General features: G+C 64.6%; 101 protein-coding genes and 7 pseudogenes (2 of these 108 only partly in view). 73 read left to right on the top strand and 35 right to left on the bottom strand.

The genetic code is table 11. The features are described 5' to 3' along the window. From CK218_RS05040 to CK218_RS05025, 4 genes are all read left to right on the top strand, one after another. A protein-coding gene (locus CK218_RS05040; RefSeq protein WP_066988900.1) for a substrate-binding domain-containing protein crosses the window boundary here: on the top strand, window positions 1-527 show its 3' portion. 406 nt of this gene lie to the left of the window's left edge; 527 of the gene's 933 nt are visible here — the last part of the coding sequence; the start codon falls outside the window, past its left edge; it ends in the stop codon at window positions 525-527. Between the two features lie 104 nt (window positions 528-631). Next, on the top strand, window positions 632-1,618 hold the full coding sequence (locus tag CK218_RS05035) for an ABC transporter permease (protein WP_066988902.1): 987 nt from the start codon (window positions 632-634) through the stop codon (window positions 1,616-1,618). A 5-nt stretch (window positions 1,619-1,623) separates the two neighbouring features. Continuing rightward, the gene (locus CK218_RS05030; RefSeq protein WP_095827220.1) at window positions 1,624-2,439 is read left to right on the top strand and encodes an ATP-binding cassette domain-containing protein; all 816 of its coding nucleotides are present in this window, start codon (window positions 1,624-1,626) and stop codon (window positions 2,437-2,439) included. Window positions 2,440-2,447: 8 nt separating this feature from the next. Next, window positions 2,448-3,470, top strand: coding sequence for a LacI family DNA-binding transcriptional regulator (locus CK218_RS05025; protein WP_095827056.1), 1,023 nt, complete (start codon window positions 2,448-2,450; stop codon window positions 3,468-3,470). 389 nt (window positions 3,471-3,859) lie between these two features. Here CK218_RS05025 and CK218_RS05015 read toward each other — a convergent pair whose 3' ends face one another. Next, window positions 3,860-4,441, bottom strand: a complete 582-nt coding sequence (locus tag CK218_RS05015) for a TetR/AcrR family transcriptional regulator (protein ID WP_095827055.1) — start codon at window positions 4,439-4,441, stop codon at window positions 3,860-3,862. Between the two features lie 253 nt (window positions 4,442-4,694). Here CK218_RS05015 and CK218_RS05010 point away from each other — a divergent pair, with 253 nt between their 5' ends. The 11 genes from CK218_RS05010 to CK218_RS04960 all read left to right on the top strand — a co-directional run bounded on the left by CK218_RS05010 (window position 4,695) and on the right by CK218_RS04960 (window position 20,452). Next, window positions 4,695-4,931 carry a hypothetical protein gene (locus tag CK218_RS05010; protein ID WP_095827054.1) on the top strand — a complete coding sequence of 79 codons (237 nt, stop codon included), beginning with the start codon at window positions 4,695-4,697 and terminating at the stop codon, window positions 4,929-4,931. After that, complete coding sequence (locus CK218_RS05005; RefSeq protein ID WP_095827053.1) at window positions 4,925-8,119, top strand: multidrug efflux RND transporter permease subunit; 3,195 nt, start codon at window positions 4,925-4,927, stop codon at window positions 8,117-8,119. The genes CK218_RS05010 and CK218_RS05005 overlap by 7 nt, the downstream gene beginning before the upstream one ends. Before the next feature lie 14 nt (window positions 8,120-8,133). Further along, window positions 8,134-9,288 carry an efflux RND transporter periplasmic adaptor subunit gene (locus tag CK218_RS05000; protein WP_095827219.1) on the top strand — a complete coding sequence of 385 codons (1,155 nt, stop codon included), beginning with the start codon at window positions 8,134-8,136 and terminating at the stop codon, window positions 9,286-9,288. A 160-nt stretch (window positions 9,289-9,448) separates the two neighbouring features. Further along, on the top strand, window positions 9,449-10,141 hold the full coding sequence (locus tag CK218_RS04995) for a GntR family transcriptional regulator (RefSeq protein ID WP_095827052.1): 693 nt from the start codon (window positions 9,449-9,451) through the stop codon (window positions 10,139-10,141). 27 nt (window positions 10,142-10,168) lie between these two features. Continuing rightward, on the top strand, window positions 10,169-11,272 hold the full coding sequence (locus CK218_RS04990) for a mandelate racemase/muconate lactonizing enzyme family protein (RefSeq protein ID WP_095827051.1): 1,104 nt from the start codon (window positions 10,169-10,171) through the stop codon (window positions 11,270-11,272). Between the two features lie 326 nt (window positions 11,273-11,598). Next, window positions 11,599-13,263: an ABC transporter substrate-binding protein gene (locus tag CK218_RS04985; RefSeq protein ID WP_066988912.1), complete on the top strand. Its 1,665-nt coding sequence runs from the start codon at window positions 11,599-11,601 to the stop codon at window positions 13,261-13,263. A 70-nt stretch (window positions 13,264-13,333) separates the two neighbouring features. Then, entirely contained in the window at window positions 13,334-14,287 is a 954-nt protein-coding gene (locus CK218_RS04980; protein ID WP_082980280.1) for an ABC transporter permease, read from the top strand. Further along, window positions 14,284-15,168: an ABC transporter permease gene (locus CK218_RS04975; RefSeq protein ID WP_095781973.1), complete on the top strand. Its 885-nt coding sequence runs from the start codon at window positions 14,284-14,286 to the stop codon at window positions 15,166-15,168. The genes CK218_RS04980 and CK218_RS04975 overlap by 4 nt, the downstream gene beginning before the upstream one ends. Then, complete coding sequence (locus tag CK218_RS04970; protein WP_245434895.1) at window positions 15,161-17,182, top strand: ABC transporter ATP-binding protein; 2,022 nt, start codon at window positions 15,161-15,163, stop codon at window positions 17,180-17,182. The genes CK218_RS04975 and CK218_RS04970 overlap by 8 nt, the downstream gene beginning before the upstream one ends. A 327-nt stretch (window positions 17,183-17,509) precedes the next feature. After that, a complete protein-coding gene (locus tag CK218_RS04965; RefSeq protein ID WP_095827049.1) occupies window positions 17,510-18,832 on the top strand; it encodes a homoserine dehydrogenase in 1,323 nt (440 codons plus the stop codon). A 120-nt stretch (window positions 18,833-18,952) separates the two neighbouring features. Then, complete coding sequence (locus CK218_RS04960) at window positions 18,953-20,452, top strand: FGGY family carbohydrate kinase (RefSeq protein ID WP_095827048.1); 1,500 nt, start codon at window positions 18,953-18,955, stop codon at window positions 20,450-20,452. On the opposite strand, the gene CK218_RS04955 is transcribed toward CK218_RS04960, so the two are convergent. Next, window positions 20,442-21,404 carry a sugar-binding transcriptional regulator gene (locus tag CK218_RS04955; RefSeq protein ID WP_095776246.1) on the bottom strand — a complete coding sequence of 321 codons (963 nt, stop codon included), beginning with the start codon at window positions 21,402-21,404 and terminating at the stop codon, window positions 20,442-20,444. The genes CK218_RS04960 and CK218_RS04955 overlap by 11 nt on opposite strands. Window positions 21,405-21,616: 212 nt before the next feature. Here CK218_RS04955 and CK218_RS04950 point away from each other — a divergent pair, with 212 nt between their 5' ends. From CK218_RS04950 to CK218_RS04855, 20 genes are all read left to right on the top strand, one after another. After that, window positions 21,617-22,630 carry an ABC transporter permease gene (locus tag CK218_RS04950; protein ID WP_082953999.1) on the top strand — a complete coding sequence of 338 codons (1,014 nt, stop codon included), beginning with the start codon at window positions 21,617-21,619 and terminating at the stop codon, window positions 22,628-22,630. A 113-nt stretch (window positions 22,631-22,743) separates the two neighbouring features. After that, a complete protein-coding gene (locus CK218_RS04945) occupies window positions 22,744-23,682 on the top strand; it encodes a sugar ABC transporter substrate-binding protein (RefSeq protein ID WP_095827047.1) in 939 nt (312 codons plus the stop codon). A 27-nt stretch (window positions 23,683-23,709) separates the two neighbouring features. Next, window positions 23,710-25,218: a sugar ABC transporter ATP-binding protein gene (locus CK218_RS04940; protein ID WP_095827046.1), complete on the top strand. Its 1,509-nt coding sequence runs from the start codon at window positions 23,710-23,712 to the stop codon at window positions 25,216-25,218. A gap of 108 nt (window positions 25,219-25,326) precedes the next feature. Beyond that, complete coding sequence (locus CK218_RS04935; RefSeq protein ID WP_066988928.1) at window positions 25,327-26,091, top strand: SDR family oxidoreductase; 765 nt, start codon at window positions 25,327-25,329, stop codon at window positions 26,089-26,091. 12 nt (window positions 26,092-26,103) lie between these two features. Then, window positions 26,104-26,889, top strand: coding sequence for a glucose 1-dehydrogenase (locus CK218_RS04930; RefSeq protein ID WP_095827045.1), 786 nt, complete (start codon window positions 26,104-26,106; stop codon window positions 26,887-26,889). Between the two features lie 188 nt (window positions 26,890-27,077). Further along, a complete protein-coding gene (locus CK218_RS04925) occupies window positions 27,078-27,809 on the top strand; it encodes an XRE family transcriptional regulator (protein ID WP_095827044.1) in 732 nt (243 codons plus the stop codon). A gap of 300 nt (window positions 27,810-28,109) precedes the next feature. Next, on the top strand, window positions 28,110-28,397 hold the full coding sequence (locus CK218_RS04920; RefSeq protein ID WP_066988933.1) for a hypothetical protein: 288 nt from the start codon (window positions 28,110-28,112) through the stop codon (window positions 28,395-28,397). A gap of 11 nt (window positions 28,398-28,408) precedes the next feature. Next, complete coding sequence (locus CK218_RS04915) at window positions 28,409-28,786, top strand: hypothetical protein (protein WP_095827043.1); 378 nt, start codon at window positions 28,409-28,411, stop codon at window positions 28,784-28,786. A 15-nt stretch (window positions 28,787-28,801) separates the two neighbouring features. Further along, entirely contained in the window at window positions 28,802-28,963 is a 162-nt protein-coding gene (locus tag CK218_RS04910) for a hypothetical protein (RefSeq protein WP_082953998.1), read from the top strand. Window positions 28,964-28,977: 14 nt separating this feature from the next. Then, a complete protein-coding gene (locus tag CK218_RS04905; protein WP_095827042.1) occupies window positions 28,978-30,381 on the top strand; it encodes an APC family permease in 1,404 nt (467 codons plus the stop codon). A gap of 45 nt (window positions 30,382-30,426) precedes the next feature. Further along, window positions 30,427-31,116, top strand: coding sequence for a hypothetical protein (locus CK218_RS04900; RefSeq protein WP_095827041.1), 690 nt, complete (start codon window positions 30,427-30,429; stop codon window positions 31,114-31,116). Beyond that, window positions 31,113-31,442 carry a hypothetical protein gene (locus CK218_RS04895; RefSeq protein WP_095827040.1) on the top strand — a complete coding sequence of 110 codons (330 nt, stop codon included), beginning with the start codon at window positions 31,113-31,115 and terminating at the stop codon, window positions 31,440-31,442. The genes CK218_RS04900 and CK218_RS04895 overlap by 4 nt, the downstream gene beginning before the upstream one ends. Window positions 31,443-31,526: 84 nt before the next feature. Further along, the gene (locus CK218_RS04890) at window positions 31,527-32,423 is read left to right on the top strand and encodes a glutamine amidotransferase family protein (protein WP_095776254.1); all 897 of its coding nucleotides are present in this window, start codon (window positions 31,527-31,529) and stop codon (window positions 32,421-32,423) included. Window positions 32,424-32,427: 4 nt separating this feature from the next. Continuing rightward, a complete protein-coding gene (locus CK218_RS04885) occupies window positions 32,428-33,159 on the top strand; it encodes a GXGXG domain-containing protein (RefSeq protein WP_095827039.1) in 732 nt (243 codons plus the stop codon). Window positions 33,160-33,165: 6 nt separating this feature from the next. Next, window positions 33,166-34,494 carry an FMN-binding glutamate synthase family protein gene (locus CK218_RS04880; protein ID WP_095827038.1) on the top strand — a complete coding sequence of 443 codons (1,329 nt, stop codon included), beginning with the start codon at window positions 33,166-33,168 and terminating at the stop codon, window positions 34,492-34,494. 37 nt (window positions 34,495-34,531) lie between these two features. Further along, a complete protein-coding gene (gene glnT, locus CK218_RS04875) occupies window positions 34,532-35,839 on the top strand; it encodes a type III glutamate--ammonia ligase (RefSeq protein ID WP_066988949.1) in 1,308 nt (435 codons plus the stop codon). A 70-nt stretch (window positions 35,840-35,909) separates the two neighbouring features. Then, window positions 35,910-37,163 (top strand): sarcosine oxidase subunit beta family protein, encoded by a 1,254-nt coding sequence (locus CK218_RS04870; RefSeq protein WP_095827037.1) that lies wholly within the window; start codon window positions 35,910-35,912, stop codon window positions 37,161-37,163. A 10-nt stretch (window positions 37,164-37,173) separates the two neighbouring features. After that, window positions 37,174-37,449 carry a sarcosine oxidase subunit delta gene (locus CK218_RS04865; protein ID WP_095781790.1) on the top strand — a complete coding sequence of 92 codons (276 nt, stop codon included), beginning with the start codon at window positions 37,174-37,176 and terminating at the stop codon, window positions 37,447-37,449. Then, window positions 37,449-40,430, top strand: a complete 2,982-nt coding sequence (locus CK218_RS04860; protein WP_095827036.1) for a sarcosine oxidase subunit alpha — start codon at window positions 37,449-37,451, stop codon at window positions 40,428-40,430. Before CK218_RS04865 ends, CK218_RS04860 begins: the two co-directional genes overlap by 1 nt. Beyond that, window positions 40,423-41,049 carry a sarcosine oxidase subunit gamma family protein gene (locus tag CK218_RS04855; RefSeq protein ID WP_095827218.1) on the top strand — a complete coding sequence of 209 codons (627 nt, stop codon included), beginning with the start codon at window positions 40,423-40,425 and terminating at the stop codon, window positions 41,047-41,049. The genes CK218_RS04860 and CK218_RS04855 overlap by 8 nt, the downstream gene beginning before the upstream one ends. Window positions 41,050-41,151: 102 nt before the next feature. Here CK218_RS04855 and CK218_RS04850 read toward each other — a convergent pair whose 3' ends face one another. The 4 genes and pseudogenes from CK218_RS04850 to CK218_RS04835 form a co-directional block, all read right to left on the bottom strand. After that, window positions 41,152-44,301, bottom strand: coding sequence for an efflux RND transporter permease subunit (locus CK218_RS04850; protein WP_095827035.1), 3,150 nt, complete (start codon window positions 44,299-44,301; stop codon window positions 41,152-41,154). Window positions 44,302-44,543: 242 nt separating this feature from the next. Beyond that, a complete protein-coding gene (locus tag CK218_RS04845) occupies window positions 44,544-45,710 on the bottom strand; it encodes an efflux RND transporter periplasmic adaptor subunit (protein ID WP_095827034.1) in 1,167 nt (388 codons plus the stop codon). A gap of 54 nt (window positions 45,711-45,764) precedes the next feature. After that, the gene (locus CK218_RS04840; RefSeq protein WP_095781792.1) at window positions 45,765-46,370 is read right to left on the bottom strand and encodes a TetR family transcriptional regulator; all 606 of its coding nucleotides are present in this window, start codon (window positions 46,368-46,370) and stop codon (window positions 45,765-45,767) included. A gap of 397 nt (window positions 46,371-46,767) precedes the next feature. After that, window positions 46,768-48,406 (bottom strand): annotated as a pseudogene (locus CK218_RS04835) (acyl-CoA synthetase). Between the two features lie 203 nt (window positions 48,407-48,609). On the opposite strand from CK218_RS04835, the gene CK218_RS04830 reads away from it, so the two are divergent. The 4 genes from CK218_RS04830 to CK218_RS04815 all read left to right on the top strand — a co-directional run bounded on the left by CK218_RS04830 (window position 48,610) and on the right by CK218_RS04815 (window position 53,637). Beyond that, complete coding sequence (locus tag CK218_RS04830) at window positions 48,610-49,575, top strand: sugar-binding transcriptional regulator (protein ID WP_095827033.1); 966 nt, start codon at window positions 48,610-48,612, stop codon at window positions 49,573-49,575. An 83-nt stretch (window positions 49,576-49,658) separates the two neighbouring features. After that, a complete protein-coding gene (locus CK218_RS04825; protein ID WP_095827032.1) occupies window positions 49,659-51,713 on the top strand; it encodes a bifunctional aldolase/short-chain dehydrogenase in 2,055 nt (684 codons plus the stop codon). Between the two features lie 214 nt (window positions 51,714-51,927). Then, entirely contained in the window at window positions 51,928-52,542 is a 615-nt protein-coding gene (locus CK218_RS04820) for a hypothetical protein (protein ID WP_095827031.1), read from the top strand. A gap of 18 nt (window positions 52,543-52,560) precedes the next feature. Beyond that, window positions 52,561-53,637 carry a D-alanine--D-alanine ligase family protein gene (locus CK218_RS04815; RefSeq protein ID WP_095827030.1) on the top strand — a complete coding sequence of 359 codons (1,077 nt, stop codon included), beginning with the start codon at window positions 52,561-52,563 and terminating at the stop codon, window positions 53,635-53,637. Between the two features lie 60 nt (window positions 53,638-53,697). Here the strand turns inward: CK218_RS04815 and CK218_RS04810 are convergent, their stop codons facing one another. The 3 genes from CK218_RS04810 to CK218_RS04800 all read right to left on the bottom strand — a co-directional run bounded on the left by CK218_RS04810 (window position 53,698) and on the right by CK218_RS04800 (window position 57,376). Continuing rightward, window positions 53,698-54,750 carry a substrate-binding domain-containing protein gene (locus tag CK218_RS04810; protein WP_066988974.1) on the bottom strand — a complete coding sequence of 351 codons (1,053 nt, stop codon included), beginning with the start codon at window positions 54,748-54,750 and terminating at the stop codon, window positions 53,698-53,700. 40 nt (window positions 54,751-54,790) lie between these two features. Further along, window positions 54,791-55,786: an ABC transporter permease gene (locus CK218_RS04805; protein ID WP_095827217.1), complete on the bottom strand. Its 996-nt coding sequence runs from the start codon at window positions 55,784-55,786 to the stop codon at window positions 54,791-54,793. A 78-nt stretch (window positions 55,787-55,864) separates the two neighbouring features. Further along, window positions 55,865-57,376, bottom strand: a complete 1,512-nt coding sequence (locus CK218_RS04800; protein ID WP_095827029.1) for a sugar ABC transporter ATP-binding protein — start codon at window positions 57,374-57,376, stop codon at window positions 55,865-55,867. Window positions 57,377-57,513: 137 nt separating this feature from the next. On the opposite strand from CK218_RS04800, the gene mtnK reads away from it, so the two are divergent. The 5 genes and pseudogenes from mtnK to CK218_RS04775 all read left to right on the top strand — a co-directional run bounded on the left by mtnK (window position 57,514) and on the right by CK218_RS04775 (window position 62,159). Continuing rightward, window positions 57,514-58,782, top strand: a complete 1,269-nt coding sequence (gene mtnK, locus CK218_RS04795; RefSeq protein WP_095827028.1) for an S-methyl-5-thioribose kinase — start codon at window positions 57,514-57,516, stop codon at window positions 58,780-58,782. Further along, window positions 58,779-59,873 (top strand): S-methyl-5-thioribose-1-phosphate isomerase, encoded by a 1,095-nt coding sequence (mtnA, locus tag CK218_RS04790; protein ID WP_095827027.1) that lies wholly within the window; start codon window positions 58,779-58,781, stop codon window positions 59,871-59,873. The genes mtnK and mtnA overlap by 4 nt, the downstream gene beginning before the upstream one ends. Window positions 59,874-59,879: 6 nt before the next feature. Further along, window positions 59,880-60,031 (top strand): annotated as a pseudogene (locus CK218_RS31045) (6,7-dimethyl-8-ribityllumazine synthase); the annotation flags it as partial. A gap of 158 nt (window positions 60,032-60,189) precedes the next feature. Further along, entirely contained in the window at window positions 60,190-61,254 is a 1,065-nt protein-coding gene (gene fba / locus CK218_RS04780) for a class II fructose-bisphosphate aldolase (protein WP_066988983.1), read from the top strand. A 179-nt stretch (window positions 61,255-61,433) separates the two neighbouring features. Next, window positions 61,434-62,159 (top strand): MgtC/SapB family protein, encoded by a 726-nt coding sequence (locus CK218_RS04775; RefSeq protein ID WP_095827026.1) that lies wholly within the window; start codon window positions 61,434-61,436, stop codon window positions 62,157-62,159. Window positions 62,160-62,182: 23 nt separating this feature from the next. On the opposite strand, the gene CK218_RS04770 is transcribed toward CK218_RS04775, so the two are convergent. The 8 genes and pseudogenes from CK218_RS04770 to hpaR all read right to left on the bottom strand — a co-directional run bounded on the left by CK218_RS04770 (window position 62,183) and on the right by hpaR (window position 71,301). Continuing rightward, window positions 62,183-63,412, bottom strand: coding sequence for a VWA domain-containing protein (locus CK218_RS04770; RefSeq protein WP_095827025.1), 1,230 nt, complete (start codon window positions 63,410-63,412; stop codon window positions 62,183-62,185). After that, the gene (locus CK218_RS04765) at window positions 63,405-65,663 is read right to left on the bottom strand and encodes a DUF5682 family protein (protein WP_095827024.1); all 2,259 of its coding nucleotides are present in this window, start codon (window positions 65,661-65,663) and stop codon (window positions 63,405-63,407) included. Before CK218_RS04765 ends, CK218_RS04770 begins: the two co-directional genes overlap by 8 nt. Before the next feature lie 3 nt (window positions 65,664-65,666). Next, window positions 65,667-66,746, bottom strand: coding sequence for an AAA family ATPase (locus CK218_RS04760; protein ID WP_095776273.1), 1,080 nt, complete (start codon window positions 66,744-66,746; stop codon window positions 65,667-65,669). Window positions 66,747-66,765: 19 nt separating this feature from the next. Next, on the bottom strand, window positions 66,766-68,205 hold the full coding sequence (locus CK218_RS04755) for a DUF5691 domain-containing protein (RefSeq protein WP_095827023.1): 1,440 nt from the start codon (window positions 68,203-68,205) through the stop codon (window positions 66,766-66,768). Beyond that, window positions 68,202-69,590, bottom strand: a complete 1,389-nt coding sequence (locus tag CK218_RS04750) for an SWIM zinc finger family protein (protein ID WP_245434891.1) — start codon at window positions 69,588-69,590, stop codon at window positions 68,202-68,204. The genes CK218_RS04755 and CK218_RS04750 overlap by 4 nt, the downstream gene beginning before the upstream one ends. 496 nt (window positions 69,591-70,086) lie before the next feature. Continuing rightward, a complete protein-coding gene (locus CK218_RS04745) occupies window positions 70,087-70,473 on the bottom strand; it encodes a VOC family protein (protein WP_066989396.1) in 387 nt (128 codons plus the stop codon). Window positions 70,474-70,620: 147 nt separating this feature from the next. After that, window positions 70,621-70,836: pseudogene (locus CK218_RS04740) on the bottom strand (aldehyde dehydrogenase family protein); the annotation flags it as partial. Between the two features lie 60 nt (window positions 70,837-70,896). Continuing rightward, the gene (gene hpaR / locus CK218_RS04735) at window positions 70,897-71,301 is read right to left on the bottom strand and encodes a homoprotocatechuate degradation operon regulator HpaR (RefSeq protein WP_245299492.1); all 405 of its coding nucleotides are present in this window, start codon (window positions 71,299-71,301) and stop codon (window positions 70,897-70,899) included. Window positions 71,302-71,491: 190 nt separating this feature from the next. On the opposite strand from hpaR, the pseudogene CK218_RS04730 reads away from it, so the two are divergent. Together CK218_RS04730 and CK218_RS04725 are read left to right on the top strand one after the other, a co-directional pair. Continuing rightward, a pseudogene (locus tag CK218_RS04730) lies at window positions 71,492-71,746 on the top strand (5-carboxymethyl-2-hydroxymuconate isomerase); the annotation flags it as partial. A gap of 114 nt (window positions 71,747-71,860) precedes the next feature. Further along, a pseudogene (locus CK218_RS04725) lies at window positions 71,861-72,119 on the top strand (2-oxo-hepta-3-ene-1,7-dioic acid hydratase); the annotation flags it as partial. Between the two features lie 249 nt (window positions 72,120-72,368). Here the strand turns inward: CK218_RS04725 and CK218_RS04720 are convergent. Then, entirely contained in the window at window positions 72,369-73,388 is a 1,020-nt protein-coding gene (locus tag CK218_RS04720) for an isopenicillin N synthase family oxygenase (RefSeq protein WP_095827021.1), read from the bottom strand. Window positions 73,389-73,445: 57 nt separating this feature from the next. On the opposite strand from CK218_RS04720, the gene CK218_RS29945 reads away from it, so the two are divergent. Then, window positions 73,446-73,631, top strand: coding sequence for a hypothetical protein (locus tag CK218_RS29945; RefSeq protein WP_141245810.1), 186 nt, complete (start codon window positions 73,446-73,448; stop codon window positions 73,629-73,631). Here the strand turns inward: CK218_RS29945 and CK218_RS04715 are convergent. Together CK218_RS04715 and CK218_RS04710 are read right to left on the bottom strand one after the other, a co-directional pair. Then, window positions 73,619-73,726 (bottom strand): annotated as a pseudogene (locus tag CK218_RS04715) (ABC transporter permease); the annotation flags it as partial. The gene CK218_RS29945 and the pseudogene CK218_RS04715 sit on opposite strands and share 13 nt — an antisense overlap. A gap of 34 nt (window positions 73,727-73,760) precedes the next feature. Then, complete coding sequence (locus CK218_RS04710; protein ID WP_095781808.1) at window positions 73,761-74,450, bottom strand: SDR family NAD(P)-dependent oxidoreductase; 690 nt, start codon at window positions 74,448-74,450, stop codon at window positions 73,761-73,763. Between the two features lie 211 nt (window positions 74,451-74,661). On the opposite strand from CK218_RS04710, the gene CK218_RS04705 reads away from it, so the two are divergent. Further along, window positions 74,662-75,777, top strand: coding sequence for an anhydro-N-acetylmuramic acid kinase (locus CK218_RS04705; protein ID WP_095827020.1), 1,116 nt, complete (start codon window positions 74,662-74,664; stop codon window positions 75,775-75,777). On the opposite strand, the gene CK218_RS04700 is transcribed toward CK218_RS04705, so the two are convergent. After that, entirely contained in the window at window positions 75,774-76,196 is a 423-nt protein-coding gene (locus CK218_RS04700) for a GNAT family N-acetyltransferase (RefSeq protein ID WP_095827019.1), read from the bottom strand. The two genes, CK218_RS04705 and CK218_RS04700, sit on opposite strands and share 4 nt — an antisense overlap. Before the next feature lie 59 nt (window positions 76,197-76,255). Next, window positions 76,256-77,437 (bottom strand): MFS transporter, encoded by a 1,182-nt coding sequence (locus CK218_RS04695; RefSeq protein ID WP_095776280.1) that lies wholly within the window; start codon window positions 77,435-77,437, stop codon window positions 76,256-76,258. Window positions 77,438-77,485: 48 nt separating this feature from the next. Between CK218_RS04695 and CK218_RS04690 the strand changes: the two genes are divergently transcribed. Then, the gene (locus CK218_RS04690) at window positions 77,486-78,025 is read left to right on the top strand and encodes an Lrp/AsnC family transcriptional regulator (protein WP_095776664.1); all 540 of its coding nucleotides are present in this window, start codon (window positions 77,486-77,488) and stop codon (window positions 78,023-78,025) included. Between the two features lie 9 nt (window positions 78,026-78,034). Here the strand turns inward: CK218_RS04690 and CK218_RS04685 are convergent, their stop codons facing one another. Further along, window positions 78,035-79,321, bottom strand: a complete 1,287-nt coding sequence (locus tag CK218_RS04685; RefSeq protein ID WP_095827018.1) for a D-tagatose-bisphosphate aldolase, class II, non-catalytic subunit — start codon at window positions 79,319-79,321, stop codon at window positions 78,035-78,037. Then, complete coding sequence (locus CK218_RS04680; protein ID WP_095827215.1) at window positions 79,318-80,265, bottom strand: sugar kinase; 948 nt, start codon at window positions 80,263-80,265, stop codon at window positions 79,318-79,320. Before CK218_RS04680 ends, CK218_RS04685 begins: the two co-directional genes overlap by 4 nt. Window positions 80,266-80,483: 218 nt before the next feature. Between CK218_RS04680 and CK218_RS04675 the strand changes: the two genes are divergently transcribed. Further along, window positions 80,484-81,506 (top strand): LacI family DNA-binding transcriptional regulator, encoded by a 1,023-nt coding sequence (locus CK218_RS04675; RefSeq protein ID WP_095827017.1) that lies wholly within the window; start codon window positions 80,484-80,486, stop codon window positions 81,504-81,506. 34 nt (window positions 81,507-81,540) lie between these two features. Here the strand turns inward: CK218_RS04675 and CK218_RS04670 are convergent, their stop codons facing one another. Further along, window positions 81,541-82,689 (bottom strand): Gfo/Idh/MocA family oxidoreductase, encoded by a 1,149-nt coding sequence (locus CK218_RS04670; RefSeq protein WP_095827016.1) that lies wholly within the window; start codon window positions 82,687-82,689, stop codon window positions 81,541-81,543. Between the two features lie 184 nt (window positions 82,690-82,873). Here CK218_RS04670 and CK218_RS04665 point away from each other — a divergent pair, with 184 nt between their 5' ends. The 12 genes from CK218_RS04665 to CK218_RS04610 all read left to right on the top strand — a co-directional run bounded on the left by CK218_RS04665 (window position 82,874) and on the right by CK218_RS04610 (window position 94,483). Continuing rightward, entirely contained in the window at window positions 82,874-83,674 is an 801-nt protein-coding gene (locus tag CK218_RS04665; RefSeq protein WP_095800983.1) for a class I fructose-bisphosphate aldolase, read from the top strand. 3 nt (window positions 83,675-83,677) lie between these two features. Further along, window positions 83,678-84,628, top strand: coding sequence for a PfkB family carbohydrate kinase (locus tag CK218_RS04660; protein ID WP_095827015.1), 951 nt, complete (start codon window positions 83,678-83,680; stop codon window positions 84,626-84,628). A gap of 88 nt (window positions 84,629-84,716) precedes the next feature. Then, window positions 84,717-85,862, top strand: coding sequence for an ABC transporter ATP-binding protein (locus CK218_RS04655; protein WP_095827014.1), 1,146 nt, complete (start codon window positions 84,717-84,719; stop codon window positions 85,860-85,862). Window positions 85,863-85,982: 120 nt separating this feature from the next. After that, window positions 85,983-87,230: a sugar ABC transporter substrate-binding protein gene (locus CK218_RS04650; RefSeq protein ID WP_095827013.1), complete on the top strand. Its 1,248-nt coding sequence runs from the start codon at window positions 85,983-85,985 to the stop codon at window positions 87,228-87,230. Window positions 87,231-87,359: 129 nt separating this feature from the next. Further along, complete coding sequence (locus CK218_RS04645) at window positions 87,360-88,256, top strand: sugar ABC transporter permease (RefSeq protein ID WP_095776286.1); 897 nt, start codon at window positions 87,360-87,362, stop codon at window positions 88,254-88,256. Between the two features lie 5 nt (window positions 88,257-88,261). Then, window positions 88,262-89,104 (top strand): carbohydrate ABC transporter permease, encoded by an 843-nt coding sequence (locus CK218_RS04640; protein ID WP_095827012.1) that lies wholly within the window; start codon window positions 88,262-88,264, stop codon window positions 89,102-89,104. Between the two features lie 63 nt (window positions 89,105-89,167). After that, on the top strand, window positions 89,168-89,989 hold the full coding sequence (locus tag CK218_RS04635) for a sugar phosphate isomerase/epimerase (RefSeq protein WP_095827214.1): 822 nt from the start codon (window positions 89,168-89,170) through the stop codon (window positions 89,987-89,989). Between the two features lie 4 nt (window positions 89,990-89,993). Further along, on the top strand, window positions 89,994-91,070 hold the full coding sequence (locus CK218_RS04630; RefSeq protein WP_095827011.1) for a Gfo/Idh/MocA family oxidoreductase: 1,077 nt from the start codon (window positions 89,994-89,996) through the stop codon (window positions 91,068-91,070). Beyond that, window positions 91,070-91,888 (top strand): sugar phosphate isomerase/epimerase, encoded by an 819-nt coding sequence (locus CK218_RS04625; protein ID WP_095827010.1) that lies wholly within the window; start codon window positions 91,070-91,072, stop codon window positions 91,886-91,888. Before CK218_RS04630 ends, CK218_RS04625 begins: the two co-directional genes overlap by 1 nt. Then, entirely contained in the window at window positions 91,888-92,706 is an 819-nt protein-coding gene (locus tag CK218_RS04620) for an alpha/beta hydrolase (protein WP_066989033.1), read from the top strand. The genes CK218_RS04625 and CK218_RS04620 overlap by 1 nt, the downstream gene beginning before the upstream one ends. Then, the gene (locus CK218_RS04615) at window positions 92,703-93,425 is read left to right on the top strand and encodes a ribulose-phosphate 3-epimerase (RefSeq protein WP_095827009.1); all 723 of its coding nucleotides are present in this window, start codon (window positions 92,703-92,705) and stop codon (window positions 93,423-93,425) included. The genes CK218_RS04620 and CK218_RS04615 overlap by 4 nt, the downstream gene beginning before the upstream one ends. Continuing rightward, complete coding sequence (locus tag CK218_RS04610; protein ID WP_245430550.1) at window positions 93,425-94,483, top strand: ROK family protein; 1,059 nt, start codon at window positions 93,425-93,427, stop codon at window positions 94,481-94,483. The genes CK218_RS04615 and CK218_RS04610 overlap by 1 nt, the downstream gene beginning before the upstream one ends. Here CK218_RS04610 and CK218_RS04605 read toward each other — a convergent pair. Beyond that, window positions 94,449-95,006, bottom strand: coding sequence for a hypothetical protein (locus CK218_RS04605; RefSeq protein WP_245434889.1), 558 nt, complete (start codon window positions 95,004-95,006; stop codon window positions 94,449-94,451). The genes CK218_RS04610 and CK218_RS04605 overlap by 35 nt on opposite strands. A 221-nt stretch (window positions 95,007-95,227) precedes the next feature. Here CK218_RS04605 and CK218_RS04600 point away from each other — a divergent pair, with 221 nt between their 5' ends. Both CK218_RS04600 and CK218_RS31040 read left to right on the top strand, forming a co-directional pair. After that, the gene (locus CK218_RS04600) at window positions 95,228-96,184 is read left to right on the top strand and encodes a LysR family transcriptional regulator (RefSeq protein ID WP_095827008.1); all 957 of its coding nucleotides are present in this window, start codon (window positions 95,228-95,230) and stop codon (window positions 96,182-96,184) included. Between the two features lie 49 nt (window positions 96,185-96,233). Then, window positions 96,234-96,368: pseudogene (locus tag CK218_RS31040) on the top strand (NAD-dependent dehydratase); the annotation flags it as partial. 7 nt (window positions 96,369-96,375) lie between these two features. On the opposite strand, the gene CK218_RS04590 reads toward CK218_RS31040, so the two are convergent. The 9 genes from CK218_RS04590 to tssH all read right to left on the bottom strand — a co-directional run bounded on the left by CK218_RS04590 (window position 96,376) and on the right by tssH (window position 106,109). Next, on the bottom strand, window positions 96,376-97,083 hold the full coding sequence (locus CK218_RS04590; RefSeq protein ID WP_066989406.1) for a GntR family transcriptional regulator: 708 nt from the start codon (window positions 97,081-97,083) through the stop codon (window positions 96,376-96,378). 118 nt (window positions 97,084-97,201) lie between these two features. After that, window positions 97,202-97,948 carry an aspartate/glutamate racemase family protein gene (locus tag CK218_RS04585; protein WP_095827007.1) on the bottom strand — a complete coding sequence of 249 codons (747 nt, stop codon included), beginning with the start codon at window positions 97,946-97,948 and terminating at the stop codon, window positions 97,202-97,204. A gap of 11 nt (window positions 97,949-97,959) precedes the next feature. Next, a complete protein-coding gene (locus CK218_RS04580) occupies window positions 97,960-98,682 on the bottom strand; it encodes an ABC transporter ATP-binding protein (protein WP_095827006.1) in 723 nt (240 codons plus the stop codon). Continuing rightward, window positions 98,679-99,458 (bottom strand): ABC transporter ATP-binding protein, encoded by a 780-nt coding sequence (locus tag CK218_RS04575; protein WP_095776295.1) that lies wholly within the window; start codon window positions 99,456-99,458, stop codon window positions 98,679-98,681. Before CK218_RS04575 ends, CK218_RS04580 begins: the two co-directional genes overlap by 4 nt. 3 nt (window positions 99,459-99,461) lie before the next feature. Then, window positions 99,462-100,442, bottom strand: coding sequence for a branched-chain amino acid ABC transporter permease (locus CK218_RS04570; RefSeq protein WP_095781824.1), 981 nt, complete (start codon window positions 100,440-100,442; stop codon window positions 99,462-99,464). 7 nt (window positions 100,443-100,449) lie between these two features. After that, on the bottom strand, window positions 100,450-101,316 hold the full coding sequence (locus CK218_RS04565; RefSeq protein ID WP_066989049.1) for a branched-chain amino acid ABC transporter permease: 867 nt from the start codon (window positions 101,314-101,316) through the stop codon (window positions 100,450-100,452). Window positions 101,317-101,396: 80 nt separating this feature from the next. Next, window positions 101,397-102,599: an ABC transporter substrate-binding protein gene (locus CK218_RS04560; RefSeq protein WP_066989051.1), complete on the bottom strand. Its 1,203-nt coding sequence runs from the start codon at window positions 102,597-102,599 to the stop codon at window positions 101,397-101,399. 269 nt (window positions 102,600-102,868) lie between these two features. Continuing rightward, window positions 102,869-103,162 (bottom strand): hypothetical protein, encoded by a 294-nt coding sequence (locus CK218_RS04555; RefSeq protein WP_245425893.1) that lies wholly within the window; start codon window positions 103,160-103,162, stop codon window positions 102,869-102,871. Between the two features lie 112 nt (window positions 103,163-103,274). Beyond that, window positions 103,275-106,109, bottom strand: a complete 2,835-nt coding sequence (tssH, locus tag CK218_RS04550) for a type VI secretion system ATPase TssH (RefSeq protein ID WP_095827005.1) — start codon at window positions 106,107-106,109, stop codon at window positions 103,275-103,277. A gap of 332 nt (window positions 106,110-106,441) precedes the next feature. Here tssH and tssA point away from each other — a divergent pair, with 332 nt between their 5' ends. The 9 genes in view from tssA to tssJ are tightly spaced (at most 59 nt apart) and all read left to right on the top strand, a layout consistent with a single transcriptional unit that may run on beyond the window. Continuing rightward, on the top strand, window positions 106,442-107,641 hold the full coding sequence (gene tssA / locus CK218_RS04545; RefSeq protein ID WP_095776298.1) for a type VI secretion system protein TssA: 1,200 nt from the start codon (window positions 106,442-106,444) through the stop codon (window positions 107,639-107,641). A gap of 5 nt (window positions 107,642-107,646) precedes the next feature. After that, window positions 107,647-108,183 (top strand): type VI secretion system contractile sheath small subunit, encoded by a 537-nt coding sequence (gene tssB, locus CK218_RS04540; RefSeq protein WP_066989057.1) that lies wholly within the window; start codon window positions 107,647-107,649, stop codon window positions 108,181-108,183. Between the two features lie 3 nt (window positions 108,184-108,186). Then, window positions 108,187-109,692 carry a type VI secretion system contractile sheath large subunit gene (gene tssC, locus CK218_RS04535; protein ID WP_066989059.1) on the top strand — a complete coding sequence of 502 codons (1,506 nt, stop codon included), beginning with the start codon at window positions 108,187-108,189 and terminating at the stop codon, window positions 109,690-109,692. A gap of 59 nt (window positions 109,693-109,751) precedes the next feature. After that, a complete protein-coding gene (locus CK218_RS04530) occupies window positions 109,752-110,201 on the top strand; it encodes an Hcp family type VI secretion system effector (protein WP_170950255.1) in 450 nt (149 codons plus the stop codon). Next, window positions 110,188-110,940, top strand: coding sequence for a type VI secretion system baseplate subunit TssE (gene tssE / locus CK218_RS04525; RefSeq protein ID WP_095776299.1), 753 nt, complete (start codon window positions 110,188-110,190; stop codon window positions 110,938-110,940). Before CK218_RS04530 ends, tssE begins: the two co-directional genes overlap by 14 nt. 1 nt (window position 110,941) lies before the next feature. After that, window positions 110,942-112,816 (top strand): type VI secretion system baseplate subunit TssF, encoded by a 1,875-nt coding sequence (gene tssF, locus CK218_RS04520; protein WP_095827004.1) that lies wholly within the window; start codon window positions 110,942-110,944, stop codon window positions 112,814-112,816. Next, on the top strand, window positions 112,780-113,862 hold the full coding sequence (gene tssG, locus CK218_RS04515) for a type VI secretion system baseplate subunit TssG (protein WP_095827003.1): 1,083 nt from the start codon (window positions 112,780-112,782) through the stop codon (window positions 113,860-113,862). The genes tssF and tssG overlap by 37 nt, the downstream gene beginning before the upstream one ends. Continuing rightward, window positions 113,859-115,307, top strand: a complete 1,449-nt coding sequence (gene tagH / locus CK218_RS04510) for a type VI secretion system-associated FHA domain protein TagH (RefSeq protein ID WP_095827002.1) — start codon at window positions 113,859-113,861, stop codon at window positions 115,305-115,307. Before tssG ends, tagH begins: the two co-directional genes overlap by 4 nt. Before the next feature lie 3 nt (window positions 115,308-115,310). Continuing rightward, window positions 115,311-115,343 carry the 5' portion of a type VI secretion system lipoprotein TssJ gene (gene tssJ, locus CK218_RS04505; protein ID WP_066989071.1) on the top strand. Its footprint extends 420 nt past the window's final position, so the window shows 33 of its 453 coding nt (coding positions 1-33); its start codon is at window positions 115,311-115,313; its stop codon lies off the right edge, out of view.

Below are 115,343 nucleotides of genomic sequence, written 5' to 3'. Positions count from 1 at the left end.
GGGCGCAGTATCTGGTCGACAAGGGCCTGGTGAAGAAGGGCGACTTCGTATGGATGCCGGTCGAGGTGCCCGGCGCCACCTATGGCGTGCAGGAAGAGGAAGGCATCAAGAGCGTGTTCGAGCCGCTTGGCATCACCTATGAGGTGACCGAGGCGACGCTCGACCAGGCCGAAGTGATCAACCGCATGGTGGACTATCTCACCGCCCACAAGGGCAAGGTGAAGGCGATCATCGGCCTCGGCGACCTCGTCACAGGCTCGGTCAAACGCGTCTTCGACCAGGTCGGCGTCAAGCCGGGCGAGATCCCAGTTGTCGGCTGGGGCAACTCGCTCGACACCACCCAGGAAGTGCTGAACGGCTATGTCAACGCCGCGCAGTGGCAGGACCCGCAGGCGACCAGCTACATCGCGCTTTCGATGGCGGCGATGGCGTCTGCCGGCATTCCTCCGGGCTTCAACGTCATCACCGGCGCGCTCTATGAAAAGGATACCGCCGGCGTTTATGACAAGATCCTGTCCGGCAAGTAAGACCTGACATTAACGGTCGCGGCTTTCGGGCCGCGATCGCTTCTTGGACCATCGAGTCCTGACTGATCGCAGCGGGCTCGCCAATCATTCACATCGCGGGCCCAATGGAAAACCGTTCCTTCATCCAAAGTTTCATCGCGCGGCCGGAATTCGGGCCGCTGGTGCTGCTGATCGTCGAACTCGTCATCTTCTGGGGCATCAATCCGGATTTCCTGTCGCCGCAGAACATCTCGAACATCCTCGCCTTCACCGTCGAGCTTGGGCTGATCGCGTTGGCGATGACCTTGCTGATGACGTCGGGCGAATTCGACCTCTCGGTCGGCTCGCTGTTCGGCTTCTCGCCGGTGCTGATGTGGACGCTGTTCAATGGCGGAGTCACCTCGCTGGAGATGGGCTTAGCCATCGCGCTGGTGGTCGCGGCCTTGATCGGGCTTGTCAATGGCTGGTTCGTCACGCAGCTCAAGATCCCGTCCTTCCTGGTCACGCTCGGCATGCTGCTCGTCGTGCGCGGCACCGCGCTTTTCGTCACCGACGGCTTTCCGCAGCGCACCTGGAGCGCCGAAGGCAGCTGGCTTGCGGACATCCTGGTCGGCGACTTCTACGTCGGCCCGTTCCGCATCTATGCCTCGCTGTTCTGGTTCATCGGCGCCGCGATCGCGCTCGGTTATGTGCTGACGCAAAGCCGCACCGGCAACTGGATCCAGGCGGCCGGCGGCAATCCCAACGCGGCGCGCGCCCGCGGCGTCAATGTCAGCCGGGTCAAGATCGGCCTGTTCATCCTGTCGGCGGTGATGGCCTCGCTCGCCGGCGTGATCTCGTCGCTGCGCACCTCGGCCGCCAATCCGAACAGCGGCACCGGCTACGAGCTCGAGGTCATCGCCATGGTGGTCATCGGCGGCACGGCGCTGACCGGCGGCCGCGGCACCATTATCGGCACGGTGCTCGGCATCCTGATCCTGCGCGTCATGCGCAACGGCATCGTTCTGATCGGCGTTCCGGGACTTGCCTACAACATCTTCATTGGCGCGATCATCCTCGGGATGATGGCGCTGCACTCATGGCTCGAACGCCGGCACCAGGCAGGGACTTGAAGACGATGGCCGAGCCTCTGATCCGCATGACGAACATCCGCAAGTCCTACGGGCGCGTACAGGCGCTGGTGGACGCCAACTTCCACGTCAACGAAAAGGAGATCGTCGGCCTGCTCGGCGACAACGGCGCCGGCAAGTCGACACTGATCAAGGTGCTGTCGGGCGCGGTGCCGCTCACCAGCGGCGACATTTTCGTGCGCGGCAAGAAGGTGAATTTCCGCAGCACCAGCGACGCGATCGCTGAAGGTATCGAGACGATCTATCAGGACTCCGCGCTTGTCACGCAGCTGTCGATCGCCCGCAACCTGTTCCTGGGGCGCGAGCCGATCAAACCGCCGCGTTTCCTCAACCGCATGGACCAGGAGGCGATGAACACGGTGGCGCGCGACCTGCTCAAGCAGGTCGGCATCTCCAAAAACATCCCGCCGACGACGCCGATCGGCTCGCTATCAGGCGGCGAGCGGCAAGCAGTGGCGATCGCGCGCGCCATGCATTTCGACAGCGACCTCATCATCCTCGACGAGCCGACCAACAATCTCGGCGTTGCCGAGACGCAAGGGGTGTTGAGCTTCGTGCGCGGCGCCCGCGATTCCGGCCACTCCTGCATCTTCATAGCCCACAACATCCACCATGTGTTCCAGGTCGTCGACCGCATCGTGGTGATGCGCCGCGGCAAGGTGGTGGCCGATGATATCGATCCGAAGAAGACCACCGTGGCGGACGTCGAACGCGTCATCACCGGCATGTCGGACAAGGAGATCCGCGATGCGATTTCCGACGGCCCGCAGCCGGCTGACAGGGGCTCGCATCCCACCCTATGACCGGACCCATGAAAGCGACCGTAGCCGACATCGCCAGAAGCTGCGGCTTGTCGACCGCGACGGTAGACCGAGTGCTCAACAACAGGCCAGGCGCAAGCGCGGCCAACCGGCAGCGCGTCTTGGAGGCGGCAAAGCAGCTCGGCTATCTGCCGACGCTCGATCAAGTCGTGCTGCCGTCGAAGCCGGCGCATCTCGAATTCTTCCTGCCGATCGGCAGCAACGCCTTCATGGCCGACCTTGCCCATCATATCGAGGACTATGCAGGGCGCCTGCCGCTGGTCGCCTCCTGCCGCATCCACAATCTCGCCGGCATCTCGCCGGGCGCGCTGCAGGGCGCGATCGAGAACCTCTCGCTCAAGGCCAATGGCGTCGGCGTCATCGCCGTCGACCATCCGCGCACGCGCAACATTTTGCGCGAGTTGGTCGAGGCCGGCATCCGGCTGGTCACGCTGGTTTCCGATGTGCCCGCGGCCCCTCGCTCGGCGTATGTCGGCATCGACAACCGGGTTGCCGGACGCACGGCGGCGCTGCTGATGGGCCGCTTCCTTGGCGGCCGGATCGGGCACCTCGCGATGGTCGTTGGCTCGCGCTCCTATCGCGGCCACGAGGAGCGCGAGATGGGTTTCCGCTCGGTGCTCGCAGAAGAGTTCCCCAATCTCACCGTCTCCAGCGCCGTCGAGATCAACGACGAGCCCGACGCCAGCTACAGTGCGACCATGAAGGCCTTGCACAACGAACCGGAACTGCTCGGCATCTACTGCGTCGGCGCCGGACGCTCCGGGGTGGCCAAGGCGTTGCTCGAAGCCAGGCCGCGCAGAAAGCCCGTCTTCATCTGCCATGACCTGACCAGGGAAACACGCCGCTATCTGGTCGACGATCTCGCCGACGTGGTCATCGACCAGAACGCGCGGCTGATTGCCGAGCAAGCAGTGATCCGCCTGCTCGGCTCGATCGCCTCGTCGGCGCCGTACCTGACCAAAAAATTCATCGAGCCCCGGCTGATCATGAAGGAAAACGTGCCGGTGCAGTAATCGCGAATGGCATCATGCCGTCGCCTCACCGATTTGTCAGACGATTGATCCGGCAAATCTGCACACCAGCTATGCACGTTTCGCAGTTGCCGAATGGTTGGGCAAATCGTAATTATTGCGGCGTCGGATGTCTTCCTCCTCCCAGACACCGGCGCTGAATGCGGTGCTCCTCCTCCCGTGCCGTATTCGAAATCGAAGCCCGCTGCCTCCTCCTCCCGGCAGCGGGCTTTTTCTTTGCCTGCACTTAGGCGGAAGCGCCCCTCACCCGGATATTGCCGAGTCGAATTGCCTTGCAATTCGAGCAACCCGAACTCTCCTGGGGAGAGAGGAGACGGGTCAGCGCCGGCGCTGGCCTGGCCGCAAAGCGGCCGCATCAGGGGAAGCCGCCTTCAGCGTGCCCGGAACGAGACGATCAGGCTTTCGGCCATGCGCACGAACTGCGCGCTCGGGCCCTCGGCGCCAACGCTCTGCATCGAGACGCGCGCGCCTTCGAGCAACAGCGACAGCGTATCGGCGAGCAGCTCGGCCTGGCCGATGCCGGCATCGCGGCAGAGCGCAACCAGCTTCTCGCGCTGGGCTTCCTTTAGTTCCTTGATGACGCGCCGTGCCGGGTGATCGGTCTCGGTGAGCTCGACGGCGGCATTGGCCATGTCGCAGCCGCGACTGTCGGCGCTGAGCAGCTCCGAAGCCTTGCGGACCCAGGCATGCAACTGCGCGAGCTTGTCGCCGGGATGCTCGGCCTCGAACTCGTCCCATATCCTTGAAGCCTTCGCCGCCGTGGCGCGCAGGCATTCGATGATCAGATCGTCCTTGGATTCGAAATGACGATAGAGCGTCATCTTGTTGGTGCCGGCAGCCTCCGTGATGGCGTCGACGCCGACGCCCTTGATTCCGTGCTTGTGGAACATGTCCTGCGCCGTTTCCAGGATCCGATCCCGCGGGCGGGAACGCTCCGCAACGCCGTCAGTCATCGTGCTCTCCTTTCGTCGTTTCCAAAAAAACCGAGGTCACCTCTTGACTAGGGTGTTACCGGTCTGTAACTTTCAAATGTTACTTACTGGTAACACCTATATTACTCCCCGTCAAACGACAAGGCCCACCGATAGAGCCCTGCCAGAGTGAGATAGGACAGAAAACCTGCCTGTCATGCGGCTTCGGCCGGTGAAAACGAGAAAAAAGCGGTCCGTGATCATCCGATGCGGGCCGCAGCAAGGAGCCGCTCCTATGCAAAAGCGCAAAGACCTGACGATCGACGAAGCCATCCGGGATCCGATGATCCGGCTGGTGATGAAGGCTGATGGGGTCGATCCCAACGCCTTCGAACGGATGCTGCGCTCGCGCGCCGCGGAACAGGCGCCGGCCGATGTCCTGCCATCCTTCCTGGAGGATTCCGGTTCCGTCCGGGCCCGGCGCATGCGCCATTTCGCAAAACCGTTCGGCGAGGCATCCGCGTCATGGTGAACTTCTTCATTCACCGCCCGATCTTCGCGTCGGCGATCGCTATCATCATGGTGCTCGCCGGTGCGATCGCCTATTTCCTGCTGCCGGTCTCGCAGTTCCCCGACATCACGCCCCCGCAGGTCGTGGTCAGCGCCCATTATCCAGGCGCCAGCGCGCAGGTGGTGGCCGATACGGTCACCACGCCGCTGGAGCAGCAGATCAACGGCGTGCAAGGCATGACCTATATGTCATCGACGAGCTCGAATGACGGCTCCTCGACCATCACCATCACATTCGACGTCGGCTATCCGCTGAGCACGGCGGCCGTCGACGTCCAGAACCGCGTCTCGCAGGCCGCATCCTCCCTGCCGGCCATCGTCAACCAGGGCGGCGTCACGATCAAGAAGCAGAACCCGAACTTCGTTCTGATCGTCGACCTCACCTCGCCCGACGGCTCGGTCGATCCGGTGGCGCTGAGCAACCTCGCCTATCTCCAGGTCGTCGATCCGCTGAAGCGACTGCCCGGCGTCGGCGACGTGCAGATTTTCGGCGAACGGCGCTATTCGATGCGCGTCTGGCTCGATCCGGACAAACTGGCCAATCTCGGCATCACCGCCGTCGATGTGCAGAACGCCATTTCCGAGCAGAACGTGCAGGTGGCGGCGGGCAAGATCGGCCAATCGCCGGCGCCGGCCGGCACCGCCTTCGAGATGCAGGTCAATGCGGTCGGCCGTTTGAGCGACCCGAAGGAATTCGGCGACATCGTCGTGCGCGCCAACTCGCAGAACGGCTCGCTCGTGCGTCTGCGCGACGTCGCCCGCATCGAGCTCGGCGCGCTGCAATATTCGTCATCGGCCTTCTTCGGCAAGGACCCGACCGTGGTGCTCGCCGTCTACCAGATGCCCGGCTCCAACGCGCTCGACCTGCAGCAGCGGGTCAAGGACAAGATGCAGGAATTGTCGGCGCGCTTCCCGAAGGGCGTCCACTACGCCATGCACTACGATACGACGCGCTTCGTCTCGGCCTCGATGCATGACGTGCTGATCACGCTCGGCGAAGCGCTGGTGCTGGTGGTGGCTGTCGTCTTCATCTTCCTGCAGAGCTGGCGCACCACCATCATCCCGACCATCGCCATCCCGGTGTCGTTGATCGCGACGCTGGCGGTGATGTACATGCTGGGCTTCTCGCTCAATATGCTCTCGCTGCTCGGCATGGTGCTGGCGATCGGCCTCGTCGTCGACGACGCCATCGTCGTGGTCGAGAACGTCGAGCGGCAGCTGGAAGCCGGCCTCAAGCCGCTGGCCGCGACGCGCGCGGCGATGGCCGAAGTGACTGGCCCAATCATCGCCACCACCGCGGTGCTGATGGCGGTGTTCATCCCGGTCGCCTTCATTCCCGGCGTTTCGGGACGGCTCTACAACCAGTTCGCGCTTACCGTCGCGATCTCGGTCGGCATCTCCGCCTTCAACTCGCTGACGCTGAGCCCGGCGCTGAGCGCCGCGTTCCTGCGCCATCGCGGCGGAACGCAGTTCGTGCTGTTCCGCTGGTTCAATGCCGGCTTCGACTGGCTGTCGCACGCCTATGCGCATGGCGTGCGCATTCTGATCCGGCTGCGTTGGGCCATGCTCGGCCTGTTCGCGGCGGGCCTGGTCGCAACCTATTTCGTCTGGCAGAAGCTGCCCTCGACCTTCCTTCCGGTGGAGGACCAGGGTTATTTCTTCGTCGTCATCCAGCTGCCGGACGGCGCTTCGCTGGAGCGCACCGACGCGGTGGCGCAGAAGGCGCGCGACATCCTGCAGAACACGCCCGGCGTCGACATCGTCGGCTCGATCAGCGGCCTGAACTTCCTCACCAGCGCCGCGCAATCGAACTCGGCGGTGGAGTTCGCCATCCTGAAGCCGTGGGACGAACGCGGGCCCGACCAGAACGCATCGAAGCTGGTCGCCGAGGTGCGCAACAAGTTGCTGCAGATACCGGAGGCGTTTGCGCTCTCATTCGATCCACCCTCGATCCCGGGCCTCGGCACGACCGGCGGCTTCGAATTCCAGGTGGAAGACCTTTCGGGCCGCGGCAGCGCCGCGCTCAACGAGGTCACGCAGGCGTTGATCGCGGAAGCACGCAAGCAGCCGGAGCTCAATCCGCAGCAGCTGTTCTCGTCCTTCTCGACCTCGACGCCGCAGTTCAACTACGACCTCGACCGCAGCAAGGCGAAGCTGCTCGGCCTCAACCTGCCCGACGTGTTCAACACGCTGCAGATCTATCTCGGCTCGCTCTACGTCAACGACTTCAACCTTTTCGGCCGCACCTTCCGGGTGACGATCCAGGCCGACAAGGACGCGCGCGGAAACGCGAACGACATCTCGCGCCTCTACGTGCGCAATGCGTCCGGCGGGATGGTGCCGCTGAGCACACTGGGCAAGCTGGTGCCGATCGTCGGTCCCGAGACGGTGCCGCATTACAACAACAATGCATCCGCCCTCATCAACGGCGGCGCGGCGCCGGGCTTCTCGTCCGGACAAGCAGTCGCAGCCATGGAGCGGGCGGCCGCAAACGTGCTGCCGCGGGATTTCGGCTATGAATGGACCGGCATCACCTATCAGGAGCTCCAGGCCGGATCGATCGCCTCGATCGTGTTCGGCCTGGCTATCGTGTTCGTCTTCCTGATCCTGGCGGCGCAGTATGAAAGCTGGGCGATGCCCTTCATGGTGCTGCTTGCCGTGCCGCTCGCTTTGTTCGGCGCCTTCGTCGTTCTCTTGCTGCGCGGCATGCAGATCGACGTCTACTCGCAGATCGGGTTCGTCATGCTGATCGGCCTGGCGGCGAAGAACGCGATCCTGATCGTCGAGTTCGCCCGACGGCGCCGCCAGGAAGGCCTGACCATCGTCGAGGCGGCGATGGAAGCCGCGCGGCTGAGGCTGCGGCCGATCCTGATGACCGCCTTCGCCTTCATCCTCGGCGTGCTGCCGCTGATGTTCGCGACCGGCGCGGGCGCCGCCAGCCGGCAGTCGATCGGCACCACCGTCTTCGGCGGCATGATGGCGGCGACGATCTTGTCGCTGGTCTTCGTGCCGGTCTTCTATGCGGTGATCGAGAAGCTGCGCGAGCGCGGCGGTGAGAGCGAACCTGCCGCGGGGCCTCACCATGCCCCGCACCAACAAGAGATTGAACCGACCGCCGAGCCCGTCCGGCTCGCCCAGGCGGCCGAATAGGATTGGAGACCAACATGCGTAAATGGAAAATCGCTTTGGGAACGGCGGTCGCGTTGGGCGCAATCTCGGTGGCAAGCGTGCACCTGCTCGACATGGGCAATCTCAGCCTCAGCGCCAGCACTGCGGGCGCGGCGCCTGCGCCCAAGGCGTTCGTCATGCCGGTCCCGGTGGTCAACGTCGTCAAGAAGACGCTGCCGATCTATCTCGACTACGCCGCGCGCGTCGAGCCGATCCGCAACATCACCCTGCAGGCGCGCGTGCCGGGCTATCTGCAGGAGCAGACGGCGCAGGACGGCAGCGACGTCAGGCAGGGCGACCTGCTTTACCGGATCGCGCCCGAGGACTACCAGGCAGCGCTCGACCAGGCGAAGGCGCAGGTGCAGCGCGACGCGGCAGCGCTCGAATACGCGCGGTCCAATCTGGGCCGTGGCACCGACCTTGCCAAGGCCGGGTACCTCGCGAAGGACAGCTTCGACCAGCGCACCAGCAACTTGCGCACGGCCGAAGCCGCCCTCGCGGTCGACCAGGCGGCGGTGCGGACGGCCGAGCTCAATCTCGGCTATGCCGAGATCAAGGCACCGTTCTCCGGACGGATCGGCCGCAACCAAGCCTCGGTCGGCACCCTGGTGAGCGTCGCAGGCACGGTTCTCAACACGCTGGTGCACCTCGACCCGATCTACGTCACCTTCAATCCGAGCGAGACCGACCTCGTCCAGATCGAGCAGGCGAAGGCCAACGGTCCGATTGCGGTCGACGTGCTGTTGCCCGGTGAGACCGAGCCCAGCCAGAAGGGCCAGCTCACCTTCATCGACAACACGATCGATCATTCGACCGGCACGATCACCGCGCGGGCGACGATCGGCAACGCCAAGTTCGCGCTGCTGCCCGGGCAGTATGTGCGCGTGCGGCTGCATGTGAAGGAGCAGCCCAATACGCTGATGGTGCCGCAGGTGGCGCTGGGTTCCAGCCAGCTCGGCAAATATCTGTACGTCCTCGGCAAAGACAACACCGTAGACCAGAAGCTGGTGTCGCTCGGCCCGACCGACGGCGATCTGATTTCCGTCACCTCAGGCATCTCCGAGAGCGACCAGGTGATCACCGGCAATTTGCAGAAGATCGGACCCGGAATGCCGGTTTCTCCCTTGCCGGAAACGAAACCGGCCAGCTGATAATCCCCCATCAGTCCCGGTCCGACGGCGCCCTCGACACCCACATCGAGGGCGCCGTTTTGTTTGCGCGCCTGCCATCCGCGAAAAAACGATAGCCACCCTCTTGTTGGATTGTCGACAATCTGCTTGTCTTGCAGTCGGTTCATCCGGAGTGGCCCACATGTCAAAGCTGGATTTCAGTCCGATCGCGGATACGACGCGCAGGGCCGAGATCGTCGCGCTGCTCAGGCGCGCCATTCTGACCGGCCAGCTGGAGCCTGGGCAGAAGCTCAACGAACTCAGAATTTCCGAGCAGATGCGGGTAAGCCGCGCGCCGCTGCGCGAGGCAATGCGCGAGCTGGTGCAGGAAGGCATCCTGACCAGCATTCCCTATGCCGGAACCTTCGTCGTCGACGTCACCGCCAAGGACATCGTCGACGCCTATTCCCTCAACAAGGTGCTCGACGACTTCGCCATCGAGCTCGCCTGGCCGCAGCGCGACCAGCGCTTCTTCGACGAGCTCGACCGCCGCCACGAAGCGGTGAAGCAGGCGACCCGGGCGCTCGACACCACGCGCCAGATCGAGACGGCGCTGCAGCTGCACGGGCTGGTCTATGAGTGGGCCGACAATTCGGTGCTGCTCGAAACCTGGCAGCGGCTGACCAGCCGGCTGCAAATGTATTTCGCCCTGCACCAGCGTGCGCGGAACGAGCCGGTACCGGCCGAGGACCTGCACGAAACCTATGTGGCGCTGCTCAAGGGCACGGACATGCGCGCCGCCCAGCGCCATGCCCGCGAGCATATCGACAACGATTTCGAAGCGCTTCTTGCCTATGCGCGCAGCCTCGAAAAGCGCGCATCGAAGGGCGCCTGACAAACCCGCGGACAAACGGACACAAACGTGAAGATCAAGAGCATAAAAGCCTACCATGTCGTGCAGCCCTTCGTGGACGGGCCCTACCGCATGTCCAAGGGCCGGGTCGCCGACTGTTTCGATGCGGTGATCGTCGCCATCACTTCCGACACAGGCGTGACCGGCTGGGGCGAGATGGCGCCGCTCGGCAATTTCTATTCTGCCGCGTTTCCGGCGGGAACGCGCGCGGGCGTGCCGGAGATCGCGCCGCATCTCATCGGCCATGACCCGCGCGGGCTGGCCGGCATCGGCAGGTTGATGGACACGGTGTTTAAGGGCCATCCCTACGTCAAAGCCGCGCTTGACATGGCTTGCTGGGATCTCGCCGCCCGTGCGGCCGACGTGCCGTTGGTAGCGATGCTCGGCGGCCGCGAGAGCGAGACGGCGGAACTTTACCGGGTCGTGACCCACGGCACGGTCGACCAGATGGCGGCACTTGCCAAGCGCATCGTTGCCGAAGGCTACCATCGGCTGCAGGTCAAGGTCGGCGGCAATGTCCGTGACGACATCGAGCGCGTGAGCGCCGTCGCATCAGCCGTGCCGAAGGGCACGGTGATCTTCTGCGACGCCAATGCCGGCTGGACGCCCTACCAGGCGCGCCAGTTCGCCGATGCCACGCGCGGCATCGACTACACATTCGAACAGCCCTGCTCGACGATCGAGGAGAACATGTCGGTGCGCCGCATGCTCGACAAGCCGATGGTGCTCGACGAATCCGTCACCTCGCTGGGCGAGATGCTGGAAATCCATCGCCGTGGCGCGGCCGATGGGCTGACGCTGAAGATCTCGCGCCTCGGCGGCGTGACGCAGACGCGGCTGATCCGCGACGTCGCCGTCGATCTCGGTTTCATGATCACCGTCGAAGACACCGGCGGCGCGGAGATCGACACCGCCGCGATGGCGCATCTGTCGCTGTCGACGCCGGAAGAGCGTCGTCTGCATGCCATCGCCTTCCACGAATGGGTGACGGTGCGCACCGCCTCCAACAAGCCGCCGGTCGCGGGCAGCCGCATGGGCATTCCCGACGGCCCCGGGCTCGGCATCGACGTGGTGCCGGACCTGCTCGGCAAGCCCTTCTTCGAGATCGGCTGAGATGAAGATCGGGAGCAGCGCGGCAACGCCGATCGGGCTAGCAGGCTTTTCGCTGACCTGAACTGGGAGATCGCCAAAAGGAAAGGAGACCGGCAAACACCGAATCGAGGCGGCCACGATTTCGATCGGGGCTGCAAGCCCGAGCTAGGCATGCATCAAGAAAATCTGACCTTTCCGCTTCAAGGAGCGGATGGACCAGACCAAACTGCATGTTACAGTTCGTTCGACCGAATTCTTGACGATGGCCGGGACCGGAGAACTCCACGGAACGTCGTCAACCGGAATGCACTCGCCAACCACAAGAACTGGGGAAAGGGTTTAGACCCATGAGCAAGAACTACCGCGTTCTCGATCTCATCCGGCGCAACCGCACGCCGCTTGAAAATCACCTCATCGACGGGCTCATCGACGGCCGCGTCAGCCGCCGCGATTTCGTGCGCCACGGCAGCCTACTCGGCTTGTCGCTGCCGCTTCTCGGCCGCATCGGCATGGCCGCCGGCTTCGGCGCCGCGCCCTCGCTTGCCCGCGCCCAGGGCGCGCCTGGCGCCACCATCCGCGTCGGCAGCAGCGTGCCGGCCGCCGCGATCGACCCGGTCACCATCGCCGACGCCGGCGGCCTGCTCGTCATGCAGCAGGTAGCCGAATTCCTCTGCGTCGACGGCCCCGACCTGGTGCTCAAGCCGGCACTGGCCGAAAGCTGGAAGCCGAATGCCGATGGCTCGGTGTGGACCTTCACGCTGCGCAAGGGCGTCAAGTTCCACTCAGGCGGCGAGATGAAGGCCGAGGACGTTGTGGCCAGCATCGACCGGCTTGCCGATCCCGCCAACTCCTCCAACGCGCTGTCGGTGTTCAGCGGCATCCTCTCGAAGGGAGCCAGCAAGAAGGTCGACGACTACACGGTGGAATTCCACCTCGACGCGCCGAACGGCAACTTTCCCTATATGCTGTCGTCCGACAACTACAACGCCGTCATCATCCCGGCGAGCTACAAGGGCGATTACGAAAAGAGCTTCGACGGCACCGGGCCGTTCAAGCTGGAGAAGTACACGCCCAAAGTCGGCGCCTCCTTCGTTCGCAATGAGAACTACTGGGGCGAAAAGGCCCTGCCGGAGCGCACCGAATTCACCTTCTTCACCGACATCCAGCCGCAGATCCTGGCGCTACAGGGCGGCCAGATCGACATCATCAATCAGATGCCGGTGCTGGCGGGCGTCGCCGTCCTCAACGATCCGAACGTGAACGTCATCAGCCTGAAATCGTCGGCGCATCAGCAACTGCATCTGCGCTGCGACGACGGTCCGATGAAGGACCCGCGGGTACGCCGCGCCATCGCGCTCAGCATCGATCGCAAGAAGTTGGTCGCCGGCTTGATGAAAGGCCGCGCCCAGGAAGGCAATGACAGCCCGTTCGCCGGGGTTTATCCGTCGACGGACACCAGCGTGCCGCAGCGCGAGCAGGACATCGCGCAGGCCAAGCAGCTGATGGAAGCGGCCGGCGCCGGCAAGGGGTTCAAAATAACGCTGACCACCGAGCGCTATCTGGAAATCCCCGAATACGCGCAGCTGATCCAGAACTGGGTCAAGGAGATCGGTATCGAGCTCGAGCTCAACATCCTCGACCAGAGCGCCTATTACGGCGATGCGGTGTTCGGCAAATCGAACTGGCTGGATTCGGTGATGGGCATCACCGACTACGGCCACCGCGGCGTGCCGAACGTCTATCTCGCTGCGCCATTGAAGAGCGAAGGCACCTGGAATGCCGCGCATTTCAAGAACAAGGACTATGACCAGCTGGCGACCAGCTATATCGCGGCCCTCGACCTCGAGGCGCAGAAGGCTGCAGCCGGCAAGATCCAGAAGCTGCTGCTCGAGGAAACGCCGGTGATCTTCGGCTATTTCTACGACTACCTGACTGCGACGGCGAAAGGCGTGGCGGGCGTGCAGCCCACCGCCATGTCGCAGCTGTTCCTCGAAAAGGCTTCGAAAGCCTGACGCGAGGGAGCAAGCTTATCCCTAACAGCCGGCTCTCGACGGAGAGCCGGCTCCAATAGGAGTATTCGCCATCCTCGGCTTCCTCACCCGGCGCCTGGCTCTGTCGCTCGTGACGCTGTTCCTGCTCAGCGTCATGGTGTTCCTGGGCGGCCAGGTGCTGCCCGGCAATGTCGGGCGCGCGATATTGGGGCCGTTTGCCGACCAGCGCGCCGTCGACGCGCTCAATCACTCGCTCGGCGTCGACCGGCCGCTGCTCGTCCAGTACGGAAGCTGGATCTGGAACTTCCTTCATGGCGACATGGGCACGTCCTACATTTTCCGCGCGCCGGTGGCGCCCTTCGTCATCGACGCTTTGGGCAATTCGATGAAGCTGGCGCTCGTCGCCTTCGTGCTGGTGGTGCCGATCGGCATCCTCGGCGGTGTCATCGCCGCGCTCAACCTCAACCGGCCGCTCGACCGCATCATCAGCCTCGGCGGATTGTCGGTGACGGTGCTGCCCGAGTTCGTCACCGGCATCATACTGATCCTGATCTTCGGCGTCTGGCTGCGCTGGCTGCCGATCGCGGCAGCCTGGCCGAAGGGTGCCGGTGTCTTCACCCAGCTCTATTATCTCATCCTGCCGTCGCTGCCGCTGTTTCTGGTGCTGTTCGGCTATATCGCTCGCATGGCGCGGTCGGGGATGATCGAGGCGCTCGACTCAGACTATACGCGCACCGCGGTGCTTAAAGGTCTGCCGTGGCGCACGGTGATCTGGCGGCATGTGCTGCGCAACGCGCTATTGCCGACCATCACCGTCATCGCAACCCAGACCGGCTACCTCATCGGCGGCCTTGTCGTGATCGAGACGCTGTTCCGCTACCAGGGCATCGGCTCGCTGATCTTCACCGCCGCCCGCGGCAAGGATTTTCCGATGCTCGAGGCCGGCATCCTCACTATCGGCATCGTCTATGCGGTGGCCACATTGATCGCCGATTTCCTCTATTCGGTGCTCAATCCGCGCATCCGGCTGGGAGCGGAGCAATGAGCGCGACAGACACACCCGCGAACCTGCCAACGCCGGACGCCGCCACACAGCGCAGCCCCTGGGGCGAGGTGCTGCATTCGTTGTTGCGATCGGGGACCTTCCTGACCGGGCTCGGCATCGTCCTGTTCTGGATCGTCTGCGCGCTGTTCGGCGAGCATTTCGTCCCCTACGATCCGCTTGCCGACGACATCATCAACGCGCTGGCGCCACCGTCGGCCGAGCACTGGTTCGGCACCGACCAGATCGGCCGCGATGTCTTCTCGCGCGTCATCGTCGGCTCGCGCGATATCCTGACGGTGGCACCTTTGGCCACGATTCTCGCGACCATTGCCGGCACCGCACTCGGGCTCGTCATCGGCTATTTCCGCGGCATCGTCGACGATATCGTCAGCCGTATCCTCGAAGCCTTCATGGCAATCCCGGTGGTGATCATCGCACTGCTCGCCATCGTTGCGCTCGGCACTTCCAAGATCACCGTGATCGTCGTCATCGGCTTGAGCTTCGCACCGATCATCGCCCGCACGGTGCGCTCGGCGGTGCTGGCCGAACGCGAGCTCGATTATGTCGCGGCGGCAAAGCTTCGCCACGAAGGCGCGCTGCACACGATGTTCGTCGAGATCCTGCCCAACGTGATCCCGCCGATCCTGGTCGAGACGACAGTGCGTCTGGGCTATGCGATCTTCGCCGTCGCCACGCTCTCCTTCATGGGTTTCGGCATCCAGCCGCCCTCGCCCGACTGGGGACTCTCGATCTCCAGCAATTACGGCATGATCGGCGGCGGCTTCTGGTGGACGGTGCTGTTCGACGCGCTGGCGATCTCCTCGCTGGTGATCGGGGTCAACCTAGTGGCCGACGGCGTCCATGGAGCGTTCAATGACTGACAGGAACGCGCTCGACCTCAACGATCTCTCGGTCGCCTATCGCGTCGGGCGCCGCAACCGGGCGGTGCTGCGCAATGTCAGCTTCAAAATCGGCCGCGGCGAGGCCTATGGGCTGGTCGGCGAATCCGGCTGCGGAAAGTCCACCGCGGCGCTGGCCGTGGTGCGATACCTGCCGCGCAACGGCTCGATCACCGGCGGCTCGATCGCACTCGACGGCCAGGATGTGATGAAGCTCGATACCGAGGCGCTCAGACGCGCCCGTGCGGAAAGCGTCTCCATGGTCTATCAGGATCCCGGCAAGGCGCTGAATCCATCATTGCGCATCGGCCGCCAGCTCACCGAGATCTTCGAGCTTGCCGGCACGTCGGGACAGGCGGCGAGCGACAGGGCGATCGCGATGCTCAATCTTGTGCGCATCTCGGATCCGGCCAGCGTCATGCAGCGCTACCCGCACCAGCTTTCCGGCGGCATGCAGCAGCGCGTGGCGATCGCGATGGCCTTGGCCAACGACCCCTCGATGCTGATCCTCGACGAGCCGACGACGGGTCTCGATGCCACGGTCGAAGCCGAAGTGCTCGACCTCATCGCGCAACTGCGCCGCGAGCTTTCGGCCTCAATCCTGTTCATCAGCCACAACCTCGCCGTGGTCTCCAACATGTGCGACCGGGTCGGCGTGCTCTATGCCGGCATGCTGGTCGAGGAAGGCTCGACCAAGGACGTCTTCAACGATCCGCGCCATCCCTACACGGTCGCCTTGCTGCGCTGCCTGCCGCGCGGCGGCCAGCGCAAGGACCAGGGCCGGCTCGACACGATCCCCGGCTTCCTGCCCGGCATCGGCGCTACGATCGTCGGCTGCGCCTTCGCCGACCGCTGCGCGCTGGCGACGGAGCGCTGCCGCAGCGAGCCGCCGCCGCTCTATGAGCTTGGAGGCGGCCGGCTGTCGCGCTGCCACTATCACGACAAGGCGCAGTCGCTGCCGCGCGCGACACCCGCCGAAATTGCCGCCGTCGCGCCGAAGCAGGCGCCGCCCGTGCTGCAGGTCGAGGGACTGAACAAGACCTATGCCAGCCATGGCCGTGCATTGAGGGCGGTGAAGGACGTTTCAGTCAGCCTCCGGCCCGGCGAAACGCTCGGGTTGGTCGGGGAGTCCGGCAGCGGCAAGACCACCTTCGCCAGGCTGCTGCTCGGCCTCGTGCCGCCGGACGAGGGCGGCAGCATCGAACTGGAGGGCAAGCAGTTGGCGCCGCGGCTTGCCAGCCGCTCGGAGGAGCAGGTCAAGGCGGTGCAGATCGTCTTCCAGAATCCGGATTCGGCGCTCAACCGTTCGCATTCGATCCGGCATATCCTCAGCCGCGCTTTGAAGCGGCTGGGCGGGCTCACCGGCAAGTCGCTGGAAACGCGCCTCGAAGAGCTCGTCCGCTCGGTGCGGCTCACCGACCGGCATCTGGCCGTCAAGCCGCGGCAGCTTTCGGGCGGTCTGAAGCAGCGCGTGGCGATCGCCCGCGCCTTCGCCGGCGATCCGCGCATCGTCGTCTGCGATGAGCCTACCTCGGCGCTCGACGTGTCGGTGCAGGCGGCGATCCTCAACCTCTTGGCCGACCTGCAATCGAAGCAGGACGTCAGCTACATTTTCATCTCGCACGACCTCGGCGTGGTGCGCTATCTGTCCGACAAGATCGCGGTGCTCTATCTCGGCCGCATCATGGAGTTCGGACCGTCGGAAGCGGTGTTTTCCGGCCCGCATCACCCTTACACGGAAGCTCTGTTGTCGGCCGTTCCGAAACTCGACCGGACGGAAAGCTCGCGCATCCGCCTCGACGGCGAAATCCCGAGCGCGGCCAACCCGCCCACGGGTTGCGTCTTCCACACGAGATGTCCGCGCAAGATCGGCGCGATCTGCGAGACGCAGGAGCCGGAACTAAGCGAGGCCGAGCCCGGGCACACAATCCGCTGCCATATTCCTTTCGCGGAGTTGGCAAGGCTGCAGAAGCCGAGGGCCGTGGAGCCGGCATAGTCGCCGCCAGAAAGCGGCCGCGCCTGCTGGATTCGCTGCGCCGATGGCTGGCGCAGGGCGGCAAGCGCGCTGACACCATCGCGCTGCCCCGTTAGGGACGTCCACAACGTCCGGCCGGGCGGAACCTCGTTTCGAACGCCGCATAGGGCTCCCTCGCGCCTTCCCTCTATCCTGCCGGACATTCCCTCTCCCCGCATCGTCAGTCTCGTTTGAGCTCAATCCTAAGACACCGCCGAAATGTCGGTTGAAATATTTTTCAAACGGTCATAGGAATGTTCAAAGAGTGATTGCGGCGCGGGCGGCGCGCCAAGGACCGGAGGAAGCGACATGTCCCATCCGCAATTCGCAGCGGAACTCCTGCAGCGCGCTGAGAAACAAGGACCGATCACCATCGGTCTCGCCGGCGCCGGACAGATGGGAACGGATATCGTCGTTCAGGTCGCACTTATGCCGGGCATGCGCATCGGCGCCATTTCGGAGGTCAGGCCGCAGGCGGCGATCGATGCGGCGCTGCTTGCCGGCCATGACCGTTCCGATATCGTAGAGGCGCCCAATGCCCCGGCCATCGATCGCGCCATCGAGGCCGGAAAGATCGCGGTCACCGAGGACCTGCATGCGCTCGCCGCCGCCGGCCGCATCGACGTGATCATCGACGCAACCGGAAATCCCAACATCGGCACGCTGTTCGCGCTCGAGGTGATGAAGAACGGCAAGCATATCGTCATGCTCAATGTCGAGGCCGACATCACCATCGGCCGGTTCCTGAAGGAAGAGGCGCGCAAGGCCGGCGTCGTCTACACAGGTGCGGCCGGCGACGAGCCTGCCTGCACGCTGGAGATCATCGGCTTCGCCAAAAGCCTCGGCTTCAATATCGTTGCCGCCGGCAAGGGCAAGAACAATCCGCTGAAGTTCGACGCCGTGCCGGCCGACTACGAGAAGGAGGCGGCCGAGCGCAACATGAATGCGCGCATGCTGGTCGAGTTCGTCGACGGCTCGAAGACGGCAATCGAGATGGTGGCGATCGCCAACGCGACGGGACTGGTGCCCGACGTGCCGGGCATGCACGGCCCTACCGCGACGCTAGAAGAACTAGCCAGCGTGCTCTGCCCGTGCGAGGATGGCGGCGTGCTTCATCGCAAGGGCGTTGTCGACTATTCGATCGGCAAGGGCGTCGCGCCCGGCGTGTTCTGCATCATCGAAACCAAGCATCCGCGCGTGCTGGAGCGCATGATCGACCTCAAGGTCGGCAAGGGCCCCTATTTCACGATCTTCCGCCCTTATCACCTCACCAGCCTGGAAGTGCCGCTGTCGGCGGCGCGCGCTGTGGTCTACAAGCGCGCCGACATGGAACCGCTCGATCATCCGGTGGCCGAGGCGGTGGCGGTGGCCAAGACCAGTCTCGGCACCGGCCAGTCGCTCGGCATGATCGGCGAGAACGACTACCGCGGCTTCGCCATGACTTGGGAGGACGCGCGAGCCAAGGGCGCGCTGCCGCTCGGGCTTGCCGAACGCGCCAAGGTGGTGAAGCCGGTCAAGGCCGGCGACTTCCTGACCTATGAAAACTGTGTACCCGACGATTCGATGGTGATAACCCAGATCCGCCGTCGTCTCGACCAGTCGGACGGACGGTTCATAACCAACGCGGCCTAAAGCGCGTCGCGCGGAAACGGATCCAGGCGACGCGCTTTAGGTCCTTTTTATGCATGTCGTTTTCGCAAAACCGCTGCACACTTTTGCGCGACATGCTCTAACCCTCCGGATCCCAGCCTGATGGACGATGTGGTAATCGGGATCGACGCCTCGACGACCGCCGTGAAGGCGATCGCTTTCGCGCGCGACGGCTCGGAGCTTTTCCAGGCGCGCGAGACCTATCCGCTGTCCAATCCGGCGCCCGGCCATTTCGAGCAGGACGCCGAGCATTGGTGGGCAGCGTTGCTGTCGGCGCTGCAACAAGTCGCCAAGGCGATCGATGCCTCACGCGTGAAAGCCATCTCAATCGCGCACCAGCGCGAGAGCTTCACGCTGATCGACAACGCCGGCAAGCCGCTCATCCCCGCCATATTGTGGCTCGACGAACGCGCCCGCCGCCAGGTGGCGCGGCTTTCGGAAGAACTCGGCCGCGAGGCGATCCGCGACTGGAGCGGCAAGCCGCCGGACCCGACGCCGGCGCTCTACGCTTTGGCCTGGCTGATGGAGCACCGGCCGCAGGCGCTGGCGGAAGCGGCCGCGCTGGTCGACGTGCACGCCTTCTCCGTCCACCGGCTCACGGGGCGACTGGTCACCAGCACGGCGAGCGCCGATCCGCTCGGCCTGCTGGACATCGCGCATGGCGTCTGGCACCCCCGACTCGTCGAGGCGGCGGGCCTGCGGCCGGAGCAACTGCCGATGTTGGTAGCCCCTGGGGAGGTCTGCGGCACGTTGTCGGAAAGCGTCGCGGCGGCGATCGGCCTGAAGGCCGGCACGCCGGTTATTGCGGGCGCCGGAGACGGCCAGGCGATGGGCCTCGGCATGGGAGTCTACGGGCCCGGCAAAAGCTATCTGTCGTTGGGCTCAGGCGTCGTCAGCGGAAATTATTCGGGTACGGTGATAACGTCGGATGCATTCCGCACGCTGGTCTCGCCGACCGGCTCCGGCTTCATGCTGGAGACGGTGCTGCGTTCCGGCATGCAGTTGGTCGACTGGATCGTGCGCACCACCGGCGCGCCTTCGGCCGTGGTGCTGGAGAGAGCTGCGAAGGAAGTCGCGCCAGGCAGCGACGGATTGCTCGTCATGCCCTATTGGGCCGGCGTCATGAGCCCTTACTGGGACGGCTCGGCGCGCGGCGCTATCGTCGGCCTGTCGCTCGATCACGAGCCAAAGCATCTCTTCCGCGCGGTGCTGGAGGGCATAGCGCTGGAGCAGGCGATCGCCACCGAGGCGATGGAGGAACAGACCGGCAAGGCCGACGCGATGATCGCGGCCGGCGGCGGCACCAATTGCGCACTGCTGATGGAAATCATGGCGAGCGTGCTCGAGCGCCCGCTCTTCGTCTCGCCGGTCAACGAAGCAGCGGCGCTGGGAGCCGCCATGCTCGCGGCCTCGGCAATCGGCTGGTTCGCGTCACCGGAAGAAGCGGCAAAGGCGATGGCGGCACAGCCCGCACGTCAGGTCGATCCTGTCGAAGCGCTGGTTCCGATCTACCGCGCGCGCAAAGAAGTCTACCGTGACCTTTATCACGCGACACGCGACATCCACACGCGGCTCGGCGCGATTACCGGAACTACCGGCTAAGCAGCCCCTTGGCCGCGTCTTCGTCGGTGATCAGCACCGAGACCTTCGTATTCGCAAGTGCGGCGCGCATGACGGCGATCTTCTCCCGCCCGCCCGACACCAGGATGGTGGTCGGAATGTCGGAGAGATCCTGCAGCGGGTAGGCGCAGACGCGGCGGTTGACCTCATGGTCAACGATGCGACCCTCGGCATCGATGAAGTGGCAGAGGATATCGCCGACCGCGCCCGCCGCCTGCAATTCCTCCAATTCGCTCGGCTTGATGAAACCGTAATTGGCGATCGGGCTGTCGTTGGAAAAGGAGCCGACGCTGAGCACGGCGATGTTGGCGCGCCGCGCCCTAAAGACCACATCCTGGACGCTGCGCTGGCTCATGAAGGCATCGCGCTGCTCCGGCCTGTCGGCATAGACGGGCACGGGCAGCAGATAGCATTCGGCGCCGATCTTCTCGGCGAATTCCCAGGCGCTCTCGGTCGGATTGAGCGGCTGCGCATGGGTGAGGCCGCCAAGCATCGAGACCACGGTGGTCCTGGCGATCGGCCGCCTAGGCAATTCGTTGATGGCGAATTTCAGCGTCCTGCCCCAACCCAGTGCGATAACGTCGCCCGGATTGACGTTGTCGGCGAGATAGGCGGCGGCGGCATGGCCGATCATCAGTGGCGCGTTGCTCCGGTCGGCGGCCGACGGCACAACCACCGCCTGGCTGAGGCCGAAGCGCTGCTTCAGTCTTTCCTCCAACTGCACGCATTCGACGACGCTGTCGCGAATGCGGAACTGGACCACGCCCTCCTCGCGCGCGGCCGACAGAATCCGGTGCACCTTGATACGGCCGACGCCGAGGATCTCCGAGATCCGCTCCTGCGTCAGCCCTTCGACATAATAGTGCCAGGCGGCTCGGGCCTTGAGCTCGGCATCCGGAAAACGCGAGACCTTGTCGTTCTCGATCACCGCCATGCTTTATGCCTCCGTATGCGCTCGACTTCCCTATGGCAAACTGTCGGTTCACGCAAACTGCCGCCGAATGGCTGCGCGGCACTTGACAATTTTCTGATGAACGTTTTAGCTGAACAAAATTGCAGATCAAAGATAAATTGTTCACAAGGGAGGATGCCTGGTGAACAAGAGCGGAACGCAAGGCACGCCTGCCCGCTGACGGAGGAGACCAAGTGGCCGTGAGCAACGAGACGAGCGAGTTGAAGGCTGGCACCGGCGCCGCGCAGGCCGCTTCCGGTGCGAAGCTTTCGGCGTTGTTTGCCGGAACGATGGGACCGCTGATCGGGCTGGTGCTGCTGTGCCTGGCGCTGGCGCTGACCACCGACACCTTCCTGACGGTACGCAATATCCTCAACGTGCTCGACCAGGTGACCGTCCTCGGCATCATGGCGATCGGCATGACGCTGGTCATCCTGATCGGCGGCATCGACCTTTCCGTCGGCTCGGTGCTGGCGCTGGCCTCGATGGTGATGGGCTATGTCGCCTATCCCGACTATCTCAATCTCGGCGTCCCGGCGGGCATCGCCGCGGCGCTCGTCGTCGCCGCCCTCTGCGGCCTGGTGTCGGGCCTGCTGGTGACGGTGACGAAACTGCCGCCCTTCATCGCGACGCTTGCCATGATGTCGGTGGCGCGCGGCCTCGCCAACATGATCACCGACGGCTCGCAGATCGTCGGCTTTCCCGACTGGTTCACCAACCTCTCGATCGTGCGCCACTTCGGCTTCCTGTCGGTCACCGTCGGGCTGATGATCGTGCTGGCGATCGTCTTCGCGATCTTCCTCAATTACCGCGCCACCGGCCGCAGCCTCTACGCGATCGGCGGCAGCGCCGAGGTTGCCCGCCTCTCCGGCATTCCGGTGAAGTCGCTGACCAACTGGGTCTACGCAATCTGCGCACTGCTGGCGGGACTGGCCGGCATCGTGCTCGCGGCCCGGCTCGATTCCGTGCAGCCGAGTTCGGGCGTCGGCTACGAGCTCGACACGATCGCCGCGGTGGTGATTGGCGGCGCCAGCCTTTCCGGCGGCATCGGCTCGATCGGCGGCACGGCGATCGGCGTCCTCATCATCGGCGTGCTGCGCAACGGCCTCAACTTGCTCGGCGTGTCGCCCTTCATCCAGCAGGTGGTGATCGGCGTGGTGATCGCGCTGGCGGTTGCCACCGATACCTGGCGGCGGCGCCGCCAATAGGAATTCGCCCGGATGTCCGGGCGGAACGGATCGGTCGATCCGAGACTGGGACTGTCCGGCCGAGGGCGCCGCGATGCGCAGGCGGGCAGATTGGACACCAACGGAGGAAAAACATGCTGACCAAACGTTCACTGCTGCTTGCGGCCGCGGCCATCGTCCCGCTGCTCGGCCTGTCCGATGCCGCCTCGGCCAAGGACGCCAAGAAGCTCGGCCTTGCCGTCGCCAATCTGCAGGCGGACTTCTTCAACCAGATCAAGCAGTCGGTCGAAGCCTATGCCAAGGAGAAGGGCATTGAGGTCATCACCGTCGACGCCAAGGGCGATTCGGCCACGCAGGTCAGCCAGGTGCAGGATCTCGTGACGCAGAACATCGACGCGCTGATCTATATCCCGGCCGGCGCCACCGCCGCGACCGTGCCGACCAAGACCGCGAAGGCCGCCGGCATCCCGGTGGTCAATGTCGACCGCAACGCCGACGGCGCGCCCGGCGACACCTTCATCGCCACCGACAGCGTCAACTCGGCCAAGGGCGTGTGCGACTACATCGCCAAGCAGGCCGGCGGCAAGGGCGAGATGGTGATCATCCATGGCCAGAAGGGCACGACGCCGGAAGTCGACCGCTCCAAGGGCTGCGGCGAGGCGCTCAAGGCCTATCCGGATATCAAGGTGGTCGGCGAGCTCTGGAGCGATCAGTGGCACCAGGACGAAGGCTTCAAGCTGGCGCAGGACCTGCTGCAGGCCCATCCGAATGTCTCGATCATCTTCGGCCAGGCCGACGCGCTGGCTCTGGGCGCCGCGCAGGCGGTCAAGGTCGCCAACCCCGACCACAAGGTCTGGATCGCCGGCTTCGACGGCGACGTTGCGGCGCTCAAGGCGCTGAAGGACGGCGTGTTCGACGTCACCGCGACCCAGCAGACGCAGGGCATGGGCCGGCTAGCCGTCGATTCGGCCATCAAGATCGTGGCGGGCGAGAAGCTGCCGGCCGAGCAACTGCAGGACGCGACCCTGACCACCAAGGACAATGTCGCGCAATTCATCGAGAAGCATCCGTAAGGCGGCAACGGTTGAGAGAGCGCCACGATGTCCACTGAACCTCGCCATAGCGAAGGCCCGCATAACGGGCTCTTCGTCAACGGCCTCTGCAAGAGCTACGGACCGGTGCAGGTCCTGGCCGATGCGAGCTTCGAGGTGCGGCCGGGCGAGGTCGTGGCGCTGCTCGGCGAGAACGGTGCCGGGAAGTCGACGGTGTCCAACATCATCGCCGGTTCGACCAAGCCTGATGCCGGCACCATCATCTGGCGGGGGAAGCCCTATTCCCCCGCCAATCCCGCCGCGGCCATCGAGGCCGGCGTCGGCATGATCCATCAGGAATTGAAGCTGCTGCCGGATCTCTCGGTGGCGGAGAATGTCTATGTCGGGCGGCTGCCGATGCGGGGCGGCCGCATCGACCGGGCAACCATGAACGCGAAGGCCTCGGCGCAATTGAAGCGCCTCGGCCTCGACGTCTCGCCGGAGCGCAAGGTGCGCACGCTGCGCGTCGCGGCACAGCAGCAGGTGGAGATCGCCAAGGCGCTGACGCTGAATGCCGAGCTTCTGATCCTCGACGAACCGACCGCCGCGCTCGGCGGCGAGGAGACGGAGCTGCTGTTCAAGCAAATCCGCAAGCTCAAGGCCGAAGGCATGTCCTTCATCTATATCAGCCACCGGCTGGACGAGATCGCTCAGATCGCCGACCGTGTGGTGGTAATGCGCGACGGCCGCATCGTCGCCCGGCACGAGCGCGCCGACATCCCGGTGCGCACGGTCGTCGAGCAGATGGTCGGACGCAGCGTCGAACGCATGTTCCCGAAGCTGTCGGCGCCGGGTACCGAGACAGTGCTCGAAGTCGAGAACCTGTCCTCGCCGGAGCGCAGCTTCAACAATGTTTCGTTCGCGGTGAAATCGGGCGAAATCCTGGGCATCGCCGGGCTGATCGGCGCCGGCCGCACCGAGCTGGTCAGGGCGATCGCCGGCGCGGATCCGATCTCGTCCGGCGCGGTGCGGGTCGCGGGCCGGCCTGTTCATCTCAGCGGCCCCGCGGCGGCGATCAGGGCCGGCGTCGTGCTGGTGCCGGAGGACCGTAAGGAACAGGGCGTCGTATTGGAGCAGACGATCGGCGAGAACCTCGCCATCGGCAATTTCGATCATGTCGCACCGAAGGGCTGGGTGTTTCCCAAAGCGGTTCAGAGGTTCGCCGAGGCCGGCATTTCGAGGCTCGGCGTCAAGGGTCGGCCGAACCAGGCAGTCTCAAAGCTTTCCGGCGGCAACCAGCAGAAGGTGATCATCGCCAAATGGGTGTCGCGGCCGCCCAAGGTGTTCATCCTCGATGAGCCGACGCGCGGCATCGACGTTGGCGCCCGCGCGGCGATCTACGATGTCATCGCCGACCTCGCCCGCTCGGGCATGGCCGTGGTGGTGGTGAGCTCGGACCTCGAGGAGGTGCTGGGGCTTTCGCACCGGGTTCTGGTGCTGAGCCGCGGCCGCCAGCGCGGCATCCTCGATCGCGACGAAGCAAGCAATGTCGCCGTGATGGAACTCGCCACGAGCTGAGGGCACGGCAGATGGGAATAAAGCGCAGCAGGTGATAGCCTCCCAAGCACCGGACCGCGCGGGGCGCCAGCAGGGCTGGCGCCCCTTCTTTCAGGGAGAGGGAGAAAGATGAAACTGTTCGATATTGATGGCGACGTGGCGCTGGTGACGGGCGCCGGCAGCGGCATCGGTCAAGCGATCGCCATCGGTCTGGCGGAAGCCGGCGCCGATGTCGCCTGCTTCGGCCACAGCTCGAAGGGCGGGCTGGAAGACACGGCCGACAAGATCAGGGCGCTCGGCCGCAAGGCGCTGGTGCTGACCGGAACTGTCACATCGCAGAGCGATCTCGCGGCAGCGGTCGAACGCATCGAAAAGGAACTCGGCGCGCTGACGATCGCGGTCAACAATGCCGGCGTCGCCGGTGCCGAACCCGCCGAGACGCTGCCGATGGAGAAGTGGCAGAAGCTCTACGACGTCAATGTCAGCGGCGTGTTCCTGTCCTGCCAGGCCGAGGCGCGCGTCATGCTGCCCCGGCGCAAAGGCTCGATCATCAACATCGCTTCGATGTCCGGCTCGATCGTCAACCGCGGCCTGACGCAGGCGCACTATAATTCGTCCAAGGCGGCGGTGATCCACATGTCGAAGAGCCTCGCCATGGAGTGGGCCGATCGCGGCCTGCGCGTCAATGTGGTGAGCCCCGGCTACACGCTGACGCCGATGAACAAGCGGCCGGAGGTCGCCGAGCAGGTCAAAATCTTCGAGCGCGACACGCCGATGGGCCGCATGGCGACGCCTGAGGAAATGGTCGGGCCGACCGTGTTCCTGGCGAGCCGGGCCGCGAGTTTCGTCACCGGCATCGACCTCATCGTCGATGGCGGCTTCGTCTGCTGGTAGGAGAAAGAAAAAGTGCAGAAGCGTTTCGCAGGAAAAACGGCAATCGTCACAGGCGCCAGCGGCGGCATCGGTGCGGCCATGGCGAAGCGTTTCGCGGCGGAAGGTGCGGCGGTCGTGATCAGCGCCATTGATCCGCGCGTCGACGAGGTCGCCGCCGGCCTGAAGGCTGCGGGCGCGAAGGTCGCCTCGATGCGCATGGACGTAACGAAGAAGGACGAGGTCGAAGCGCTTTACGATCTCGCCGAGAACGAATTCGGTCGCGTCGACATTTCGGTGCAGAACGCCGGCGTCATCACCATCGCCAAGATCGAGGCGATGACGGAAGCCGAGTGGGACAAGGTGATGGCGGTGAACACGAAAGGCGTGTTCCTGTGCTGCCAGGAAGCGATCGCGCGCATGCGCAAGCACGGCCAAGGCGGCCGGCTGATCAACACCGCGTCCGGCCAGGCGCGGCAGGGTTTCATCTACACGCCGCATTACGCCGCGTCGAAGTTCGGGGTTGTCGGCATCACGCAGAGCCTGGCCAAGGAAGTGGCCAAGGAAAAGATCACCGTCAACGCCATCTGCCCCGGCATCATCGACACCGACATGTGGGCCTATAACGACACCGCATGGGGCAAGCTGCTCGGCGACTACAAGCCGGGCGAACTGATGGCGGAATGGGTGAAGAACATCCCGATGGGTCGCGCCGGCAGCGGCGAAGACGTCTCGGGCCTCGTCAGCTTTCTCGCGAGCGATGACGCGGCCTACATCACCGGACAGACCATCAATGTCGACGGCGGCCTGATCATGTCGTGAGAAGGCCTGCGATGCGTTGAGTGACCGCGGCGCCAGCCTCGCTGCGACCCAGGCAGCCGGGTCGCGACAGCCGATTTCAGCGCAGGTTCTGCGACATAAGACGGCTTGCCGCCCTGATTGCGCTCCTGTATCGCCACCGAATATGTTCACCTCGAGTGAAATAAATCGGCGGAAAGTTGAGGGGCGCCATGGCGAAGAAGACGACCGACAACAAGCCTTCCGGCGCGAGCGACCAAGCCAAGCCGTTGCCGAAGAGCGTCTCGGCGGACGGGCGAAGCGTGCGAACCATCCGCGCGCCGCTGACGCAGAATCCGCACGCGGTCCGCGACACGCGCGAGAAAGTGCTGGAGGTAGCGATCGGCCATGAGGTGCGCGCCTTCCGCAAGAAGCTCGGCATCACCGTCGCCGATCTCGCGGCCGCCACCGACATTTCGCTGGGCATGCTGTCGAAGATCGAGAACGGCATCACCTCGCCCTCGCTGACCACGCTGCAGGCGCTGTCGCGGGCGCTCGGCGTGCCGGTCACCGCCTTCTTCCGCCGCTTCGAGGAAGAGCGCGCCGCCGTCTTCGTCAAGGCCGGCGAAGGCGTCGACGTCGAGCGGCGCGGCACACGCGCCGGCCACCAGTACAATCTGCTTGGCCATATCGGCGCCAACACCAGCGGCGTAGTCGTCGAGCCCTATCTGATCACGCTGACCGAGGACTCCGACGTGTTCCCGACCTTCCAGCATGCAGGGATGGAGTTCCTCTATATGCTCGAGGGCGAGGTCGTATACCGGCACGGCAGCAATCGCTATCCGATGAAGCCGGGCGACAGCCTGTTCTTCGACGCCGATGCGCCGCATGGGCCGGAAGAGCTGACACAGCTGCCGATGCGCTATCTCTCCATCATCTGCTATCCGCAGAACAGCACGACCTGACCAACCCGAACCCGGACATCGTTCGGTGACGCATTCGTCGAAGGTCCGACCTCGCGAAGCATTTCCGTGGCATTTCCACCAGCTCGTGCCGGCGCTGTGCCGTCCGCGGTAATTTTCCTGCAGGCAAATAGTTTTATCCACAGGCAATCCTGCGGCGGACCCCCAAACCGTTTACCGAACGGAAAACCGGCTTGACAACTTCGCGGTTCGGGCAGAACTTATGAAAAAAATTTCACTCTCTTGAAAGAGTGGACGCCCGGTCGATTGCGGGGCCGGACGTCGAGAAAAGGGGAAAAACCGATGTCCGACCTTAAGCAGCGTATCGAAGCGCTGTACCGTTCCGACGTGCGCGGATCCGTGCTCCTGATCGTCTGCCTTTGGGCGACGATCCTCTTCGTCCTCTTGATGACCTGGGCCTACATCCCCGACAGCGGGATCAAGCTCGTGGTGGTGATCGCCGCGGCCGCGGTGCTGATCTTCAACACCGCCGCCATCCTGGCGATGCTCAACCACTACAAGGAAGACAAGGATTTCATCTACGGCCTCGACATCAAGAACGCCGATGCGTTCCGCAACCGCCAGTCCTGAAGGGAGAAAGCATGTCCCGCTACATTCCGCCGGAGCAGAGCAAGGCCGGTCAGGTCTTCGACATCGCCGTCGTCGTCGTCGCCATTTTCGTGGCGCTTTGGTTGCCGCTGAAACTCGGCCTCGCGGGTGCTGCGAAATCGATCGACGTGCTCGACGCCAAGACCTGGGAAGCGCTCGGCCAGAACGCGACCATGGCCTCAATCTGGGTAAAGCTCGGCTACACGCCGGAGACCGCCCACGACATCATCCAGAACCGCTTCCATTACATCATCGACTGGCCGACGCTGATCATCATGGCGGTGGTGCTGATCGCCTATTTCGTCTTCATGTTCCGCGCCTCCGATCGCGAATATCGCGAGGTGATCAACGAGAAGTTCGACGGCAAGTAACCCGGGAACACGATCATGTGGATGACAGTCTCTTACGCATGTTGGGGCATCTCGATCCTGCTCGCGCTGTGGATGCTCTACGACTGGTTCAAGGTCGACACGACCTATTCCGAGGAGACGCTGACCTCCTCGCGCGAAGGCGAGCTTGAAGCCGTCTCCGAAAAGCACCGGATCTGAGTGGAGCCTCACCAATGACAGTCGCGGTTGAAACGAGAGAAACGGTGGTCCACGGCGACCGGGTCTCGCTGCTACGCGTGCTCGGCCCCGCCCATGTCTGGGCGCTCGGCGTCGGCATCGTGCTGGTCGGCGAGTTCACCGGCTGGAATTTTGCCGCCGACAAGGGCGGCGCGCTCGCCGCGCTGATCGTCTGCTGGGTCGTCGGACTGCTCTACACCTCGGTCGCGATGATCGATTCGGAAGTGACGTCGACGGTCGCCGCCGCCGGCGGCCAGTACGCGCAGGCCAAGCACATCGTCGGGCCACTGATGGCTTTCAACGTCGCGCTGTTCCTGGTCTTTGCCTACACGATGCTCGAAGTCTCGGATGCGATCCTGCTCGGCGACACCATCGTTGCCAAAGCAGGTGTCGAGGGATTGACCCACAATTCCTTCATCGCGGCCACCATCGTCGTGCTGGCATGGCTCAACTATCGCGGCGTGCTGATGACGCTCAACGTCAACTTCGTCATCACGGCGATCGCCTATATCTCGATCGTCATCCTGTTCTTTTCGGTCAGTCCATGGACGCAAGGGGCGGTGCTGAAGCTCAACGAACTGGTCACTCCCGGCAACGCGCTGCCCTATGGCTGGATCGGCGTGATCGCCGCCTTCCAGTTCGGCATCTGGTACTATCTCGGCATCGAGGGCACCACGCAAGCGGCCGAGGAAGTGCGCTCGCCGGCGCGTTCCCTGCCCTATGGCACGATGGCCGGCATGATCACGCTTCTGATCGCCGCCGCCATGACCTGGTATGTCTGCGTCTCGCTGATGCCGTGGGAATATCTCGGCATCACCTATTATCCGCTCTGGGACGCCGGCAAGCTGACCGGCAGCCCGCTGCTCGAGAACCTGCTCTTCATCGCGACGCTGCTTGCAGCCCTTGCCTCGGCCAATGGCTGCATCAATGACGCCGCCCGCGCCTGGTTCTCGCTCGGCCGCGACCGCTATCTGCCGACCTGGTTCTCGGCGGTGCATCCGAAGTATCGCACGCCCTATCGGTCGATCCTGTTCCTGCTGCCGATCGCGCTGGCCTTCGCCTTCATCGCCGATCTCAACCAGGCGATCACCTTCTCGATCCTGTCGGGCGTGCTGCAATACACCTTCATGAGCATCAACATCATGATGTTCCGCAAGAAGTGGCCGCTCGGCTCGATCCGCCGTGGCTACACGCATCCCTTCCATCCGCTGCCGGCGATCGTGCTGTTCTGCCTGTGCGTGGTGACCTTCTTCGCCATCTTCCTCGGCTTCGGCTCGCAGCTGATCGCTATGATCGCCTTCTACTTCCTGATCTCGCTGTGGTTCCACTTCTACCGCTACAAGTTCGTGCGCCGCGGCGACCAGTTCACCATGCCCTGGCCGAAGCCGCAGGGCTATTGAACGGAAAAAGACCCGCCGCCTGGCGGCGGGTCTTGGCGTGTCGAGATGTCTGAGTTGACGTCAGTCTTGTTTGCCGGGGCGATCGTATTTGCGGTCGTCCTTCACCTTGCCTGGCTTGCGCGCTCCAGCCGCAACAGGGCCAGGGCGGCGCTCGCCGACGACGAGGCCGCCATCCGCGCCGTTATTCGCGACGCGATCGACGTCTCCGACGGCGCGGCCGGCGTCGCTACCTGGGCGGGTTCGCACAAGGGCGAGCGAGCGCAGGTGCGTACCATCGTTGACACGCTCGCGACCAGAAAGCTTCCCGCGCGCTGGCTCAGCGTGTCGATCACCGAGCCGGTGGCGGTGCCGGGCGTTTTCGACATGATGATGCGGCCGGGATCGCCGACGAGCTTCTCCAATTTCGACCATCTCGAACACACGCTGCCGAAGACGGCGGCGTTCCCCGACGAGGCGGTGCTGCGGACAGACCGCAAAGGCATCGTCTTCCCGCAGGAGGTGATCGCCGCGCATGCCGGGATATTCGGCGAAAGCCGCGCCAAGGAATTGCTGATCACGCCGAAGGGCGTGCGCATCGTGTGGCTGCTGGCCCAGGCCGATCGGGCGCGCTACGGTGTGTTCCGGCAAGCCGCTTTCGGCGACGCGAGGCTCGATCCGGCAGTGATCGAAAAACTGCTCGAAGCCGCATCCTCGATTCGCGACGCGATCAACCAGTGCGAAAGGCAGGCCGCATGAGCAACGCCACCGAACCCGCCGCCCGGCCTTCGAACCCTTATTTTGTCCTGGCCTCCGCGATCGTCCTGCCGGGCAGCGGACATGTCATGCTCGGCTTGCCGGCGCGCGGCCTGCAGTTCCTGTTCTTCATGGTGATCCTCGGGTGGGTCACGACCAAGGTGGCGCTGGCGGATGCCAGCTTCATCGGTCGCCACGCCGGCGGGTTCCTGATCTATTCGCTGTCGATCCTCGATGCCTACAGGATAGCGCGCATTCGCCACGCGATATGGACCCACGGCCATCCGGACGGCGACAACGCTACAAGCGGCGCGAAGGCGGATATATAATGAGAGGAAAATTTCTTTCATACCATTGAATTCGCGAATTTCATTCGGTACACCATCTGGAAGCCACAAACGTCGGAGGCTGACATGTGCGGAATCGTCGGACTTTTCCTCAAGGACAAGACGCTGGAGCCGAAGCTCGGCGCGATGCTGTCGGAGATGCTGATCTCGCTCAGCGACCGCGGTCCGGACAGCGCCGGCATCGCCATCTATGGCGCGGCGACCGGCAATGAGGCCAAGATCACCGTGCAGTCGCCGAAACCCGAGCGCGATTTCCGCGGCCTCGACGTCGAGCTCGCCAAGGCGGTCGGCGCGCCGGTGAGCGTCGCGGTGAAGTCGACGCATGCGGTTATCCGCACCACGCCCGACAAGGTCGACGCCGCGCGTGAGGCGCTGCAGTCGCTTCGGCCCGATATCCGCATCATGGGCGCCGGCGAAGCGGTCGAGATCTACAAGGAAGTCGGCCTGCCGGCGGCCGTCGTCGATCGCTTCGACGTGCGCTCGATGACCGGCACGCATGGCATCGGCCATACCCGCATGGCGACGGAATCGGCGGTCACTACGATGGGCGCGCATCCCTTCTCGACCGGCGCCGACCAGTGCCTGGTGCACAACGGTTCGCTCTCCAACCACAACAATGTCCGCCGCGAGCTGGTGCGCGAAGGCATGACCTTCGAAACGGAGAATGATACGGAAGTGGCGGCCGCCTATCTCTCCAACAGGATGGCGCATGGCAAGAATCTCGGCGAGGCGCTCGAAGGCACGCTCTCCGACCTTGACGGCTTTTTCACCTTCGTCGTCGGGACCAAGAACGGCTTCGGCGTTGTGCGCGATCCGATCGCCTGCAAGCCGGCCGTGATGGCCGAGACCGACCAGTATGTCGCGTTTGGCTCGGAATATCGCGCGCTCACCAAATTGCCCGGCATAGACAATGCGAGGGTCTGGGAGCCGGAGCCCGCAACGGTCTACTTCTGGGAGCATTGAGTTCATGCCTGCAACACCCATGCCGAAGGCACATCGCGAGCAAGGCCATGCGAGGGTCTTCGACCTCGCAGAACAGTCGCTGCGCGAGCTGAACCAGGCGCTTCATCAGGTGACCCCCGGGTCGAACGAAACTGCCTGGGAAGTGCTCAACCCGAAAGGCAGCCATTCGGTCGCCGTCGGCGTCGACCATCCGATCAGCATCGATGTGCGCGGCAGCGTCGGCTATTACTGCGCCGGCATGAACGATGGTGCCGCGATCACCGTGCATGGCTCGGCCGGCCCCGGCGTCGGCGAGAACATGATGTCCGGCTCGATCGTGGTCAAAGGCGATGCCAGCCAGTATGCCGGCGCCACCGGCCGCGGCGGCCTCTTGGTCATCGAGGGCAATGCTTCCTCGCGCTGCGGCATCTCGATGAAGGGCATCGATATCGTCGTGCACGGCAATATCGGCCACATGTCGGCCTTCATGGCGCAGTCCGGCAATCTGGTGGTGCTGGGCGATGCCGGCGACGCGCTGGGCGATTCCATCTATGAGGCGCGGCTCTTCGTGCGCGGCAAGGTCGAAAGCCTGGGTGCCGACTGCATCGCCAAGGAGATGCGGCCCGAGCACATCGAACTGCTGCAGGGCCTGCTCGACAAGGCCGGCGTCACCGACGTCAAGGCTTCGGAGTTCAAGCGCTACGGCTCGGCCCGGAAGCTCTACAATTTCAATATCGACAACGCCGACGCGTATTGAGGCAAGATGACCTACCGCAACCCGCCAACGACGCCACGCAAGTCCGCGACCTTCGACGACTACACGCTTTCCGAGATTCGCCGCGCAGCAGCGACCGGCAACTACGATATCCGCGGCGCCGGCGCTAAGCGCAAGCTGCCGCATTTCGACGACCTCCTGTTCCTCGGTGCCTCGATCTCGCGCTATCCGCTAGAAGGCTATCGGGAGCGCTGCGATACCAGCGTGGTGCTCGGTTCTCGTCATGCCAAAAAGCCGATCGAGCTGAAGATCCCAATCACCATTGCCGGCATGAGCTTCGGCTCGCTCTCCGGTCCGGCCAAGGAAGCGCTCGGCCGAGGCGCGACGCTTTCCGGCACCTCGACCACTACCGGCGATGGCGGCATGACCGAGGAAGAGCGCGGCCATTCGAAGACGCTGGTCTACCAATACCTGCCTTCGCGCTACGGCATGAACCCGCGCGACCTGCGCCGTGCCGATGCGATCGAAGTTGTCGTCGGACAGGGCGCCAAGCCCGGCGGCGGCGGGATGCTGCTGGGACAGAAGATCTCCGACCGCGTCGCCGAGATGCGCACGCTGCCCAAGGGCATCGACCAGCGATCGGCCTCGCGCCATCCCGACTGGACCGGCCCCGACGATCTCGAGATCAAGATCCTGGAGCTACGCGAGATCACCGACTGGGAGAAGCCGATCTACGTCAAGGTCGGGGGCGCCCGTCCTTATTACGACACCGCGCTTGCGGTGAAGGCCGGCGCCGACGTCGTCGTGGTCGACGGCATGCAGGGGGGCACCGCCGCGACCCAGGAAGTATTCATCGAGAATGTCGGTCAGCCGACGCTCGCCTGCATCAGGCCGGCGGTGCAGGCGCTGCAGGACCTCGGCATGCACCGCAAGGTGCAGTTGATCGTCTCCGGCGGCATCCGCAACGGCGCCGATGTCGCTAAGGCGCTGGCGCTCGGCGTCGACGCGGTGTCGATCGGCACCGCCGCACTCGTGGCGCTTGGCGACAACGACCCGCGCTGGGAGACGGATTACAACGCGCTCGGCACCACGGCCGGCGCCTATGACGACTGGCACGAAGGCAAGGACCCGGCCGGCATCACCACGCAGGATCCCGAGTTGATGAAGCGCGTCGATCCGATCGCCGCCGGTCGGCGGCTCGCCAACTACTTGAAGGTGATGACGCTCGAGGCTCAAACCATTGCCCGCGCCTGCGGCAAGAACAGCCTGCACAATCTCGAGCCCGAGGACCTGGTCGCGCTCAGCATCGAAGCAGCCGCCATGGCCGGCGTGCCGCTTGCCGGCACCAACTGGATACCGGGGAAGAACGGCTTCTAGGACACACCATCCAGGATCACATAAGCGAGGAACTATAATGGGGAACGATCTCGCCGCATTCGCCAAGGAGAACGGCGTCAAATACTTCATGATCTCCTACACCGACCTGTTCGGCGGGCAGCGTGCCAAGCTGGTGCCGGCGCAGGCGATCGCCGACATGCAGAAGGACGGCGCCGGATTTGCCGGCTTCGCCACGTGGCTCGATCTCACGCCGGCGCATCCCGACATGCTGGCGGTGCCGGATCCGGATTCGGTGATCCAGCTGCCGTGGAAGCCGGAGGTCGCCTGGGTGGCCGCCACCTGCGTGATGGACGACAAGCTCGTCGACCAGGCGCCGCGCAACACGCTGAAGCGCCTGATCGAAGAGGCCGCCCGCGACGGCATGCATGTCAAGACCGGCATCGAGGCCGAGTTCTTCCTGATCTCGCCGGACGGCAGCGCTATCTCCGACCAGTACGACACGGCGTCGAAACCCTGCTACGACCAGCAAGCGGTGATGCGCCGCTACGACGTGATCGCCGAGATCTGCGACCATATGCTGGCGCTGGGCTGGGGTCCGTACCAGAACGACCATGAGGACGCCAACGGTCAGTTCGAGATGAACTGGACCTTCGATCACGCGCTGGCGACCGCCGACAAGCACTCTTTCTTCAAGTTCATGGTCAAGTCAGTTGCGGAAAAGCATGGGCTGCGCGCGACTTTCATGCCCAAGCCCTTCCAGGGCCTGACCGGCAATGGCTGCCATGCGCACATCTCGGTGTGGGACGAGACCGGCAAGACCAATGTCTTCGCCGACAATTCGGAGGAGCTCGGCCTGTCCGCCAAGGGCAGGAACTTCCTCGGCGGCATCATGAAGCATGCTTCGGCACTTGCCGCGATCACCAACCCGACGGTCAATTCCTACAAGCGCATCAATGCGCCGCGCACCATTTCGGGCGCGACCTGGGCGCCGAACACCGTGACCTGGACCGGTAACAACCGTACGCACATGGTGCGCGTGCCGGGACCGGGCCGCTTCGAGCTGCGTCTGCCGGACGGCGCCGCCAATCCCTATTTGCTGCAGGCAGTGATCATCGCTGCCGGCCTCGACGGCATCCGCTCGAAGGCCGATCCCGGCAAGCGCTACGACATCGACATGTACCAGTTCGGTCATACCGTGACGGATGCGCCGAAACTGCCGCTCAACCTGCTCGATGCGCTGCGTGAGTTCGACAAGGACAAATCGCTGAAGGCGGCGCTGGGTGAGGAATTTTCGTCGGCATATCTAAAGCTGAAGCAACAGGAATGGAATTCCTATGCTTCGCACTTCACGCAGTGGGAGCGCGACCACACGCTGGACATCTAAAGCCCGTCGGCCGTGCAATCCGATGCGATAGAGAAGAGTCGGCGTGGGCGAGCGGCCTCGGAATGATTTCATGAAATACTCGATCTTCTCGCTCGCCCGTGCCGCCCTCTCCGGCCACAAGACCTGGAAGCCGACCTGGCGGGACGCGGCGCCGAAGGATCGCTACGACGTGGTGATCATCGGCGGCGGCGGGCACGGGCTGGCGACGGCCTGGTTCCTCGCCAGCGAGTTTGGCATCCGCAACGTCGCCGTGCTGGAGAAGGGCTGGATCGGCTCCGGCAATGCCGGCCGCAACACCACCATCATCCGCTCCAATTACGGCCTGCCCGGCAACACCGGCTTCTATGAACTGTCGATGAAGCTGTGGGAGCGGATGGAGCAGGATTTGAACTACAACGCGATGGTCAGCCAGCGCGGCGTCATCAACCTCTACCATTCCGACGCGCAGCGCGACGCCTTTGCCCGACGCGGCAACACCATGCGCATCAACGGGATTGATGCCGAGCTGCTCGACCAGGCGGCGCTCAGGAAGATGATGCCGTTCCTGAACTTCGACAATGCGCGCTTCCCGGTGCAGGGCGGGCTCTTGCAGCGGCGCGGCGGCACGGCGCGTCACGATGCCGTGGTGTGGGGCTATGCGCACGCGGCGAGCGAGCTCGGCGTCGACATCATCCAGAACTGCGAAGTCACCGGCTTCCTGCGCGACACCAACGGCAAGGTCTCCGGCGTCGAGACCTCGCGCGGCCGGATCGGCGCCGGCAAGGTCGGCATGGCGGTCGCGGGCAGTTCCTCACGCGTCGCGGCGATGGCCGGACTGCGCCTGCCGATCGAGAGCCATGTACTGCAGGCCTTCGTCTCCGAAGCGATCAAGCCGCTCCTGCCCAACGTCATGACCTTCGGCGCCGGGCATTTCTATGTCAGCCAGTCGGACAAGGGCGGGCTGGTCTTCGGCGGCGACATCGACGGCTACAACTCCTATGCCCAGCGCGGCAATCTGCCTGTCGTGGAGGATGTCTGCGAAGGCGGCATGGCGCTGATCCCGATGATCGGCCGCGTGCGGCTCCTGCGCCAATGGGGCGGCATCATGGACATGTCGATGGACGGCTCGCCCATCATCGACAAGAGCCCGGTCGACGGCCTCTATCTCAATGCCGGCTGGTGCTATGGCGGCTTCAAGGCGACGCCTGGCTCCGGCTTCGTCTTTGCCCATCTCATCGCCCGCGATCAATCGCACAAGGAAGCCGCCCGCTTCCGCCTCGACCGGTTCCAGCGCGGCGCCATGATTGACGAGAAGGGCCAGGGCGCCAAACCGAACCTCCATTGAAGACCCGACCATGCGCATAGTCTGTCCCTTCTGCGGCGAACGCGAACTCGGCGAGTTCACCTATCTCGGCGACGCCAAGCCGCAGCGCCCGCCTGCCGATGCCGGTGAAGACGCCGTCTACGACTACGTCTACCTGCGCGACAACATCGCCGGTGTGATGAGCGAGCATTGGTATCACGGCGGCGGCTGCCGGGCCTGGCTGAAGGTCACGCGCAACACGCTGACGCATGAGATTTCGGCTGTCGAGCCGGCGGCGGGCGCCGGCTCCGCCAAGGTTGGTGCTTGATGCGCGGCAACCAGGCAAACCGTCTGGCCGCCGGCGGCCTTATCGACCGCTCGACGCCGCTGAGCTTCCGCTTCGACGGCAAGACACTCTCCGGCTTCCAGGGCGATACGCTTGCCTCGGCGCTCGTCGCCAACGGCGTCAAGCTGGTCGGCCGCTCGTTCAAATATCACCGCCCGCGCGGCATCCTGACGGCGGGTTCGGAAGAGCCCAACGCGCTGGTCGAGCTGCGCAGTGGCGCAAGGCGCGAGCCGAACACCAAGGCAACGACCGCCGAGCTCTATGAAGGGCTCGAGGCCGCCAGCCAGAACCGCTGGCCGTCGCTCGATTTCGACGTCATGGCGGTCAACCGGCTCTTCGCGCCGATTTTCGTCGCCGGCTTCTACTACAAGACCTTCATGTGGCCGGCGAAGTTCTGGGAAGCGATCTACGAACCGGCGATCCGCCGCGCCGCCGGCCTCGGCCGCGCGGCGGGCATTCCCGATCCCGATCGCTATGACAAAGCGTGGGCGCATTGCGACGTGGCGGTCGCCGGCTCCGGTCCGGCCGGCCTGGCGGCGGCGCTTGCCGCCGCGCGCTGCGGCGCGCGCGTCATCCTGTGCGAGGAGGATTTTGTCCTCGGCGGGCGCTTGCTGGGCGATGGCGGTACGATCGACGGGCTGCCGGCGGCCGAATGGATTGCCCGTACCCTGGACGAACTCGCGGCGATGCCGGATGTTCGCATCATGACGCGCACGACGCTGTTCGGCGTCTATGACGGCGGTACCTATGGCGCGATCGAGCGCGTCAACGATCATCTGCCGGTACCGCCGGAACATCAGGTGCGCCAGCGGCTTTGGCGTATCGTCGCCAAGCGCTGCGTCGTCGCGGCGGGCGCGATCGAACGTCCCATCGTCTTCGCCGGCAACGATACGCCTGGCGTGATGATGGCGTCGGCCATGCGCAGCTACATCAACCGCTACGCCGCTGCACCGGCGCGACGTATTGCGCTGTTCACCAACAATGAGGATGGCTGGCGCACCGCGGAGGCTGCGATCGCAGCCGGACTGCAGGTCGCTGCGGTGATCGATGGGCGGCCAGACGCTTCGCCGGCCCGTCGCTCGCTGGCCGGCAAGGGCGGCTTCCCGGTGCTCAACGGCTCAGTCAGCGGCGTCGACGGCGGCAAGAGCGGTGTGCGCAAGATTTCCGTGTCGCTGACCGGCGGCGCGCGCGCCGAAGTCGAGGCCGACGGGCTTGCCGTCTCCGGCGGCTGGAACCCTGTGGTCGGCCTCACCTCCCATCATCGCGGCCGGCCGAAATGGCGCGACGATATCGCCGCCTTCGTGCCGGACGGCGCGCCGCCCGGCATGGTGGCGGCAGGCGCGGCGAACGGCGCCTTCGGCCTTGGCGCCTGCCTGCGGGAAGGTTTCGAGGCAGGTGTTGCAGCGGCGCGCGATGCGGGACGGAGCGGCAGTCCCGGATCGGCGGCGATCGCCGACGACGAGGCCTTTTCGCTGACGCCGCTCTGGCATGTCGCGGGCAAGGGCAAGGCCTTCGTAGACCAGCAGCATGACGTGACGGCTTCCGATGTCGAGCTGGCGCAGCGCGAGGGTTTCGAGTCGGTCGAGCATCTGAAGCGCTACACGACGCTCGGCATGGCGACCGACCAGGGCAAGACCTCGAATGTCGCCGGCCTCGCCATCATGGCGGCGGTATCGGGTAAATCCATTCCCGAAACCGGAACGACGATCTACCGGCCGCCTTATGTGCCGGTCGCCATCGGCGCCTTCGCCGGTCCCCATCGCGACGAGAATTTCCATGCGACGCGGCTGACGCCGTCGCATCACTGGGCGGCCGAACAGGGCGCGGTGTTCGTCGACACCGGCCTGTGGAAGCGCGCGCAATGGTATCCGTTGCCCGGCGAAAAAGACTGGCTGGAATCGGTGACCCGCGAGGTCAAGGCGGTGCGAAGCGGCGTCGGCTTCTGCGATGTCTCGACGCTGGGCAAGATCGACGTGCACGGCCCGGATGCCGGCGCCTTCCTGGACCGCGTCTATATCAACGCGTTCTCCAGCCTCGCAGTTGGCAAAGCGCGTTATGGACTGATGCTGCGCGAGGACGGTGTCGTCTATGACGACGGCACCACCTCGCGCCTGGCCGAGGACCATTATTTCCTCACAACCACCACCGCCAAGGCTGGGCTGGTGATGCAGCATCTCGAATTCTGCCGCCAGGTCCTGTTCCCCGAACTCGACGTGCAGCTGACCTCGGTCTCCGACCAGTGGGCGCAATTCTCCATCGCCGGTCCGAAGACCCGCGATCTGCTGAAGGAGATCGTCGATCCGGCCGAGGACCTGTCGAACGAAGGCTTTCCGTTCATGGGCGCGCGCGAAGTCAAGCTGCGCGGCGGCCTCAAGGCGAGGCTGTTCCGGATCTCCTTCTCCGGCGAGATGGCGTTCGAGATTTCGGTGCCGGCGCGCTACGGCGAGGCTCTGGTGCGCAACCTGCTGATCGCGGGAAAGCCGTTCGGCGTGACGCCTTACGGCACCGAGGCGCTCGGCGTGATGCGCATCGAAAAGGGCCATGTCGCCGGGCCGGAGCTCAACGGCACCACAACGGCTGCCGATCTCGGTCTCGGCAAGATGATGTCGACCAAGAAGGATTTCATCGGCCGCGTCATGGCCGGCCGCGAAGCACTCGTCGCGCCGAACCGGCAGGTGGTCGTCGGCATCAAGCCGACCGACAAGGCGCGCCGCCTACGCTCCGGCGCGCACATCGTTCCCAAGGGCGAGACCCCCGGACCAGACAACGACCAGGGCTATGTAACCTCGGTCTGCTTCTCGCCGGTGCTCGACCAGTGGATCGGGCTCGGCCTCGTCGAGCGTGGCCGTGCGCGCATCGGCGAGATCGTGCGCGCGCATGATCCGCTGCGTGGCGAGGAGTACGATGTCGAGCTCTGCAATTCCGTCTTCTACGATCCGGATGGAGGGCGCCAGCGTGGCTGATTTTTCCTGGAACATCCGCAGCCCGCTCGAGCGCGCCCTGGTCGCCGGCCGTTATGGCGCGCCGGGCGAAGCCGGCGTGTCGCTGACCGAGATCCGCAATTTCGACCTCGTTCAGGTGATGGCGCGGCGCGGCAAGGCGGCCGAGACGGTCAATGCCGCGAAGACTCGCTTCGGCGTCGGCGCGCCGGAAACACCCGAGGCGGTCGACACGACCGACGCGACGCTGATCTGGTCGGGACCGGACCAGTTCCTGGTGCTGTCGAGAGGCGGCGGGCATAGGATGGAGACCCTTGCCCCGGTGTTTGCCGGTTTGGCCTCGCTTTCCGATCAAGCGCATGCGCGCGCATTGATCAGCGTTTCCGGCGACAAGGCGCGCACGCTGCTGGCCAAGCTGTCGTCGATCGACCTGCACCCCGAAATATTCCCGGTCGGCACGGCAGCCGCCACCTCGATCGACCATACCAGCGTGACGCTCTGGCGCGGGAAGAACCGACAAGACGGCCAGGCCGTGTTCAACCTCTTGGTATTCGCAACCTTCGCCGAAAGCCTGTGGCACACGATGCTCGACTCGGCCGCGGAGTATGGCGTGACGATCGCGCATTCCGAGGAATTGGCGTAGGCGCCTCGCCGAGCGCGCCGCGGCGGCGAGAGGCGTTCTTTCGATGCGCATCATCCGCCACCGGCTTTCGCCGATGGCGGATGATTCGAGGTTGCCACCTTCTTATTCCGCAGCCAGCGCCAGCTGCGGTCTTTCGATGCCTTCGACCTGTTCCGGCTCCTGCGCCTGCTCGCCTGTCTTGGCCGTCTTGGGCTCGCGGCCGAAGAACAGGGCATAGCCCGCCGGCAGCACCAGGATGGTGAGCACGGTGGCGACGAGGATGCCGCCCATCATGGCGTAGGCCAGAGGCCCCCAGAACACGGCGCGCGAGATCGGGATCAGCGCAAGCACCGCGGTCAGCGCCGTCAGCATGATCGGGCGGAAGCGGCGCACCGCAGCGCCGACGATCGCTTCCGATCGATCCATGCCGGCGGTGATGTCTTGGTCGATCTGGTCGACCAGAATGATCGAGTTTCGCATGATGATGCCGAGCAGCGCGATGACGCCGAGGATGGCGACAAAGCCGAACGGCGCGCCGCTGATCAGCAGGGCTGCCGCGGCGCCGATGATGCCCAGCGGGCCGGTGGCCAGCACCAGCATCGACTTGCCGAAATGCTGCAGCTGGACCATCAGCAAGATGACGATGACGGCCAGCATGATCGGTGCCTTGGCGGCGATCGAGGCCTGGCTTTCGGCCGAGTCCTCCGCGCCGCCCTGGATCTCGATCTTGTAGCCGGGGGCAAGGCCGGCGCGCAGGTCCTTCATGTCGTTGTACATCTTGGTGACGACGTCGTTCGACTGCACGCCATCCGGCAGCGTGGCGCGCACGCTGATGGTCGGCAGACGGTCGCGCCGCCACTCGATGCCCTGCTCCATCACGGGCACCACTTTCGCCACCTGGGACAGGGGCACGGAGCCGCCGAAGTCGGTCGGGATGTAGACGGAGTCGACCGAGGACAGCAGATGACGGGTCGCCTCCGGCTCCCGGACGACGATCGAGACCGTCTCTTCGCCGTCGCGGAAATCGTCGAGCGGCGCACCGGACATGGTTGCCTGCAGCATCTGGCGAATGCGCTGCGATGTGACGCCTAGTGCCCGGGCTCGGTCCTGGTCGATCACCAGCTTCATCGCCGGCACCGGCTCCAGCCAGTCGTCATGGACGGCGCCGAGCAGCGGGTTTGCTTCGAACCTTGCCTTCACCTCGTCGGCGATGCGGCGCACCTCCTGGCGATCCGGCCCCATGATGCGCATTTGCACCGGCCAGCCGGTCGGCGGCCCGAGGAACAAACGATCGACCTTGGCGCGGATCGACGGGAAGTCCTTGGCGAGGATGCCTCGCATCTTGACGATCAGCCGCTCGCGCGCCGGCTCATCCTTGGCCATCACCAGAAGCTGGGCAAAGTTCGGATTGCGAAGCTGCTGGTCGAGCGGCAGGAAGAAGCGCGGAGCGCCCTCGCCGATATAGGTAGCGATGAAGCGCTTGTCCTGGTCGTCCATCATCTTCGCTTCGAGCGCCTTGGCTTGGTTCTCGACTTCCTTGATCGAGGTACCTTCCGGCAGCCAGAGATCGACCAGAATTTCCGGACGTGACGACTGCGGGAAGAAGTTCTGCGGGATGAACTGGAAGGCCCAGAGGCTGGTGCCGAAAGTGACCAGCGTCATCGCCAGCACGATGATGCGGTGGCGCACGGCCCAGGTGACCGTCGCACGCAGCCGCCGGTAGAAGCCGGTGTCGAAAACGTCGTGGTGGGTGCCGGCGTGCTTGCGCTGCTTCAGGATCATGTAGCCCAGCCACGGCGTGAAATAGACCGCGACGAACCACGACACGACCAGTGCGATGCCGACGACATAGAACAGCGTGCGCACATATTCGCCCGCGGTGGAGGCCGCGAAGCCGACCGGGATGAAGCCGGCGGTGGTGATCAGCGTGCCGGTCAGCATCGGGAAGGCGGTCGAGGAATAGGCGAAGCTCGCCGCCTCGATCTTGACCAGCCCCTCCTCCAGCTTGCGCTCCATCATCTCGACGACGATCATGGCGTCGTCGACCAGCAGACCGAGCGCGATGATCAGCGCGCCGAGCGAGATGCGCTGCAGGTCGATGCCGATCTCGTACATGATGGCGAAGGTGGCGGCTAAAACCAGCGGGATGGCGATCGCGATCACCAGGCCGGAGCGCCAGCCGATCGACAGGAACGAGACGACGAGAACGATCAGCAACGCTTCGCCGAGCGCCTCCATGAATTCGTTGACGGCATCCTTGACCACCTCCGGCTGGTCGGAGATCTGGTCGACCGCAACGCCATAGGGCAGACCTTCCTCGAAGCGCTTGTAGGTCGCCTCGACATCCTTACCGACGTCCCTGACATTGAAGCCCTTGGCCATGACGACGCCGACCTGGACGCTTTCGTGGCCGTTGAAGCGGTACTTGCGCTCATAAGGGTCCTCGAGGCCGGAAGAGACCGTGGCGATGTCGCCAAGACGCGTCACCTGATTGCCGGCGCGCAGCCTCAGCTCGCGGATATCGGCGGCCTTGGTGACGTCGCCCTCGACCGAGATGCGAACCGAGCGCAGGCCGGTATCGACCGAGCCCGCCGGATCGACGGCGTTCTGCCCTTTCACGGCATTCTGCAGGTCAAGCACCGTCAGGCCGCGCTCGGCGAGCGCCTTGGAGGACACATCGATATAGATCTTCTCGGGCTGGTCGCCGATGATGACGGCCTTTTCGACGCCCGGCGTCGCCAGCAGCATGTCGCGCGCCTGAACGGCGAATTTCTTCAGCTCGGGATAGGTGAAGCCGTCGCCGCTGATCGAATGCAGCGTGATGAAGGTGTCGCCGAACTCGTCGTTGAAATAGGGGCCGAGCAGGCCCTGCGGCAGTTCGTTGGCGATATCGCCGACCTTCTTGCGCACCTGGTAGAAGGCATCCTTCACCTCCTCGGCGTTGGTGTCGCCCTTTACCTGGAGCGTGATAATGGCGCTGCCGGCGCGGGTGTAGGAGCGGACAAAGTCGAGATGCGGCGTCTCCTGCAGCTTGCGCTCGATCTTGTTGACGACCTGGTCTTCCATGTCCTGGATCGAGGCGCCCGGCCAGACTGCCTGCACGACCATGACGCGGAAGGTGAAGTCCGGGTCTTCCTTCTGGCCCATGCGCATCAGGCCGAGCGCGCCGGCCAGGATGATGAGGCCGAACAGGAAGCGCGCGATGCTCGGATGCCCGATCGCCCAGCGCGAGAGATTGAAGGGACGCTTTTCAGTGCTGCTGTCCGTGGTCATGGCGCAGGTCCAGTCCAATTGGCGGCAAGGCAGGATGCCTTGCGGCTCATGAGTTCTCGGTGGGCTTCCGGGCGGCGAGCACCTCAAGCGGAGAGAGACTCGCAATCGCGCTCGACGCGGCCGTGGTGCGGGGGATACCAATGCAGCGTCTCGTCGATCGGGCGATTTCGCCGCCCGGAACCCATGCCCTGCCCGGCTCGCGGCCCGCGCAGCGAGGTCGGGAAAGGCGTTCTTTCGCCTGGTTAGCGCAGGCTGCTGGTGGCGGCGACGTCATCCTCCGCCGAGGCGGACTGCTGGGCGTCATCGCCGGAAGGCTTCACTTTCAGATTGTCGGTCATGAACTGTGTGCCGGCGGCCACCACCACGTCGCCCTGCTTCAGGCCTTCGGCAACGGCAACGCCGTCGGCGGTGAAGTTCGCCACCTTGATCGGGCGCGGATGCACCGTGTCGGACGCGCGGTCGACCGTCCAGACGATGTGCTTGCCGTCCTTCTCAGCCATCGCGGTCAGCGGGATAGACACCAGCTGCGCCTTGCTGCCAACGATCGCCGCGACATTGGCGGTCATGCCGAGCAGCACCCGCGGATCGTTGGGCAGCGACACCCGGACCGCGAAGGTGCGCGACTGCGGGTCGGCGCTGCCGGCCACCTCGCGGACCTTGCCGTCAAGGGTCAGCGCCTCGTCGGACCAGAAGCTCGCCTTGACCTCCTTGCCCGGGCGGAAGCCGGCGATGTCCATTTCCGGCACCGCGATCAGCACTTCCTTCTCACCGTCGACGGCAACCGTCATGACCGGCGTGCCGGCGCCGACCACCTGACCGATATCGGCCGAGATGGCGGTGACGATGCCGGCCTTGCTGGCCTTGAGATCGGTGTAATGGACCTGGTTCTGCGCCTGGGCCAGGGTCGAACGGGCGGCATCGCGGGTCGCCACGGCCTGATCATAGCTCAGAACGGCCTGATCGAGCTGCGACTTAGGCGCGAAGTTCTTGGCATAGAGCTGCTCGGCGCGCTTCCTGGCGAGATCGACGGTCTCGACCTGCCGCTCGGCGGCGTCGAGGCTCGCCTCGGCGCTCTTCACCGACAGCTCGTAGTCGGAGGGGTCGACGCGGGCAAGCACGTCGCCTTCGTTGACATGCTGGCCGATGTCGACGAGACGCTCGGTGACCTTGCCGGCGATGCGGAAGCCGAGATTCATCTCGGTGCGGGCGCGCACTGAACCGGAATAGTCGAGCTGGCGCGTGGTCTCGGCCTCGCCGATCTCGACGACCTTCACCGGCCGGATGACTTCCTGGGCTTCCGCTTTCTTCTCTTGGCTGCAGCCGGCAAGCCCGAGCGCCGCGACAACGACGCCGACGACTGGGAGGCCGGCGGCCGGCAGCCTGCGGAGGATGGAACTGGACAAAGACACCTTAGCACTCCCGAACTGGAGATAAACGTCGACCGGCACCCGGCGGGGCAGCGGCTATTTCAAGGCTCTGATTGCGTAGTCGATGAGGTCGTCCGGCATTGCCCGGTTGGTCTTGGCAAGGCACTGAGCGACCATCTGCGGATGGCATAGGATGACGGTGGAGGCGCCGAAACAGCGCGAGGCGATCACCGGGTCCTGCTTCCTGAACTCGCCGGCCTCTATGCCGTCGCGGATGACGTCGGCGAGCAGGTCGTGGATGCGGTCGACATGCTTGTCGATGACGCCCCAGTCGCGCTCGAGCGCGACGATCACCATCTCATGCACCTTCTGGTCGTCGAGCATGACTTCCAGCGTCATCTTGTACTGGGCGTGAACGTAACGGCGCAGCCGCTCCTCCGCGCTGATCGGCAGGCGCGAAATCTCGTAGGCCATCGCGTAGCTGGCGCCGAGCATGCGGCCGCAGACGGCCTGGTGGATTTCGACCTTGGAGGCGAAGAAGCGGTAGATGTTGGCCGGCGACATGCCGAGATCGCGGGCAATGTCGGCAACGTTGGTCTTGCCGTAGCCGTAATGCCGGAACAGGCGCTCGGCACAGTCGAGAATGCGCGTCACATTCTCCTGTCTGGCGGGGTCGGCCACGATGTTGGCGGCTTCTGACATGGTGCTTTCGATTTACGAGTGATGAATTTCAATTTTCGTCACTCGTAAATCGAAAGCAGCGAAGAGTCAACGCGGAATCGATATACGCGTACAAAATGGTGACAGATGGTGACAGATGCGAGGGTGGGCGTGGGTCACACTGACGACTAGCCATTGACGCCTGTGGACGTCGTCATCCACGGGCGGAGCAAGGAGCGAAGCGACACGCGCAGACCCGAGGATCCGTTCCGTGACTTATGTCAAAGAATGAAACGGTATCAATATGTTACGCCAATATACATCTGACGTCCACCTGCCAGCTATTCTCAACCGCTGGGACATGGCCGCATGGTCACGGAATGGATCCTAGGGTTGCCGCGACGTCGCTTCGCGACTGCTCCACCCTAGGATGACGAACTCAGAGGCCCTTCGCCATTTCCCTCAACCTGAACTTCTGGATCTTCCCCGTAGACGTCTTCGGAATGTCGGCGAACACCACCGCCTTCGGGACCTTGAAGCGGGCGAGCAACCCACGGCAATGCTCGATGATCTCGGCCTCGGTCGCAACCTTGCCGGCCTTCAGCTCGACATAGGCGACAGGCACCTCGCCCCATTTCTCATCTGCGCGGGCAACCACTCCGCAGGATGCGACGGACTGATGCTTGTAGAGCGCGTCCTCGACCTCGATGGACGAGATGTTCTCGCCGCCCGAGATGATGATGTCCTTGGAGCGGTCCTTGAGCTGGATGTAGCCGTCCGGGTGCATGACACCGAGATCGCCGGAGTGGAACCAGCCGCCGGCAAAAGCCTCGTCGGTGGCCTTGCGGTTCTTCAGGTAGCCCTTCATGACGATGTTGCCGCGGAACATGACCTCGCCGATAGTCTGGCCGTCGGCCGGCGTCTCGGCCATCGTCTCGGGGTTGATCACGGTCAACCCTTCCAGCGCGGCATAGCGCACACCCTGGCGCGCCTTCATCGCCGTCCTCGGGCCCTTCTCCAGCTCGTCCCACTCATTGTGCCATTCGTTGACGACGGCCGGCCCATAGGTCTCGGTCAGGCCGTAGAGATGGGTGACGGCGAAGCCAGCATCGGCCATGCCGGAAAGCACCGCCTCGGGCGGCGGCGCGGCGGCCGTGTTGAAGGTGACGGTCTGGGCGAACTGGCGCTTGTCCTCGTCTTTCGCGTTGATCAGCACCGACATGACGATCGGCGCGCCACAAAGATGTAACGCGATGGTCGGCGATGGCGTCATAGATCGGCTTTGCCCGTACCCAGCGGAGGCAGACATGGGTGCCGGCTTGCACGGCGAGCGTCCAGGGAAAGCACCAGCCGTTGCAGTGGAACATCGGCAGCGTCCAAAGATAAACGGCGTGCTTGGCCATGCCCGCATGGATGGTGTTGGTGTAGGCCATCAGGGCGGCGCCGCGATGGTGGTAGACGACGCCCTTTGGATTGCCGGTCGTGCCGGAAGTATAGTTGAGCGAGATGGCGTCCCATTCGTCGTCGGGCATCGACCATGCAAAAGCCTCGTCGCCGCCGGCGACGAAGTCCTCATAGTCGAGCGAGCCGATCCGCTCGCCCTTCGGATAGGGCGCATCGGCGGCGTAGTCGGGGTCGTCATAGTCGATGACCAGTGGCTTGGCCTTGGCCGATGCCAGCGCCGCCCTGACCACGCCCGAGAACTCGCGGTCGACGATGAGCACCCTGGTGTCGGCATGGTCGAGCTGGAAGGCGATGACCGCGGCATCGAGGCGGGTGTTCAGCGAATGCAGCACCGCCTTCACCATCGGCACGCCGAAATGCGCCTCCAGCATCGGCGGCGTGTTCGACAGCATCACCGTTACCGTATCCCCCTTGCCGATGCCATGCCTCGACAGCGCCGAGGCGAGCTTCAGCGACCGCCGCCAGAAATCGCGATAAGAGATGCGCTGGCTGCCGTAGATGACGGCGACATGGTCGGGATAGGTCTTGGCCGCCCGCTCAAGGTAGGTGAGCGGCGTCAGCGGCTGGTGGTTGGCGGCGTTCCGTTCGAGATCCTGTTCGTAGGGATTGGCCATCCCATCCTCCCCAAAAGTCTTTTCGAGCTTTCTAACCGCAGGCCCGCGATCATGCCATCCCCCTGAATGACCGGGAAATGCTATGACATGAGCGCTCGGTAGAATGGCTGCCCCGATCATGCCGGCGCCGGAGGACGGATAACCCAGCCGGCTGGATTTGACTTTTGTCGAGAGCCGTGACTAATGTCAGCCGAGGAGGCGGCATGGCGATCCGACCGGCAGAACAGCTCATCCACAAGGCCGCCTGGCTTTACTATGCGCATGGCCTTCGCCAGGACGAGGTGGCGAACCAGCTCAAGATTTCGCGCGCATCGGTCGCCATGTATCTTCGCAAGGCGCGGGAGACCGGCATCGTCAACATCTCGACCTCGACGCAGCTTTTCACCGACGATGTCATGGCACGCAGGCTGGAGGACGCCTTCAAGCTCGACGCCGTCTGGATCGCGCCGGAAAACGCCTATGTCGCCGACCCGTCGACCGACATCGCCGTCCTGGCGGCGAGCGTCTTCCTGGAACTGGTGAAGAAGGGCGACCGCATCGGCGTCGCCTGGGGCCGCACGGTCTACACCATCGCCGACATCATGTCCTATGCCGATCTGCAGGACGTCACCGTGGTGCAGCTCTGCGGCAATCTCGGCGCGCCCTATTCCTACCGACCCGATCAGTGCACGATGGAGATCGCGCGGCGGCTGAACGCCAAGGGTCTGAATTTTTACGCGCCGCTGGTGCTGTCCACGGAAGAATTGGCAGAGGGCCTGCGCGCCGAGCCGGTGATCCGCGACCAGCTTGCCGGCATCAGCGACTGCGATCTCGCGCTCTATTCCGTCGGCGCCGTGGACGCCGACAGCCATCTGGTCAAATGCGGCGCGCTGACGCCGGCCGAAATGGCCGCGCTCCGCAAGGAAGGCGCGGCCGGCGTCATCGCCGGACAGATCATCGATGCAAGCGGCGAGGCGCTCGACTGCAGCTACAACCGGCGGGTCATTTCCGCCGAGCTCGCCTCGCTGCGCGCCATCGGGAAGCGGCTGATGGTGGTGCAGGAGGACAGCAAGTTCGAGCCGCTGCTGGCCGCAATCGGCGGCGGACTCTGCACCCATCTGGTGGTCGGCGCGCATATGGCGGGGCGCCTTCTCGATCACGCCGGCGCGGTCAGCAAAAAGGCCTCGTAGGAACCACCCTCGCCGCTTCTGTCATCAAGACGTCGCGGCTTCCTGTTCATGAGCAGACAAAATACGGAATCGGACGGAACGACATGAAGAACCTTTGGAACGACGCCGACGCGGAAAAGATGGTTGCCGACTACGCGAGGAAGGGCTTCCGCCGCGACCTTGCGCTGCGCGTCTATACGACCCGCCTGCTCGGCGGCGAGCCGCGGCTGGTGCTGCATGGCGGCGGCAATACCTCCTGCAAGACTAAGGCCACCGATCTGGTCGGTGACGAATGGGACGTCCTCTGCGTCAAGGGCAGCGGCTGGGACATGGCCGTCATCGAGCCGCAAGGCTTGCCGGCGGTGAAGATGGGCGGGCTGCTCAAGGCGCGCGCCCTGGACACGCTCTCCGACGAGGACATGGTGGCGCTGCAGCGTTCCAATCTCATCGACCCCGCCTCGCCGAATCCATCGGTCGAGACACTCCTGCACGCCTTTCTGCCGCTTAAATTCGTCGACCATACGCATTCGACCGCGATCCTTGCCATCGTCGACCAGGAGAACAGCAAGGCGCTGGTGAAGACGGTGTTCGGCGACAAAATCGGCTACGTGCCCTACATCAAGCCGGGCTTCGAGCTCGCCAAGGTCGCGGCAGACGTTTTTGACACCGACCCCAGCGTCGAAGGCCTGATCCTCGACAAGCACGGCATCTTCACCTTCGGCGACGATGCCAGGCAGGCCTATGACCGCATGATCCACTATGTGACCATCGCCGAGGACTATATCGCCAAGAACGGCAAGCCGCAGGCGACCAAGGCGGCGCTGCCGGCAAAGCTCGCCAAGGCGAGCGACATCGCGCCGACTGTGCGCGGCGCTGTCGCAGTGGCGCGCGGCGAAGGCCGCTTCGACCGAATGATCAGCGATTTCCGCACCTCGGATGCGATCGTCGATTTCATCAATTCGGCCAGGATCGCCGAGCTGGCCGGACGCGGCGTGTCGACGCCCGATCTGTCGATCCGCATCAAGACCGGGCCGATGGCGGTCCCGGCTCCCGACGCCGACAAGCTCGGCGACTACAAGGTCGCCGTGCGTGGTCATGTCGAGGCTTTCGCCAAGGACTACCGCGCCTATTTCGAGACCAACGACGCGCTGGATGACGTCAAGCGCACCATGCTCGACCCGATGCCGCGGCTGACGCTGGTGCCGGGTCTCGGCATGTTCGGCCACGGCCGCACGCTGAAGGACGCGAAAATCGCCTCCGATATCGGCGAGATGTGGATCGAGGCGGTGCGCGGCGCGGAAGCCATCGGCAATTTCCAGCCGCTCTCCAAGGCCGACCTCTTCCCGCTCGAATACTGGTCATTGGAGCAGGCCAAGCTCGCCTCGAACAAGCCAAAGCCGCTGACCGGCCAGGTGGCGTTGATCACCGGCGGCGCCGGGGCGATCGGCGCCGCGACGGCGAAGCTGTTCGCCGCAAACGGTGCGCATGCGGTCATCGTCGATCTCGATCCGGCCAAGGCCGCGGAAGCGGCAAAGGCGGCGGGTAACAATTCGATCGGGGTCGGCGCCGACATCACCAGCCCGGCCGAGGTGCGCGCCGCCTTCGACAAGGCGGTCGCGGTCTATGGCGGCGTCGACATCCTGGTCTCGAATGCAGGCGCGGCCTGGGAAGGCCGGATCGGCGAAATCGACGACGCGCTGCTGCGCAAGAGCTTCGAGCTCAACTTCTTCGCCCACCAGTCGGCGGCGCAGAACGCGGTGCGCATCATGCTCGAACAGGGCACGGGCGGCGTGCTTCTGTTCAACACCTCCAAGCAGGCCGTCAATCCCGGGCCGAAATTCGGCGCCTACGGCCTTCCCAAAGCGGCGACGCTATTCCTGTCGCGTCAGTATGCCCTGGACTACGGCGCCTACGGCATCCGCTCGAACGCGGTCAACGCCGACCGCATCCGGTCCGGGCTTTTGACCGATGCCATGATTGCCAACCGCTCGGGCGCGCGCGGTGTCTCGGAAAAGGAATACATGTCCGGCAATCTGCTCGGCCAGGAAGTGACGGCCGACGACGTGGCGCAGGCCTTCCTGCATCAGGCGCTGGCCGAACGCACCACCGCCGACGTAACGACGGTGGACGGCGGCAATATCGCCGCGGCGCTGCGCTGAAGAAACAGGAGATCTCTCTGAGCGGCCCGTCGCTTTCCCAGAACGACGGGCCGCTCTCTCCGTGTCGCGACCCAGGTCAGGACTGAAGCCCATTTCACGTCTGCTGGAAAACTGCTCCAACCGGTCAAAATCCGCGCAAATCTTTTGCTTATTGCTCGAACAGCTTTAAGGGGTGCCTTGCGCCTCGCTTGCGGGACACAAGGCTGGAGCCGCTATGCAATCCAGGGAAGTGCCTTATTTCAGCCAGTGGGAATCGCCCGGCATGACTTTGCCGCTGTTGGCGGAGGGACCATCGGCTCTGCACCGCGACCCGATGTGGCGCAATTCCGGCGCCGAGACGATTGAGGATTATGCACGCTGGGCCGTGAATGCCTGCGGCATGGCCTGCCTGAAGATGATCCTTGCCGCGCGCGGCGAAATTCATCCGACGCTTGAGCTCGCCCGCGCCTGTACGGCCTATGGCGGCTATGTCGTCAATGAAGGCGACGGTACGATCAAGGGACTGATCTACGAGCCCTTCGTCCGGTTCGTGCGCGAACGTTTCGGCCTGTTCGCCGAGACGGTGACGAATGTCGATGCGGCCACGGTGCCCGGTCTTCTTTGCAAGTGGCGCTACTTCATCGCCTCGGTTCACCCAGGCATCCGCTGGCCCGAGCGCGAGCCGCCGTCGAAAGGCGGGCATCTGGTGCTGGTGACGGCCGCCTCGCCAGGCGAAATCCGCTTCCACAACCCTTCCGGACACGACAGGCAGAGCCAGGCGGACGTCACGCTGCCGCTCGCCAGTTTCGACCGCTTTTTCGCCCGGCGCGGCATAGCCGTCGGTTTTTGATCCTCGAGCATTGTGGAGATGTCGATGGCCGAGAAAAGACTGCGTATTGGTGTGCTCTTTGGCGGGCGGTCCGCCGAGCACGACGTGTCGGTGCTTTCGGCGACCAATGTCATGGGCGCGCTGGAGCCGCCGAAATACGATGGCGTTCCGATCTTCGTCACCCGCGAAGGGCAATGGCTGCTCAGCCGCTTCGAGGACGGCGCGCTGGCGACACCGTCGAACGGAGCGCAGGTCTGTCTGGTGCCCGGCGGGCATGGCCGAATGCTGGCCGTTCCGGCCGAAGGGCCGCCTTACGAGTTGCCCGCGATCGACATTCTGTTTCCCGTCCTGCACGGTCTGCATGGCGAGGACGGCGCCGCGCAAGGACTGGCGGAGGTGGCGCGCGTGCCGCTTGCCGGCTGCGGCATTCTCGGTTCTGCCACGGCGCTCGACAAGGATATCGCCAAGCGGTTGCTGAAGGCGGCCGGCCTGCCCACGGCACGGTCCATCACCATCCTGCCCGAGGCCGTGCCTAGCTTCGCGGAGATCGAGCAGGCGCTCGGACTCCCGGTCTTCATCAAGCCGGCCCGCCAGGGCTCTTCCATCGGCGTCAGCAAGGTCTCCGATGAAACGGGCTATCAGGCGGCGCTCGCCGAAGGCTTCAGGCACGACGGCAAGCTGTTGGCGGAGGAATTCATCCGCGCCCGCGAGATCGAATGCAGCGTGCTTGAGGACACGGAAGGTGGCCTTTTCGTCTCCCGTCCCGGCGAGATCGTGCCGGCCAAAAGCCACGGCTTCTACAGCTATGACGCCAAATATATCGACAAGGATGGAGCAGCACTTAAGGTGCCCGCCGAACTGCCCGAGACGATCGAAGGCGATATCCGCGAGACGGCGGCGAAGGCGTTTCGCGCGCTGGGTTGCGACGCGATGGCGCGCGTCGACTTCTTCGTGAGACCGGACATGACGTTCCTGATCAACGAGCTCAACACCATTCCGGGCTTCACCGACATCAGCATGTACGCCAAGGCGATGGCGGCAAGCGGCATCAGCTACCCGGAAGTCATCGACGGGCTGGTGGCGCATGGGCTGGCGCGTGCCGCTCGATCTGCCTGAGCGACTCCGGGGATAAAAAGAGCGGCCCGGAAGCCGCTCTTTTGCCTTCAGGCGCGTGGCCTACTTCGCGTTGGGGTTCGGCATCCAGGCCGGCATGGCGACATCGGCATGGGCGAACTGCGGCAGCTTGGCCGACAGGTCTTCCATGTTCTTGATGTCCTTGTCGATAAGTTCCTTCTGGGTGATCAGCGTCGGCGGCACGATGACGTTGTGGCCGGGATCCTCGCCGGCGAGCAGCTGCGCCAGCGCGCGCACCGAGACCTGGCCGACGACTGCCGGGTTGGTGGCGGCGGTGGCGGCCCAGGCGCTGTCCGGCTCGCGCATCGCGGCGATGTCGGACGTCGAGATGTCGGCCGAGTAGATCTTGATGCCCTTGTTGAGGCCGGCCTCGTCGACGGCGATCTTCACGCCCTTGGCGAACTCGTCGTAAGGCGCGAACATCACCTTGATATCGGGATGCGCCTGCAGCACCGAGCGCGCCTGGTTGGCGACGGAATTGGCGATCGGATTGTCGAGCGTGCCGAACATGGCGACCTCGCTGATGCCGGAATGTTTCTTCTTCACGTCGACCCAGGTTTCGTTGCGGCGGTCGAGCGGGGCGATGCCGGCGACATAGACATAGCCGGCCTTCCAGGCGTCGCCATTGTCCTTGACCGCCTGTTCGAGCGCGAGGCGCGCGAGATCGCGGTCGGACTGCTCGATCTGCGGGATCTTCGGGTTCTCGACATTGACGTCGAAGGCGACGACCTTGATGCCGGCGTCGACGGCGCGCTGGGCGGCGTCCTTCATCGATTCCGTCAGGCCGTGCTGGATGATGATGCCCTGCACGCCGAGCGCGATCGCCTGGTCGACCATGTCGGCCTGGAGCGCTGCGTCCTGGCGGCTGTCCAGCACGCGTAGATCGACGCCGAGCGCCTTGGCCTGCGCCTCTACGCCGGAGAGATAGGCCTGGAAGAAGTCACCGGTGGAGAGATAGCGCACCAGCGCGATCTTGACGCCCGGCTTGTCGAATGGCGCCGGACGGTCCGCCGCCAATGCTGTGCCCTGCATGAGCAGCGCCGCGCCCGCGAGGCCGAGTGCGGCCTTCCCCAAAAGTCTTCTTGTGATGCTCACTTCGTCTTCCTCCGTTTTGTTCTCAATGCCCCGGTCGAAACTATCTCTTGCCCCTGCCGGAAAGGGCGAAGGTGAAGACAAGGGCGACGACGAGAACCGCGCCCTTGACGAAATCCTGCGTGTAGTAAGGGGCGTTCATCATCGTCAGGCCCTGCAGCAGGACGCCGACGAACACCGCGCCGACGGCCGTGCCGAAAGCGTTGGGCTTGGCGGCGCCGAGCACCGCGTAGCCGATAAGCGCCGCCGCTACTGCGTCGAGCAGCAGATTATTACCCGAGGCGATATCGCCGCGTCCAAGCCGGGCAGCGAGCAAAATCCCGCCGATCGAGGCAAAAACTCCCGAAATGACATAGGCCCAGATCTTGTATGCCTTGACAGGCGCGCCGGCCAGTTCGGCGGCGCGTTCGTTGCTGCCGACGGCATACATCATGCGGCCGAAGCGGGTGTATTCGAGGAAGAACCAGATGAGCGCGGCGAGCACGACCAGCACCACCACCGAGACCGGGATCAGGTTCGGAATGAAGAAGTCGATGCGGTGGCGGCCGAGCGCCAGGAAGGCTTCCGAGAACTTGCCGTTGGCGACCGAGCCGTCGGGCATCGTCATGCCGGTGGCGATCGAGCGGCCTTCGGTCGGAATGCGTTGCAGGCCGAGCAGCAGGAACATCATGCCGAGCGTCGCGAGCAGATCCGGCACGCGCATGTAGACGATGAGCCAGCCATTGATGAGGCCGACGACCGCGCCGATCACGAGGCAGGCGATGACGGCGACGACGGCGTTCTGCTCCAGCACAACCATGGCATAGGAAGCCGCCATCATGGCGCTGGTGGCGACCGAGCCGATCGACAGATCGAAGCCGCCGACGACAAGTGTCGCGGTGACGCCGAGTGCCAGCACGCCGGTGATGGCGACCGACTGGAAGATGAAGACGGCGCTTTGCGGCGAGGCGAAGCCGTCGGCGGCGATCACGAAATAGGCGATCAGCCCGACCAGCAGGATGATGAAACCATAGCGGATCGCATAGTCGCGCAATGTTATCGAACGCCCCCGCGCTGCTGCCCTCTCCGCCAAACTGGAACTCATGCCTGCACTCCAAGTCTCGTCATCCATACGATCTCACGCCGCGCTGGTGAGCGGCCCGCCGGCCACCTCAGCCAGCAGCCGATCGAGATCGATGTCATCGTTCCTGTGCTCGCCGACGATCGCGTGCTCCGACATCACCAGGATGCGGTCGGCGGTCTCCAGGGCCTCGTCGATCTCGGTGACGAAGAGCAGTGTGGCGCGGCCATCGGCGCTCGCCCTGAGCTTGGTTGCGATGTCGCGCCGAGCCGAGATATCGACGCCCTGGAACGGCTCGTCGAGGATGAACAGGCGCGAGGCCTGCGACATCCAGCGCGCCACCATCACCTTCTGCTGGTTGCCGCCCGAAAGCGCGGAAAGCTCGTCCTTCTCGGAGCGGCAGACGATGCCGAGCTCGTCGATCTGGCGGCGTGCGGCAGCCCGCTCTGCCCGCTTCTTCATGACGCCGAAGCCGGACATGCGCTTGAGAAACGGCAGGCTGATGTTGCGTTCGATGTTGAAGCCGCCGACGATGCCGCTCATCGCGCGGTCCTTGGCCACAAGGAAGACGCCGGCAGCGATCGCGTCGCGCGCGGATCCCGGTGCGTAGGGCTTGCCGTCCATATGCATGGTGCCGGCGAGCGGCCTGCGCACGCCGAACAAAGTTTCGGCGAGCGCCGTCTTGCCGACGCCGACCAGGCCGGTGATCGCCACCACCTCCCCAGCGCCGAGCGTCATCGAGATCGGTCTGGCGCCGGGCGCCAGCTGCAGGCCTTGGGCGGTGAAGACCGCGCGCGCCGAGCTTCTGGCAATGACGCGGTCGAGCAGGATCTTGCGGCCGAGCATGGCATTGACCGCGCCCTCATAGTCGAGCGGCTTCCGGTCGAACACGCCGGAGACGACGCCGTCACGCATCGAGACGATGCGGTCTGCCAAGCGCCTGATGTCGGACATGCGATGCGAGATATAGAGGATCGCGACACCCTGCCCGCGCAGCCTGTCGATCAGCGCAAACAGCCGGTCGGCCTCGGCGCTCGACAGCGAGGAGGTCGGCTCGTCGAGGATCAGCACTTTCGGCTGGTGCGCCATGGCGCGGGCAATCGCGACCATCTGACGATCGGCGAGCGAGAGGTCCGCGACGCGTGCCTTAAGATCGAGCGTAAGCCCCATGCGGTCGGCGACGGCCCTGGCTTCGACGCGGACATTGGCGGGCTTGAACAGCAGCGATGCGCCCTTGCCGCTCAGCCGATCGAGCGTCAGGTTGGTGGCGACGTCGAGATCGGCGACAACGCCGTCATTGATGTTCTGATGAACGGTGACGACGCCGGCGCGGATCGCTTCTGCCGGCGAGCCGGGATCGAAGGCCTGGCCGGCGAGCCGCATCGTGCCGCCGCCGCGCGCGTAGACGCCGCTGACGATCTTGACCAGGGTGGATTTGCCGGCGCCGTTGGCGCCCATCAGCACGGTGACCTCGCCCGCATAGAGGTCCAGCGAGATGCCGCCAAGCACCTCGTTCTGGCCGAAGGATTTCCTCAGGCCGTCCACACGGAACACGGCATCTGCGCCCATTCGTTCCTCCCTGATCCATGACGCTATGGGCTCACTCGGCAATTGTCAACACGATTGACAATTGCCAGAGCGCTCCCTAGCTTGGTCCGGCCGCCGTGGCTCCGTTATCGTGGGACACCACGCGCAGGAGGGAGAGGATGACCGGGAAGTTCGAAGCATTGTCGGTGGAGACGCTGCCGCAGCGCCTCGGCGAGACCACGGCGCTTACCGAGCGCATTGGCAAAGACGCCGGCCACTGGAAAGTACGCGAGGTCGGCGACGGCAATCTGAACCTCGTTTTCATCGTCGAGGGCGACCAGGGCGCGGCGGTGGTCAAGCAGGCGCTGCCCTATGTGCGCCTGGTCGGCGACAGCTGGCCACTGCCTTTGAAGCGCTCCTTCTTCGAGTATCACGCGCTGACGAGGCAACAGCGCCGAGCGCAAGGCTCGGTGCCGGCGATCTACTATTTCGACGAGCACCAGGCGCTTATTGTCATGGAGTATCTGGCGCCGCCCTACATCATCCTGCGTCGCGCGCTGATCGACGGCCGCGAGCTGCCGAACATTGCGCGCGACATCGGCCTGTTCATGGCCCGCACGCTGTTCCGCGGCTCGGACCTCTCAATGCCGACAAAAGAGCGCAAGGCCGATCTCGCGCTGTTCGCCGACAATGTCGAGCTCTGCGACATCACCGAGAACCTGGTGTTCTCCGATCCCTATTTCGACGCCGAGATGAACCGGCACACCAGCCCGCAGCTCGACCGCCTGGTGGCCGAATTGCGCGCCGACCGCGACCTCAAGGTCGAGGCGCAGCGGCTGAAGCACCTCTTCGCCGCCAATGCCGAAACACTGCTGCATGGCGACCTGCATTCCGGTTCGATCATGGTGACCGATACCGAGACCCGGATGATCGATCCGGAATTCGCCTTCTACGGCCCGATCGCCTTCGACGTCGGCATGCTGCTCGCCAATTTCTGGATGGCCTTCTTCTCGCAGCGGGGCCATGAGCAGAAAGGTAGCCGGGATTCGATGCGCGCCTACCTGCTTAAGGTCACGGCCGAGAGCTGGGCGGTGTTCCGCGCCGAGTTTTCGCATTTGTGGCGAACCGAGCGCACCGGCATCCTCTACCAGAAGAGCCTGTTCGAGGATCAGGGCGACCTGCTCGGTTCCGAACAGGCGCTCGACCACATGCTTTCCGGCATCTGGACCGACCTGCTCGGCTTCGCCGGCATCGAGGTGCACCGGCGTATCCTCGGTCTCGCCCACAATGCCGATTTCGAGACCATTGCCGACGCAGACCTTCGCGCCAAATGTGAAGCAAAGGCGCTGCGCTTCGGCCGCCACATCGCCGTGAACCGGCGTGAGATCCACAGCATCGACGAGGTCAACGCATTGGCCGCGCTGGTCGAACAGGAGAAGAGCCTTTGAAAGTCGGCGAACGCCACTATCGTACAATTTGGCTCAGCGACGACAAACGCTCGGTCGAGATCATCGACCAGCGCTGGCTGCCGCATGAGTTTCGCGTCGAGACGATCGGAACCGTTCCCAGCATCGCTACCGCGATCCGCGACATGTGGGTGCGCGGCGCGCCGCTGATCGGCGTCACCGCCGCCTACGGCGTCGCCATCCAGATGACCGACGATCCCTCGGACGAAGCGCTCGACGCGGCGTGGGAGACGCTGCACAAAACGCGACCGACGGCGATCAACCTGCGCTGGGCGCTGGACGAGATGCGGCGTTTTCTCAAGCCGCTGGCGCCGGGAGAGCGCGCCGAGGCCGCCTACCGGCGCGCCACCGAGATCGCAGACGAGGATGTCGGGCTCAATCGCGCCATCGGCGAGAACGGGCTTGCCATCATCAAGGAGATCGCGGCGAAAAAGAAGCCTGGCGAGGCGGTCAACATTCTCACCCATTGCAATGCCGGTTGGCTGGCGACGGTCGACTACGGCACCGCCACGGCGCCAATCTATCTGGCGACGGAAGCCGGCATTCCGGTCCACGTCTATGTCGACGAGACCAGGCCGCGCAACCAGGGCGCCCAGCTGACCGCCTGGGAAATGGCCGGCCACGGCGTGCCGCACACGCTGATCGTCGATAACGCCGGCGGGCATCTGATGCAGCATGGCGACATCGACATGGTGATCGTCGGCACCGACCGCACGACGGCCAATGGCGACGTCTGCAACAAGATCGGCACCTATCTCAAGGCTTTAGCCGCCGCCGACAACGACGTCCCTTTCTATGTCGCGCTCCCCTCGCCCACCATCGACTGGACGGTCGCCGACGGGCTTGCGGAAATCCCGATCGAGGAGCGCGCGAGTGACGAGGTTTCGCTGGTGTGGGGTAGGACGGCCGACGGCAAGGTCGCGCAGGTGCGCGTCTCGCCCGACGCAACGCCGGCGGCAAATCCCGCCTTCGACGTGACGCCGGCTCGGCTGGTGACAGGGCTGATCACCGAGCGCGGCGTGGCGAAGGCTTCACGCGAGGGGCTGAAGGCGATGTTTCCCGAGCGCAGTTAATCTTCCCCGGTGCTCTCTGCCGTGCTCACGCCGCACAACTACCATGAGAGCGCCGAGCACCGCCGCTTCTTCCACGAGCATTTTTTTTGGTGAAGGGCAAGGAAGCGGCGAAGGCCTGCGTTGAAATCCTTGCCGCGCGCGAGCGGATCGCCGCTTAGGCTCGACTCGGGCCGGATTTCAGCCCTGCAACAAGAATTGCGGCCGAAAAGGCTTCAAAAGGTTGCGGTAGGTTAGAAATCCGGCCAGAAGCAACGGGGCCGCCCGCCCGGGCGGCCCTTTCAAACACGGGCTCGAACCAGATACGGGAGACTATTCGTTGGCTCGCATCACACTGAGACAATTGCTCGACCATGCCGCCGAACAAGGCTACGGCGTGCCTGCCTTCAACATGAACAACATGGAACAGGGCCTCGCCATCATGGAGGCGGCCGAGGAGACCAAGTCGCCGGTCATCCTCCAGGCGAGCCGCGGGGCGCGCGCCTACGCCAACGATGTGGTGCTGGCCAAGCTGATCGACGCGCTGGTCGAGATTCACCCCGACATTCCGGTCTGCATGCATCTCGACCACGGCAACAACGAAGCGACCTGCGTCACCGCGATCCAGTACGGCTTCACCTCGGTCATGATGGACGGTTCGCTGAAGGAAGACGGCAAGTCCCCGGCCGACTACGCCTATAATTCAGGCATCACGCGCCGCGTCGTCGATATGGCGCATTGGGGCGGTGTCTCGGTGGAAGGCGAGATCGGCGTGCTCGGCTCGCTGGAGAGCGGCGGCGGCGAGCAGGAGGACGGCCACGGCGTCGAAGGCGCCATCAGCCACGATCAGTTGCTTACAGACCCGGTGCAAGCCGAGCAGTTCGTGCGCGACACCCATGTCGATGCGCTGGCGGTGGCCATGGGCACCAGCCACGGCGCCTACAAATTCTCGCGCAAGCCGGATGGCGCGGTGCTGGCGATGAACGTGATCGAGGAGATCCATCGCCGCCTGCCCAACATGCATCTGGTCATGCACGGCTCGTCATCGGTGCCGGAGGAGCTGCAGGAGATCATCAACAAATATGGCGGCCAGATGAAGCCGACCTGGGGCGTGCCGGTGGAAGAGATCCAGCGCGGCATCAAGCACGGCGTGCGCAAGATCAACATCGACACCGACAACCGCATGGCGCTGACCGGCGCGATCCGCAAGGTGCTGACCGAGAACCCTTCCGAGTTCGATCCGCGCAAGTATCTGACGCCGGCCATGGCGGCGATGAAGAAGCTCTGCAAGGAACGCTTCGAGCAGTTCGGCACAGCCGGCAACGCGCCGAAGATCAAGCCGATCCCGTTGTCGGAAATGGCCAAGCGTTACAAGTCCGGCAGCCTCGACCCGAAGTTCGGCTGAGCCACCTCCCTCCCGCGACCGGGTTCCAGCCGGTCGCGGGAGCACGCCCGCCCTCCCCACAGCATCAATTCCGCGGAACCTCACGTCATCGGCATTGGCCAAGGAACCATCCATGGCCGAGCTTAGTTGAACTGTCCTGACGCAATGGAGGGTGCGCCGACCGGCGTCGCCGACGGGAAATGCTCGAGCCGCTCTGCTGCGACATGCCGCTTCATCCAACCTGGCCGGATCTCGTTGCGAGGCTGTTGCTGACACTGGTCGCGGGCTTCCTCATCGGCTTGAACCGCGAGGCACGCGGCCATTCCGCCGGCCTGCGGACGACCATTCTGGTCGGCCTCGCGGCGTGCGTCGCCATGGTCCAGGCCAACATGCTGCTCGACGTTGCCGGCAAGGGACCGGACTCATTCGTGCGCATGGATGTGCTGCGCTTTGCGCTCGGCGTGCTCACCGGCGTCGGCTTCATCGGCGGCGGCGCCATCCTCAGGCGCGGCGATCTCGTCACCGGAGTGACCACCGCCGCCACCATGTGGATCATGACGATGATCGGGCTGGCCTTCGGCGGCGGCCAGTTCGGCCTCGGCGCGATTGCTACAGCATTGACCCTGGTGACGCTGCAGGCCCTGAAGTGGGTCGACCTCAAGATCCCGCGCGACCACAAGGCGATCCTTGCGGTCGCATGGCCGAAGACAGCCCCGCCCGACCTCCAGGAGATCGTACGGCCGCTCGGATACGATGCCCGCTTCGTTGGCATGGAGCACGATGCCGACCGCGACCGTTTCGTGTTTTCCTTCCAAGTCAAATGGCGGCAGCCAGATGCAGTCGAGCCGTCAATTGAGGTGCTGGCGCTGGTCGGCCAACACTGCGAGATCGAGCGGTTTGAATTGATCAGCGAGAAAGCGCCCTGATCAGCGTCAGAAGGGTGGCGAACCTATTCGGCCGCGCTTGGCGTTTCCGAGTCCGGGCGAATAAGCTTGATGTCCGCTCCCGCCGCCCAGGCGCCGATGTCCTCCCGGCGCAGCGCCGCCGCCATCATGTCGGGAAAGTGCTCCGGCGTGCATGCGAAGACCGGGACGCCCAACGCCGCGACCGAGCCGGCCATGGAGGAGTCGTAGCCGGGACGGCCCTGGTCGGTGAGCGCCAGCAGCACAACGACATTGACGCCCGACCGCACCAACGCAGCCAGCCGACGAAGCAGTTCCTGACCGTTGCCGCCTTCGTAGAGGTCGGTGATGAGAACAAAATGCGCCTTGGTCGGCCGCTCGATGCGCTCGGCGCAATAAGCGACCGCCTGGTTGATGTCGGTTCCGCCGCCAAGCTGGACGCCGAACAGCACCTCGACCGGATCGCTGAGCTCTTCGGTCAGATCGACGATCGCGGTGTCAAAGCAGACCAGCTTGGTGCGCACGACCGGCAAGGAGGCCATCACGGCCGCGAAGATCGAGGCGTAGATGACCGAACTTGCCATCGAGCCGGACTGATCGACGCAGAGCGTCACTTCGTCGAGGTCGACCAGCCGACGCTGGCGGCGCATGAAGCCGACGAGCTTTTCCGGCACCACGGTCTTGTGGTCTGGCTGATAGTGGCGAAGGTTCGCCGCGATCGTGCGCGGCCAGTCGATGTCGCGCTGCCGCGGCCGGTTGGTGCGCCTTGAACGGTCGAGCGCGCCGCGGATCGCCTCGGCGGTCTTCTGCTCGAGACGCTGCATCAGCTTGGCGACGATGTCGGAAATGATCGAGCGGGCAATATCCTTGGTCTTTTCCGGCATCGCCGAGCGCAACGAGACCAGATCGGCAACGAGATTGACGTCGGCCTCGATCGCCTTGAGGAATTCCGGCTCCATCAGCATCTGCTTCAGGTTCAGGCGCTCGAAGGCGTCCTTCTGCACGACCTGGACCACCTGCTCGGGGAAGAAGGAGCGGATATCGCCCATCCATTGCGCGACGCGCGGCGCCGAACGGCCAAGCCCGCCGCGCCGCTTGCGCGGATCGCCGGCGTCGCCGCTGCCGTCGCCGTAGAGCGCATCGAGGGCTGCCGAAAGCCGCCGGTCCTCCTGCGACAGCGCCGAGGACTCATCGTCGGCGCCGATCGCCAGGCGCCAACGGCGCTCCCGCGTCCCTTCGATCGGGTGAAGATCGGGTCCGACCGTTTCATCATCCATGGTTGGGCTCCCCCGTAAGCAGCTTGCCGAGGAGACCAAAATGCCGTCGCCAGGCCTCGCCGCCATCGGGTGCCGGCGTCAGTCCGGCGGGCAGGCTCGCCCTGCGGCCGAGCACGGCCTCGATCAGGCGGCGGCGCTCCATGCTGTCGAGATTGGAAAATACGCGGCGCAGCAAAGGCAGGTGCGCAACGAAGGCGTCCTCGTCGAGCGATGCCAGCCAGGAATCGACAGCGCCGCGCAGCCCTTCGTCATAGATCAGCCTCTGGCCGGCGCCGCTGAAGAAGCCTTCGAAAAAGGCGGCGGCGTCGATGACCGGCGTTCCGGGCGACAGCCGCTTTGCCAAAAGCCCGGCCGTTGCCTCGGCGGAGAGGTGCCCGGCCTCGTAGAGCAGATGTGCGGCGCAGCCAGCAACGAGCGCCGTCGAGCGCGATGAATCGAGAACGGCCGCAAGGCCGTTCCGCCAGGCATCCAGGACATGCTCGTCCGCCTCGACCAGCCTGATCGCCTCGTCGGCCTTGCGCAGCGCCGCCATCAGCGCTGCGGCGGCCTGCGCGTCGAGATCGCGCGCGGCGTAAGGCAGCGCGATCGCGCCTTCGATGACCAACCGCTCCAAGAGGCCGGCAAGGCGCTGCGTCTCGGTCTTGCGCGCTTCGCCATAGCGGATGATGTCGGCAAGTGGCGGCACCGACGCAAGGAGCTCCAGGCATTCGCTGCTATGCGCCGCCTTCTCCTCGAGCGCGACGAGGCCGGCCGCGGACGCCTCGCTCAAGGCGGCGATGATCGCGCTTTGCACCAGCGTAGCCAGAGCATCGAGCGTCGAAGCGGCGCCGATCATCTGGACAAGCCGGCCGTTGGCGGCCTTCTCGATGGTCGGTCCGTAAATCAGGTTTTCGACCAGGCGCACGGCGTATTCCGGCTGCCAGGCCAGCAGCCAGCGCTCGCGAAACGTGCCGCGGCTGCGGCCGACATCCGTCAGCCTGCCCCAGTTCACGCCGAGCACGTTCAGCCGGTGCAGAAGCGTCGACCGAAAGAGACCGCTCTCGCTGCGCAGGTCGATGGAGAGCTCGCGCTCCAGTGCTTCAGGCTTGAGCCGCGCGGCCTTTTGGTTGCGCTGCAAGTCATCGATCAGCGGCGCGAGCGGCGTGTCGGCTGGAATCTCACCGACATCGGCGCCGAGCAGAAGCTCGGCCTCGACCATCTTCCACAGCAGGGCCTCGCCGTTGAAGAGCGCCGCGATCGAGGCCTCACGCAGTTCCTCGAAACCCGGTTTCGGGCGCTCGCGTATGGCGGCAAGCGCCCGCGCCAGACGCTCCGCCTCGATCAGCGAGGCGGTCGAAATCATATGACCCTTCGTCCTGAGAACCGAAGCGATCCGCGCGAGCCACAGCACCGAAGCGTCATCCTGCCCGCGCGTCTGCCACAGGTGTTTGCTCCAGCCCGGCGCGACGACACCGGCGCCATAGCCATAACCCAGCGCCAGCCGCGGTCCGGTCCATGGCGCGAAGGTCATGGTGGTCTTGCGCCGGCCGATGCCTTTGAGCAGTGCCTGGTCGCTCTTTTGCGGATGCGCAGCTTGCAGGACGGGCACATGCCATGCGCCGCAAACCACGGCCAGCGGCCCGTCGATTTCTTTGCGCGCAGCGGCGATCTCCAGCCGCATATGCGCCTCGCGCATGGCCTCGAACTTGCCAATGGACGTCTCGCCGTCGCGCAGCGTCGTCATCGCGTCGGCGATGGCAGCAAAGATCGGCCCGGGTGCGGGATTCTGCTCAATGATATCGGACCACCAGCTTTCGCCGTCCTCATAGCCGGCGGCGCGCGCCAAAGTGCCGATCGGATCAAGGATCCGTGAGCTTGCTTCGCTCTGCTCTTCGGTGGCCTCCGGTTCGTCCGCATCGGCGTCGGTCGAACCCTCGGGCCCGTGCTCGGCAAGCCGCGCGGCGGACGGCAAGTCGATGAAACGCAGCGCCGCCTTGTTGGCGACAGCCCACAGCGCCGCCTGATATTCGGGAGAGAATTCGGCGAAGGGCCAGAAGCGCGTCGCGGCGGGATCGTCCTCGGGGTAGCAAAGCAGTGCCACCGGCGGCTTCATGTCCGGGCTGGCAAGCAGGGGCAGCAAGGGCGAGGCATCCACCGGCCCCTCGATCAGCACGGCGGCCGGCTGCAATTCCTGCAACGCTCTAAGCAGGCTCGCGGCGGAGCCCGGCCCATGATGGCGAATGCCGAAATAGCTGATGCCGCCTTGCGTCATGGCTCAGATGGCCGCGTTGAGCGCCGCGTAATAACCGGCGTAGTCCGGCCGCTTCTTCAGCACCGTCTCCAGATATTCCTCCAGCACGACCTTGTCCTGGACCGGATCCTTGACGATGGCGCCGACCAGGCTTGGCGCCAGGCCTTCGGCGTGGAGCTTGCCGCCGTCGAACCAGGCCGCCTGGCTGAGGCCGCTGATCATCGTGGCGATCGCCTCGGCGGTGGAGAGCGAGCCCGACGGCGTCTTCAGCGTCACCTTGCCGTCCGAGGTCGCGCCGGAGCGCAGCTCGCGGAAGATGGTCAGCACGCGCGCGATCTCCTCGCCGACATTTTTCGGCACTGGCAGGTCCAGTCCGCCGGCCATCTCGCCGACGCGCCGAGACACGATCGAGACCTCTTCCGCCATGTCCTCCGGCAGCGGCAGCACCACGACATTGAAACGGCGCTTCAGCGCCGAGGAGAGTTCGTTGACGCCCTTGTCGCGATTGTTCGCGGTGGCGATGATGTTGAAGCCGCGCTGCGCGTAGATCGAGGTGTTCAGCTCCGGCACCGGCATCATCTTTTCGGACAGCACGGTGATCAGCGTGTCCTGCACGTCGGAGCCCATGCGCGTCAGCTCTTCCAAGCGGCAGAGCTTGCCTTCCTGCATGGCGCGGTAGAGCGGCGTCGGCACCAGCGCCTCCTGGCTCGGCCCCTTCGCCAAGAGCTGCGCATAGTTCCAGCCGTAGCGGATCTGATTCTCGTCGGTGCCGGCCGTGCATTGCACGATCAGCGTCGAGTTTCCCATGATGGCGCCGGCGAGATGTTCCGAGACCCAGGATTTTGCCGTTCCCGGCACGCCGAGCAGGAGCAGCGCCCGGTCGGTCGCGAGCGTCGCCACCGCGGTTTCCATCAATTGCCGACGTCCGACATATTTCGGGGTGATAAGCGTGCCGTCGCCCGCCTTGCCGCCCATCAGGTAAGTGAGGACAGCCTTGGGCGACAGGCTCCAGCCGGCAGGCTTCTGGCGGTCGTCGTCGCGCGCGAGCGCCTGCAGTTCGGAGGCATAGACCTGCTCGGCCGGAAGGCGGATGGCTGCGTTCATGCGATCTTCTCCGGGTTGATCATCTGTCGGATTGCGAAGGGTTTCCGGCCAGCGCCGCATTGAGCCGCAGCAGGCCGAGGGATGGGGAAGCGGGCGACAGGCCGGCGGCGATCACCTCGTCGATCAATTTTTCCGCCGCCTCCGGATTGGCCAGAAAGCCTAGGGTCTCGAGATACTGCTCGGCTTTCATGACGTCGTTGTCACCCGAGACGGCGGAACGCAGCGCTGGAATCGTCTTGCTCCTTGCGAGGTCGCTCCATTCCAGCCAGCCTGCTTCCGCGCCTTCGACCAGGTTGAGCGCGGCCAGATTTTGCCCATCATCCAGGATCTGCCTGATCAGGACACGCTTCCTGCCGTTGTCCAAGCGCGACATGAGCTGGAGGACGAGAAGCGCCAGCCTGCCGCCGGCGGCGACAAGCAAATCCGCCAAACAGGCGACCGCCGCATCGCTGCCGGACACCGCGATCATTCGAACGAGAAAGAGATCGGCACCCTCATCGACGCCGAACTGCCATGCGCCAATGAAATCGGGCTCAGTCTTGCCGAATTGGGCGATGAGATCGCCGAAGTAACAGGATGCGAACAGGTCGGCGCGACGCGACTGTTGCGCAGGCGACTTGGGTCTTATCGGCGTGTAGGTGGTGCGGCGGCGGATGAAGCCGGATTTGCCTTCCTCAATGAAAGCGGCGAGCTCGGCTATCGGATCTTTCGACGCGCCATCCGCTGGATCGCTACGTTCACCCAACCTTGCCAGGAGCCGGCCGGCCGTTTCGCGCACCTTGCCTGAGCGATCGGCGGACAGGCTCTTTAGAAATGGAATATCATCGGCACTCAAGCCGAAGCGCATCAGCTCCACGAGCGCAAGCCTGACCTCCGCCGGCTCGCTCGCTCCCTTGGTCTCAATCAACGTCCGCGCCAAGACAGGCATGGTACGCCGTAATTCGACCAAAGCTGTACGGCGCGCGGCAGGATAAAAATCATCCCAGGTTTCAGCGGTGAGTTGTCCTCGTCGAGACTGCCTGTCGCCATCCGCGCCTGCTTGCCAGTCGACCCAGGGAGCATAGATATCTGGGCTTTCCTGATCCGACGCAGCAGGCATCCAATCCATCGGATGCAGCACGAAGCCTCGGCTGGCGACGAGTGTGGCCACGCGGGTCTTGAGCCTCGCATCAGCGGCGTATTTCAATACGGCACGCAGCAACGGTCGCAGCCAATCAGGAAGCATCGGCAGGGCCAGCATCGGCAGCGGCGGACGGCGTTTCAAGGTTTTGGGCGCCGCCGGCCGAAGCGCGACATCCAGCGCCTGCGCGGCGATCGCCAAGAGCCGACGTTCCTGCTCGTCCGAGCTGGAGGCAGCCGCGAACTCCTTCCATTCGGCGGGCGCCAATTCGAAAGCGGCGCCGCCCGAAATCCAGTTGTCGCGAAGCCTCGCCAGCCCTGCCTGCTCGAGCTCGTTCATGAGAGATTGAGCCTCCCGACGCTGCTTTGTGAGGCCAGAAGCTCGAGCCTGGCGCCGTTCCACAGCGCTGCCGTGACTGTCAGATCGAGGCCAAGCAAGGTCTGGTTGACGGAGCCGGCGACAGGCAGGGCGATGCCATGCGAATCGTTCGCCGCCTGCCACCAGGCGCCATCCTTCTCGTCCAGCGCGATCGCGCCCGCCGGCAGGAGGATCGGACAGTCGGACAGCCACGGCGCGCCGTCCTGGAAAGCTGCATAGGCGGCCAGCGGATCGCCGGCAGCGTTCGGAGCAAAATCGGGCCAATTGCCGGACGACGCATCGCCCAGGCGTTCTGCGACCAGTGCGCGAAGCGGAATTCGGGATGGATAGAACACCAGCCTCGCTTTGAAGCGATCCCCCGGCGCGAAGGCGCCGGAGCGGCGCCCGGCCGAGGCCGGGAAGAAGTCCAGGAGGACGGCAAATCGTGGGATTGGGCTTTTCAGATCGAGCAGCCAGGTCGCGTGGCTGACCAGGCCGTCGCGACGGGTCTCGATCTTCTCACCCAGCACCTCCCAGTCGCTCTCGACCTGGAGGGCATCCGGATTGGCAAGCATCTGGTCACGTGTTTCGGATGTCGAGACCAGGCGCTTCAGCTCGGCATCGTCGGGCGCGGCACGCCAGGCCTTGGCGAGCAGCACCAGCTTACCCAGCTCGCGGATAGCGGCGTCCGGCCGCTCTTCGCTGCGCAGCGCCATCAGTTTCGCGGGCAGCTCGTCGATGCGCCCGGCCAAAGCGGTCGCCTTGAGGTCTACAAGCCGCGCCGCGATGCGGCGGCAGCGCTCGCTGCTGGCGTCGACAAAACCGGCAAGGCCGAGCCGAAGCTGGTCGGCAACCCACTGATCCAATTCGTCGAGCGCTGCGGACACAGCACTTCGCGTGTCCTCGGCGCGCTTGCGCTGCGCCGCCTCGCGGCGCTCGGCGGCCGCAGCGTCTTCTACGGGAGCGCTTTGCTCGGGCCGCAACGCCTCGTCGATGCTTTTGCCTTCCGCGCTTGCCGGCGCCGGCGTCGGCGGCTGGCCCGGCTTGCGGCGCCGCCCGAGCCAGTCATTGACCCATTCCGGCGTCTGGTCGACCCGATCGAAGCTGGCGGCCGCGGTGGCGCCAATCCACATCAGCGCCAGTATGTGCTTGCACGGAAATTTTCGCGATGGACAGGTGCATTTGTAGCCGTGGTCGCGGGTATCGAATGCGACGCGGTAGGGATTCGCTCCCGAGCCCTGGCATTCGCCCCAGATGAGGCCCAGCTGTTCGTTTGTCTCGAGGCGGGGCCAGTTCGACCGCTTGGTCAGCTTGGCGGCGGCGCCGAGCGAGGACTGGTCGGGCGCGAGCGCCTCGATTGTTTTCAAATCCAGCTGCAAGCCGCTCCCTCATGACCCCCGAAGCATGATGTCGCGACGATAGATACCTGTTTGCGGCGCGCTGGTGTAGCTCCAGCCGCTGAAAAGTTGGTGCCTTGTCTAACGTTGCGTTGCCCTGTTCATCGTCAGGCGCGGGAACCCACCAGGACGGCGTGCACAGCATAGGCGCGGCGATCCTCGGCGCTGACGGCCAGCCGATCGGCACGCTGTCGATCGCCTCCCCCTGTCTCGCGCGTAGACGATGCGGTGGCGGCCCCCGGGCGAGGCGGCGATCAGGGCGGCGCGGCTCATCTCGGCGCGGCTGACCGGCGAGGCATAACTCATCTCCTCCGTTGCGGCGAAGATGGTTAGGTGCTGCCGACGCCGTCCCGATGGCAGGTGGCGTCGTGCCCCAGCCTCTCCAAGCCTGATGTCATCATCTGCCTACTCAACCGGTTGCTTCGCGTTCCGCAACCGGCGGATTTCGCGGTCTAGTTCCTCACCGTCAAACACCGTCCTGGTAAAATTCGATCGGGAGTCCATCGGGATCGGCGATGAAGGTAAACAATCGTCCCGTGTAGGGATCTGTTCGGAGGGGCTCCACCTCGATGTCTCGCGACCGAAGCAGGTCGGCTGTTGCCTCGACCGAGGCGACCGCGAATGCAATATGTCTTAATCCGCAAGCCTCGGGCCTGCTGGGCCGGCTTGGCGGATCTGGGAAACTGAACAGCTCGATCTGGATGGGGCCGTAACGCAAATCGCACTTCCAAGACTGCCTTTCGGGGCGCCAGTTTTCGGCCAGAACGACGAAACCTAGCTTGTTCGTGTAGAACTGCTTGGAGGTCTCATAGTCACTGCAGATGATTGCGACATGATGGACAGCCAGGAGCATCAGATTGGCCTCACGTAAAGCGTCGATAACGGCGACCCAGCACAGTCGCATCGGGTATGCCTTGGCGCAACCAGGTGCCGACTCCGGCCATCCCGGCTTGGGCGAGCATCTCCACAAGGTCCAGCCACCCTCCCCTCGAGGGGAGCGTTATCCGAGCGCTATCCACGCCGTCCTGAGGTCGGTGTACTTGTCGATCGCGTGCAGCGACTTGTCTTTGCCGAAGCGGGACTGCTTGAAGCCGCCGAGCGGTACCGTGATGTCGGCGCCGCCATAGGTGTTGACGTGGACAACGCCGGCATTGATGGCGTGCACCATGCGATGCGCGGTCGAGAGCTTCGAGGTCCACACGGCAGAAGCAAGACCCTATGTCGGGCGCAACTACATGCAGCCCAGCGCGCTGGGGAGTTTCGGTGGCTAGTCGGGTCAGTCTGGCGCTGACTCCGACTCGATCAGGCTTTCCAGCATGTCCAGCAGGCGTTCGTGCTGCTCGGCGCCGTAACGCTTCTCGATGGCGTCGTAGATGGCGGTGCGCTCGGGCGCCAGCTCCTCGATCAGCGCCACGCCGGCCGGGCTGATGGCGAGCAGTGCGCGGCGGCCGTCATCCTTGACCTTGTTGCGGGTGATGAATTCGCGCTCGTCCAGTGCTTTGATGATGCGGGTGAGGCTGGGCGGCAGGATCGAGGCGCGGTTGGCGAGCTCGGTCGCTTCCAGCGGACCGGTCTCGGCAAGCACGCGCAGCACGCGCCATTGCTGCTCGGTGATGTCGTGGCGAGCAAGCATCGGACGAAAATGCGCCATGATCACTTCACGAGCGCGAAGCAGAGCCATGGGCAGGGAACGGCGGGTGCTGGGCGGCAGCAGAGTCAACTCTCCGAAAAGTTCCAGTCCAGTACGACTCGCAACAGAAATTAACGCTCGGATCGCAGCTATATCCGCGATTTCTCCGAGAGCGGCAATCCCATCCCCGACGACCCCGTCGACATGGAGACCAAGCACTTGACATTCGGTCGCCAAGCCCTTGCCCCACATGGCGATCGAATATTCGTCGAATCTCGACGCGAAGGTCGAGATGGGCGAGCTTTGCGCGCTCGTTTCACGCATCATCCTCGAGACGCGGCCTGTTCGAGCCCGGCGCCGCGCGGGTGGGCGCCTTCCGTGCAGATGCCTATGCGATCGCGGACTGGCCCCCGAGAACGGCTTCATCGACATGAACTTCCGCATCGGCAGGGGCCGCAGCGCGGAGGAGAAGAAGCGGACCGGCGAGGCGATCTTCAAGGGGTTATCGCGCGCGTTCTATGTCGACACGCTCGGCCTGCAGGTGAGCGACGAGACCAGCGACGCGATCTATCTGCGCGCGCTGGAGGAGCGCGGCCACGCCAGCCCGCGCGAGGCAGACCTGCGCTGGATCGGCGCCATCGTGTCGCAACGGCGAGGTGGAGGAGACGGGGCTCGGCGCCGGCGTGCTCGATCATCCGGCCAAGGGCATTGTGTGGCTCGCCAACCGGCTTCACCAATACGGCATGCAAATCGAGGCCGGACAGGTGGTGCTGTCGGGCTCCTTCATCCGGCCGGTCGAATGCCGGCATGGCGATCGGATCGTCTCGGATTTCGGGCCCCTTGGTGCGATCCGCATCGCTTTCGCCTGACCGGCAATCCTCGCTCCGCGAATTTGCAAGCTGCGCGGCTGCGCTGCCCCAAAGAAAAAGGCCGGGCGCGAAAGCGGCCCGGCCAAGAAATGAAGGTCATAACCTTCAGAGGGGAACATCGCCCGGCGCAATGGGAGGAAAACACCGAGCGATGGCCTCTATTTGGGGCGGTTGCGGTATGTTTTCCACGAACTGAATTCCAAAAACTGGCCGAAAGGCGAAAAAATATCGCGCGGGCAGCGGCAAAGCTCAGCCGGCCGCCGCTGCCTTTTCCAGAAGATCGGCATAGTGCTGCCGGGCCACGTCGGGATGCGACCTCAGACGGCTCTTCAGCACATTGGTTCCGACATTGCGGAAGAGCGGATTGTCGGGATCGCTGGCCGGCCCGCGCGCCTCAGCCGCCAGTTCCTGCGGAAGGTCGAGCAGCGGGATGGTCGCGTCGAGCCGGGCGCTGAAGAAGAACGGCACCGAAATCCGCTCGACGCCTGGCGGCGGTGTGACGACGCGGTGCACGGTTGCTCTCAGATACCCGTTCGAGGCGAGTTCGAGCAGCTCGCCGATGTTGACCACGAGCGTTTGCGGAATCGGATCCACATTCACCCAGTTGCCATCATATTCGACCTGCAGCCCCTTGTTCTCGTCCTGCAGCAGAAGGGTGAGGAAACCGCCATCCTTATGCGCGCCGACGCCCTGGTCGTCACCGGTGGCGTCGCGGCCTGGATAGCGCACGATCTTCATGCGGTGGTTGGGCTCGCCGCGATAGATCGGGTCGAAGGCGTCCTCCGGCTGATCGAGTGACAGCGCGAAGGCCTTGAGCAGCCGTATGGCTACCTCCGTCGCCTTGGTCTGCCAGGCAAGCAGCGCCGGCTTCAGTTCGGGCAACGCAGCCGGCCACTGGTTCGGACCTTGCAGCCGGGTCCAGGCCGGCACGCTCGGCCCTTGCGAAATGGTCGCGCGCTCGACGCCGATGTCGAGCTGCTCGCGCCAGTCGGCCTTGCCCCTGGTCAGCTCGCCGCCGGCACGCGTGTAGCCGCGAAATTGCGGCGACTTCACCATCTCGATGGCGAGCTTGTCGGCCTCCGACAAGGCAAAGAAGCGCCGCGCGGCATCGAGCACCGCGTCGATGTCCGGCTGCGTTATGCGGTGGCCGCTGAGATAGAAGAAGCCGACATCGCGAGCGGCGGTGCGCAGATCAAACAAGAAGGTCCGCAGTTCCGACTCGCCCTGCTCCAGTCGGTCGAGATCGAGCACCGGGATTATTCTGGCCATGGACAGCTTCCTCTTGGCGGCAACTCTCTGTTTTTCGCAAGTCCGGACGGAAAACCGATGCGCACTTTTCCTGGAATTGCTCGAGCAACCCCGCCGCACGATGACATGCGCGTCATTGCAGGTGAAGAAACGCGCCAACCAATCTCGTTGCAAATGGAGCAAGCCGCCGCTCAATTCCCGGGTTTTCGCGGCAAATTGCGTTCATTCGACTTCCGCTTCTCGCGTTTCGCCTATCCGCGATGATCCAGCCACGCGACCAGCCGGTCACACCACTGGATGCCGCAGACCAGCACGATCAGCACCACCACCGCCGCAACCATGACGCCGGTCTCGCATCGCGGCGCGTTATTGCACGGTTCGTGGAATGGATCGTCAGAACGTCTCGACCCAGGGCCTCATCTCGACCTCGAAGCTCCAGGCGCTGCGATGCTGGCGGTGGACTGCGAGATAGGTCTCGGCGATCGCGTCCGGCGAGAGGCGGCGATCCGGCCGGTCTGGCTCGGCCGCCTGCCCGGGCGGCTCGATCTGGCCGTCGATGATGAAATGCGCGACATGGATGTTCTTCGGACCTAGCTCGCGCGCCATCGACTGCGCCAGCCCGCGCAGCCCGAATTTCGGCATGGCGAAGCCGGCGGAGCCGGAGAACCCCTTGAGACTCGCAGTGGCGCCGGTGAACAGGATCGAGCCGGAGCCGCGCGCAACAAGCCGGCGCGCCGCCTGCTGGCCGACGAGGAAGCCGCCATAGGCGCCGACGAGCAGGGCCTGCTTGACCGCCTCCGGATCGAGCTCGGCGATCGGGCCGCGCGTGCGGCCGCTGGCGTTGAAGACGGCAATTTCGAGTGAGCCGGCCTTGTCGGCCGCCTCGAACAGCCGCGCGACGGAGGCGGCATCCGACACGTCCGTCTCCACCGCCTGCGCACCCGTCTCCTGAACCAGCGCGGAGAGCTTGTCGACATTGCGGGCGGCCAGCACGACGCGAAAACCTTGCTTGCCGAGGAGCCGCGCCAGCGAAGCGCTGAGGCCAGCTCCAGCGCCTGCGATCACTGCGACATTGGCGGCCATGTCGTTCCTCCTGCGATTACGCGTTGTTCAGTTGAGGTCGATAATCGCACAAGCTCGCTCCTTCGGCGGCAAGAGGCAAGGACCAGGTTGCTCCGTTTTGGCAGTTCGACGCAAAGGCGGTGCGCGGTGAGAAGTCCCGGCGCAGCCGAAAGACTTGCCTGTCGCGTCGATCCGTCCGACACGTGGTTCAGCGGCGATTCGAGGAACGACCATGGAACCAATCTGGGCCGTCGGCCTGATGACCGGTACGGTGCTTGACGGCAATATCGATGTGGCGCTGATTAAAACCGACGGCGAGCGCATCGCCGACGCCGGTACATACACATTGGCCCCCTACCCGCAATCGATCCGCGCCCTGCTCGAAGAAACGCTGCGCCAGGCACGCGTCTGGAATTTCGAGGGGCCGGAGCCGGCGATTTTTCGCGAGGCGGAGGAGGCGCTGACGCGCGCGCAGTCGGCGGCGGTCAGAGATTTGGTCGAAAGCCAGGGCATGACGATGGCCGATATCGGCGTCGTCGGCTTCCACGGCCAGACGGTGCTGCATCGCGCCCCGCAGCCGGGACGAATCGGCCGCACGCGCCAGCTCGGCGACGGCGAGCTGATGGCCGCCCTGCTTGGCACCAAAGTCGCCTATGACTTCCGCACGGCCGATGTGGCGGCCGGCGGACAAGGCGCGCCGCTCGCTGCCGCGTATCATGCGGCGCTGCTCAAAGAGGCCGACGCCAGCGGCGACACCGCGGTGCTCAATCTGGGCGGCGTCGGCAACATCACCTGGTGGGACGGCAAAGACAACATCGTCGCCTTCGACACCGGGCCGGCCAATGCGCCGGTCAATGATTTCATCAAGGCGAAGGGCCTCGGCGAGATGGATCGCGACGGCAGACTGGCTGCCGCGGGTACGGTCGACGAGGCAAGGCTAGAGGGGCTGCTGCAGCATCCGTATCTGACGAAGCCTTACCCAAAATCGCTTGACCGCTTCGACTTCACCGCGGCCATGGCCGACGGGCTCGGCGCGGAGGACGGCGCGGCGACGCTGACGGCTTTCACCGTCTCGGCGGTCGGCAAGGCGCTCGATCTGTTGCCGCGCCGGCCAAGACGACTGGCGGTCAGCGGCGGCGGCCGCCGCAACCCGACCATGATGGCGATGCTCGGCCAGCGCGCCGGCGTCGAAGTGGTGCAAGCCGAGACGCTCGGCTGGAAGGGCGACGCGGTCGAAGCGGAATGCTTCGCGTTCCTCGCGGTGCGCGTGCTGCGCGGCCTGCCGATCAGCTTTCCGAGCACCACCGGGGTGCCGCAGCCGATGCGCGGTGGAAAGCTCGCGGGTTAAGACAACTTCTTCTGCAGGAAGATGCGGCTGCGGCCGACCGGAAAATCGGCGAGCGTGCCGAACGGCTGGTAGCCCTGGCGCTGATAGACCTTGGCCGCGGTTGGATTGAAAGTGTCGATCCACGCGGCCTGGCAGCCGCGCGCCAGCGCTTCCCGTTCGGCTGCGTCCAGCATGCTCGCGGCGATGTGCCGGCCACGCCAGGGTTCGTCGACCCAGAGCCATTGCACATAGAGCCAGCCCCAGGCGGTGTAACCGGAAACGCCGGCGACGATCGCGCCGGCGTCGTCGCGAACGAAGACGGCGAGCGTCTTCCGGCCCGAGGCACCGACATCGCTGTCGTTGAAGGCGGTCAAGCCCTCGCCGACACGGGCGAGATCCTGCGGCAAGGGCTCGGCGGTGATCTCGAGCGTCATCTTCATGGTGGCTCCGGTGCGGTTCGGAAGCCAGCCTTAGCCAAGGAGCGAAGCGACACGCAAGCCTATTGCCGGGCAGAGCGCCACGCTGCGGCCGATGCCGCCACCAGCATCAGCAAGGCGGCGACCAGGGCGCAGTTGGCGAAGCCGAGGGCGGTGTAGAGCGGGCCGAAACCGGCGGTGCCGACGGTTACGGCGAAATAGGTGACTGCGCTGTTCAGGCCCATAATCGTGCCGCGCCGCGCGGCGTCGAGCGCGGTGAGCCGCATCACCAGAACGTTCAGCCCGAAATGGTTGGCAAGGCCCCAGACGGCGATCGTCGCCATCAGCAGGCCGAAGGTGCCGCTGGCCGAGGCGATCGCCACATAGACGGCGGCGACCAGCAGATAGGCGAAGGGCATGACACGGCGGGCGCCGAGACGGTCGATGACGCCGTCAAGCAGCGCCGCCGCGCCGAAGCCGAGCCCGTAAGCGATCGCCGCCAGCCCGTTGGCGCTGACCGGCTCGCCGAGACCTTCATGGAGATGATCGCCGAGATAGCCGTAGACGCCATAGAAGGCGGTCATGAAGGCGCCGCAGGCGATCAGCAGCGGCAGGATTCCGGGCACAGCCAGCGCGCCGAGCGGCGACGGTGCCGGACCGCTTTTCCTGGTGTCGCGCAGCGAGCTGACCGACAGGCCGGCGACGGCGGCTCCGGCGAGAAGCGCGACAGCGGCGAAGACGGCCCGCCAATGGATCAGATCGGCAAGCACCGCCGACAGCGACACTCCGGCGACCATGGACAGCGTCCAGCCGGTCAGCACGACGCCGATCGTTCCGCTCTCACGGCCGGGCGGCGCGATCGCTGCGGAGCTGGCGTAGATCGCCGGCATGGCGACGCCAGCAGCGATGCCGGCAACGAGCTGGGCCGCGACCAGCGCCGCCACCGTCGGCGCGAGCGCGCTGCCCACCAGCGCCAGCGCAAGCAACAGCAATGCGCCCTGCAGCATGCGGCGGGCGCCGATCCGGTCGATATAGCGGGCAAGAAAAAGCGCGCTGGCCGAGGTGCCGAGGCCGAAGGCAGCGGCGGCCGTCATCACCGCCGGCACGCTTGCCGCGAAGGATGCCGCGACGGCGGGCGCTATCGGCCCGAGAACCAGTGAGTTGGAGCCGATGACGGCGATGCAGCCGGTGAGCAGGTAGGCTGCGGCCGGGATCGGTGCACGGGACGCCGCAGCCAGAATCGCTGATTGATCACTGTTCGACATATCTCCATAATGGCCGAATTGAATTCAGCATCAATGGAGAATTTCCAAATGGACTCAGAAACAGATGACGTTCAGCGGAACAAGCAGCCAACCCGTGAGGTCGACCCGATCGACCGAAAAATATTAGGCGTTCTGGTCGATGATGCGACCATCAGTTATGCCGAGCTCGGCGATCGCGTCGGCCTGTCGCCACCGGCGGCGCATGAGCGGGTGAAGCGGCTCAGGCGCAGCGGCGCCATCCGCGCCACCTCGGCGATCATCGATCCGAAGGCGGTGAAGAAGCCGCTGCTCGCCTTCGTGCACATCGATACCAGGGGCTGGGGCAAGACGCCGGAATTGATGGCGATCTCGGAATGCCCGGAAGTGGAAGAGATCCATTCGGTCGCCGGCGACACCTGCATGCTGCTCAAGGTACGCACCGAGGATACAAGGGCGCTGGAAGGCCTGCTGTCGCGTATCTACGAGACGCCGGGCGTGGTCTCGACGCGCAGCTATGTGGTGCTTTCAACCTATCTCGAACGGCCGGTCCAGCCAGAGATCACGGCCGAATGGCCGGCACCCAAACATATGGCGACGCCTGTCTACTAATCCACCGGCTTAGGGGGTCGTGGCGCTGCGATAGATATCGAGGACGCGCGTGACGCTGGCAATCAGAAGCTCATGCGCGGTCGGCGTGATCCGACCGGCGCCGACCTCGGCATCGAGATGGCCGAGATACTGGCTAATCAGGGGGCGTGGAATTTCACGCTTGCCGAGTGCCGCCAGCAGCGCTTCGGTCGCATGCTGTGCGTCGGGCAATGGCCAGTAGTAGCGGATGCGGTCGCTGAAGGAGAAATGCCGCTGCAGGCGCTGCTCATCAGGCGTTCCCGGATAATATTTCTGCCAAATGCCGGGCGAGGCCAGCATGATGCGTTCCATCGCGGCCGTCAGGCTTTCGCGCGAGGGATCGGGCGCGAGCGCGTCGGCGATGTGGCTCAGGCCATAGAGCGCCTCGCGCAACGCGAAGGTGAGCCAGGGGCCGACCTTGAGGATGTCGAAGCCGTCGCGCACGAGCGCGGCCAAAGCTTCCGCGGGCTGATAGTCGGTCGAATGCGCCTCGAAGACGAATTGCGGCTGGCTTTCCAGGGCAGCGACCAGCTTCGTCGCCCTCTCGGGCGCATAGGCGATGATGTCGGCATTGCCGAATTCGACGCCGGGCTGAACGACGACACCGACGGCCCGGGCAAAAGCGGCATCGAGGCCGAGACGGGAGAAGGCCTGGCGATGGAGCTCGACCGTGCGGAGCGCATCGGCCGGCTCGGTCACATGCATATGGTCGAGCGCTTCCAGCGCGCCGCCCGGAACCGGCACTTCGGTGCCGATGATGTAGACGGGTTTTTCACCGCCCGAGCGGGCGACCGCCGCCTCGGCAACCGCCGCAAGCTCCGCCGCGCGCGCGGCAATCGTCTCGTCGGCGAGTGCCACGGAATCGTCGGCACAAGCCATGCTGGTGTCGAGATGCAGCTTGGTGAAGCCGGCGGAGGCATAGGCGTCGATCATCGCCGCCGCCTTGTTCATCGCTTCCGCCGCGGGCAGATGCTTCCACGGATTCGGGCCGAGGTGATCGCCGCCGAGGATCAGCCGGTCGAACGGAAAGCCGGTCCTGCCTGCTTGCGTCTCGACGAAGGCTCGAAAGGCGGCCGGGGTCATGCCGGTATAGCCGCCCTCGTGATTGACCTGGTTGCAGGTCGCCTCGATCAGCACATCGGCGCCATTCCTCGCGCCGTGGCGGAGCGTCGCTTCGATCACCAGCGGGTGCGCCGAACAGATCGAGGCGATGCCGCCCTTCGCGCCTGCCGCGCGGCGAGCGGCGATGCCAGCGAATCTTGTCGTGGCGCCGGTCATGCGCGTGCGGTCGCTTTTGCGATGAAGGCCTCGACGTCGGCGAGCCGGTGAATGCCTTCCATCGGCCCCTTGCGGGTAACGGCGAGCGCGCCGCAGGCATTGGCGATGCGCAGTGCATCGGCGGGCGAGGCACCGCGCAGCCAGAAGGAAACGAAGGCGGCGCCGAAGCAATCGCCGGCGCCGGTCGGATCGACTTCCTCGACCACAAAGCCGGGCATGGCGAGCGTGCCCTTGCGGTCGTGATAAGTGGCGCCATCGGCGCCTTTCTTCAGCACGATGCAGGAGATGCCTTGCCCCAGCAATTCGTGGACCGCGGCCTGTTCGTCGCTGGCGGACGAGAAAAGGAACAGTTCGTTGCCGCTCGGCAGGAAGACATCTGTCTGCGCGAGCACATGATCGAGCGCCTGACGCGTGCCGGACGCCTGCATGATCTCGCGACGGATGTTCGGATCGAAGGACACCGTGCCGCTCTTGGCCTTCACGGCCGCGATCGCGGCGAGTGCGACGTCGGTGGCGCGATCGGAAAAAAGCGAAGAGCCCATGACATGGACATGATCGGCTCCGGCCAAGAGCCGCTTCGCGGCATCGTCCATTTCCAAAAGGCCGGCGGCGCTGTTCCGGATATTGAAAACAAAATGCCTGGATGCATCGGTCCGGTAGGCGACGAAGGCGGTGCCGGTTGCATGGCCTTCACGGACGGCGATTGCCGAAACGTCGGCGCCGAGCGCGCTGAGCCGGTCGATGTTCAACTGGCCGAAATCGTCCCCGCCGACGGCGCCGATGAGACCCGCAGGCTGGCCGAGCGCCGCCGCTTGGCCGATGAAGATCGCCGGGGCGCCGGACGGAAAGGGGCCGGCGAGCGGACCGGGCTCGAGGAAGCTCTGGCCGATTGATTCCGCCATGATCTCGACGAGGATCTCGCCGGCTGAGACCAGCTTCTTCATCACGTCCTCCCAGCATTCGCCATGCATGGCTTTAGGGCTTGGAATACGGCCCCCTCTTTTTCACGTCAATTAATAAATTTACGCATGAAATAATTTCTCCGGACGCGTTGAAACTTGCGGAGGTTCCTGTAAAGTTTCAACTTGCAGGCGCACGCCGATGCGCCGTATGAGCGCCGGAGCAGCCCATGGGAGCGAGGTTCCATGCCGCGAGGGTTTGGATGCCGATGACTCACAAGACGATGGAGGAGTTCGCCCGTTCCTGCGGCGTCTCCAGGCCGACCTTGTCGAAATTCTTCGACGATCCGACCAGCGTCAAGCCGGCGACGCGAAAACGCATCGAGGATGCGCTGCGCTCGTCCGACTATCAGCCCAATCTGTTCGCGCGAAACCTCAACCGCAAGCGCACCCGCAGCATCGGCATCGTCGTGCCGACGGTGACCGACCCGTTCTATTCCGAGATGGTCAGCCGCATCGAACTCAGGCTGCGCGACGAAGGCTATTGGCCGATCGTCATTTCCTCGCATGGATCGAGCGAACTGGAAGCCGAGGCGACGCGGACGATCCTGTCGTTGAGGGTCTCCGGCGCGCTGATAGCACCGCTCGGCCGGCGCTCGGACCAGCGAGCGATCGAGAAGCTGACGCAGGCGATCCCGATTGTCTATTTCGACACCTATCTCGAAGGCGGCACGCCTTTCGTCGGCAACAACAATGTGCAGAGCATGTCGACCATCGTCGACTATCTCTGCCGCTCGGGCGATGCCCCGGTCTATTTCGATATTCCGCACGTCAATCATAATTCGCGCGAGCGGGTGGAGAGTTATGTCGATGCCATGAAGCGGCTCGGGCAGGAGCCGCTCGTCTTCGGCAATACCGACGACTACACATGGGAATTCGAACGGATCGGCTACGAACAGACGGAAAAGCTGCTCGGCAATGGCGGCCTGCCGGGCAAGACCATATTGTGCGCCAACGATCGTCTCGCCTTCGGCGTGATGGCGGCCGCCTTCTCGAAAGGGCTGAAGGTGGGCCGCAAGGCGGATTGCGACCTGCGGGTGGCTGCGCATGACGATCATCCGCTCAGCCGCTACACCTGCCCGGCGCTCACCACCATGTCGCAGGATTTCGCGGCGATGGCCGGAAGCAGCGTCGAGACGCTGCTTACCCTGCTCGACGAGGACGGCGCGCCCGTCGCGCCGAAGGTCAGTCTCGACGCGACGCTGGTGATGCGCCAGTCGGCCTAGGGATACCGAACTCCCGCTGGGCGATCACGGCGCCTCAGGCAAGCAGGCTCGCCGCCTCGTCTTCGCCGAGCAGCGGCGGCTGGTCGACCGAGCCGACGACGGCGACGGAGTTCCGGCTCTCGCCGGAGGCGAGGATCGCTTCCATGATCTCGAGCACGTGCAGCGCCAGTTCGCCGGACGCGCGGGGTCTGCGCCCTTCCGACAGCGACCGCGCCAGGTCGGCGACGCCGAGCATGCGATAGTTGGCGCGGTCCGGTGCAGCATAGGGCCAGTTGCGCGCGCCGTAGAGCTCGCCTTCGCTCTCGAAATCCTTCCAGTCGGCGCCGTGCGCCGATAGCGAGACCGTGCCGCCAAACGTGTCGGGATCGGGTAGCCTGAGCGAGCCTTCCGTCCCGTGCAGCTCGATCGGATGGTTGGAATGCTTGAAGACGTCCCAAGAGGCGCCGAAGGTGACGGTGGCGCCGCAGTGGAATTCGAGCAGCGACAGGATGTTGGTCGGCGTGCCGACCCTGAAGCTGGTGTTTTTGTAAGGGCCTTCGGCGGTGATCAGGCGCTCGTCCTGACCGCGCGTCGTCATCGCCATGACGCGGGCGACCGGGCCGAGCAGGTTGACCAGCATCGTCAGGTAGTATGGCCCCATGTCGAACACCGGACCGCCGCCCGGCTGATAGTAGAATTGCGGATTGGGATGCCAATGCTCCATGCCGCGCCCCATCATGAAGGCGGTGCCGGTCACGGCGCGGCCGATCTCGCCCTCGTCCATTAGGCGTCGGGCACGCCGCCCGGCTGCGCCGAGGAAGGTGTCTGGAGCCGAGCCCAGCAGCAGATCGCGCTTCGCCGCCTCCGCGACCAGCCGGCGGCCCTCGCCGGCCGAGGTCGCCAGAGGCTTTTCCGTGAAGACGTGCTTGCCCGCGGAAAGCGCCGAATGGGTGATGTCGAAATGCGCCGACGGAACGGTGAGGTTGAGGACGAGATCGACCTCGGGATCGGCCAGCAGCGCGTCGACCGGCAGCGCGCGGATACCGTATTCCCTGGCCCGTAGCGCGGCCATGTCGGCGGAAATATCGGCGCAGGCGCGCAGTTCCACGCCGGCGAAAAGTGCTGCGTTGCGCAAATAGGTCATCGATATGTTGCCGCAACCGATAACGCCGATACCGAGCTTCGCTCCTGATTTTGCTTGCATTTTCCTTCCGACCTCCCATGCGGCACCGCCGCAGACAACCCGTTGCAACGGCGGCGGACCATGTTCGTGACTCGCTATAGCGCATTTTAAATCTTGACGCGCGTAAAATTTTTATAGAGCATGTGAAAATGCTGGCTCGACATCGGAGGCCGCCAGCTCAAAACGATTGAGGAATTTTGCACTCATGAGCCTAGGAACCAAGGTGCGCCTTGCGCGCCTCTTCTCGCATCCGTCCGGGAAGCTTTTTGGCGGCGCGGTCGACCACTTTGTCGGCTATGGCGACGTGCGCAAAGGCGGGCTTGCCGATCTGCCCGGTGCGCTCGCGCGCGTCATGATGGGCAAACCCGACTACGTCAGCATCCAGCCCGGCACCGCGCGCCATCTGTGGCCGCAATATGCGGGCAAAGCGTCTCTGGTGATCCAGGCGGGCTGCTTCACCCCAGACGATCGCATCAGCGAGCTGATTGCAACGCCGGAGGATGCGGTGCGCGCCGGGGCCGATGCGTTGGCCGTGGCCATTCCGGTGCGCGGCGCGACCGAGGGTAAGTACATACGCTGGCTGACCGACTCGGTGAATGCGGCGGCACGCTACGGCATGCCGGTGGTGGCGCATATCTACCCGCGCGATTTCACCGACGGAGCAAAAATCGTCTTCACCCCCGACGAGATCGCCTATGCGGCGCGCATCGGCTACGAGTCCGGCGTCGACGTGATCAAGATAGGCTACACGGGCGATTTCGAGTCGTTCCGAGAGACCGTCCGGACCTGCCCGGTGCCGGTTGTGATCGCGGGTGGTCCGAAGACCGAGACGCTGCTCGGCGCCCTTCAGCAGACGGCGGACGCCATACGTGCCGGCGCGCGCGGTGCCGTGGTCGGTCGCAATCTCTGGGGGCACGGCGATCCGGAGAAGGCGGCACTTGCCTTTCGGAGCGTCATCCATGACGGCCTTTCGGCAGAAGACGCCCTGGCGAAGGCGGGTGCCTGAACGATGCCCACCGTCCCTTCAATCCTCGGCTTCGGCGCTATTGCGATCGACGACATCGACTATGTCGATCAGCCGTTGTCGGCGGGCAAGGGGAAGGTTCTGCAAACTGCCCGAACTTTCGGCGGAAATGTCGCGACGGCCCTTGCCGCCGTCGCGCGGCTCGGCGGAACCGCCGGGTTCGTCGGATGGCTGGCCAGTGCCGCTGACGACGCCGTGCTGTGCGATCTCGTTGCGAGCGGAGTTGAAACCGCATTCGCGCCGCGCCACCCGCACGCACGCCCGGTGCGCTCGCGGATCACCGTCGGCTCGGATGGGGAGAGGTTCATCGCGTATGACGACGAAGCGATGCTGGGCACCGCGCCAGACTTTCCGGACGAGGTCCTCAGCCGCGCGGCCGTCCTGATCGTCGATAGTTACGCGATCCGGTCGATGGATGTCGTGGCTCGGGCTCGCGATCTCGGCCTTGCAATCCTCGGCGATATCGAATGGAGCAGCGGCCCAGCCACCGAGAGGCTGATCGGGCTCTGCGACCATCTTATTCTTCCCCTCGGGTTCGCGCGGGCTGCCACGGGCGGCCGATCGCCCGCCGAGATGCTCGACGCATTGTGGTTGCCGTCGCGGTCCGCCGTGGTTCTGACCGATGGCGGCAGGGGCGTCTATTATCGCGGACGCGACGAGACAGGGCTCTGGCACCTGCCTCCGCACCGGGTTGCCGTCGTCGACTCGACCGGCGCCGGTGACTGCTTTCACGGTGCCTATGCCCATGCATTGACGCGCGGAGCCGACACCGCAGGCCGGGTCGCATTCGCAGCGGCGGCCGCGGCCCTGTCGATAACGGGGCGTGGCGGGCGCGAGGCGCTGCCGACTGAGGGCCAGGTCACGGAACTCCTGGCATCGACGAATGCCCCGTCGGCAGTCGAACTGAAATCCGCGGAGCTCGATACCGGAACATAGCTGAAACTGTCTGAGGAAGATTTCGCAGGCGACCATAGGCCAATAATAATCATAAGAACGAACGGCTTTTACTTGTGGAGGGAGGAAGATGGCAGAAGTCATTCTTGAGAATATCTGCAAGACCTACGGGAACAACTTTCACGCAATCGACCAATTGAACCTGTCGGTCGAGGATGGCGAGTTCTTGATTCTCGTCGGGCCGTCCGGCTGCGGCAAATCCACCGCGTTGCGAATGATCGCGGGGCTGGAGGACGTGACAAGCGGCAGCCTTCGGATCGGCGGAGTCGACGTCGTCGACATGCCGCCCAAGGACCGCGACATCGCGATGGTCTTCCAGAGCTACGCGCTCTACCCGCATATGACGGTGTTCGAAAACATCGCCTTTTCGATGCGGCTGGCAGGCAAGCCGAAGGCCGAGCGCAAGAAGCGGGTGGACGAGATTGCCAAAACCCTTCAGCTGACATCTCTGCTCGACAGCAAACCCGCGAACCTTTCAGGCGGACAGCGTCAACGGGTTGCCATGGGCCGTGCCATGGTGCGTGAGCCGGCCGCCTTCCTCATGGACGAACCCCTTTCCAATCTGGACGCGAAGCTCCGTGTTCAAATGCGCGCCGAAATCACCAGCCTGCAAAAGCAACTCGGCGTCACGACCATATACGTGACCCACGACCAAACAGAAGCGATGACGATGGGGGACAGGGTCGCGGTGTTGAAGGGCGGCGTGCTGCAGCAGGTCGACACTCCCAAGAGACTCTATGAATCGCCGGTGAACGCCTTCGTTGCCGGCTTCATCGGTTCTCCCTCGATGAGCCTGTTCGAGGCGACTCTGACGGGCGACGAACTGATGTCCGGCACCTTCGCCATCCGGCTGCAGGACGCAGCCTTCGTGCGCAGGCCGTCCTTGAGGTCGTATGCGGGGCGCAAGGTCGTGTTCGGGATCCGACCGGAGGATCTCTATGACAGCAGTCTCGAATCCGGCCGCAAGTATCAGACGATCCCGGCAAAGGTGACCTCGATCGAAGAACTCGGGTCCGAACACATCGTTCATCTCAGCATCGACGCGGTGCGGGTGGACTCCGGCGATCCGGACGCGGTGCAGGATTTCGGCATGACCTCGAACGCGGTGGCGAAATTCGAACCGGTCAGCACAGTCCTGCCCGGCTCGGAGATCCGCTTGGCCGTAGACGACGCCAAGCTCCATTTCTTCGATCCCGAAACGCATCTGGCGATCTGAAGATTTGTCGCAGAGCCCGCAGGCAGGAGCGATGCGCCTGCGAAAGTACTCGTAAGAAGACTTCTGAATGAAGCAGACGATCGTCCGCATTGTGCGGTCGATCTTAAGAAGGAGGAGAAAATGACGTTTCGGATACGACCCGCGATGCTGAAAATGGCCGCGGCCGCGTGGCTGCTCGGCGCAACCGGCGCCATGGCGGACACGACGCTGGAATTCACGCAGTGGTGGGAGCCAGAGCTGCCCGCAGGCTCCTTGCGCAAGATCATGGATGATTTCGAGGCCGCGAACCCCGGGATCAAGGTGACGCTGGTCAGCGGCCCCTACGCGACCACGCGGGACCAGATCTCGGTCGGTGCGGCGACCGGCACGCTCAGCGACGTCGTCGGTCTCGACGGCGCCTGGGTGAACAATCTGAATGCGCAAGGTGCGCTTTCCGACATGAACCCGATGATGGATGCGAGCAAGTTCGACAAAGCCCAGGTCGCGGACATCATCAAGGTGGACGGCAAGGCCGTGATGTTCCCGGTCGCTTCGTTCGTCTATCCGGTGTTCGTCAATCTGGACCTCGCCGCCCAGGCAGGCGTGACCAAGCTGCCGTCGACCCGCGCGGAGTTTCTCGAAGCCGCCAAGAAGATGACCCATGCCGACAAGAACCAGTATGGCTGGGTGCTGCCCCTGTCGCTGCAAACACCGTCCGGCGTTCAGAACGACATGATGTCGTGGGTTTGGGCTTCGGGCCAGTCGATGATGGCGAATGGCAAGCCCGACCTCGAGGGCAAACCGGTGGTGGATATGCTCAGCTTCGTGAAATCGCTCAACGACGCCGGCACCATCTCGCCCGGCATCGCCACCAAGACGGAACAGGAGAAGGTCGAGGAATTCGTCAACGACCGGGTCGGGATGATGATCGACTCGCTCGCGCATGTGAACCTCATCCGCAAACGCAATCCCAAGCTGAACTTCGACCTCATCCCGGTCCCGGTCGTGGAGAACTACAACGGCAAGCGCGGCCTTCCCTATGCCTCCTGGGGCATCGGTATCTCTGCCGGCTCGAAGCACCAGGAGGAGGCTTGGAAGCTCGTCCAATATCTGATGAGTGAAAAGGTGAACGCCAAGCTCGTGTCGCTTGCAAACGCCTTCCCGGGCAACGTCAACGCCAAGCCCGATTTCGTGACGTCCGACAAGGCATTCGCAAAGGCTTTCGAAATCTTCAAGACCGGTTATCTCGCCAACGAGTTCACGGGTCTGCCGGTGGCGGAAGACCTGATGACCCAGTTCGACGTGGAAGCCCAGAAGATGCTTGCCGGCGAGCAGTCTCCGGAACAAGCCGCAGCCAACGCTCAAAAGGGCTGGATGGCGAAATTCTGATCGGCCTGTTCCCCGTTCACTTTCTCGACCGGGTGGCCTGACTTCGGGCAGGCCACCCGGCCACAACGGATCGGTGGACCCGTGTTCCGAAGCTCACCTTCTCTTGAAGGCGTATTTCAAGGTTGGCACATGACCCCGCAGAAGCGCTCCCATCACAGACTGAAACGAGCGGTCGCACCCTATCTCTATCTGTCGCCCTCGCTCCTCATAATCGGTCTTCTGATGCTGCTGCCGATGGTGACGGTGATTGCCTATTCGTTCCAGAACAGCGCGGTGCTGCGTCGCGACCCATCCTTTGCCGGACTGAAACATTACCAGGCGATCTTCGCAGATCCGGTGTTTTGGGCTTCGCTGTGGCACACGCTCTACTTCACTTGCATGAGTGTCGTTTTCCACATGACCATCGGCATGGTCTTCGCACTCATGCTGAACAGCGACCGCATCAATCCGACGCTGCGCAATATTCTGCGCGTGCTCTACATACTGCCTTGGCTGTTCACTGCGGTGATTATCGCCGTGATCTGGCGCCTCCTGCTTGAGCCGAACGGGGTCGTGAACAGCATTCTCATGCAGATGGGCATCATCGGTTCCAAGGTCGAGTGGTTTTCCTCGCCCGAGACCGCGCTGCACGCCGTCACCTTCGCCAATATCTGGGCGGGGTACCCGCTTTTCATGGTCAGCCTGCTCGCAGGGCTGCAGGGCATTCCCAAGGATTTCTACGAGGCCGCCGATATCGACGGCGCCAAGGCCTACCAGAAGCTGATCTTCATCACCATCCCGCAGTTGATGCCGATCATCATCAGCATCTCGCTGCTCGACTTCATCTGGACCATGCAGGTCTTCCCATTGATCTGGATAACGACGGGCGGTGGTCCGATCTACTCGACCGAGGTCCTCAGCACCTACACCTATAAGCTGGCGTTTTCGAGCTACAACCTGTCTCAGGCGTCGGCGAGCGCTGTGGTCATCCTGCTGATCTCGCTTGGCCTGACGCTGTTCTACATCCGTTATCAAAAGGCTCGATAGTCACCATGAGGAAAAGGCACACGCCGAAAGACAGGCTGATCACCGTCGCGCTCCATGTAGCGCTTGTCGCGGGGCTCTTTTTCGCGGCCTTCCCGATCTACTGGATGCTCAGCAGCTCGTTCAAGTCGAATACCGAAATCTTTGCCCTGCCACCAACCATCCTGCCGAAGGCCTTCACGCTGGAAGCGTACGCAGCCATCGTTGGCGACCCGGTAAAGCTGCGCTTCTTCTTCAACAGCTACTTCGTGGCGGCAGCGGTGACCGTGCTGACGGTGCTGATCGCCTTGCTGGCGGCCTACGGGTTCAGCCGCTTCAACTTTCGCGGCAAGGGCAGCCTGAACACACTCATCATCAGCACGCAGACGATTCCGCCGATCACGCTTCTCATCCCCTTCTTCGGGCTTGTCGTCTCGTATCGCATCTTCGACACCTATATCGCGCTGATCCTGACTTACCTGGTGTTTACGCTGCCCTACGCGATCCTGCTGATGACGGGATATCTCAACACCTTGCCCCGCGATCTCGATGAAGCGGTGGCTGTCGACGGCGGCACCAGTTGGACAGCGCTTTGGCGGGTGATCGTGCCGATCTCGCTGCCTGGTATCGTGGCGACGTCTGTCTACACCTTCCTGTTGTGCTGGAACGAATTTCTCTTTGCGCTGACGCTGACCAAGTCGACGTCCATGCGCACCGTGCCGATCGGCATCCAGCTGTTGATGGGGCAGCACGCCTTCGAATGGAACCAGATGATGGCGATGAGCGTGCTCGGCTCGTTACCGCTTTTGCTCATCTACCTCGTTGCCCAGAGATTCTTCCTCGCAGGCATGACCGCGGGCTCGGTCAAGTAGGACGTCCCTCCCATGAAGACGCAGAGCGACACCAAGGAATGGGCGGTATCAAGGAATGAAAGAATGAACGTGAAAGACCTCAAAGTCGGCTGCCAGACTTTTACCTGGGAGATGCTCGGCGACCGTTTTGGCGGCGGCCCGGACGATCTCATCAAGGCGATTTCCGACGGCGGCTATGCCGGCATCGAGATCACCGACACGATGATCGGTCGCTATGCCGGCAAGCCTGCGGAGTTCGCCGCCGCGTTGAAGGCATCCGGCCTCATGCTGGTCTCGTTCGCCTTCGGCTCGAAGAGCGGCTTCACGCTCAAGGAGAAAATCGGCGAGGACCTCGAAACCGCCGGTCGCTGGATCGACTTCGCCGCCGCCTTTCCGGGAGCGCTGGTGTCGATGGGCTCGGCAACCGTCGTCTCCGACGGCCCGCGCGACCACAAATTCGCCATCGCCGCCGAGGTCTACAACAAGGCCGGCGAGCTCGGCCGCAAGGCCGGCGTCCAGGTCGCGGTCCATCCGAGCTCGCACCACAACACTTTGCTTTTCGACCGCGCCGACTATGACCGCATCTTCGGGCTGATCGATGCGTCGCTGGTCGGCTGGGTGCCGGACACCGGCCACATCCTGCGCGGCCGTCAGGACATGGCCGATACGCTCACCACCTATCGCGACCGCATTCGCTATGTGCATCTGAAAGACGTCGATGCCAACGGCAGTTGGGCGATGCTCGGCCAGGGTGTCTGCGACACGGCTAAGGTGATCGAGATCGCCAGCGCCGCGCCCAACTTCAGCGGCTGGCTGGTGCTGGAGGAGGAATCCGAAACCGCCGCCGCCGATCCGGCTGGCGCGGTGAAGACCAATCGCCAGACCATGCGCGGCTACGGGGCTTGAGGCGATGATCCGCAAACAAGACCCTCGTCTTCGTGTCGGTGTGCTCGGCTGCGGGCCGATCGCGCAGTTCGCGCATCTGGAATCCTGCGTGAAGGCAGCCAATGCCGACCTCTACGCGATCTGCGACGCGGCGCCCGACCTGCTTGCGCGCATGAGCGCCACCTACGAGCCCGAAAAAATGTATGGCGACTATGACGAGATGCTCGCCGACCCCAAGTTGGAGGCGGTGATCGTCGCGACGTCCGACGCCTACCACGTGCCGATGTCGATCAAGGCGCTCGAAGCAGGCAAGCACGTGCTTTGCGAAAAGCCGATCGGCATTTCCGTCGAAGAAGGCGAGAGGCTGGCGGAAGCGGCCAAGCGCTCCGGCAAGGTGCTTCAGGTCGGGCATATGAAGCGCTTCGACCCGGCGCTGGAGGCGGCGCGCGATTTCGTGCGCGACGAGATGGGCGAGATCTTGGCGCTGAAGGCCTGGTATTGCGATTCCACCCATCGCTACACCAATACCGACGCCGTGCAGCCGCTGCCCGTCACCAGCAAGCTGGCGAGGAAGCCGGCCGGCAATCCGAAGGCGGACCTGAGACAGTATTTCATGCTGGCGCATGGCTCGCATCTGGTCGACACGGCGCGCTTCCTGTGCGGCGAAATCACCGCCGTGCGCGCGCGGCTCAACGAACGCTTCGGCGCTTATTGCTGGTTCGTCGAGACGGAGTTCGCCAATGGCGCGCTCGGCCATCTCGACCTGACCGTTGCGGTGCGCATGGACTGGCACGAGGGCTTTCAACTCTATGGCGAGAACGGCTCGGTGATCGCGAAGACCTTCAATCCCTGGTATTTGCGCGCCAGCGAGGTCGACATTTTTCATGAGAAGGACGCGACGTCGCGCAAGCCGCTCGGCGCCGACGGCCACTTCTTCCGCCGCCAACTGGAAGGCCTCGCCGACACGGTGCTCAACGGCGCGCCGCAGCGCGGCGCTACCGTGGAGGACGGGCTCGCTTCGATCCGCGCCATGGTGGCGATCGCCCGCTCGGTCGAAAGCGGCCAGCGCGTTGAGCTCGCCGGCGTCACCGGAGCGATCTGATGCAGGTCGGGGTGTTCGCCAAGACTTTTCCAGGCGGCGAGCCGGCCGGCGTGCTCGCCGCCGTTCGCGAAGCGGGCTTCGCAGTCACCCAGTTCAACCTTGCCTGCGCCGGCCTGCCGTCGATGCCGGACGATGTTCCCGACGAAGCGATCCGTACGATCGATGCCGCCGCTAAGGCTAGCGGCGTCGGTCTCGTCGCGCTGTCGGGAACCTACAACATGGCGCATCCGGACAGCCGGGTGCGTGATGACGGGCTGCGGCGGCTCGGGGTGGTCATTGAGGCAGCCGCCAGGCTTTCGATCCCGCTGGTGACACTGTGCACCGGAACGCGCAACGCCGAGGACCAATGGGCGCACCACCCCGACAATGCCGATCCCTCGGCTTGGGCCGACATGGCGCGGGAAATGGAGAAGGCGCTTCAGCTCGCCGAGCGCCACGGCGTCGATCTCGGCATCGAGCCGGAGCAAGCCAACATCGTGACCTCCGCCGATGACGCCGTGCAGCTGATTTCCGAGATGGGTTCGAACCGGCTGCGCATCGTGCTCGACCCTGCCAATCTGTTCGAGCGAGCGAATGCCGACGAGGCACGCGGCATCGTTGCCGAAGCGGTCGAGCGCACGGCGGGTCATGTCTCTTTGGCGCACGCCAAGGACCGCTTCGCCGACGGGCGCTTCGCCACGGCCGGACAAGGCGTGGTCGACTTCGACGACTTCGTCGCTCGCCTGAGGGCCACAGGCTTCGACGGGCCGCTGGTGACGCATGGGCTTTCGGCCGAGGAAGCGCCGCGCGTCGCCCGCTTCCTCAAGGGGCTCATGTGATGGGCACGCTGCTGCGCGACGGCGCCACGCTGCATATGACCGACACCGGCGAAGGCCTGGCGGTCGTCTTTCAGCATGGGCTCGGCGGCGGCGAGGCGCAGGTCGCGCAGACTTTCCCCGCAGGCTTCCGGCGCGTCACGCTGGAATGCCGCGGGCATGGCGGCTCTGGGCTCGGCAAGCGGCGGCCGTTCTCGTTCGAAATCTTCGCTGACGATGTGCTTGCCGCCGCCGATCGTGCCGGCCTCGACCGCTTCGTTGCCGGCGGCGTCTCGATGGGCGCCGCGATCGCGCTTCGCCTCGCCTGCCGTCATCCGCGGCGCGTCGCCGCCCTGGTCCTGGTGCGGCCGGCATGGACGTTTTCGCCGGCACCGCAGAACATGCGGCCGATCACCGAGGCCGCCGAGCTCATCCTGGAACACGGGACCGACAAAGGACGGACGATCTTCGCACGATCGGACACGGCCACGCGGCTCTACCGCGAGGCGCCCGACAATCTGTCCTCGCTGCTCGGCTATTTCGACCGGCCCGACGCCAAGGAGTTCGCGCAAGTGCTCGCCGACATCGCCAGCGACGGTCCAGGCGTTTGCGACCGCGACGTCGCGGCGCTCGAAATTCCTGGGCTGGTCGTCGGCAACGCGATGGACGCGGTGCATCCGCTGTCGAGCGCCTACACGCTTGCCGCCGCGATGCCGCACGCGGTCTTCGCCGAAATCACGCCGAAGGCGCGCAACAGCGCCAGACATTTCATCGAACTGCACGAGCAGATCAGTTCCTTCCTCCAGTCCAACTCGAATGCCCGGAGCCTCATTCCGTCATGACCGCCAAACCCGTCTCCGGACCCGCGGCAATAGCCGCACTGCCGCGCAACCGGCTTATCGGCGAATTCTCGCTGTGGTCGGCGGATCTCGCCAATATGGAGCGCGACCTGAATCGCATCGAACCCCATGCCGATCTGCACCACATCGACGTGGCGGACGCCCGCTTCACCCCCGGCTTCTTGTTCTTCCCCGACATGGTGGCGCGCATCGCCAGGCTGACGGCGAAGCCGATCCACGTTCATCTGATGGTCGAGGCCGAGATCGTCGAGGCTCAGACGCGCCAGTTCATCGAGGCTGGTGCCGATCTCGTCACCATCCATGCCGAGAACGGCGCGGCAGGCTTGCGCGCCGTGAAGCTGGCGCGCGAGCTCGGCGCAGAGGCCGGCGTGGTGCTGCGGCTGGAGACGCCGGTTGAAGCGATCGAGCCGTTCCTGCCACGCGTGGCCTTCGTGACGCTGCTCGGCACCTCGATCGGGGTCAAGGGACAGAGCCTGTCCGAGGAGGCCTGCCCAAGGCTGATCGAGGCTCGCGCGCTGATGAGGAAGGCCGGCCGCGAGGCCGACATCCGGCTCGCCGCCGATGGCGGCATCCGCCATGAGACGGTGCCGCTGCTGCGCGCCGCCGACGCCGACACGGTGGTGCTGGGCTCGCTCGCTTTCGGCGATCCCGATCTCGCCCAGCGCATGGCCTGGCTGCATGGACTGAAGGCCGCCGCCTGATGAGCACGATCGCCCTTGCCTTCGATCTCGGCGGCACGGAGCTGCGCGGCGCGCTGGTCGAGCGCAGTGGCGAGGTTGTCAAGCGCGTCTCGGCGCCGACGCTCGCCGGCGCCGGATCGGAAGCGGTCATCGGCCAGATCATCGCGCTGGCGGACAGGCTGCTTAAAGAACACCCGCAGGCAAAGGTCAGCGGCATCGGAATGTGCGCGCCGGGGCCGCTCGACCCCAAGGCAGGCATCGTCATCGGGCCGCCGACGCTCGCCGGCTGGCACAACGTGCCGCTGATCGACATCCTCAGCCGCCAGTTCGGCTTGCCGGTACGGCTGGAGAACGACGCCAATGCCGCGGCGCTCGGCGAGTGGCGTTTCGGCGCCGGCCGCGGCGCGGGCTCGCTGGTCTTCGTCACCGTCTCGACCGGCATCGGCGGCGGCGTGGTCGCTGATGGCCACATCTACCATGGAAGGCGCGGGCTCGCGGCCGAGATCGGCCACATGACCATCACCGGCGAAGGCGACCGCTGTTTTTGCGGCAACGTCGGCTGCTTCGAGGCCGTTGCTTCCGGCACCGCGCTCGGGCGCCGGGCGACCCGCCTCACCAAGCCAGGGGACGGCTCGGTGCTCAGACGTCTTTCCGACGACGGCGACGTCTCGGCCCGGCATGTCGTGAATGCCGCGCGCGCCGGCGACGCGGCCGCCTGCGAACTGGTCGAGACCGAGGCGAAATGGCTGGGCATCGGCTTCACCAATCTCCTGCATCTCTATTCGCCGGACCTGATCGTCATGGGGGGCGGCCTCGCAAACGGGTTCGATCTGCTGGCGCCGGGCATCAGGGCGACGGTCGAGGAACGCGCCATGCAAGCCTATCGCAACGTGCCGATCGTGCCGGCCGAGCTCGGCGATCGCGCCGGGCTGGTCGGCGCGGCAAGCCTGATCCTGTGGGAGGGCGAGCCGGGAACGTCGCTGGCGATGGTGCAGAATGAGCAAACGAAGCTCGGCGAAACGACCGGCGCTTCGGCCCGATCGATCATCGAACGGATGAAGGAGAGCGAAGGGAACTGAGACCGCCCGCCTTCCTATTGTCCGCGCCCGGCTCGGTCTTGGGCTGAGGTCGCGCCAGAAGATAAAGGGCGGCCACGTGCGTAATCATCAGCAGGGGCACATAGATGATCGGGATCGCGTATGCGGCGCCCAGCTGCCCGGCCTGCTCGGGCAGATGAAGCACGGTGCCGTGATAGTAGTCGCCGACGAGGTCGACTATTCCCACCAGATTGAAGGCCGCGACGGACGGCCAGAAGATCGAGGACCGCTTCACGCCAAGCAGCGCCAGCATGGCCAGCAGCCCGGTCGCGAAATCGCCATAGGCGGCAAAGACCGCGAAGTCCGCCGGGAGGTTCGGGCCAGCCACGCCCGGAACCAGGAAGACCAGCCCGAAGAAGCGGAAGCTGTGCAGCGTCGCGATAGCGCGCTGCGCCTCGACGCGGTCCATGAGCCTGAGCCTCGGCCAGATATAGGCGCCGAAGCAGAGCAGCCACGGGACGTAGCCCAGGACGAGATGGATGTTGAAGATCGTCGCCGGCGTCATACTTGCCTCCCGTTAGAGATTGGCTGGAACGGCTTCGAATACCGCCTTCAGGATACCGAGACGGCGTTCCAACAGAGATTTAGCGAAGGCGGCGGCCCCGACGCCCGCAACCGCACGCGATCCAAATCGTCCGTCATTGCCACTTCCCTCCAGCCTTCCAATCGACAACACAGATACGACCGCTTTGCGCCGGGAACTATCCGCGATAATCTCAATGGGTCATGAAGCAAAACTTCACAGTCCGGCATGGCGCCCTCGACGGCGTCGAGGCGTTCCTGAGCGTCGCCAGGCATCGCAATTTCCGCAAGGCGGCGGCGGAGCTCGGCGTCACGCCGTCGGCGATCAGCCAGGCGGTGCGGACATTGGAAGCGCGCATCGGCGCCGCGCTGTTCGTCCGCACGACACGCAGCGTCGGCCTGACCGAAGCCGGCGAGCGTTTTTTCTCGCGTGCCCGGCCAGCCTTCGAGGAATTGGTAGCAGCAAGCGAGGTCGCGCGCGAAGTCGGCCAGCGGCCGGCTGGGCTTTTGCGCCTGTCGGTACCGCCTGCGGTGGTGCCGACGCTGCTGGAGCCGATGATCGCGTCCTTCTGCCAGGCCTATCCCGAGATCGAGCTGGAGATCGTCGCTAGCGGCGAGCTGGCGGACCTCGCAGCCGAGGGATTCGACGCCGGTATCCGGCTCGGCGACCTCATCGCGGCCGACATGGTCGCGGTTCGGCTGACGCCGTCCTTCCCGATGGTGGTCGTCGGCAGTCCCGACTATCTACGCCAGCGAACAACGCCGGAGCGCATCGAGGATCTGCGCCACCATGCCTGCCTGCGCCTGCGCCGATCGAACGGTTCGGTCGCGCCGTGGCGCTTCGCCAAAGGCAACAAGGCGGTCGAGGCAATCGTTTCCGGGCCGTTCATTGCACACGACTATCCCACGCTGCTTGGCGCTGCGATCCAGGGCGCCGGGCTTGCCCAGGTGCCAAGCCCGATTGCCGCCGCGGCGCTCGCGGACGGGCGCCTCGAAACGCTGCTTTCGGCCTTCGCCGCGACATCGCCGGGTGTCTTCCTCTACTACCCGGAAAAACATCAGGTCCTGCCCAAACTGCGCGCATTCATCGATCACATCAGGCATCGAGGCGGCGCCGAGACCTCCCGAAAACGGCCGAGGGAACGGCAGGCCCAGGTCTAGCGCATCAGGCCGATCGGGCAGCGATCCACGACTGGATGGGGTGGCGATAGCGCAGGCCGGCGTCAAAGTATCGGTAGTGCCGCTTCCGCAGGTGCATGACACGGTGAAGCAAGGCCTGATCTCGCCGCTGGTGGCGCTGACCCGCGCCAAGGGCATGTCAGCCTATCTCGGCCTCGGGGCACACGCCTCCTTCAGGCGCGGAGCAGATCAGCGAGGCTGTCGGACTTCTCGACCTTGTCGGTGAGATCGAGCCCGGAGAGCAGATCGACCAGATGGCTGTTCATCAGCGCCGCGGCGTCGGCGCTGTCGCCGGCTTCAATGGCGTCGACCAGTGCGTGATGGGCATGTTTCTCGCAGGTCGCGTCGCGGCGTTTCCAGTAGAGCGCGATGATCAGCGAGGAATGCGAGACGAGGTCGCGCACGAAGTTGGTGAATACCGAATGCGCCGCGATCTCGGCGATGCCGACATGGAAGCGCGCCGACAGCATGATGGCGTCGCTGTCGCGACCGGCATGCAGCGCCTCATGCTCCTTCTCCAGGTGCATTCGCAATTGCGCGATGTCGGAGGGCACCGCCGCCTTGGCGGCGAGCGCCGCCACCTTGGGCTCGATCAGCGCCCTTGCCTCGAACACTTCGCGCGCCTCGATCTTCGAGGGCTGCGCGACGAAGGCACCGCGGTTGGGCTCCAGCCGCGCCAGCCGGTCATGCGCAAGGGCCTGCAAGGCGGCGCGGACGACGGTGCGACTCACCGAATAGATCGACGCCAGCTCGTCCTCCGGCAGCTTGGTGCCCGGGGCGAGACGATGGCTGACGATGGCGTCTCTCAGCCCATAGTAGATCGGCGACCAGCGCGCTGCCGGCTTGTCGTCGCGATCGTCTTCTCTGAGTACCGTCAACATGCTTTCAATGCGCAGGCCCGACGCGGCCCGCTCTGCCCCCAAATCGCCAGCGGCCGGTCCAATCTAATGGCGCTCGCGCCCCGGTCAATCCCGCGGGACCGATCTCCCGGGGCCACGTTTACCCAGGCGAACCGGCGCCCGGGGGAGACGCCGAAGCGAAGATACCCGCGAAACGCTTGCCTCGCGGGGCGGCATAGCCGCCGATCTTCGATGTCTTCAAGCCGACCTTGAACAGGCTCTCGGCCAGGGTGACGGCGCAGACGACGCCGTCAAGCACCGGAACGCCATGCTCTTCCGACAGGCTGTGCGCAAGGTCGGCCATGCCGGCGCAGCCCAGCACGATCGCCTCGGCGTGATCCTCGCGAATGGCGCGCGCGATCTCGTCCGAGATCCGATGCCTGGCGTTCGAGCCTGGCCGTTCAAGCTCGAGCACGGCGACTTCCGACGAGCGCACTTTGGCGCAGCGCGAGGAAAGACCGTATTTCGCAAGGTTGTGCTCGATGGCGGGGACTGAGCGGGCGAGCGTGGTGACGACGCTGAACTTGCCGGCGACAAGGCTGGCGAGATGGAAGGCCGCCTCGCCGATGCCGATGACCGGCGCTTCGGTCGCGCAGCGCGCGGCGTCGAGCCCGGTATCGTCGAAGCAGGCGATCACATAGGCGTCCGCCGCCGGCGCCTTGCTCAGCTCGGCGATGATGCCCGGTACGGCGAACACCTCGTCGAAATAGCCCTCGATGCTCGGCGGACCATCGGCCGGATTGACAGCGACGATTTCGGTTCCTGATGAGGCGACGCTTGTCGCCGCCTTGCCGATCTTGCCGGTCATCGACGCGGTCGTGTTGGGGTTGATGACGAGTATGCGCATTAAAATCAGCCTCAGATCTCGCCGCCGAGATAAAGACGCTTGACCCGGTCGTCGCTCAGCAATTCGGCGGAGTTGCCGCTCAGGGCGACGCTGCCGGTGGTCAGCGCATAGGCGCGCTGCGAAATGCGAAGCGCCATGCGGGAATTCTGCTCGACCAACAGAACGCTGACCTTCTCGTCGCGGTTGATGGCGACAATCGAGCGGGCGATGTCCTGGACAAGTCTTGGCGCGACTCCGAGCGACGGCTCGTCGAGCAGCAAAAGCTTCGGCTTGGCCATCAGCGCGCGGCCGATGACCAGCATCTGCTGTTCGCCGCCGCTCATCGTGCCGGCAGCTTGGGAGAAGCGCTCCTTCAGCCGGGGAAAGCGCCCCAGCACCATCTCCAAGGTCGCCGCGATCTCGGCCTTGCTCGAGCGCGTGAAGGCACCCATCAAAAGGTTGTCCCTGACCGTCATATAGGGAAAGACGCGGCGCCCTTCCGGCACCATGGCGATGCCCATCTTGACGATCTCGTCTGGGGCGGCGCCGTCGATGCGCTTGCCGCTGTAGTGGATCTCGCCGGACCTTATCCGGTTGAGCCCGGTGATGGCGCGCAGGATCGACGACTTGCCGGCGCCGTTGGCGCCGATCAGCGCGACGGTCTCACCCTCATTGACCTCGAGCGAGACGCCCTTCAGCGCATAGACGTGATCGTAATAGAGTTCGACGCCGGCGAAGTTCAGGATCTGGTTCATAGCCCGATCGCCTCGTCTTCGCTGCCGAGATAGGCTTCGATGACCTTCTCGTTGGCCTGGATTTCCGACGGTGTTCCCTCGGCGATCTTCTGCCCGAAATTGAGCACCACGATGCGGTCCGAGATCTTCATCACGGCCGGCATGTCGTGCTCGACGAGCAGGATGGTAAGGCCGAGATCGCGCAGGCGCCGCACCATCGCCACCATGCGCATCGTCTCCTCGTGGTTCATGCCGGCAAAGGGCTCGTCGAGCAGCAGGATCGAGGGATCGGTGGCAAGGCCGATGGCGATGCCCAGCGCCCGCAAATGGCCATGTGGCAGGTTGCGGGCGATCTCGCTGGCAAGCGAAGCCAGGCCGAGCAGCGCCAGGATCTCGTCGGCGGACTGGCCGAAAGCCGCTTCGTCTGCCTTGGCCGTGCCGGTGCCGAGAAAGAAACCGACGAGGCTCGCCTTCGAGCGCAGATGATGCGCGATGATGACGTTGTCGCGCACGCTCATGTTCTTGAAGATCGTCGTTTCCTGGAAGGTGCGCACGACGCCCTTGCGCGCGGCAATATGCGGCGCCATGCCGGAGATGCGTTCACCCTTCAGGCGGACCTCGCCGGACGTTGGCCTGAGGAACGACGAGATCAGCTTGAACAGCGTCGATTTGCCGGCGCCGTTCGGACCGATGACCGAGAGAATCTCCTTCTCGCGCACCGAGAAGGAGACGTTGTTGACCGCGACGAGACCGCCGAAGCGCTTGGTGATGCCGGAAACTTCGAGCATTTCGGCCATGGCTCAAGCCTTCTTCCGGGTCGGAACCGTGAGGCTGAGCAGGCCGTTTGGCAGCACCAGCATCAATACGATCATCAGGCCGGAATATATCAGGAGCTGGAACTGGCCGGTCTGGAACAAGAGGTCCCAGCCGAAATAGAGCACCAGCGTGCCGAGCATCGGACCGAACACGTAGCCGAGGCCGCCGAGGAAGCAGTTCAGCATGAAGTTGACGGAATCGGTGACCGTGAAGCTCGACGGATAGATCGACTGCGAGATGGCGGCGAAGATGGCGCCGGCAAGCCCACCGAAGAAGGAGGACACCGCATAGGCGATGACGCGCAGATAGGCGATGTTGACGCCGATCGAGGAGGCGAGTTCCTCGTTCTGCTGCAGCGACTGGCAGAGCTTGCCGATGCGCGAGTTGACCAGCCGATACATCACCGCGAAGCAGCCCACCATCAGCGTGACCGCCAGCAGGTAGAACGCGAGCCGCGAATTCTGCAGCGTGGCGAAGTCCGGGATGATGGTCAGCCCGAAGACCGAGAGCGCGCCGGGCAGCGGGATGCTGACTATGCCCTTGGCGCCGTTGGTGATCGGCAGCGCCAGCGCCAAGAGCCGCACGACCTCAGTCAGAACCAGCGTCACCATGGCGAAATAGACGCCGCGCAACCGCAGGATCGGCAGACCGATCAGCACGCTCGCGGCGGCGCAGAAGAGACCGGCGACAGGCAGCGTCAGCCAGAACGACCAGCCGTGGTTCATCACCAGTATGGCCGAGACATAGCCGCCCATCAGCGCATAGGCGCCCTGGCCGATATTGATGCGGCCGATGTAGAAGGTGAGCCACACGCCGGCGCTGGCGATGCTGAGCAGCGCCACCGAAGTCAGCGTGTAGTAGAGGTCGATGCGGCCGCTTGCCGAGATCGCGGCCGGCACGGCGATGAAGACGATCGCCAGGAAGGTTGCGACCGAAGCGATCTTCATGTTGCGATTGCGGGTCATGGCGCGCTCAACCCCACGGCTTGCCCATCAGCCCGTTGGGGCGGATCGACAGAAACACCATCAGGGCGGCGAAGATGACGAGGTAGGTGACGTCGCCATATTCGCGCAGCGCGGTGAGGCCGACCGATTCCATCATGCCGAGGATGAAGCCGCCGGCGATCGCCCCGCCGACGACCCCGGCGCCGCCGATCATCACCATCAGGAAGGCCTTGATCGAGATCGGGCCGCCAATGCCGGAATTGACGCCGGTGATGGTGACCAGCAGGCCGCCGACAACGCCCGCCAGCATGGCGCCGAGCGCGAAGCCGATCATCGAATAGCGGTCGACCCTGACACCCATCAGCTGGGCCGCGACACGGTCCTGGGCGAGCGCGCGCATGGCGCGGCCGACCCGGCTGTACTGCATGTAAAGGACAAAGGCGGCGATGAAGACGATGGCCAGAGCGCCGACAACCAGGCGGTCATAAGGCATGATGATGCCGGCTTCGTTGAAGACGCCCTTGACGATCTTGGGAACGCCGCGCTGCTTCTCACCGAACATGAGCAGGATGACGGCGTCGAAGAAGAAGGCCGTCGCCGCGGCGAGCAGCATGGTGCTCTCCTCGCGGTGACTGCGGCGGATAACCGTTCGAAAGAGGAATCTCTCCATCAGCGCGCCGATGACGGCGAGCGTCACGCCGGAGGCCAGCAGCGCCACCACGAAAGGCAGGCCGAGTTGGCCGTAGACGGTATAGGTGATGAACCCGCCCAGAACGTACATCTGCCCGTGGGCGAAATTCAGCACGTTCATCAGGGCGAAGATCAGGGTTAGCCCGAGCGCGATCAGCGCGTACTGGGCGCCGAGATACAATCCGTTGGCGATGACCTGTTCCATGGATCCTTCGATCTTCCGCGGGGTCCGAGCATCGCCCGGACCCCCGGCATTCGGGAGGAAGTAACCTTAGGAACCCAAACCTAGTCGACGGAGCCGACGAACAGGGTCTGGAAAGCGCCGTCCTTGTATTCGTTGACCACCATCGGCACGGCTAGCTGACGCTTCTGGCCGAAGGAGGTCGCGCCGACATAGCTCAGCTTGGCGTCGCCCTTCAGGAAGGGGTTGGGCGCCGAGAAGGTGTCCATGGTCTTCTTGAATTCGTCGACATTGTTGATGGCGGCCGGATTGGCCTTCATCGTCTCGATGATGTACTCCAACGCGTAGACCTTGGTGTTGGACTCGTCGTTATACTCGCCGAACATCTTGGTGTAGCGGGCGACGAACTCCTTCATCTCATCCGAAGCGATCTCCGGCGTCGACGCACCGCCGACGGAAATGAAGCCGTTGGCGTATTCGCCGGCGCCCTCCTCCAGAACCTTGGCGTCCTGCGCCGTCTCGGTCGAGATCAAGCCCTCGAAGCCGAGCTCGCGGGCGGCGCGGATGAGGAGCGGCGCGTTGGCCGGCGCCACGCCGGACAGTACCAGCAGATCGGGCTTCAGCGCGACGATCGGGGTCAGCACCGGCGTGAAGTCGCGGGTGTCGTTCTGGTACGTGTCGTTCTGCGCGACGACGTCGAGCCCGAGCGCCTTGGCCGCCTCGACGCCACTGTCACGCTGGCTGAGCGGGTCGGATTCGTTCGCGGCGACAAAGGCGATCGTCTTCACGCCCTTGTTTTCTTTGAGGTATTTATAGATCGCCGGGCCCGACTGATAGTTGGCGATCATGCCGAGCACGGCGTTCGAGGCCGGCTTCTGGTAGAGCGCCTTTGGGAAGGCATAGGGGAAATAGATGATGCCGTTGGCCTCGGCGACAGGGCGCACCGCAGCAGCGCCGTCATCGACATTGGGTCCGACGACATAATGGATACCCTCCTGGGCCATCTTCTCCATGCCGGCGATGGCGCGCTTGGGATCTTTCTGGTCGTCGAAGGTGACGATGTTGATGTTGTAGGTGTCGTCGCCGATCTTGACGCCGCCTTTTTCGTTGAGCCAGGCGGCGCGCGTCTGCATCGAGCGCACATTGGACGTGCCCCAGGCGGCGGCGGGACCGCTGGTGACACCAACAAAGCCGATCTTCAGTTCCTTGTTTTCAGCCTGCGCGGACGGGATGCCTATGGCGGCCATGGCCAGGGTCGAGGCGGCGCCAAGCACCAGCGATTTCAAAGTCGAGCGTCGGTTGATCATATCGGTTCCCTTCTGGTTATCGCGCTTTTGTTTTGCTCATGGGCTGCGCGGATAGCCTATGGGAAGCCGCCTGGGACAGATTGTCAACAGATTTATTTGTTATTGTATACAATGTTTGGGCTGAATGTGTGCGACGGCAGAGCGGCCCAACCGCGATGCAGGCTGAGGACTGGCTGCTCAACGGCCAGCCACCTCGGCGAACGATGAGTTCGCGGCATGATGAAATGGAGGCGGTCGCGGCTTACCGACGGCCGGGCGCGGGGCAGACCTTATTTTCCGCAGTGATGGTCGTTGATTTTGTTCAGCGCGTTCGCGTCCGGCCCCGTCCGGTGGTATGAACACGCGCCCGCCGCCGAAGTGACCAGCATGGCGTCATAGTAGCGCGGTCCGCCGAACAGGATGTCGATGAGGTCGCCTTCGGCCGGAACGTAGCGCTCCTGCTCGACCGGGTGCTTGAGCTGCCGGTCGCCGGCGAACGCCGCGCCGGACACGCCAATGGCCGTGGCCAGAACGAGAGCGGAGATCGCAAGGTTTTTCGTCATCGGCGGCACCTTTCCGGCCATTTCGGGTCAGCAGCATATCCAAAATCGCCAGCGGAGCAAAAGTTCCCAGCCTCTATCTTCAAAATAGCTTGGCCCGATTGGGCGCTACACTCCTTCCCCGGAGTTGCTGCGGCTACTCGAAGGAGTAGGTAAAACCTTCCTTGGACGCGCCGACGGTGACCTTCGTCATCTTCGCGCCCTCCAGCGAGCGGTTGAGCACGCCGCGGCTGAGCTCCGGCAGCAGCGTGTTGGTGAGGATGGCGTCGATCATGCGGCCGCCGGACTCGATCTCGGTGCAGCGCGCCTTGACCAGATCCATGACGCCGTCGCCGATGACCAGTTCGGCATCGTTGGTTGCTTTAAGCCGCCGCGCGATCTTGCCGAACTGATGGCGGGCGATCGCCTCGATCATCGAATCCGACAGTGGATAATAGGGTATGGTGACCACCCGACCGAGGAAGGCGGCCGGGAAAACTTTCAGCAGCGGCGTGCGCAGGGCCGCGTCGAGATCGTCAATGCCGGTCCGCACGGTGCCGTTCTTGGTGCGGTCCATGATGACGTCGGAGCCGACATTCGAGGTGAGCAGGATCAGCGTATTCTTGAAATCGATGCGCCGGCCCTCGCTGTCGTCCATCATGCCCTTGTCGAAAACCTGGAAGAATATCTCGTGGACGTCCGGATGCGCCTTCTCGACCTCGTCGAGCAGGATCACCGAATAGGGTTTTCTGCGCACCGCCTCGGTCAGGATGCCGCCCTTGCCGTAACCGACATAGCCGGGCGGCGCGCCCTTGAGCGTCGAGACGGTATGCGCTTCCTGGAACTCGGACATATTGATCGAGATCAGGTTCTGCTCGCCGCCATAAAGCGTCTCGGCAAGCGCCAGCGCGGTCTCGGTCTTGCCGACGCCGGAGGGGCCGCAGAGCAGGAATACGCCGACCGGCTTTTCCGGCGCGCCGAGGCCGGCGCGGCTGGTCTGGACACGTTTGGCGATCATTTCCATGGCATGGTCCTGGCCGACCACGCGCTCCGACAGGGTCGCGGCCAGCCTGAGCGCCTTCTCGGTCTGGCTGGACAGCATCCGTCCGGTCGGGATGCCGGTCCAGTCCTGCACCACGGCGGCGACCGCATTGCGATCGACCGAAGGCAGGATCAGCGGCGTCTCGCCCTGCGCCGCGGCAAGCTCCGCCATCAGCTCGCGCAGCCGCGCGAGATCGGCAGACGAACCGGCCGATCCCTCGGCGATCGTCTCGGCAACGGCCGCCTCCTCGACCGCCTCGCCCTTCGCCGCCTTGGCTTTCGAGCCCTTGGATTTCGCGGGCTTGGTTTCAGCCGCCTTGCTCTCGGGCGCCTTTGCTTCGGGAGTTTCGGACGCAGCCGGCTCAGCCGCTTTGGTTTCCTCACCGGCCCCCTCGGCCGCATCGAGCGGCACGCCTTCACCGCGCAGTTTAGCGCGCAGGTCAAGAATCTCGGCGACCAGTGCTTTCTCGCGATCCCAGCGCGCCTGGGCGGCGGCTAAGGTGGTCTCGGTTTCCGCCAGCCCGGCATCGACGCGAGCCTGACGGTCGGCGACCTCGATGCCGATCGCCGCCTCGCGGCCGATGATGCCGCTCTCGACCTCCAGCGCCTGGCGGCGGCGCAGAATGTCCTCGACCTCGGCCGGCGTCGCATGCTGCGAGACCGCAACGCGCGCGCAAGCCGTGTCGAGCAGGCTGACGGCCTTGTCCGGCAGTTGCCTGGCCGGAATGTAGCGGTGCGAGAGCGCGACCGCCGCCTCGATCGCCTCGTCCAGTATCTGGACCTTGTGGTGCTGCTCCAGGACGCCGGCGACGCCGCGCAGCATCAGCACGGCCACAGCTTCCGACGGCTCCTCGATCTTGACCACCTGGAAGCGGCGCGTCAGCGCCGGGTCCTTCTCGATATGCTGCTTGTATTCGGCCCAGGTCGTGGCGGCTATGGTGCGCAGCTCGCCGCGCGCCAGCGCCGGCTTCAAAAGATTGGCGGCATCGCCGGTGCCTGCGGCACCGCCAGCGCCGATCAGCGTATGCGCCTCATCGATGAACAGGATAATCGGCACCTCGGAGGCCTGAACCTCGTCGATGACCGCCTTCAGCCGCTTCTCGAACTCGCCCTTGACGCTGGCGCCCGCCTGCATCAGCCCGACATCGAGCATGCGCACGCTGACATTCTCAAGCGTCGGCGGCACGTCGCCCTGGGCGATGCGGAGCGCAAATCCTTCGACCACCGCCGTCTTGCCGACGCCGGCCTCGCCGGTCAGGATCGGGTTGTTTTGGCGGCGACGCATGAGGATGTCGACGATCTGCCGGATTTCCGGGTCGCGGCCGACGACCGGATCGATCTTGCCGTCGCGGGCGCGCAGCGTGAGGTCGGTCGCGTATTTGGCCAGCGCCGAATCTCCGCCCGGACCGCGCTTCATCGGCTGTTCGGCGGCGGCAGAGGCGGGAGGTGTGCCGGCTTCGAGCGAGCCTTCGGTCACGTCGGCGAAACGGGAAACGACGCCGTCGGCATCGATCTTGTCGAATTCGGCGCTGATTTTCGAGACCAGGCCTTCCAGCACCGGCGTCCTCAGGCAGGCCAGCAGGATATGGGCGCTGCGCACCTCCTCCACGCCGAACTCCAGCGTCGCCAGGTTCCAGCCTTCCTGGATGGCGTGGAAGATGTGATCGGAGAATTCCTCGACGGAGGTCGCGCCGTAAGGCAGCTTGTCGATGGCTCGGGTCATGTCAGCCGTCAGCCGGCTGACGTCCAACCCGGCATCGGCGATGATCATCTGCACGTCCGAGCGCTCGGACAGCACCAGTTGCTGGATGAAGTGGACGAGCTCCACATAAGGATTGCCGCGCAGCTTGGCCGTATCGGCCGCGGCCTTGAAGGCGCGCACCCCCGTGGCGTTGAGCTTGGCGACCAGTTCCTTACGCTTGAAGCTCTGCGATGACCGGCGCTGTTCCATTCGAACTTGCTCCCGCAATCTGCCAACCGTACCCTGCCATATAAGCGGCGGCTTGACAAAGCCGCGTGACGGATAAGGCGTTTGGATCTATCCGGGCGGCACTGCCCGGTTACACAAGCTCTGCAATGTCGTGCAAGAAACACTGAATTGCGGTCCGGGCTATGCGAGCCATTTCACATACCCGGCCCGGTAATCGCGCAATGGGTTTTGCTGAAAGAAACGGTCGCGTTTAGCATCCGTTAGTTTTTGAGCAGCTGCTCAATTGTCGTGACGCGAGGCCGGTGGTAACGTTGCGTCACATAGGGTCTCAGGGCCGCTGGCTGGGGGTTAGTGTGATTGATCTCGCACTCTGGCTGAATCCTCTGAACGGTGAAAATCCGTCGGGAGAGGACTTGCGTAACGACCCGGCCTTTCATGAGCTGGAGCGCCTGACCGAACAGCAGAAAAAGGTCGAATACGAAGGAAACAACAAATCGGAAGTCGATGTTCCGGTCGACTGGTCCGTCGTACTCACCAAGGCGGAGGAGTTGCGGTCGCACGGGCGGGACCTGCGCCTTCTCGTCCTGGTTGTGCGTGCCCTTGCCAACGAAGAACAGCTGGGCGGGCTCGCCGAAGGCCTGACACTGATCGCCCAAACCTTCGACAGGCATTGGGAAACGATGCATCCGGCACTGCGCTCTGGCGCCACGGCGCGCGAGGCTGCCTTGCGGCGCATCAATGCGCTGATCGACCTGCAAAACAGCCAGGACGGGCTGCTCAAGGATCTGCGCGGCATGGTCTTCTTTGCGCCGCGCACGGTCGGCCCGATCAAGGGAGAGGACCTGGAGAAGGGCAGCCTCGACGAACACGTCATGCTGCAGGAGGCTGCTTCGGGACTGGGCGCGGCGGAAAAGGCGGCGCTGGTAAGCGGCCACAACCAGCTGGTGAACCGGGTGCGCACCGGGTGCAAGGCGCACGTCGATCAGGCCGGCGAGGCGATGACCTCGCTGCTCGCCGACGCCCGCGCGGTGATCGCCGCTCTCGACGAGGTCGACGCCGCCCTCAACAAGCGCATCGACGGCAATGGCCCCGCCATTCCGGAATTGAGACGCTTCCTGCAGCGTTTGCTGACGACGCTGGAGCGGAATTCCGCCGCCGGTGCCGGGGCGAACGGCGCCGCAAAGCCGATCCCGCAGCCGGCGGAACCGGCAGCGCCCGGCCCAAACGGCCATGGTGGCGAAAGGATGGGCGCCGAAGCGAGGGGAGCCGAATCGATGGCAAGTGTCGCAAGCTATGCGGAACCGGGCGCCGGGCTGCCCGACCGGATCACCTCGCGCGACGACGTCGTCAAATGCCTGGATCTCGTCGTCGCCTTTTATGACCGCACCGAGCCGTCGAGCCCGATCCCGCATCTCGCCCGCCGCGTGCGCCGCATGGTGCACATGGATTTCGTGGAACTGATGGAAGATCTTGCCCCGTCGGGGCTGAAGGAGTTCCGGCTTCTTGCCGGTGTCCCCGATCCGAAGAAGCCGGCCCAGAAGGATGAAAGGTAACAAGCATGCCAGCAGAGAGCAAAGCGAAGGTCATCGAAAGAAACCGCGCCCCGCGCGTGCAGATCGCCTATGACGTCGAGACCTACGGCAGCCCGACAACGATCGAACTGCCGTTCGTCATGGCCGTGATGGCCGATCTTTCCGGCGCTTCACAGACCAAGGAAGCGGTGAAGTCGGTGCTCGACCGCAACTTCGTCGAAACCGACGCCAACCGCTTCCCGAAGTTCATGGAGGCCATGGGACCGCGGGTGAAGGCGCGGGTAAAGAACACACTCCCGCAAGCCGAGGGCGCCGAGCGGGACGAAGAGCTCGCGATCGATCTCACCTTCTCCAAGATGGGCGATTTCGCGCCGGACAAGATCGCCGAGCAGGTCCCGCAGTTGGCCGAGATTCTCAAGATGCGCCGGCAGCTCGAAGAGCTGCTCGGCTTCATGGACGGCCGCGTCGACGCCGAAAAGCGCATCGCGCAGCTTCTGAACAACGAACCGCTGCTGAGCAAGATCGCCGGCCAGGCGATTTCTGAGGGCAAGGGCGAGGAGTAAGTCATGGCTGAACAGCAAAAAACCGCAGCCGCCACCGCCGAGGCGGAAGCGATTGACCTCGGCGAATTCAGCGGCCTCCTGGAAAAGGATTTCAAGGTCAAGAAGGACGACAGCGAGAAGCTGCAGCAGCTGGTGCGCAACCTGGCGCTGGCGGCGCAGTCGCGCTCCGAAACCACCACCATCTCGTCCAATGCGATCAAGTCGATCAAGTCGCTGATCGCCGGCATCGACAAGATGCTGACGACGCAGGTCAACGAGATCCTGCACGCGCCGGAAGTGCGCGAGATGGAAGGCACCTGGCGCGGCCTCTGGTATCTCGTCAACAACACCGAGACGGATACAAAGCTCAAGATCCGGGTGATGAACATCTCCAAGGAACAGCTGGCCGACACGCTGGAAGACTATGAAGGCCAGATGTGGGACCAGAGCCCGATCTTCAAGAAGGTCTATACGGACGAGTATTCGATGCTGGGCGGCGAGCCGATCGGCTGCATTCTCGGCGCCTACGAATTCTCGAACCATCCGCGCGACGTCGGCCTGCTGCGCAACATCTCCGGCGTCTGCGCCTCGGCGCACACGCCCTTCATCGCCGCCGCCTCGCCGCGCCTGTTCCGCATGGACAGCTGGCAGGAACTGCCCAACCCGCAGGACCTGCAGATGATCGTCAACAACCCGGCCTATGCCTCGTGGCAGTCGCTGCGCGAGAGCGAGGACGCCCGCTATATCGGCCTCACCATGCCGCGGGTGCTGGCGCGCCTGCCTTACGGCTCCGAGACCGTTCCGGTGAAGGGTTTCACCTTCGAGGAAGAAGTGGGAGGCGACCACAACAAATATGTCTGGATGAACGCCGCCTTTCCGATGGGCGTCAACATCAACCGCAGCCACAAGCTTTTTGGCTGGGGCACACAGATCCGCGGCGTCGAAAACGGCGGCACGGTGCTCAACCTGCCGGTGCACGCGTTTCCGACCGACGACGGATCGATCGCGATGAAATGCCCGACGGAAGTCGCCATCGACGACCGGCGCGAAGCGGAGCTCGCCAAGCTCGGTCTGATGCCGATCCTGCACCGGAAGAACACCGATCTTGCGGCCTTCATCGGCGCCCATTCGCTGCAGGACGACGAGACGCGAGCCGGGCGTCTGGTCGATCCCGACGCGCAGGCCAACGAGCGGCTCAGCGCCAACCTGCCCTACCTATTCCCGGTCTCGCGCTTCGCCCACTACCTCAAGGCGATCGCGCGCGACAAGATCGGCTCGTTCAAGGAACGCACCGACATGCAGATCTGGTTGACCGAATGGATCAACCGGTACGTGCTGGCCAATCCAGCCTTTGCCGACGACAAGGCGCGCGCCAAGCGCCCGCTCGCCGCGGCCGAGGTCCAGGTCGACAGTGTCGAAGGCCGGCCCGGTTACTACAACGCCCGTTTCTATCTGCGTCCGCACTACCAGCTGGAAGGCATCAATGCCTCGCTCCGGCTGGTGTCCGAACTGCCGTCAGTGAAGGGGTGAAATAGCAAGCATAGTCATCATGTTTGGTTTGAGAGCGGTGGAGAAAGACAATGCCTTCAATGAAGATCGATGGTTTTCTGAAAGTTCCGGACATCAAGGGTCCCAGTGTGCGCGACGGCCACGAAGATGAGATCGAAGTCCATGGCGTCGACTACAAGATGATCGCGCCTTACGATCCCAATTCGCTCTCGCGCCGCGGGCGCGTATCCTTGGGGATGATCAAGTTCACCAAGCATTACGACAAGGCGTCGCCTTACCTGAAGAAGGCGCTGTTCGACAACAAGGCGCTCGACGAAGTGGTGTTTTCGGCGCGCCGCACCATCGACGGCGAGACCAGCGATTATCTGGTGGTGACGCTCACCGACGCTTCGATCATGGAATACGACATGAAGCAGGCCGATGACGAGGCCGACCTGATCGAGGAAGAAGTGAGCTTCGCCTACAAGAAGATCAAATTCGTCTACGACAAGGACGACGAGATCGAAATGGATGTCTATGTCGGCAAGTGAGGCCAAAAGGCCCGGCGCAAGGGCGCAGCTCGCCGGCAGTTCGCGAGCAAAGCGCGAGGCGGTCCAGCCCTCCCTCTGGGACCGCCTCATCAACGACCTGCCCGGGCTGACGTCGGAGATCGAGGGGCTGCGTCGCCTGCTGGAAGAAGAACTCGGCGCCGAGCGCGTCGAGGCTCTTCTTGCCGGCAGCGCACGCACCATCGATGCCGATGTGGAACTCACCCCCGACCAAAAGCGGCGCCTGCACCGTCTGGTGTTCCAGGCCGAACATCGGGCCGAGATCGAAAGCCGCGGCGTGGTGGTGTCGGCGCGGGTGCTCAGGGAAGCCGTCCGGCGCGACATCGAAGCCTTGTTCAACACCGAGCGCTTCGAGTCCGTTCCGATGCTTTCCGATGCCGAGCACGAACAGCCCCTGGACGAGCTGCCGTCGCTTGCCGACTTTCCGGAGGTGCGCCGCAGCGTCGTGAACTACGGCGTGCCGTCCTTCTCCGGCCGCTCCTCGCGGGACTTCGACCGCGATACCCTGGCGCGCGAGATCCGCGCGGTGCTCGCCACCTTCGAGCCGCGGCTCAAGGAAAGCGCCACGACGGTCAATGTCACGCTCGGCGACAAGAGCGTCGGCCTGAAGATCGAGATCGACGCCGTGCTGATCATGACGCCGACGCCGGAACGCATGCGGCTGCGCACCACGATCAATCTCGACAACGGCCTGGCGCGAACCGAATTCCGGGAGACCTGAGATGGATCGGGTCTTCGTCGAATATTACGAAGAAGAACTGACCCATATCCGGGCGCTCGCGGCCGAGTTCGCCGATATGCATCCGGCAGTCGCCCGCAATCTTTCCCTCGACACCGTCCCCTGCCCGGACCCCTATGTCGAACGGCTGCTCGACGGCGTGGCCTTCCTTGCCGCGCGCACGCGGCTGAAGGTCGACGCCGAGCGCTCGCGCTTCTCTCGCGCCGTGCTCGACGTGCTTTACCCGGACCTGGTCACCCCGGCGCCGGCAACGGCGATGGCGGTGCTGAAACCCGGCCAGCAGGTGCAGTCGATGATCGCCGGCCATACCGTCGCGCGCGGCACACGACTGGTCTCCAGCCTGCATCCGGGACTGTCGACGCGGTCAACCTTCAGCACCGCGCAAGAGATCACGCTATGGCCGATCGCGATCACCTCTGTCAGCTATTTCCAGGATCGCAGCGCGCTGGCTGCCGCCGGCATCGGCCCAGTCGCCGGCGCGCGCGGCGAGGCAGCGCTGCGCGTCGCGCTTGCGCGCACCGGAAAGGGCAAGCTCAGCGAGCTGTCGCTCGACCGTCTCGATCTCTATTTCGCCGGTCGCACCAAGGCGCCGCTCCTGTTCGACGCGATCTTCGGGGCCTGCTCGGCCGTCGGCGCGCGGGCGGAAGGAAAGACCAATCCGCTATCGGCGCTGCCCGAGCCCGAAATGGTCGGCATCCGCGACGACGAGGCGCTGATGCCGCGCACCCGCCCGACCTTCGAGGGCTACCGGCTGCTGCGCGAATATTTCATGATCCCCGAACGCTTCCACTATGTGCGGGTCGCCGGCCTGCAGCCGGTGGTGCGCAGATGCGAGGCGGGGATGGAGATCATCTTCCTGTTCCGCCGCCCGGTGCCCGAGCTCGCCGACGTTGCGCCGGCCGATTTCGAGCTCTTCGTGACGCCGCTGATCAATCTCTTCGAGCGCGAATGCAACGTCATCGAGATCGATCCGCGCAGGACACGGCAAGTGCTGCATGCCGATCGAACCAGAGCGCGCGATTTCGAGATCTTCCGCGTCACCCGAGTGGAGGATGCCGACGCGGAGGGCAGCGAGGCCGAGATTCCCGAGCTTTTCAGCCTGGGGCAGAACCGCGGCAGCGGCTGGGTGTATTCGACCGAGCGGCGCCCTCGTAGGGCCACCGAAGATGAGCGTCGCGACGGCCTGACCCGCACCTCCTACACGGGAGACGATGTTTTCCTCTCGGTGTCGCGCCCGGCCGGCAGCCCGGCCAACCGGCCGCTCAAGCGCCTCGACGTCATTGCGCTTTGCACCAATCGCGACCTACCGATCCTCGACGACACACCGACACTGACGCTGGAGACGGCGGACCCGGTGGAGGCCGTCAGGCTGCTCGGCGCGCTGCGGCCGCCCCAGCCGTCGATCCCGGCGTCGCTGCCGGCGGGCGCCGAAGGCGAATCCCGCGCCGACAATCTTGCCTGGCGGCTGGTGGCGCAGCTCTCGCTCAACTTCTTGAGTCTCGCCAAGGAAGGCCGCGGCGTCGATCCGCTGCACGCGCTGCTCGATCTCTATGCCGACCGCGGCGACCCGAGCCTCGCCCGCAACGTGCATTCGATCACGCGCATCGACTCGCGCCCAGTGATAGAGCGGCTCAAGATCGACGGGCCGATGTGCTTCGGGCGGGGCACGGAAGTGACGCTGCATGTCGACCAGTCGGTGCTGGCGGGGCAAAGCACGCTTTTGCTTTCGGCCCTGCTGGCGCGGCTGTTTGCCCGCCATGCCGGGATAAACGGTTTCGTGCGGACACGCACGCGGCTGCTGCAGAAGCAGGAGGATGTGCCATGGCCGATGACGCCCGGCAATCGCTACCTGATCTAGCGCGGCCCGCCCTGAGCGAAGCCGTCTCAGACGGAATCGGGGCGTTGTCGGAAAGCTTTGACTTCTTCGAGCTGCTGCGCCGGCTGGAGCAGAGGGGCGGGCTGTTCGGCTATTCCGGCCAGGCCAATCGCGAGCCGGCGCGGCTCGGCCAGCATGTTCGCCTGAGCTTCTCGGCCAGGGACGTGATGAAATTTCAGGAGGCGGGCGAAAAGGCTCCGGCGCGGGTGACCGTCGCCAATCTCGGACTGCTCGGGCCCGAAGGGCCGATGCCGCTGCATCTGACGCGCTGGGTGCTCGACCGGCTGTCGCAGCGCTGGTTCACCGGCACGCAAGCGGAGCAGACCAGCGACACAACCTTCGTCGACTTCGTCAACATCCTGCAGCACCGGATGATCGCGCTTTACTACCGCGCCTGGGCCGACGCACATCCGGCGGTGCAGGTCGAGCGCTCGATCGGCGGACGCGTCCGCGCCATGCTGGAAGCGATGTCGGGGATCGGCCTTCCCGGCACCCAGGATGCCGAACTCGACGCTGTGCGGCTGCGCCAGGCCGGATCGCTGGCCAGCCAGGTCGACGGTCCGGAACGGCTGACCTTGTTTCTTGCCACGGCCTTCAAGGTGCCGGTCGAGATCAAGGAATTCGTCACTTCCTGGATCACCATACCGGCGGCACTGCAGAGCCGCGTCGGCAAGGCCTATGCGGCGCTCGGGCGCGGGGCGACGATCGGCCCGCGCGTCTTCAGCCGCCAGAGCCGGATCGAGTTGCGCGTCGGCCCGCTCGATCTCGACGATTTCAAGTCGTTCCTGCCCGGAGAGCGGCGCCTCGCCCTCTTCAAGAAAGCGGTGCGCGACATGATCGGCGAAGCGCTGGATGTCGATTTGCGCATCGTGCTTGCGCGCGACGCCGTGCCGCTGCCGAAAATCGGAACCGTCCAGCTCGGCCGAACCTCCTGGCTCGCTCGCCCCGCCGAGAAGGGAGACGCCGACGATCTCAAGCTCCGCACTGTCGTCGGCTGGCGGCCGGAAATGGCGGAGGCGGCCGCATGAGCCTGCTGCTGACGCTGGAACAAGGCCCGCGCTCCCAGGTGGTCAGGCAGACCCGGCTGGACGAAGGCGAGCTGGTGATCGGGCGCAGCGCCGATGCCGGCTGGCAGATCGACGATCCGGACATGTTCGTGTCGCGCGCCCATTGCAAGATCAGCGGCGGCCGCGACGGCTACTTCGTCACCGATACATCGAGCAGCGGGCTGTTCATCGACGATTCCGACAGCCCGCTCGGCACCGGCAGGTCGGCACGGCTGCAAAGCGGCATGCGTTTGAGACTGGGCGACTACGTGCTCTATGTCGAGGTCCAGCCAAGCGCGAGCCAGACTTCGGTCGGTGAGGTCGCCAACCATTCCGCCGCCGCCTGGTCGGCGCCTCAGCCGCGATCTTCGCCCAGCATCGGCGGCGACGATTTCTTTTCGGCCAAGGTCGAGGAGGAGCCGCGGCGGCCGCGGCCGGCCGATCTGCCGGACCCGTTCGAGCAGCCTGTGCCCGGCGCGTATGACCGCGCCTCGAACCAGCGCAGTTCGCCCGCCTTCGACGACCCATTCAGCCTCGACCCGGTGGCGACACCGGCCTCGGACGACGACTCGGCAACTGGCCGGTCCGATCCGTTCGGCTTCGGCGACATGCCCGCGCGCGGCGATACGGCGCAGCCGGCGCCGAAACCGACCGGCTTCGACGACTTCGGCTTCGGCCCAGCCGCGACGCCTGCCTCCGCCAACGGCGCGCATACGGCCCGTCGCAGCGAGCAGCCGGCCGAAAAGCCGCAGGTCGCTCCTCCGCGGGACTTGCCGGCGCGCACGCCCGAGCCGCCTCCTCCGCCGCGCCCGGCTCCCGCGCCCAGGCCGTCCCGTGCAGCTCAGCCTGTGCCCGGCGATATGGCGCTGCGCGCCGCCTTCCTGCGCGGCATGGGGGTCGAGGAGGCCGATTTTCTCGGGCGCGACGCGATCGCCGAGATGGAAAAATTCGGGCGCGAGTACCGGCTGATGCTGGACGGCCTGATGCAGCTTCTGCGCAAGCGCGCCGAGGAAAAGGGCAGCGCGCGCGTTGCCCAGACGGTGGTCGGCGCCTCCGAGGTCAACCCGCTCAAATTCCTGCCGACGGTCGAGGATGTCATCGTGACCATAATCTCGGAGCGCAGTCCCGGCTTCCTCTCCGGCGAGGCGGCGATCGGCGATGCGGTGAAGGATCTCGCGCAGCACCACGTGCGCGCCTGGCGCGGCGTTCAGGCAGCGCTGCGGCGCATGATCGACCGGTTCGATCCGGCGACGATCGAGGAAGAGCTGAAATCCAATTCCGCGATCGGCAACCTGCTTGCGGGCGGCCGCAACGCCAAGCTGTGGGAGCTTTACCAGAAACGCCATCGCGACATCGCCCAAAGCGCGGAATCGAGTTTCCTGGGCGAGATCGGCGCAGACTTCAGGGATGCATACGAAGAGGAGTAGGACATGATCGATCGACGCGAATTCATCGTTGCCCTC

This window comes from Mesorhizobium sp. WSM3879, assembly GCF_002294915.1.
In the GTDB taxonomy this organism is placed as follows: Bacteria; Pseudomonadota; Alphaproteobacteria; order Rhizobiales; family Rhizobiaceae; genus Mesorhizobium.
Note: the sequence above shows the minus strand (reverse complement) of the source record. Positions and strands in the feature narration are given on the sequence as shown.

Coding starts and splice junctions, on each gene's coding strand:
- CK218_RS05035 (WP_066988902.1), top strand. CDS start 632: ATGGAAAACCGTTCCTTCATCCAAAGTTTCATCGCGCGGCCGGAATTC.
- CK218_RS05030 (WP_095827220.1), top strand. CDS start 1,624: ATGGCCGAGCCTCTGATCCGCATGACGAACATCCGCAAGTCCTACGGG.
- CK218_RS05025 (WP_095827056.1), top strand. CDS start 2,448: ATGAAAGCGACCGTAGCCGACATCGCCAGAAGCTGCGGCTTGTCGACC.
- CK218_RS05015 (WP_095827055.1), bottom strand. CDS start 4,441: ATGACTGACGGCGTTGCGGAGCGTTCCCGCCCGCGGGATCGGATCCTG.
- CK218_RS05010 (WP_095827054.1), top strand. CDS start 4,695: ATGCAAAAGCGCAAAGACCTGACGATCGACGAAGCCATCCGGGATCCG.
- CK218_RS05005 (WP_095827053.1), top strand. CDS start 4,925: ATGGTGAACTTCTTCATTCACCGCCCGATCTTCGCGTCGGCGATCGCT.
- CK218_RS05000 (WP_095827219.1), top strand. CDS start 8,134: ATGCGTAAATGGAAAATCGCTTTGGGAACGGCGGTCGCGTTGGGCGCA.
- CK218_RS04995 (WP_095827052.1), top strand. CDS start 9,449: ATGTCAAAGCTGGATTTCAGTCCGATCGCGGATACGACGCGCAGGGCC.
- CK218_RS04985 (WP_066988912.1), top strand. CDS start 11,599: ATGAGCAAGAACTACCGCGTTCTCGATCTCATCCGGCGCAACCGCACG.
- CK218_RS04975 (WP_095781973.1), top strand. CDS start 14,284: ATGAGCGCGACAGACACACCCGCGAACCTGCCAACGCCGGACGCCGCC.
- CK218_RS04970 (WP_245434895.1), top strand. CDS start 15,161: ATGACTGACAGGAACGCGCTCGACCTCAACGATCTCTCGGTCGCCTAT.
- CK218_RS04965 (WP_095827049.1), top strand. CDS start 17,510: ATGTCCCATCCGCAATTCGCAGCGGAACTCCTGCAGCGCGCTGAGAAA.
- CK218_RS04960 (WP_095827048.1), top strand. CDS start 18,953: ATGGACGATGTGGTAATCGGGATCGACGCCTCGACGACCGCCGTGAAG.
- CK218_RS04955 (WP_095776246.1), bottom strand. CDS start 21,404: ATGGCGGTGATCGAGAACGACAAGGTCTCGCGTTTTCCGGATGCCGAG.
- CK218_RS04945 (WP_095827047.1), top strand. CDS start 22,744: ATGCTGACCAAACGTTCACTGCTGCTTGCGGCCGCGGCCATCGTCCCG.
- CK218_RS04940 (WP_095827046.1), top strand. CDS start 23,710: ATGTCCACTGAACCTCGCCATAGCGAAGGCCCGCATAACGGGCTCTTC.
- CK218_RS04935 (WP_066988928.1), top strand. CDS start 25,327: ATGAAACTGTTCGATATTGATGGCGACGTGGCGCTGGTGACGGGCGCC.
- CK218_RS04925 (WP_095827044.1), top strand. CDS start 27,078: ATGGCGAAGAAGACGACCGACAACAAGCCTTCCGGCGCGAGCGACCAA.
- CK218_RS04920 (WP_066988933.1), top strand. CDS start 28,110: ATGTCCGACCTTAAGCAGCGTATCGAAGCGCTGTACCGTTCCGACGTG.
- CK218_RS04915 (WP_095827043.1), top strand. CDS start 28,409: ATGTCCCGCTACATTCCGCCGGAGCAGAGCAAGGCCGGTCAGGTCTTC.
- CK218_RS04910 (WP_082953998.1), top strand. CDS start 28,802: ATGTGGATGACAGTCTCTTACGCATGTTGGGGCATCTCGATCCTGCTC.
- CK218_RS04905 (WP_095827042.1), top strand. CDS start 28,978: ATGACAGTCGCGGTTGAAACGAGAGAAACGGTGGTCCACGGCGACCGG.
- CK218_RS04900 (WP_095827041.1), top strand. CDS start 30,427: ATGTCTGAGTTGACGTCAGTCTTGTTTGCCGGGGCGATCGTATTTGCG.
- CK218_RS04895 (WP_095827040.1), top strand. CDS start 31,113: ATGAGCAACGCCACCGAACCCGCCGCCCGGCCTTCGAACCCTTATTTT.
- CK218_RS04890 (WP_095776254.1), top strand. CDS start 31,527: ATGTGCGGAATCGTCGGACTTTTCCTCAAGGACAAGACGCTGGAGCCG.
- CK218_RS04885 (WP_095827039.1), top strand. CDS start 32,428: ATGCCTGCAACACCCATGCCGAAGGCACATCGCGAGCAAGGCCATGCG.
- CK218_RS04880 (WP_095827038.1), top strand. CDS start 33,166: ATGACCTACCGCAACCCGCCAACGACGCCACGCAAGTCCGCGACCTTC.
- glnT (WP_066988949.1), top strand. CDS start 34,532: ATGGGGAACGATCTCGCCGCATTCGCCAAGGAGAACGGCGTCAAATAC.
- CK218_RS04870 (WP_095827037.1), top strand. CDS start 35,910: ATGAAATACTCGATCTTCTCGCTCGCCCGTGCCGCCCTCTCCGGCCAC.
- CK218_RS04865 (WP_095781790.1), top strand. CDS start 37,174: ATGCGCATAGTCTGTCCCTTCTGCGGCGAACGCGAACTCGGCGAGTTC.
- CK218_RS04860 (WP_095827036.1), top strand. CDS start 37,449: ATGCGCGGCAACCAGGCAAACCGTCTGGCCGCCGGCGGCCTTATCGAC.
- CK218_RS04850 (WP_095827035.1), bottom strand. CDS start 44,301: ATGACCACGGACAGCAGCACTGAAAAGCGTCCCTTCAATCTCTCGCGC.
- CK218_RS04840 (WP_095781792.1), bottom strand. CDS start 46,370: ATGTCAGAAGCCGCCAACATCGTGGCCGACCCCGCCAGACAGGAGAAT.
- CK218_RS04830 (WP_095827033.1), top strand. CDS start 48,610: ATGGCGATCCGACCGGCAGAACAGCTCATCCACAAGGCCGCCTGGCTT.
- CK218_RS04825 (WP_095827032.1), top strand. CDS start 49,659: ATGAAGAACCTTTGGAACGACGCCGACGCGGAAAAGATGGTTGCCGAC.
- CK218_RS04820 (WP_095827031.1), top strand. CDS start 51,928: ATGCAATCCAGGGAAGTGCCTTATTTCAGCCAGTGGGAATCGCCCGGC.
- CK218_RS04815 (WP_095827030.1), top strand. CDS start 52,561: ATGTCGATGGCCGAGAAAAGACTGCGTATTGGTGTGCTCTTTGGCGGG.
- CK218_RS04800 (WP_095827029.1), bottom strand. CDS start 57,376: ATGGGCGCAGATGCCGTGTTCCGTGTGGACGGCCTGAGGAAATCCTTC.
- mtnK (WP_095827028.1), top strand. CDS start 57,514: ATGACCGGGAAGTTCGAAGCATTGTCGGTGGAGACGCTGCCGCAGCGC.
- CK218_RS04775 (WP_095827026.1), top strand. CDS start 61,434: ATGCTCGAGCCGCTCTGCTGCGACATGCCGCTTCATCCAACCTGGCCG.
- CK218_RS04770 (WP_095827025.1), bottom strand. CDS start 63,412: ATGGATGATGAAACGGTCGGACCCGATCTTCACCCGATCGAAGGGACG.
- CK218_RS04765 (WP_095827024.1), bottom strand. CDS start 65,663: ATGACGCAAGGCGGCATCAGCTATTTCGGCATTCGCCATCATGGGCCG.
- CK218_RS04760 (WP_095776273.1), bottom strand. CDS start 66,746: ATGAACGCAGCCATCCGCCTTCCGGCCGAGCAGGTCTATGCCTCCGAA.
- CK218_RS04755 (WP_095827023.1), bottom strand. CDS start 68,205: ATGAACGAGCTCGAGCAGGCAGGGCTGGCGAGGCTTCGCGACAACTGG.
- CK218_RS04745 (WP_066989396.1), bottom strand. CDS start 70,473: ATGCTCCTGGCTGTCCATCATGTCGCAATCATCTGCAGTGACTATGAG.
- hpaR (WP_245299492.1), bottom strand. CDS start 71,301: ATGGCTCTGCTTCGCGCTCGTGAAGTGATCATGGCGCATTTTCGTCCG.
- CK218_RS04720 (WP_095827021.1), bottom strand. CDS start 73,388: ATGGCCAGAATAATCCCGGTGCTCGATCTCGACCGACTGGAGCAGGGC.
- CK218_RS29945 (WP_141245810.1), top strand. CDS start 73,446: ATGCGCACTTTTCCTGGAATTGCTCGAGCAACCCCGCCGCACGATGAC.
- CK218_RS04710 (WP_095781808.1), bottom strand. CDS start 74,450: ATGGCCGCCAATGTCGCAGTGATCGCAGGCGCTGGAGCTGGCCTCAGC.
- CK218_RS04705 (WP_095827020.1), top strand. CDS start 74,662: ATGGAACCAATCTGGGCCGTCGGCCTGATGACCGGTACGGTGCTTGAC.
- CK218_RS04700 (WP_095827019.1), bottom strand. CDS start 76,196: ATGAAGATGACGCTCGAGATCACCGCCGAGCCCTTGCCGCAGGATCTC.
- CK218_RS04695 (WP_095776280.1), bottom strand. CDS start 77,437: ATGTCGAACAGTGATCAATCAGCGATTCTGGCTGCGGCGTCCCGTGCA.
- CK218_RS04690 (WP_095776664.1), top strand. CDS start 77,486: ATGGACTCAGAAACAGATGACGTTCAGCGGAACAAGCAGCCAACCCGT.
- CK218_RS04685 (WP_095827018.1), bottom strand. CDS start 79,321: ATGACCGGCGCCACGACAAGATTCGCTGGCATCGCCGCTCGCCGCGCG.
- CK218_RS04680 (WP_095827215.1), bottom strand. CDS start 80,265: ATGAAGAAGCTGGTCTCAGCCGGCGAGATCCTCGTCGAGATCATGGCG.
- CK218_RS04675 (WP_095827017.1), top strand. CDS start 80,484: ATGCCGATGACTCACAAGACGATGGAGGAGTTCGCCCGTTCCTGCGGC.
- CK218_RS04670 (WP_095827016.1), bottom strand. CDS start 82,689: ATGCAAGCAAAATCAGGAGCGAAGCTCGGTATCGGCGTTATCGGTTGC.
- CK218_RS04665 (WP_095800983.1), top strand. CDS start 82,874: ATGAGCCTAGGAACCAAGGTGCGCCTTGCGCGCCTCTTCTCGCATCCG.
- CK218_RS04660 (WP_095827015.1), top strand. CDS start 83,678: ATGCCCACCGTCCCTTCAATCCTCGGCTTCGGCGCTATTGCGATCGAC.
- CK218_RS04655 (WP_095827014.1), top strand. CDS start 84,717: ATGGCAGAAGTCATTCTTGAGAATATCTGCAAGACCTACGGGAACAAC.
- CK218_RS04650 (WP_095827013.1), top strand. CDS start 85,983: ATGACGTTTCGGATACGACCCGCGATGCTGAAAATGGCCGCGGCCGCG.
- CK218_RS04645 (WP_095776286.1), top strand. CDS start 87,360: ATGACCCCGCAGAAGCGCTCCCATCACAGACTGAAACGAGCGGTCGCA.
- CK218_RS04640 (WP_095827012.1), top strand. CDS start 88,262: ATGAGGAAAAGGCACACGCCGAAAGACAGGCTGATCACCGTCGCGCTC.
- CK218_RS04635 (WP_095827214.1), top strand. CDS start 89,168: ATGAACGTGAAAGACCTCAAAGTCGGCTGCCAGACTTTTACCTGGGAG.
- CK218_RS04630 (WP_095827011.1), top strand. CDS start 89,994: ATGATCCGCAAACAAGACCCTCGTCTTCGTGTCGGTGTGCTCGGCTGC.
- CK218_RS04625 (WP_095827010.1), top strand. CDS start 91,070: ATGCAGGTCGGGGTGTTCGCCAAGACTTTTCCAGGCGGCGAGCCGGCC.
- CK218_RS04620 (WP_066989033.1), top strand. CDS start 91,888: ATGGGCACGCTGCTGCGCGACGGCGCCACGCTGCATATGACCGACACC.
- CK218_RS04615 (WP_095827009.1), top strand. CDS start 92,703: ATGACCGCCAAACCCGTCTCCGGACCCGCGGCAATAGCCGCACTGCCG.
- CK218_RS04610 (WP_245430550.1), top strand. CDS start 93,425: ATGAGCACGATCGCCCTTGCCTTCGATCTCGGCGGCACGGAGCTGCGC.
- CK218_RS04605 (WP_245434889.1), bottom strand. CDS start 95,006: ATGACGCCGGCGACGATCTTCAACATCCATCTCGTCCTGGGCTACGTC.
- CK218_RS04600 (WP_095827008.1), top strand. CDS start 95,228: ATGAAGCAAAACTTCACAGTCCGGCATGGCGCCCTCGACGGCGTCGAG.
- CK218_RS04590 (WP_066989406.1), bottom strand. CDS start 97,083: ATGTTGACGGTACTCAGAGAAGACGATCGCGACGACAAGCCGGCAGCG.
- CK218_RS04585 (WP_095827007.1), bottom strand. CDS start 97,948: ATGCGCATACTCGTCATCAACCCCAACACGACCGCGTCGATGACCGGC.
- CK218_RS04580 (WP_095827006.1), bottom strand. CDS start 98,682: ATGAACCAGATCCTGAACTTCGCCGGCGTCGAACTCTATTACGATCAC.
- CK218_RS04575 (WP_095776295.1), bottom strand. CDS start 99,458: ATGGCCGAAATGCTCGAAGTTTCCGGCATCACCAAGCGCTTCGGCGGT.
- CK218_RS04570 (WP_095781824.1), bottom strand. CDS start 100,442: ATGACCCGCAATCGCAACATGAAGATCGCTTCGGTCGCAACCTTCCTG.
- CK218_RS04565 (WP_066989049.1), bottom strand. CDS start 101,316: ATGGAACAGGTCATCGCCAACGGATTGTATCTCGGCGCCCAGTACGCG.
- CK218_RS04560 (WP_066989051.1), bottom strand. CDS start 102,599: ATGATCAACCGACGCTCGACTTTGAAATCGCTGGTGCTTGGCGCCGCC.
- CK218_RS04555 (WP_245425893.1), bottom strand. CDS start 103,162: ATGGCCGGAAAGGTGCCGCCGATGACGAAAAACCTTGCGATCTCCGCT.
- tssH (WP_095827005.1), bottom strand. CDS start 106,109: ATGGAACAGCGCCGGTCATCGCAGAGCTTCAAGCGTAAGGAACTGGTC.
- tssB (WP_066989057.1), top strand. CDS start 107,647: ATGCCAGCAGAGAGCAAAGCGAAGGTCATCGAAAGAAACCGCGCCCCG.
- tssC (WP_066989059.1), top strand. CDS start 108,187: ATGGCTGAACAGCAAAAAACCGCAGCCGCCACCGCCGAGGCGGAAGCG.
- CK218_RS04530 (WP_170950255.1), top strand. CDS start 109,752: ATGAAGATCGATGGTTTTCTGAAAGTTCCGGACATCAAGGGTCCCAGT.
- tssE (WP_095776299.1), top strand. CDS start 110,188: ATGTCGGCAAGTGAGGCCAAAAGGCCCGGCGCAAGGGCGCAGCTCGCC.
- tssF (WP_095827004.1), top strand. CDS start 110,942: ATGGATCGGGTCTTCGTCGAATATTACGAAGAAGAACTGACCCATATC.
- tssG (WP_095827003.1), top strand. CDS start 112,780: ATGGCCGATGACGCCCGGCAATCGCTACCTGATCTAGCGCGGCCCGCC.
- tagH (WP_095827002.1), top strand. CDS start 113,859: ATGAGCCTGCTGCTGACGCTGGAACAAGGCCCGCGCTCCCAGGTGGTC.